At 67.7% G+C, this 83,600-nt stretch carries 42 protein-coding genes, 1 tRNA gene, 1 pseudogene and 1 CRISPR repeat array; of the genes and pseudogenes, 23 read left to right on the top strand and 21 right to left on the bottom strand.

Annotation, left to right across the window (positions count from 1 at the left end):
* Positions 1–69 precede the first annotated feature (69 nt).
* Positions 70–1,241, top strand: a protein-coding gene (locus tag NA4_RS09180; protein WP_157128918.1) for an IS3 family transposase whose coding sequence is annotated in 2 segments (ribosomal slippage) — positions 70–325 and positions 325–1,241 — 1,173 coding nt in all. Because the reading frame shifts where the segments join, the coding sequence is not laid out codon by codon here.
* A gap of 153 nt (positions 1,242–1,394) precedes the next feature.
* Here NA4_RS09180 and NA4_RS09185 read toward each other — a convergent pair.
* From NA4_RS09185 to NA4_RS09210, 6 genes are all read right to left on the bottom strand, one after another.
* Entirely contained in the window at positions 1,395–3,815 is a 2,421-nt protein-coding gene (locus tag NA4_RS09185; protein ID WP_067467061.1) for a CRISPR-associated helicase/endonuclease Cas3, read from the bottom strand.
* 60 nt (positions 3,816–3,875) lie between these two features.
* Positions 3,876–4,532: a CRISPR-associated protein Cas5 gene (gene cas5 / locus NA4_RS09190; protein WP_067467062.1), complete on the bottom strand. Its 657-nt coding sequence runs from the start codon at positions 4,530–4,532 to the stop codon at positions 3,876–3,878.
* Positions 4,533–4,580: 48 nt separating this feature from the next.
* Complete coding sequence (gene cas7i / locus NA4_RS09195; protein WP_067467065.1) at positions 4,581–5,639, bottom strand: type I-B CRISPR-associated protein Cas7/Cst2/DevR; 1,059 nt, start codon at positions 5,637–5,639, stop codon at positions 4,581–4,583.
* Between the two features lie 2 nt (positions 5,640–5,641).
* Positions 5,642–7,054: a hypothetical protein gene (locus NA4_RS09200; RefSeq protein WP_067467068.1), complete on the bottom strand. Its 1,413-nt coding sequence runs from the start codon at positions 7,052–7,054 to the stop codon at positions 5,642–5,644.
* 137 nt (positions 7,055–7,191) lie between these two features.
* On the bottom strand, positions 7,192–7,893 hold the full coding sequence (locus NA4_RS09205) for a CRISPR-associated endoribonuclease Cas6 (protein WP_218022275.1): 702 nt from the start codon (positions 7,891–7,893) through the stop codon (positions 7,192–7,194).
* On the bottom strand, positions 7,878–8,696 hold the full coding sequence (locus tag NA4_RS09210) for a CRISPR-associated endoribonuclease Cas6 (protein ID WP_218022276.1): 819 nt from the start codon (positions 8,694–8,696) through the stop codon (positions 7,878–7,880). Before NA4_RS09210 ends, NA4_RS09205 begins: the two co-directional genes overlap by 16 nt.
* A 359-nt stretch (positions 8,697–9,055) precedes the next feature.
* A CRISPR array of direct repeats spans positions 9,056–9,547; the repeat unit is 30 nt; unit sequence GTTGCCAACCCTCGCAGGGGCGATGAGGAC.
* Between the two features lie 1,513 nt (positions 9,548–11,060).
* Between NA4_RS09210 and NA4_RS38830 the strand changes: the two genes are divergently transcribed.
* Positions 11,061–12,806 (top strand): recombinase family protein, encoded by a 1,746-nt coding sequence (locus tag NA4_RS38830; RefSeq protein WP_084496930.1) that lies wholly within the window; start codon positions 11,061–11,063, stop codon positions 12,804–12,806.
* On the opposite strand, the gene NA4_RS09220 is transcribed toward NA4_RS38830, so the two are convergent.
* Positions 12,785–12,872: transfer RNA gene (locus NA4_RS09220), tRNA-Leu, on the bottom strand. The two genes, NA4_RS38830 and NA4_RS09220, sit on opposite strands and share 22 nt — an antisense overlap.
* Positions 12,873–13,009: 137 nt before the next feature.
* Positions 13,010–13,882: an NAD(P)-dependent oxidoreductase gene (locus NA4_RS09225; RefSeq protein WP_067467169.1), complete on the bottom strand. Its 873-nt coding sequence runs from the start codon at positions 13,880–13,882 to the stop codon at positions 13,010–13,012.
* Positions 13,883–14,026: 144 nt separating this feature from the next.
* On the opposite strand from NA4_RS09225, the gene NA4_RS09230 reads away from it, so the two are divergent.
* The 6 genes from NA4_RS09230 to NA4_RS09255 all read left to right on the top strand — a co-directional run bounded on the left by NA4_RS09230 (position 14,027) and on the right by NA4_RS09255 (position 52,667).
* Complete coding sequence (locus tag NA4_RS09230; protein ID WP_067467077.1) at positions 14,027–14,383, top strand: winged helix-turn-helix transcriptional regulator; 357 nt, start codon at positions 14,027–14,029, stop codon at positions 14,381–14,383.
* A gap of 170 nt (positions 14,384–14,553) precedes the next feature.
* Positions 14,554–36,423 (top strand): type I polyketide synthase, encoded by a 21,870-nt coding sequence (locus tag NA4_RS40220; RefSeq protein ID WP_169811001.1) that lies wholly within the window; start codon positions 14,554–14,556, stop codon positions 36,421–36,423.
* Positions 36,420–49,535, top strand: a complete 13,116-nt coding sequence (locus NA4_RS40225) for an SDR family NAD(P)-dependent oxidoreductase (protein ID WP_067467082.1) — start codon at positions 36,420–36,422, stop codon at positions 49,533–49,535. The genes NA4_RS40220 and NA4_RS40225 overlap by 4 nt, the downstream gene beginning before the upstream one ends.
* On the top strand, positions 49,532–51,418 hold the full coding sequence (locus tag NA4_RS38980; RefSeq protein ID WP_084496931.1) for a thioesterase domain-containing protein: 1,887 nt from the start codon (positions 49,532–49,534) through the stop codon (positions 51,416–51,418). The genes NA4_RS40225 and NA4_RS38980 overlap by 4 nt, the downstream gene beginning before the upstream one ends.
* Positions 51,419–51,433: 15 nt before the next feature.
* Positions 51,434–51,850 carry a cupin domain-containing protein gene (locus NA4_RS09250; RefSeq protein WP_067467085.1) on the top strand — a complete coding sequence of 139 codons (417 nt, stop codon included), beginning with the start codon at positions 51,434–51,436 and terminating at the stop codon, positions 51,848–51,850.
* A gap of 94 nt (positions 51,851–51,944) precedes the next feature.
* Positions 51,945–52,667, top strand: a complete 723-nt coding sequence (locus NA4_RS09255; RefSeq protein ID WP_218022277.1) for an NAD-dependent epimerase/dehydratase family protein — start codon at positions 51,945–51,947, stop codon at positions 52,665–52,667.
* On the opposite strand, the gene NA4_RS09260 is transcribed toward NA4_RS09255, so the two are convergent.
* Complete coding sequence (locus NA4_RS09260; RefSeq protein WP_067467088.1) at positions 52,645–53,403, bottom strand: polyprenol monophosphomannose synthase; 759 nt, start codon at positions 53,401–53,403, stop codon at positions 52,645–52,647. The genes NA4_RS09255 and NA4_RS09260 overlap by 23 nt on opposite strands.
* Positions 53,404–53,489: 86 nt before the next feature.
* Between NA4_RS09260 and gmd the strand changes: the two genes are divergently transcribed.
* The 8 genes from gmd to NA4_RS09300 are packed head-to-tail and all read left to right on the top strand — an operon-like array spanning position 53,490 to position 63,334.
* Positions 53,490–54,512: a GDP-mannose 4,6-dehydratase gene (gene gmd / locus NA4_RS09265; RefSeq protein WP_174552916.1), complete on the top strand. Its 1,023-nt coding sequence runs from the start codon at positions 53,490–53,492 to the stop codon at positions 54,510–54,512.
* The gene (locus NA4_RS09270) at positions 54,509–55,768 is read left to right on the top strand and encodes a class I SAM-dependent methyltransferase (protein WP_218022278.1); all 1,260 of its coding nucleotides are present in this window, start codon (positions 54,509–54,511) and stop codon (positions 55,766–55,768) included. The genes gmd and NA4_RS09270 overlap by 4 nt, the downstream gene beginning before the upstream one ends.
* A complete protein-coding gene (locus NA4_RS09275; protein WP_067467094.1) occupies positions 55,765–56,712 on the top strand; it encodes a GDP-mannose 4,6-dehydratase in 948 nt (315 codons plus the stop codon). The genes NA4_RS09270 and NA4_RS09275 overlap by 4 nt, the downstream gene beginning before the upstream one ends.
* 1 nt (position 56,713) lies before the next feature.
* Positions 56,714–57,898, top strand: a complete 1,185-nt coding sequence (locus tag NA4_RS09280; protein WP_157128913.1) for a class I SAM-dependent methyltransferase — start codon at positions 56,714–56,716, stop codon at positions 57,896–57,898.
* A 4-nt stretch (positions 57,899–57,902) separates the two neighbouring features.
* Complete coding sequence (locus NA4_RS09285; protein ID WP_084496933.1) at positions 57,903–59,075, top strand: nucleotide disphospho-sugar-binding domain-containing protein; 1,173 nt, start codon at positions 57,903–57,905, stop codon at positions 59,073–59,075.
* 58 nt (positions 59,076–59,133) lie between these two features.
* On the top strand, positions 59,134–60,699 hold the full coding sequence (locus NA4_RS09290) for a glycosyltransferase family 87 protein (RefSeq protein ID WP_067467103.1): 1,566 nt from the start codon (positions 59,134–59,136) through the stop codon (positions 60,697–60,699).
* Complete coding sequence (locus tag NA4_RS09295; RefSeq protein WP_067467106.1) at positions 60,696–61,973, top strand: flavin-containing monooxygenase; 1,278 nt, start codon at positions 60,696–60,698, stop codon at positions 61,971–61,973. Before NA4_RS09290 ends, NA4_RS09295 begins: the two co-directional genes overlap by 4 nt.
* Before the next feature lie 11 nt (positions 61,974–61,984).
* Positions 61,985–63,334, top strand: a complete 1,350-nt coding sequence (locus NA4_RS09300; protein ID WP_084496934.1) for a cytochrome P450 — start codon at positions 61,985–61,987, stop codon at positions 63,332–63,334.
* Between the two features lie 10 nt (positions 63,335–63,344).
* Here NA4_RS09300 and NA4_RS09305 read toward each other — a convergent pair whose 3' ends face one another.
* From NA4_RS09305 to NA4_RS09315, 3 genes are read right to left on the bottom strand one after another with little or no spacing between them, the layout of a single operon-like run.
* A complete protein-coding gene (locus tag NA4_RS09305) occupies positions 63,345–64,574 on the bottom strand; it encodes a hypothetical protein (RefSeq protein ID WP_157128914.1) in 1,230 nt (409 codons plus the stop codon).
* 14 nt (positions 64,575–64,588) lie between these two features.
* Positions 64,589–65,479 (bottom strand): alpha/beta fold hydrolase, encoded by an 891-nt coding sequence (locus NA4_RS09310; protein WP_067467115.1) that lies wholly within the window; start codon positions 65,477–65,479, stop codon positions 64,589–64,591.
* Complete coding sequence (locus tag NA4_RS09315) at positions 65,479–67,977, bottom strand: beta-ketoacyl synthase N-terminal-like domain-containing protein (protein ID WP_067467117.1); 2,499 nt, start codon at positions 67,975–67,977, stop codon at positions 65,479–65,481. The genes NA4_RS09310 and NA4_RS09315 overlap by 1 nt, the downstream gene beginning before the upstream one ends.
* Before the next feature lie 134 nt (positions 67,978–68,111).
* Between NA4_RS09315 and NA4_RS09320 the strand changes: the two genes are divergently transcribed.
* The 3 genes from NA4_RS09320 (at position 68,112) to NA4_RS09330 (ending at position 70,611) form a co-directional block, all read left to right on the top strand.
* Positions 68,112–68,576, top strand: a complete 465-nt coding sequence (locus NA4_RS09320) for a GtrA family protein (RefSeq protein WP_067467120.1) — start codon at positions 68,112–68,114, stop codon at positions 68,574–68,576.
* A 120-nt stretch (positions 68,577–68,696) separates the two neighbouring features.
* Positions 68,697–70,058, top strand: coding sequence for a M20/M25/M40 family metallo-hydrolase (locus tag NA4_RS09325; RefSeq protein WP_174552917.1), 1,362 nt, complete (start codon positions 68,697–68,699; stop codon positions 70,056–70,058).
* A gap of 19 nt (positions 70,059–70,077) precedes the next feature.
* Positions 70,078–70,611, top strand: a complete 534-nt coding sequence (locus NA4_RS09330; RefSeq protein ID WP_067467127.1) for a YbhB/YbcL family Raf kinase inhibitor-like protein — start codon at positions 70,078–70,080, stop codon at positions 70,609–70,611.
* Between the two features lie 213 nt (positions 70,612–70,824).
* Here the strand turns inward: NA4_RS09330 and NA4_RS40230 are convergent, their stop codons facing one another.
* Positions 70,825–71,358, bottom strand: coding sequence for a hypothetical protein (locus NA4_RS40230; protein ID WP_157128916.1), 534 nt, complete (start codon positions 71,356–71,358; stop codon positions 70,825–70,827).
* Between the two features lie 16 nt (positions 71,359–71,374).
* On the opposite strand from NA4_RS40230, the pseudogene NA4_RS42495 reads away from it, so the two are divergent.
* The 3 genes and pseudogenes from NA4_RS42495 to NA4_RS09350 form a co-directional block, all read left to right on the top strand.
* Positions 71,375–71,532: pseudogene (locus NA4_RS42495) on the top strand (YbhB/YbcL family Raf kinase inhibitor-like protein); the annotation flags it as partial.
* Positions 71,533–72,134: 602 nt separating this feature from the next.
* Positions 72,135–73,595 carry an NsdA family TPR-like regulatory protein gene (locus tag NA4_RS44095; RefSeq protein ID WP_067467136.1) on the top strand — a complete coding sequence of 487 codons (1,461 nt, stop codon included), beginning with the start codon at positions 72,135–72,137 and terminating at the stop codon, positions 73,593–73,595.
* 124 nt (positions 73,596–73,719) lie between these two features.
* On the top strand, positions 73,720–74,007 hold the full coding sequence (locus tag NA4_RS09350) for a hypothetical protein (RefSeq protein WP_067467139.1): 288 nt from the start codon (positions 73,720–73,722) through the stop codon (positions 74,005–74,007).
* Between the two features lie 169 nt (positions 74,008–74,176).
* Here the strand turns inward: NA4_RS09350 and NA4_RS40240 are convergent, their stop codons facing one another.
* The 5 genes from NA4_RS40240 to NA4_RS09370 form a co-directional block, all read right to left on the bottom strand.
* Positions 74,177–74,668: a hypothetical protein gene (locus NA4_RS40240; protein ID WP_157128917.1), complete on the bottom strand. Its 492-nt coding sequence runs from the start codon at positions 74,666–74,668 to the stop codon at positions 74,177–74,179.
* A gap of 304 nt (positions 74,669–74,972) precedes the next feature.
* Positions 74,973–75,782, bottom strand: coding sequence for a class I SAM-dependent methyltransferase (locus tag NA4_RS09355; protein ID WP_084496937.1), 810 nt, complete (start codon positions 75,780–75,782; stop codon positions 74,973–74,975).
* A 170-nt stretch (positions 75,783–75,952) separates the two neighbouring features.
* Positions 75,953–77,785: an AMP-dependent synthetase/ligase gene (locus tag NA4_RS09360; protein WP_067467145.1), complete on the bottom strand. Its 1,833-nt coding sequence runs from the start codon at positions 77,783–77,785 to the stop codon at positions 75,953–75,955.
* A gap of 175 nt (positions 77,786–77,960) precedes the next feature.
* On the bottom strand, positions 77,961–78,698 hold the full coding sequence (locus NA4_RS09365; RefSeq protein ID WP_084496935.1) for a GTP cyclohydrolase II: 738 nt from the start codon (positions 78,696–78,698) through the stop codon (positions 77,961–77,963).
* A complete protein-coding gene (locus NA4_RS09370; protein ID WP_245671227.1) occupies positions 78,695–80,179 on the bottom strand; it encodes a PfkB family carbohydrate kinase in 1,485 nt (494 codons plus the stop codon). Before NA4_RS09370 ends, NA4_RS09365 begins: the two co-directional genes overlap by 4 nt.
* A 781-nt stretch (positions 80,180–80,960) precedes the next feature.
* Between NA4_RS09370 and NA4_RS09375 the strand changes: the two genes are divergently transcribed.
* Complete coding sequence (locus NA4_RS09375) at positions 80,961–81,347, top strand: hypothetical protein (RefSeq protein WP_067467155.1); 387 nt, start codon at positions 80,961–80,963, stop codon at positions 81,345–81,347.
* 13 nt (positions 81,348–81,360) lie between these two features.
* Here NA4_RS09375 and NA4_RS09380 read toward each other — a convergent pair whose 3' ends face one another.
* The 3 genes from NA4_RS09380 to NA4_RS41320 form a co-directional block, all read right to left on the bottom strand.
* A complete protein-coding gene (locus NA4_RS09380; protein ID WP_067467157.1) occupies positions 81,361–82,437 on the bottom strand; it encodes a quinone-dependent dihydroorotate dehydrogenase in 1,077 nt (358 codons plus the stop codon).
* A gap of 4 nt (positions 82,438–82,441) precedes the next feature.
* Positions 82,442–82,741 (bottom strand): DUF5703 family protein, encoded by a 300-nt coding sequence (locus tag NA4_RS09385; protein ID WP_174552918.1) that lies wholly within the window; start codon positions 82,739–82,741, stop codon positions 82,442–82,444.
* Positions 82,741–83,600: YncE family protein (locus NA4_RS41320; protein WP_169811002.1), on the bottom strand; the 860-nt coding region annotated here is incomplete at its 5' end. The genes NA4_RS09385 and NA4_RS41320, both read right to left, overlap by 1 nt.

Here is an 83,600-nt window from a genome sequence, read left to right on the forward strand (position 1 = left end):
GTGAGGTGACCGGTTCCCTCCGGACAGTGGCCACTCGTAGGGTGGTTACGGAAAGTGAGGGAACAGTTCGTGGGTCAGCATCGCAGGAAGTACTCGCCGGAGTACAAGGACGAGGCCGTGAGAATGGTGATCGAGTCACCGGAGCGGTCGATCGCGGAGATCGCTCGTGATCTGGGCATCAACTCCGGGACGCTGACGAATTGGGTGGCAGCGCATCGGAAGAAGAATCCGGTCGCCGAGGAACCGTTGACGATGGCGGAGCGGGCGCGGCTGCGGGAGCTCGAACGCGAGAACCGGGAACTGCGTATGAAGGCAGAATTCTTGGAAAAAGCGGCGGCCTTCTTCGCGAGCCGGCAGCAGTGAAGTTCGCCTTCATCGCCGAGCTGGACGAGGAGAAGGCCTATTCTGTGGCGTTCATGTGCCGGAATCTGGATGTGTCGCGATCGGGCTATTACGAATGGAAGTCACGACCGGTACCCGAATCCGAGGACCGGCGCGAGGATTTGAAGTTGATGATCCGGGTTGTGTTCGACGACAGCTATCACACATACGGATACCGGCGTATCCACGCGGTGCTCACCGGCTCCGGTCACCTGGTCGACGACGACACCGTGCGCAAGCTGATGCGCGAGATGGGGTTGTGGCCGGTCCAGCCGCGGCCGTGGCGGCCGATCACCACCGACGCCGAGCTCGACCACCGGATCCCCGATCTGGTGGGCCGGGACTTCACCGCGGCCGGGCCGGGACGCAAATTCGTCTCCGACATCACCTACATTCCCACCGGGGAAGGCTGGCTGTATCTGGCGACGGTGATCGACTGTGGCACGAAGATGGTGGCCGGCTGGTCGATGGCCGACCATTACCGGACCCCTTTGATCGAAGCCGCTCTCGATATGGCAGCCGGTCGCGTGCCGATCGTGAAGGACGCCATCTTCCATTCTGATCGCGGATCGAACTACACGAGTTACGCTTTCGGGAAGAAGCTGGCGCGGATGGGGATGAAACAATCGGTAGGACGCACCGGCGTGTGCTGGGATAATGCAATGGCGGAATCGTTCTTCGGCGCCCTGAAAAATGAGTGGCTGCACCGTGTTTCGTTGGCTACTCACGCCGATGCGCGGCGCGCGGTTGTGAAATACATTGAGACGTTTTACAATCGGAAACGTCTCCACTCGGGACTCGGCTACAAGACGCCACAGCAGGTGCATACCGCATTCCTGAATCAGCAGATAGCGGCATGAGATAGACCTACGGGGCCGCTGTCCGGAAGCCACCGGGCTCCTCAATGCTGGGAACGCTGTGAATTTGTCAATGAGCTTAAGTAGGTGCGGGACGGTCAGGACCGGCTTGTGGCCATCGGAGCGCTGATGAACATGCATGGATTGCGTCGTGTGTTACTCGCTCTCGTCGAGTCGGTAGGTTTGCCGCGATGGGCCGTCGACTGCGAGTAACCCGAGTTCACGGTCATATTTGCCGTTGATAGTTCGGACGTTGAGGTCACTGGCAGGTTGGGTGTGTTTTTCGGCCCAGTAGGGCATGGGGATAAGGAATTCGTCGGCGAGGAGTTTCCCGGTGGCTCGGTCTTCGCTGCTGTTGAGCGCTTTCTCGTAGTCGGCGCGGTCGGTGCTGAGGATGGCTTCCGTGCCTTCGAAGAGTTGGTCGAATCTGTCGGTGAGGGCTGAGCGGTCGTCGAAGGGATGGCGGAAGCTGAGGAATCCGCGCTGGAAGTCATCACGATGTCTTTCGACGTCGATCCGCCATCGTTCACCCCAGGAGGTCGCGTAGATCTCGTCCAGCCATGCGGTGGTTGTGTTCTCGTTGATGACTTCACCTTCGTGGCGGCAGAGAATATCCCACGCCAGTCTGGTCGGTGTTTCTTCGTAGACGCCGTCGGCCCACAGTGTTTTGTTCTGTCCGCGCTGCCGGTAGTGGGGTTGGTGCACGGTCACCGGTACCGGTGGGAGGGCGCCGATGCGGTTGGCTCGGCCGAAGCGTTGTAGTAGGGCTTCGAGGTTGGCCGCGGAGGTGTAGCACATGTCGAGGTCGATGTTGAGTGAGACTTCGAGGGCCTGTGTACCGACCAGCAGTCCAGGCTGGCGTTGTTTGCCGACTTCGAAACGGTCGAGGATGCGTCGCTCGATGGTTGTGCGGTCGCAGCGTCTGAAGCGTGAGTGCAGCAGGAAAGCCGAATCGCTGCCGTGGGGTTCGATGCAGGATGGTGCCAGGTCCCGGTAGAGGGTGATGGCGTCTTTGATGTTGTTGGCGACGACCAGCACTGAGCGGCCGGCGGTGAGCTGGTCGCGGATTTCGTCGATGGATTGCGGGTCGGTGAGGCGGGAGGGGCGGGTGTGGATTCGGTGTCGGGCTGGTGCTGCGGTCTCGGCGGGTGGGGTGACGAGGCGGAGGGGTTGTTCGAGGGTGTTGGTTACGAGATCGGTGAGGCGGGTCGGCAGTGTGGCGGATAGGACGGCGATGCGGCCGCCGATCTGTTCCCAAAACCGCATCATGGCCAGGATCAGGCCCAGGCGGCGGGTGTCGAAGGCGTGCAGTTCGTCGAGGATGAATACGGAGTTGGCGCTATCGAGCAGGATGCTGGAATGCACCGGCCCAGCGAGCGCTCCGCGTAGGAGTTGGTAGGGCGTGCCGACGCGCAGCAGTTCCCGAAAGTTCTTCGTGGCTTGCGCCCGGGAGCGGGCCTTGCGGGCAGCTGCGACGGCGTCGTTGTCGTGTTCGTCGGTGTCGTCGGCGAGTGAGTGGGCGAGATGGTATGATGCGGCTTTGGAGTGGGCGACACCGATTCCGTCTCGGGTGTCCAATTCTTTGGTGAGCCGGTTGGTCATCGCGTTGATGCTGGCAAGGTATGGCAGGACGTAGAAGACGCGGGGGATGCTCTCGCTGCTCTTGGTGAGTTCGCTGATCTGGGTGCGTGCCCACAGCAGGGATGCTTCGGTTTTGCCGCTGGCGGTCCAGGAGCGCAGCAGCAGGTGACCACGGGTGTCGTGGGCGTTCTGCTGCTGGGGGCGCAGCGCGTACCCGTCGTGGGTGAGTCGTTCGATCAGCTGACCGGGGTAGTCGGCGGTGAGGGGTTGGCGTGTGTGCAGGTAGGCCCCTGGAGCGGAGGAGAGGTGGTCGGCCATGGTGAGAGCGCCGAGCAGCAGCACTGCCGTGCGGCCGTCGCTGTCGCCGTTGCGCAACGGCCACTCCCAACGGTCGATCAGTTTCTCCAGCACTGCGTGGGCTCGGGCAGCCAGCTCGTCGATCGTCACCTCGGTGATGCTGTCGTCGACGGGCAGCCCATAGTGGCGAGCGGTGTCGTGTAGCCACCGGCAGAGTCGGATGAGGTGGTCGTTTTCGGCGGGAAAGAATTTTGTGGTGAACGTTGTGGCGTTGTCATCGCCGTACTGGGTGAAGACAGGAAGCTTGCGGGCGTTGCTGCCGCCGGTGAAGGCGCGGTGGTGACCAGCGACGGCGGAAGCGACCCACACACGGTCGCGCTCCGGGTAGTCGTTCAGTAGCAGGCTGACGAACCCGAGCGAGAGGACTTCATGTCGCTGACCCCAAACGGTTGGCGGCTCATCGGTGTTGGCGATCTGGCGTTGGAAACCGTACGGGAATTTCCCCGTGTCGTGTAGCAGCGCGGCCAGCTCCGCCCATGTCCAGAACTCATCGGGAAGTCCAGGGATACGCCCGACGCGGGCTCGTATCCGCCGCAGCACTTTCAGCGTTTTCAGTGAGTGGGTGGTCAGCAGCTCGCCAGGTCGCTGCGGCTGCCCCGGCTTCGCGCGACCGGGGCTTTTAGCCCGCAACTCATACATCTGCTCTCCCGGCAGGAATTCGCCATCGATGGTGTTGCATTCTTGTGCTGGGTGGGGTGGTCAGGCGGTGGCGAACTGTGCCGGATGAGTGGACGGAAGCAGCGCGATGGCCTGACCGGTTTGCGTTGCCAAGCCGGTGTCGACCTGGACGGCGGCGCCTTGGGCGGCGTAGCAGTAGCTGCCCCAGCGCTTGCGGGCTCGGTCATCGGAGATCGCGGTGGTCAACCGCATCGGAGTTCCCGCGGTGCCGGGAATCTCCTGAGGCATGACAGCGTGGCCTTGAACCCCTGACCTGGAGACCAGGTCGGTGCGTCCGGTTTTGACTGCGACCAAGTCTTGGCTGCGGCCCAGCCGTAGTGGCCAGACCGGGCGCCGGAGCGCCCGCTGCCACATGTCGAGGTTCTCGATCAGCCACACGGTGAGGGTGGTGTGGGCGAGGAATTCTCGGTCTTTGATCGTGATGTTGGTGGGTGTCCCTGGGCTGCCGAGGGGATGGTAGGTCTCGAGGTCGACGCCGGTGCCTTCGGCACGAAAGGTCATGGCGAAGCGCGTGGTTTCGGGCACCTGATCCCATCCGCCGACAGCGGCAGCGAGGAACCCGCCAACCGTGGACGGTGGGGGACAGGGCAGCCCGACCTGCACCCCCGCGTACAGCGGGTTGCGGAAGCTGACGATCGGAGCGGTGACAACGATTTCCAGCGCCTGGGTCATACGCATCTGTGTCCTCTGCATGGGGAGCGGTCCATCGGGTAGTTCACGACGGCGCTACCGCGGTGCAGGGTCGTCGAACCAGTCGTCACGCTTGCCGTCGGTGAACTCCTCGGCCAGCGTGTGCAAGACGGTGCGGGGATGGTCGATAGTGACCCTTTCACTGTCGATGAGGTCGGCCAGATCCGTGCGGGCGCGTTCGCGCAGATCACCCAGAAACCCTGGGGCCCAGCCGATGCGGACTGCGCCGTCCAACTCGTCCTCCCACGCCTCGATCTCCTCGCGCAGGATGTCGGTGTCGAAGTGGGTCTTGCGGTCGCGTTCGCGCACGAGGCGGGTGAACGGGTTGGTGCCGCCATTGATCGGCGCCAGGATGATCAGGCCCGGTGTGCGGTCGCCGTAGTGCGCGGATTGCTTGGCTCCGCCCTTGACCGCAGCCATGGTGCGCAGCAGCACTGCGACGCGGCGGCGTCGTTCCTCGATCGGCAGCCGAACACACTGCACACCGCGCAGCGACACTTCCACCGCCCCATCGGCCATCAGCTCAGCGACGACCGACGGGGACAGGGCGGCCTTAGTGGTCTTTCCGCTGACCTCGAAAGTACCGACCCGGGGAAGATCCAACAGCAGGTCACCGGCGAGGTCAGCGGTGTAGAGCTCATGTTCGTGGATGACCGGGTTCGTGCCCGGTTCGAAACCGCGGCTCATGGTCCCCCAATCCATGACCGGCTTGTTCGGAACAACCGCGACCAACGTACCGGTCGCCAACACGGTGTCGCGCATGAAGGCTTTCGACTCACCCCGCTTGGCGCCGTCCTCATCCGCCTTGACCGCGATCATGTACCCGAACAGGTCGTCATCGAGATACTGGTCGGGCCGCCCCTTGGTGTATGCCTGCTGCTTTTTGCCCTCACCGCTGCGAATCACGGGCGAGACAGGCTCGGTGGCGGGCAGAGAGTCACGAATCCAGAGGCGCGACGCCTGCGCCGACACATACGGGTAGGTTGCGCGGCCGACATTGAACTGCTTGACCATGCCGCGGTTGTCCTCGCCACGGCCGTTGTTCGGGGCACCGGCCTTGATCTCCAGGATGGTTTGCCCCACCAGGTATGTCATCGTTACTGCTCCTCGGTGTTGTCGGTGGTGATGGTTGCAGCGGCATCGGCGATGTCGTCGAGGTCCTCACGTGACCCTTTCGGCTGCCAGTCACGCTCGGCGAGCGCTTCGATAACCGCGTAGACCAGCAGGCGCCGATACGTCCATGCCTTGTCGTCGTCGAAAAGCAGGCGGCACTCTTTCGCGGAGATCAACGTTTTCGGTGTTCCGGCTGGGCGGCTTTTCACCAGCCAGTCGACGGCCTGGGTGCGGAACCAGCCGTCGAGGTTGCCGCCGCGGGCGTTCGCGCGGATGAAGTCCCGGAACGGCCCTGGCCGGGAGTCCTGGCCGAGGAGGGCAGCGACCCTGCCGGCCAGTTCGGTGATTCGGGTGAAGTCTTTCTCGTCCATACGCAGCACCTCGATGCAGTAGGAAGACATGAGCGGAGCTATCCGACGCACCTGGTCGGGGATCGCTCCTTGAACGGAAACCTGTTCCAGCAGATACGCGGTCGTCCGGTGAAACACCGCCTCGGGATCGGAGAACGCACGCTTGGCGAGGAACGCCTCACCGGGAACAGTTTTGGTGGCCTGGGCGGCGACCACGGTCGGGTACCCTGCGCGACGATCGGCGTCTCGGGCCGTCGAGCGAAGCCACTCCGCCACAGGCTGCGCCATCTCCTGCGTGCGCAGGTACTGCTCCTTATTGGAATTCGACAGCACGATCAACTCCACCCCCGCGCGCAACCGGTGACCATAGCTACGAACAGCCGTCAGCACAGCGTGCTCACGCCCGTAGGGTCCGATCTTGGTCTTCTGCGGGGGCAGCCCCGCAACGGCGAGCGTGCGTTCAACAGCGACCTGGGTCATGCGCGCCAAGAATTCGGAATCCCAGGAGTGGATGGCCGCCGCACGACCACCACCCAAGTCGGCTCCATACGGGAAGGCCCAAAGACTGGCCAAGCACGGGTAACACAGCGGAGTGCCCTCGTGACCAGGTGCAGTGGTGTTCCGGTGCTCGCGACTGGCGCCCAGCGGAATGTCGACCTTGCCATACCAGCCACACGCCGGTCGGTCGCAGTACTCACACGGCACCGCAGGCCAGTCGACCGGGTCAGGCATCGACCGCCACTGCCGGATCCACTCGCGTCGCTCCTCCGGCGATTGCTTGCCGCGGGAGGTGGGATTGATCTTCGAGTTGGGCCACAACAGATAACTCGCACCCAGCCAGAACCCACCAGGCTCGGCGGCTTTGGCGACCTCTGCGGTCGTCTGGAGGTGCTGGGTCATCGTCTCGACGACGTTCGAGAACTGCTCGGACGTCAGTTCCTCGGGATGCTCGATCTCGGCCAGCGCGGCGAGAGCGAACGCGCCGATTCGCTGAATCGGACTCGGGGTCAGAACAACCCGATACTGGTGAACCGATACGTCAGACATCCATCCTGGCTCTCAGAGCTGAGTGAAGCAGGTAAGAAAATTGCGGGGGCCGGTCGTCATCTCGCGCAGCCCGCCTGGACGATGAAGGCCATAGTTCTAGGTGCGGATCCAGCCCATACCGGCGGCATTGTTCTGGCCTAACCCCCAACTATGGATCGCCTGAAGGGTTTTGGGATCTCCGCTGACCTCGACCTCCACGCAGGCTCCCGGCTTCTTACCTTTCTCACGCCTGCGCCTTGCACCGCGAACGAACGTTTGGGCCCGACCCAGGTCACCGCTTCCAGCGTCACATCCGGATCGAGGCCAAGCGTCTCCGCTTTACGACGCAGATTCCCCTGAAGATAGAAATCCCATTCCGGCTCACCAGGAAGACACCACGCTTGCCGCGTTCTCCGTACACCCGAACCATCCTTGCCCGAACCCTTCATCACCACCGGGGTACTCGTGCGGAACACTGCACGCCCCGAAGCGAACACCGGCGGCTCGGCCAACTCGACCTGGTCCACGATGAATGCTGCTGGACCCCAAGCAATCACCGGCATTATCAACAACGCCTTCGCCCACGCCTCCACGACCTCGGGCAGTGGACTACCGATCTCCAGCACACCAGGACCGCCTGCACTGTAGACACGCGGCCTCTTGCGGGCGGCGGGGAACATCGGCGCCGAGTACCCGAACGGCGCCATGCCGTGCGGGCCATAGCCGCTGTTGTGGAGTGCGGCACCCAACTCTGGCGCAGACCCTTTCAGCAGGGTGTAGGCCAGCGCTCGCCCAGGCGCCAGCACGTCGTCCCACGCCAACTCGCGGGCTCCGGTATGGAACATCAAACGCAGACGCATGACGACTTTCCTCGACAGGTTCGGCTCTCTCGTGTGGGCAACTCAGGTACGGCAGCGCGGTCAATAGCCCGTAGCTGACCGCACCGCCGAGGTTCAAGGGACTGTGCCGCAGCACTTCTCGTACCGTCGCGGAATTCGAAGCCCGCCGCATTCGCCTGCCCGAGACCCCAATCACGAATAGCATTGAGAACCAACGGGTCTCCCCGCAGAACAGCTTCGACAGCGGCGCCGGGCTTGAGCCCATCACCGACAGCAAAAGACCGCTTCGGACCCACCCAGCTGATCTGCTCCAGCGCCACATCCGGAACCAGATCCAAGGTTTCGGCTTTGCGGCGCAGATTCTGCTCGAAGTAATGATGGAACTCCGGCTCAGTCGGCAACACCCACGCCTGCCGCGTCATACGCTGCCCCGAATCATCGCGACCGGACCTCTTCATCACCACCAGCGTCCGGGTCCGCAACCGCACAGCACCCTCCTCGGCCGCTGTCTCCGCCAAGGCGATGTCGTGAACACGCAAAGCAACCCCACCCCAATCGATCAAATCACGCCCCGACAGCGCCACCGACCACCCGGCAATCACCTCCGGCAGCGGACTGCCCAACTCCAGATACCCCCGGCCACCCGCGGAGTACACCCCGCGCCACTTCCCGGCGTGCGGAAAGACAGGACCGGAATAGCCGAACGGCACCATCCCGTGCCGACTCCAACCGTGCTCATGAAGACGTCGCGCCAACGCCGGTGCAGCAGCAGACAACAACGAATAAACCGCACGCCCGGGTTCAAGAACCTTGTCCCACGGCACTTCTCGCGCCGATGTGGATACCCCAACTCTGAGCCTCACGAAACCTCCATTCCCCAGCGTGAAGCAGCACGCGCAACCGTACCGGCACCCACCGACAAACCGAGCCGCGATTAGAAACCAACCTTCAGTTGGTTATACGCCCACCCCCACATTTGGATACCGGTCAGTTGGATATTCTCGGCTTCACTCTTTGGTCTTGCGATTTCTCCGGGCCAAGGCCTTGCGCGCAATCGCCTAAACATCCTCGTGGGAGACAGGAACGTATTGCGGATTTCCGACTCCGTCCGCGCCTGCCCAACCCTCGCAGCCGGCGATGACAACACGCTCACCGTTGTCCACGGCGACTTCCCGACCGGCGCGTTGCCAACCCTCGCAGGGGCGATGAGGACCAGCAGGGCGATGGCCTCGTACACGTCGCCGCCCGGGTTGCCAACCCTCGCAGGGGCGATGAGGACTTTGTGCGGCCGCGGCATCGAACTCGTCCACAACGAGTTGCCAACCCTCGCAGGGGCGATGAGGACCTGCCGGGCGAACTCACCACGGAGCCGGTCTCGCGTTGCCAACCCTCGCAGGGGCGATGAGGACTGAAACCGTCCCGATCACCCGAGGCCGGTTCACGGTGTTGCCAACCCTCGCAGGGGCGATGAGGACCGCGGCCGAGCCGAGCTGCTCGCGAAGCGGTGTGAACGCGTTGCCAACCCTCGCAGGGGCGATGAGGACGTCCACACCCACACCACAAATCGACTTCGCCACCGAGTTGCCAGCCCTCGCAGGGGCGATGAGGACCGCTCATGACAGCTCTTTCCATGTGAAGTAGGACTGTTGCCAACCCTCGCAGGGGCGATGAGGACCCCAGGGTAAAGCTGCTGGTGGGAGGCCTTCTTCGCGGGTGGCAAGATACGGGGGTTGCAGCGGACCTCTGGTAGCGCTTGAAAGTACGGCGTGTCGCTGATCGATCTTGGTCGAGAGTCGAATGTGCGGGTTTGGAGGATTCCATTGAGCTGTTGCGGGTGGCCGAAGTAGCGGGTGCTCGGACTAAAGGTGTTTACGCACCCGCACGCCTACCCCATCGCTTGCTGATCGAGGATTCGATGGCGTCGCCGCGCATACAGCACTGCGGCTCCACTATCCAAGGCCACGCGGCCACTGGCTCGGCGCGTAACCACGCAAGCTTCCTCGCGAAGGTGTCCATTTACTGCCTGTTTTCATCGCAATCTCCTCGCATATGCCCGAATCCGACAGTATCCGTGGTGTTCGGCCCTCTGTTGCGTCGACGCTGGTGAGAGCATGGAACAGGACGTTTCTGAAGCTGGTCGAACAGCTCAAGAAGCCGTGGACTGCGAATCCATTGGTCGCGGGTCCGCGGCTGTCGGGTACCGCGGTTGGACTGCCCACGCGTCGTCGCTTGCATCTGTAGTCAGTCCGATTTATCCGGAAGCAGCTTCGCGCAAGGCTGCGTGGTGGGATGAGTTGTGAATCGGCGCCGGCTACCGACTGCGCCCGCCCTGCATCGCTGCACTGGGTACACTCACCGGCACCGGCTTTCCCGGCATCGAAAAGTCCTGTCCACCATCGAATCCCGTGTCGGCTGCCTCAGCTTGGAATGGCAGTGCACCCCTCGGCATCGAACTCACTGTGCGGAGTCGGGCGCGACGCCCACGGTGCTGCAGGACAACTCGGATCAGGCACGTAGCCGCCGTTACAGAGCTTGTCATTGACAGTCATCGTTGAAGCAACACGGTGCCGAGCCGCGTAAAGACAACAACTCAGCTCTCGTTTCGGTAGGCTGAGCCGAGGGAGAATCAGCAGACGGGCGGACAGGAGAGCCATGCCCTCGTCCCGGCTGTTGACTGGATCATGCGCGTTCATGTCGCTGATCCACCCTTACCCATGCCGTGGCGCAAATAGCGGAGGAGATGGGCACTGGCTCCGATTTCATATGCCACCAGCCCATGAGGCTCAGCGGCTAACGAAGACTCCTCCGAACGCAATCGCTGGCACGGGCGTCAGGTGCAACGAACCGACTTGTAGCAGAACAGTTTTGCGGTGCGCCAGCCGTGGGACTGCAGCCATCACTGCGAACCGAGCGGCCCGGCTGAAGGTGGATGCACAAGCGTTCCGATACCGGTCTGCACGTTCGGAGCACCAAGCAATCTGCAATCCGTCGGTACGCTTCAATTCCACCGGCGCTCATCATGTGCACTGACCCCAGCAATCGCAGGGTTAACCATCGCGTGGATGGGCCTGGCATCATCGAAGTCGTCTGCCCCGATGGCCCGCCTGAGTTGACCGATGACGCGGCCAGGGCGCTGCTTCAAATTCTGCTTCGACATGCACGTGAACACCCCGTCGAGAGGGAGGACGATGCCAAACCAGCCAAACGAGTGGGCCGTGCTCGACGAACTGTTGGGACTCGTCCCCGAAACCGTCGAAAGCGCCGGTGAACAGCGGTTCGCGTTCTATGGCCGCTGCTCGACCGAAGACAATCAGGACCCGGAGACCTCGTATCGGTGGCAGCGGGGCAACGCGGAAAAGTTCGTGTCCGAAGCGTCCATCGTCGCCGACTACTTCGACATCGGCCAATCGCGGTCGGTGCCCTGGCACCGACGCCGGGAAGCCGCGCGGCTGCTGGCGGATCTGAAGAATCCGGCCCGAGGATGGACGGCGATCGTTGTGGGCGAGGGGACCCGGTGTTGGTTCGGTAATCAGTTCAGTTTGGTCGCGCCGCGCCTGCAGGCGCATGGGGTGCAGGCGTGGGTACCCGAACTTGGGGGACGCTTCGATCCGCGCAATGTCACACATTCGATGATGATGAGCATGCTCGGCGGGCTGAGTGAGTCCGAACGTCAGCATGTTCAGCAGCGCACCCGCGCGAGCATGGACGCTCAAGTCCTCAACGAAGGCCGACACCAAGGCGGTCGAGCACCGTACGGGTACATGGTGGTCGACGGTCCGCCGCACCCGAACCCTCACCGAGCCTCCGACGGGTTGAAGCTGCGGATCCTCTCACTCGATGTGAGCACCGCGCCGGTGGTGCAACGGATCTTTCGTGACTACCTCGCCGGCCGCGGCGACAAAGCCATCGCCATCGCTCTGAACCGGGAAGGTGTGCCCTGCCCTTCAGCGCACAGGCCGGAGCAGAATCGTCACCGCTCACAGGACGGTTGGCAGGCCAGTACGGTTGCCGCGATTCTGCAGAATCCTCGTTACACCGGCTACGCCGTGTTCGGCCGATGGACCAAACACGAAGAACTCCTCGACCCCGATGATGCTGCCGCTGGTAACGTCACCCGTTTCCGGCGCTCGCCCGCACGCCGCATCGTTCGCTCGAAAAGCCCCGCCCATCCGGCCATCGTCTCGGTAGAAACCTTCACCCAGGCTCAACTACTGCGACGCCAGCGTGCGGGCGGTGGCAACCGCACTCGCGCCAAGCTCGAACGCAACAGAGCATCCAGCGGTCTGCGCCCGTATCTACTGAGCGGACTCGTGCGCTGCGAGGGCTGTGGTCGAAAGATGCAGGCCGAGTTGGTTCGTGACGCCGTGTACTACCGATGCCGTGCCAAGACCATCGCCGCCGGGAGTCCGGTCTTGCAGGACCATCCCCGAACTGTGAACCTGCGCGAAGATGTCGTCGTCGGGCCGATCGACGGCTGGCTGGCGCGCCTGTTCGATCGTGAACACCGCGAGAAGACCATCGCGGCTCTCGTGGCCGCTCAAGACACCGATGACACCGACCTTCAGCGACGAACGCTTCGACAACGCGTTACCGACGCCGAGGCCAGACTCTCGCGTCACCTCGCCGCGATCGAGGCAGGAGTTGATCCGCAAGCCCTCGTCACGGCCATGAACGCGGCACAGGCGGACAAAGCAGCAGCTCAGGCCGAGTTGAAGAGTCTACCCAAGATCAATCGGCTCACCGATATCGAGATCCGAAAGTTGATCGACTCACTCGGCGACATTCGTGCGGTACTCGCTGCGGGAGATCCAGCCGATAAGGCTCAGCTGTACCGAACCTTGTCCTTAGAAGTGCGCTACCAGCACCAACAGCAACTCGCAATCGTTGGTGCCACCCCCTGTGGGGTTAGCACTGGTGTCCGGAGGGGGACTTGAACCCCCACGCCCGATAAAGGGCACTAGCACCTCAAGCTAGCGCGTCTGCCATTCCGCCACCCGGACCGGTGTGCTCAGCAAGATTATCGGATCGCCGGGCGTGGACCAAATCGTGGCCTGACCTGGGGATTGTCGGAGGGTTGCCGAGGGGTGAATCGGCGCGGGCCGGGCAGGGTTCTGCCTGGCGCGGCCCGCGCGGTGGATCAGTGGAGTTCTTCGAATGTGCGTTCGAAGGCGAGGGAGCCGTTGCCGTCGGCTACCTGGCGGTCGAGGAGGTTCTTCAGGGGGGCGACGAAGTCGGTGGTGACGCCTGCGTCGCGGCTGGCGCGGTTGATCGCGTCGAGGGCCGCCTTGTGGAAGGCGATGGGCTGGATGGAGGAGCCGGTGTAGTCGGCGGCGTCGATGGCTTGGCCTTGCAGTGGGAGTGTCTGAGTCATCGCGGTGACCCATGCGGCGACCCGTGGGGCGAATTCGGCGGCGGGTACGCCGACCGAACGCATCATGGCCGCGCCGTGCAGGAAGCCGCCGAACATCGCATACATGGCGGCGAGCAGGGCGAAGTCGTAGGTCGATGCGAAGCCGGCGTCGTCGCCGAAGTACTCTGCGGCGGCGAGCAATTCGAGGGTCTCGCGGTGGGCGTCGAAGACGGTCTGCGAGCCGCTGTAGAGGATGGAGGCGCCGGGCTGGCCGATCATGGTCGGTACCGCCATGATTCCGCCGTCGAGGTAGGCGATGTCGTGCGCGGCCGCCCAGCGGGCGAGTTCGCGGGACTCCTCCGGTGCGGTGGTGGTCAGGTTGATCAGCTGCCGCCCGGCCAGCCGGTCGGCGACCGGGTCGAGGGTGGCGTGTACCGAAGCGTGGTCGAACAGGACGGTGACGACCGGGCCGCCAACGCTGATCGCGTCTGAGACGGTCGCGGCGCCGACAGCTCCGGCGGTGACGAGGTCGGCGTCCTTGCCGGGGGTGCGGTTCCAGACCGACGTCGTGCGGCCGGCCTTCAGCAGAGTCGCGGCGAGGGCATGGCCCATTGCGCCCAGTCCCAGGATGGTTACCGGGGTGTTCGTGGTTTCCGCCATTGCGGGTTTCAACTCCTTGGGTTCGAGAACGTCCTGGTCGGCGCGCCGCAACCAAGACTGCTCGATGCCAAGCGGCTCGACAAGTACCTACTAATTTGTCTGGTACTTACTAGTTGGTGTGTGAACAGGTAGAGAGGATGCACGATGGGCGCGAAGCGATCAGGACCATACTTCTGCGGTATCGATGCCGCGATGGACGTCATCGGCGGCAAGTGGAAGGCGCTGATCCTGTGGGAGCTGGAGAACTTCGGTGTCCGGCGTTTCGGCGAACTGCGTAAGGGGTTGCCGGGGGTCTCGGAGAAGATGCTGATCCAGCAGCTGCGCGAGCTGGAGGAGGACGGCATCGTCGACAGGACTGTGTACCGCGAGGTCCCGCCGCGTGTCGAGTACCGGCTGACCGCCCTCGGCGTCGCACTCAACGCCGCGCTCGAGCCGCTGGGCGCGTGGGGCCGCGACCGGATCGATCGGATCGGTGCGGAGCGGGTGCATCAGGCGCTCTGAAGTGAATCCTTCAAAAGTGAATGTTTCATCTTGGCAACATCGCCGAGCGAAAGATCAAGCTACTAGTTGGTAACTTTAGTTAATTTTGTGCACACATAACGTAATTGACGGTTAACCAGGCCCGTCGTATGTTCCACGTCACAACTTTGCACGAGTGGGTGGCGTGGCTGATGGCGGATGATGGGTACGACCTTCGGGTCTTGCTGACGCGAGCACTTCGCCGGATTCAGGAGTTGGAGGCGGGGCCGGAGCGCGAACCGATCGCTGTCATCGGCATGGGCTGCCGGTTCCCCGGCGGCGCCGAAAGCCCGCGGCAGTACTGGGAACTGCTCTCCTCGGGGCGCGGCGCGATTGTCGAAGTGCCGGAAAAGCGTTGGCCGGTAGCGGATTCGGCGCCGCGGAGGGCGCGGCGGCGGGCCGGATTGCTCGCCGGGCCGATCGATGCCATGGACACGGCGTTCGTGGGCATCGCGCCGCGGGAAGCGGCATCGATGGATCCGCAGCAGCGTCTGGTGCTCGAAGTTGCCTGGGAGGCGATGGAAGACGCCGCGTCGGTGCCGGATGGGCCGGCGGCGGCACGTACCGGCGTCTTCCTCGGTGTGAGCTGGCAGGAGTACCAGCGCACGATCACACCGGACTGGGTGAGCTCGGTGGACGCGCACACTCTCACCGGAACGATGTCGAGCATCGTGGCCGGGCGGGTGTCCTACGTGCTCGGGTTGCGTGGACCCGCTGTGGCGATCGATACGGCGTGTTCGTCGTCGCTGGTGGCCGTGCACCAGGCGTGTCGCAGTCTGCGCGCGGGGGAGTGCGAGGTGGCGCTGGCAGGCGGAGTGAATCTGCTGCAGTCCGAACTCACCTCCGAGGCGCTGGCCCGGATGGGCGCGCTCTCACCGGATGGGCACTGTCGTCCCTTCGACGCGCGGGCGAACGGGTATGTGCGTGGCGAAGGCGCGGGTGTCGTTGTCCTGAAACCGCTGTCCAGGGCGCTGGCCGACGGTGATCCCATCCGGGCGCTCATCCGAGGCTCGAGCGTGAACCACGACGGTCGCTCTATGGGACTGACCGCGCCGAACCCGACCGCGCAACGCGAGCTGCTGCGTGACGCGCTGGCCGACGCCGGATGCGCCGCCGACCAGGTCGGCTACGTCGAAACGCACGGCACCGGTACGCCACTGGGCGATCCGATCGAGATCGAGGCGTTGTCCCAGGTGCTCGGCGCGCCGCGGGCGGACGGGTCGGTCTGCCTGCTTGGTTCGGTCAAGTCCCAGATCGGTCATCTGGAGGCGGCGGCGGGCATCGCCGGGCTGATCAAGGCGGTGCTGCAGCTGGAGCACGAACGCATCCCGCGCCAGCACGATTTCGCCGCGATGAACCCCAAGATCGCGCTCGACGGCACGGCGCTGGCGGTGCCGACCGACGATGTCGCGTGGCCACGCACCGACCGGCCACGGCTGGCGGGAGTGAGCTCGTTCGGGTTCGCGGGCACCAATGCGCATGTGCTGCTGGAGCAGGCACCCGAACCGGCGCCGACCGTGGACCCACAAGAGCCTGCGCTGCTTGTGCTTTCGGCGCGGACCGCCTCGGCGCTCGATGCGCTCTCCCGGCGGTACGTCGAGCATTTGGGTACGACGCAGTCGCCGCTCGCCGACATCGCCGCCACCGCGGCTATCGGGCGCTCGCATTTTGTTCACCGGCGCGCGGTCGTTGCGCGGACGACCGCGGACGCGGCGCGGAAACTCGCAGAACCGTCTGGTCGGTCGACCGACCTGGAGTCAGGGAAGCCGCGGGTCGCGATGCTGTTCACGGGGCAGGGAGCGCAGTACGCGGGGATGGGTGCCGCGCTCGACCGCAGGTATCCGGCTTTCCGCGCGGCGCTGGACCGCTGTGACGACATCCTGGGACAGCTTCCCGGCGGGATTCGTTTGCGGTCGGTGCTGTTCGACGCGAACGACGAGGTGCTGACCCGCACCGAGTATGCGCAACCAGCACTGTTCGCGATCGAATGGGCATGTGCCGAACTGTGGGCGGCGTGCGGTGTTCGTCCCGATATCGTGCTCGGGCACAGTCTCGGTGAGCTGGTGGCGGCAACCGTGGCGGGAGTTCTCGACTTGGAGGCCGGGCTGCGTCTGGCGGCGGAGCGCGGCCGGCTGATGCAGGCGGTCGCGCAGCAGGGGGCGATGGCGGCCGTCTTCGGCAAAACCGAGGAGTTCGAAGCGCTGCTGGGCGTGCTGGCGGCGGAGGTGGCCGTGGCGGCGGTCAACGGCCCGGGACAGTTCGTCGTCTCCGGGACGGCCGAGGCGGTGCGTCGGATCCTGGAAGACGCTGCCCAGCGGTCGATACGCTCGGTGATGTTGCCCGGCAGCACGGCATTCCACTCGCCGCTGCTGGACCCGATGCTGGACGAGTTCGAAGCGCGTGTCGCCGAGCTGGTCCCCGCGCCGCGAGCAGCGGCGATTCCGCTGGTGTCGAATGTGACCGGCACGCGGATCGAGTCCAGGATGGACGCCGCGTACTGGCGTGCGCATGCCCGCGGGACGGTACGGTTCGCCGACGGCGTGCGGTCGGTCGCCGACTTCGGCGTGGACGCGTATCTCGAAGTGGGACCGCACCCGGTGCTGCTGGAGTTCGGTCGGCAGTCCGACCCGGACGCTCTGTGGGTGCCGAGTATGCGCCGGACGTCCACCGACGACGAGGTGCTGCTCACCGGACTCGGCCAAATGTATTGCGCGGGTGCGGAAATCGACTGGACATCGGTGATTCCGCCACAAACACGGCGGCGCAACGGGCTGCCCACCTACCCCTTCGAACGAGAGCGGGTGACTGTGCCGATCGCTGGCGCATCCTCGAACACCGGATATCTCGCCGAGCATCGGTTCCAGGACCGGGCCGTGGTGCCTGCCGCGTATCTCGCCTTGCGGGCGTTGCGCGCGGTCGGGGGCATGGACCGCGAACTCGTCGACTTCGTCGCGGCCCGGCCGGTACCGCTGGAGGAATTGGCCGACCCCGTCGTGTCCCGCACGGATGGCCGCGCCGATGTTCAGTTCCAGGTCGACAACGGTGCTCGCACAGCGGCTTCGGGCTCGGTGCAAGCCGCCACTTCCAATCGACCACGGGACTCCAACGAACTGGACGAGGCACGCCGTGCGTCCTCGGCCGACTGGGAGGTCGCGGATTTCTATCGCCGCTGCGCGGACGCGGGGTTGAGCTTCGGCCCGCGGTTCCGCTGGATCACCCGGCTGCAAGTCACCGACAACAGCGTGCTCGCCGAACTGACCCGCCCAGCGGAACTGGCCGACGAACCGGACGCCGCTCTGGCGTGCCTGCTCGACGCCGCGGTGCAGACCGGTCTCGCGCTGACCGCCCGGCACAGTCATGCGGCGCAGTTGCCGGTCGGCATCGGCAGATTGCGTTTGCCTGGCCAGGAAGCGGCGGCGAAAGCGTGGGCACTTGCCGAACGCACCGGCCGAACGGTCCGCATCACCGTTTTCGATACCGCGGGTGCGGTGATTTGCGAGATCGACGACGTACGGTTCGCCGATTCCGGCGCGGCCCGGCAGCCGGATCGAGACCTCCTGTCCGGCCTGGCACACCGTCCGGTGTGGGAGCCTGCCACGACATCGGCGAGTGGCCGCGGCCCCGGTGCGGCGCTGGTGATCGGCGTCGGGCAGCAGGCAGACCAGCTCGCCGCCGCCTTGCGCGCAGCGGGCACCGATGCGGTGGCGGTGGAGCGCACGACCGATCCCGCCGCCTGGCCCGACGACGACCGGGCGGTGGTCTACCTCGCCGACACCGACGCCGACGACAGTGCCGACGCCGCCCGCACGGAGACCGATTTCGTCCTCGGCGTGGTCCAGGCGATGGCGCGGGCGGCTTCCTCCGGCCAGCTGTATGTGGTGACAATGGGGGCCACCGGCGCGCTGACCGGCGAACGTGTACGGCCCGCAGCGGCCACCCTGCGGGGGCTGGCCGCGGTGGTGCGCACCGAACTGCCCGAGCTGCGCTGCCGCCTGATCGATCTGCCGGTCGGCGCACGCTGCGACGATCGCCGTCTGGTCGACGAAATCTCTTCCGACACAGCTGATTCTGTGGTCGCGCTGCGCGGACGCCACCGTTACGTGACGGGGATGGAGTCGTTCGGCGACGGCGGCAGAGTGCCGCGACTCGCGCGCGATGCGGCGTATCTGATCACCGGCGGGCGCGGAGCGCTGGGGTTGACGGCCGCGCGGACGCTGGCCGAGTCCGGTGCGGGCACCGTGGTGCTGGTCGGTCGCAGCGCGCCGGACGCTCGGGCCGAGAGGGAGATGGCGCGGATCGCCGCCCTCGGTACCCGCGTCGAGACGGCGTCTGTCGACATCGCAGACCGGAACGCCTTGTCCGGCTTGCTCGCTCGCTTCGGCGCAGAGCTTCCCCGGCTGGCGGGAGTGGTGCACTGCGCGGGCGTGCTGGACGACGCGATGCTGATCGAGCAGACCTCGGCGCACGTCGACCGCGTGTTCGCTGGGAAAGTCGCCGGCGCCTGGCACTTGCACGAACTGACCGCGGAAAGCTCGCTCGAGCTGTTCGTGTTGTTCTCGTCGGTCAGCGCCACTGTCGGCACGGCTGGACAGGGCAACTACGCCGCGGCGAACGCCTATCTCGATGCCCTCGCGCGCCTGCGGCTCGCCGACGGGCTGCCCGCCGTCAGTATCGCGTGGGGCCCGTGGGCGGGCACCGGCATGGCCGGAGGACTGAGCGACGCGGCCCGCCGGGCCTGGGCACGGCACGGCGTCGCCGAACTCGCCGCCGAGGATGGCGCCCGGGTGCTGCGTTCGCTGCTGTCGGCCGAGGGGGTCGTCACGGTATTCCCACCTGCCGCAGACGCTTCGGTGCAGCGGGAGGCGATAGCCGACGCCGACGATCAGGGCATGGACGCCCCACGCGAGGCGGCGGTTCTGGTCGAGCTGGTCCGCGCCCACGCCATGACCGCGCTCGGCCGCAGCGCGCCTGTTGCCGACCGCACGCCGCTGCGTGAGCTCGGGCTGGATTCGATGATGGCCGTCGAGTTGCGCAACGCGCTCTCCGCCGATCTGGGGGTGCGGCTTCCGGCGACCCTGCTGTTCGATCATCCGACCGTGGCCGCGGTGTCCGAGGAAATCGCCCGGTTGAGCGCGCGCAGCGGTAGCGCCCCGCGCCGCATGGCACGGGAGCAGGCCGAACAGCGACCGATCACACGCACCTCCGAGCAGCTCACGCCCTCCGTATACCCAACTGAACCGCCAGTTACACCTACTGCCTCCAACGTGTCCCGGCTCACAACTCCTGAATCCGATGCCGCCGCCGACGCTTACGCCGACGCGATCGCGATCATCGGCATGGGCTGCCGTTATCCCGGTGGCGTTCGCGGACCGGCGGACCTGTGGCATCTGCTCACGACCGAGACCGACGCGGTGACGGAAGTGCCCGCACACCGCTGGGACGTGGACGCCTATTTCGATCCCGACCCGGACGCCGAAGGCAAGACATACACGCGCTGGGGCGGTTTCGTCGATGGTGTCGAGGAGTTCGACGCCGGATTCTTCGACATCTCCGTCGGCGAGGCGCGCATGCTGGATCCGCAGCAGCGGTTGCTGCTGGAAACGTCCTGGGAAGCGTTGGAACACGCCGGATATCCGGCGAGCCGGTTGGAGGGCAGCCGGACGGGTGTCTTCGTCGGCTTGATGTCCAACGATTACGCCGAGCGGATGGCGCGGGCGGATTTGGCGCCCAATGCCTGGTTCGGCACGGGCAATCTGTCCAGTGTCGCCTCTGGGCGGCTCTCGTATTTCTTCGGTGCCAACGGACCGAGTCTGACGGTCGATACGGCGTGCTCGTCGTCGCTGGTGACGGTGCATACGGCGGTGCGGAGCTTGCGCAGCGGCGAGTGCGACCTCGCGCTGGCCGGTGGCGCCACCGTTGTGCTCACTCCGTCGCTCGACATCTACTTCGCCCGGGCGCGCGGCCTGGCCGCCGACGGGCGATGCAAGAGCTTCGACGCGCGTGCCGATGGTGTGGTCTGGAGCGACGGCGCGGGAGTGCTGGTGCTCAAACGGCTGGCGGATGCGCGGCGGGACGGCGATCGGGTGCTCGGGCTGGTGCGCGGGTCGGCGGTCAACTCCGACGGTCGCAGCCAGGGGCTCAGTGCGCCGAATGGTCCGGCGCAGGAGCGGGTCATCCGAGCGGCGCTCGCGGACGCCGCGGTCGAGGCCGCCGAGATCGACTACGTCGAGACCCACGGCACCGGAACCGCTCTCGGCGACCCGATCGAGGTGAACGCGCTCGCCTCCGTGCTGGCCGACGACCGCACCGAGGCCGCACCGCTGTGGATCGGTTCGGTCAAGTCGAATCTCGGGCACACCCAGGCAGCGGCGGGTATCGCCAACATCATCAAGGTGATCGAGTCGATGCGGCACGAACGCATCCCCGCCTCGCTGCACTTCCGATCGGGTAATCCGCATATCGATTGGGATTCCGTCGCCGTCCGCGTGGTCGCCGAGGATCGGCCGTGGCGGCGTTCGCGGCGACCGCGCCGGGCGGGTGTGAGCGCCTTCGGAATCAGCGGAACCAACGCGCACGTGGTGATCGAGGAGGCGCCGCCGGCGCCGGAAACGGGTCCGGTCGACGATTCTGGGCCTCACCTGCTGGTCCTGTCCGCCAAGAGCACCGACGCGTTGCGCGAACTGGCCGGCAGGTACCGGGACGTCCTCGCTACGCATCCCGAGACGGAGCTGGTGGATACGTGCGCCGCGGCCGCGTTGGGCCGGACGCATTTCGGCGAGCGGGCGGCGATCACGTTCGATACGGCGGCACAGCTGCGCGCGGCACTCGACAATGTCGCCTCGGGGATCGCCGCGAGTGGATCGGTCGCTGATCTGGCTGTGTCGAGCGAGGCGGGCGACCTAGCGCGCCGGTATGTGAGTGGCGACGAGATCGACTGGGCAACGGTGTATTCCGATCGCCCTCGGCGCCATGTGGACTTGCCGACCTACCCGTTCCAGCGCAAGAGGCACTGGCTCGAACTCGCGTCACGGCCGGATGCCACGCCGTCGTCGCACGTCCTTCCGGTCACGCCGGAGATGTTCGCGGGTCACCGGCTGCGCGGCGTGCCGACCGTGCCCGCGGCATGGCTGTGCACCCAGTTGAGCGGCATTGCCGCCCAGCTGCCCGGCACATGGGTGGTCACGGGGCTGCGGCTGGTGACGCCGCTGGAGGTCACCGTCGAAACGACGGTTCGAGTGACGCTCGATCCCGGCCCGGACGGATACGGCGTGCGCATCGTCGGCGCCGACGGAACTTCGATCGCAGATGCGAGACTCGCCGTTGCCGAGCCCGATTCGTTCGATGAAGCAGCTGAAGACGCCACGCCGGCCGATGCGCGGGTATGGCCTGCCTATTACGAGAAGCTGGCGCTTCTGGGGCTGGATTTGGGCGCGGACTACCGCTGCGCGACCGAGTTCCGGCGGATCAGCGACACCGAAGCCGAGGCTGTATTCCGATTGCCCGAGCACGACGCGGAGACGCTCGATCCGATCCTGCTCGACGCCTGCTTGCACACCGTCGTGCTGACCGGCGCGTCGGCGGATGCGCTGTTCTTACCATCCGCTATAAATCGTGCTCAATTGTTCGGCAGGCCGACTGTCGGGGATACGACCGTCAGGTGCCGAGTGCGGGTAACCGAGCGGGGCGGGCGGGTCGTCGTCGGTGACGCCACACTGCGGAGTGCGTCCGGGCGACTGCTCGCACGCCTGACGGGAGTCTGCCTGCTCGCCGCGAAGACAACTGTGGCGGCCCCGAAAGCCGCTGCCGCCGAAGGGGAGTCGTCCAGGACCGCGCGGCTGCTGCATCACGTCGACTGGGTGCCCGCGCAGAACGCACCGGTTCGGGGCGAGAGCGCGGGTCGCTGGTTGATCTTCAGTGACGGAGCGGTCGGCGACGTCGTCGCTGCCGGACTGGCTGCGCGCGCCGCCCAGACCGTGGTCGTCCGCCCCGAGGACATCGGCGACCCGGCAACTCCCATCGACCTGGTCGACACCAGTGCTGCGCACGGCATCGTCTTCGCCTGGACCGCAACCACGTCGCAGACGCGCATCGACGCTGCCCTGCGGCTGGCCCGCGCGCTGGACGCGTCGGGGCGTCCGCCCGCGGCACTGTGGTTGCTCACCGTGAACGCCCAGCGCGTCGTCGCCTCTGACCGGCCTGATCCCGATCAGGCTCTGCTGTGGGGGCTCGGGCGCACGCTGGCGACCGAACACCCGGAGTTCGGATGCCGGTTGCTCGACGTGCCGGAGGAATCCGCGGACGGCCCGCTGATCGCCGAGGGGATGCTCGGCGGACGGGAGGCTGGCGAGTTCGCGATCCGCGACGGCCGTTGGCTCGTCGCGCGCCTGGAGGCAGGCGCCGCGCCCGCCGAGGACTACCGTTTGGTCGCACACCGTTCCGGCGAGTTCGACAAGCTGCGACTGGAATCCGGCACTCGGCGGGCACCCGGAACCGGCGAGGTCGAAATCGCCGTCGCCGCTACCGGTATCAACGCGCACGACATCTGGGTTGCCTCCGGCTTACACCCGGATGCAGCTGCGGCGCTGGGTCTGGAATGCGCGGGACGTGTCGTGGCCGTCGGTGCGGGAGTCGCTGATTTCGCGGTCGGCGACCGAGTTGTCGCGCTGGCAGGCGGGAGTTTTGCCAGCTACGTGACAGTCGATCATCGTCTGGTCGCTGCGTTGCCCGATCGGCTGTCCTTCGCCGAAGGCGCGACGGTCCCGTTCTCTTTCACCGCTGCCTGGCACGCGCTGTTCGACGTCGGTGCGCTGCGGGCCGGTGACCGGGTTCTCGTGCATGCGCCCGCCGACGGGATCGGTATGGCCGCGGTCCAGCTGGCCGCGCATGCGGGCGCACAGGTGTTCACGACGGCGGCGCTGCGGCGCTGGGCCGACAGCGCGGGTCTGCCGGTCGCCCAGATCGATGCGTGGCGCAGCCATGAGTTGGCCGAACTCGTCCGGGGGGCTACCGCAGGTCGGGGCCTGGATGTCGTCGTGCATGCTCTCGCCGGGGACCTCGCCGCGCGTGGTGCCGAAATCCTCTGTCCGGGTGGGCGATTTGTGGAGGTCATCGATCCGGTACAGACCCGAGTAAGCGGACGTCACGATATCGATCACCGCGAATTCGATCCGGCCACCGTCGACCCGCAGCGCCTCGGCGTCCTCCTGCGGGCCGTGATGGCGCTGTTCGAGCAGGGCGCGTTGCATGCGCTGCCGCATGCGGTGCACGGCATCCACAACGCCGCCAAGGCATTTCGCGCCATGTCGCAGCGCGAACACCCCGGTCGCGCCGTGCTGCTCGGCCGGGATGCCATACCGGTGTCTACTGGGCGCGGCGACCGGCTCACCGACGGCACCTACCTGGTCACGGGCGGATTCGGTGGTCTCGGCGCGGCGGCCGCGCGCTGGCTGGCGGCCCGTGGGGCTGGGCATCTGGTGCTGGTCGGCAGACGAGCGCCGGACGCGGCAGGTTCGCAACTGCTGGAGTCGTTGCGCACGAGCGGTGTTCGCGTGGCGGCGCGCCAGGTGGATGTGAGCGACCGCGCGGGCGTCGCCGCGCTGCTGCGGAGCATCGCGGAGGCCGGGTTCCCGCCGCTGCGCGGCGTGGTCCACTGCGCGGGCGTGCTCGACGACGGCGTGGTGACCGAACAGTCGTGGTCGAGATTCGAGACCGTGCTCGGGCCCAAATACTATGCGGCGCGGCACTTCGACGAGCTCACTCGCGACCAGCCGATCGACCTGTTCATCACGTATTCGTCCGTGGCGGGCGTGCTCGGCACGGCCGGTCAGGCGAACTACGCGGCCGCCAACGCGGCGTTGGATGCGTTGGCTTGGCGGCGACGGGCCGAGGGACTGCCCGCATTGAGCATCGCGTGGGGGCCGTTCGCCGACGTGGGAATGGCCGCCGACCGGGCGGATATCACGGCCCGGCTCACCCGGCGCGGGCTACCGCCGCTCTTTGTGGCCGACGCGGACGTGGCGCTGGATCACCTCCTTCAGCTTGATAGCGCCACACCCGGCGTCTTCGATTTCGTGCCGCAGCGGTGGTACGGGAGCGGGACGTCCACGACGGCAGCCCCGGCGACAGCCATTGCCCGAGAGGTTTCAACGACGCCGACGACAGTGCCGCAACCAAAAGCGCCGAACGATTCCGCCCTCTGGGAGAAGATCGTGCAGCGCGTGGCAATGCGAGTCCTCGATCGCGCGAGTGAGCTCGATCCCGATCTGCCGCTGCATGACACGGGCGTCGACTCGCTCACCGGGATGGAGCTACGTGCCGCGCTGGCCGCCGAAATCGGGATGCCGCTGCCGGCCGGGCTCGTTTTCGACTATCCGACCGTGCGCGATATCGCTCGGTTCTTGCAGCGCAAGGGTGCACCGGCGCCGACACGGGGCGATTCGACTGGACCGGGTGACGTTCGCGGGATCGAGTCGCCCGCATTGGAACCGTCGGCGTCCGCTCCGATAGAACGCCCGGTGTCAGCCACGCTGGAACACGGCCTGTCGGCCACGCTGGAACACCGGCTGTCGGCCACGCCGGAGCCACCGGTGCTGGCCAAGCCGGAATCACCGGTGCTGGCCACGCCGGAATTGCTGACCTCGGCCGCGCGGGAACGACAGGTGTCCGCCGCAGCGGAAGCGCCGAGCTCAGCTACGGCACCGCCAATGTCAACTGGCGCGCAACCCCCACTGTCGGCCACCACGGAACCATCGATTTCCGCCGTTCTGGAAGGACGAGCGTCGGCCACCACCGAACGACCGGTGTCAGCCACCACGGAACGACCGATGTCGGCCACGGCTGAACGATCCGCCTCTACCACGGCGACGCCGTCAGCGTGGTACGGAGCGGAAACCTCCGCACCACAGAGCGCTTCCATATCGGAAGGGAGCGGCCGCGCGGTCCGCTCCGATGTCGGCTACGACGATGGGGACCAGCTCGAGAACGACCATGACCCGATCGTGATCGTCGGCATGAGCTGCCGGTTCCCCGGGGGCGTCCGCACTCCGGAGGAATTCTGGGATCTGCTGTGGCACGGCCGCGACGCGATCACCGAAGTGCCACCGCAGCGCTGGGACATCGACGCCTATTACGATCCAGACCCTGCTGCGCTCGGCACGATGTACACCCGCTGGGGTGGGTTCATCGACGGCGCCGACGAGTTCGACCCGGCGTTCTTCGGTATCGGCGCCGCTGAGGCGCGGGCAATGGATCCGCAGCAACGCCTGCTGCTGGAGACCAGCTGGGAGGCGCTGGAGCGTTCCGGCCGCGCACCGGGCGGTCTTGCGGGCAGCCGCACCGGCGTGTTCGTCGGCCTGTGCTTCAGCGAGTACCCGGGAACACCCACCCAGGCCGCCAACCCGACCGCGATCGGCGCGTACTCGGTGATCGGTTCGGCGCCGAGCGTCGCCGCCGGGCGGCTGGCCTACGCGCTCGGGCTGCAGGGTCCGGCGGTAACGCTGGACACCGCGTGCTCCTCGTCGCTGGTTGCGCTGCAGTCGGCGTGGGACGGATTGCGTGCGGGCCGTTGCGATCTGGCGCTGGTGGGCGGCGTCAATCTGCAATTGGCGCCGGAGACCACCATCGGTTTCTGCCGCCTCGCGTCGCTGTCGCCCGATGGCCGGTCACGGGCGTTCGACGCCGACGCCAACGGGTACGTGCGTGCCGACGGTTGTGGCGTGCTGGTGCTGACCCGGCTGTCGGAGGCCCGCCGCACCGGTGACCGGGTGCTCGCGGTGGTCCGCGGGGTCGCGGTGAATCACGACGGGCGATCCAATGGTCTCACCGCGCCCAACGGTCCAGCACAGCAACGCGTCATCACCGATGCGCTGGCCCGGGCGGGCGTTCAGCCGGACGCAGTGGACTATGTCGAGACGCATGGCACCGGCACGCCGCTCGGCGACCCGATCGAGGCGACCGCGTTGGCCGAGGTGTACGGCACGGGCCGCACCCAGCCGCTGCTGATCGGGTCGGTCAAGACCAATATCGGACACACCGAAGGGGCCGCGGGTGTCGCGGGTGTCATCAAGGCCGTCCTCATGTTGCAGCACGGCCAGATTCCGCCGAGCCTGCACTTCCATACGCCGAACCCGCTGATCGACTGGGCGGACGTGCCGCTCGAGGTGGTGCGCGAGGCCCGGGAGTGGCCGCGAAGCGGAAACGAGCCGACGATAGGTGTCAGCTCGTTCGGCATGAGCGGCACGAACGCGCACGTCATCCTGGGGCAGGGCGATCCAGCGCCGCCGCGGCAACCGGGTATGCCGAATGCGCAGGTGCTCGTGCTCTCGGCCCGCAACGAAGCCGCGCTGACCGCTGCGGCGCGCCAGTGGGCAGACGAAACACTCTTGGCGCAAGCCGCTTTCGGCGATCTCGCCTACACCGCCGCCACCGCACGCACGCATTTCGAAGAGCGGCTGGCGGTGGTCGCCGGCACAGGTGCGGACGCGGCGCAGAGTCTGCGGGACGGAAAGGCGATCCGCGGGCGGGTGGAGCGGGCCGCGACCGTGAAGGTGGCGTTGCTGTTCACCGGGCAGGGGGCGCAGTACCCGGGCATGGCGCGGGAGTTGTTCGATTCCGAACCGGTCTTCCGTGACGCGCTGCGGCAGTGCGACGCGGTGCTGGGACCGATCGAGGACGGCATCGGCCTCTTGGACGCCTTGTACGGCGAGCACGATGCGGGCCTGTTGCGGCGCACGGTGTTCACCCAGCCCGCACTGTTCGCCGTCGAGTGGGCGCTGTGGGAGTTGTGGCGAGCGTGGGGCATCGCCCCTGCCGCAGTCCTCGGGCACAGTGTCGGCGAGTACGTCGCGGCGTGCGCGGCGGGCGCCATGACGATGGAGGACGCGCTGCGGCTGATCGCCGTGCGCGGCAGGCTGATGCAACGCCTTCCGGACGGTGGCGGGATGCTGGCCGTCGACGCCTCCGCCGACCAGATCGCGTCGCTGGTGGCGCGGTATGCGCCCGCGGTATCGGTCGCCGGATACAACGGACCGGCTCAGGTGGTCGTCGCTGGACCGCGTTCCGCGCTCGATCTGCTCCGGGATGATCTGTCGACCAATGGGATTCACGCGACACCCCTCTCGGTCTCGCATGCGTTCCACTCCCCGGCGATGGACCCGATCCTGGATGATCTCGCCGCCGCGGCGGCGCGCGCGGCCTTCACCGATCCGGCGATTCCGCTGATCTCGAACCTCACCGGTGCGCCGCTACAGGCGGGCGAGTTGACCCCGGACTACTGGGCTCGCCACGCACGTCAGCCGGTGCGGTTCGCCCAGGGTATGCAAGCCATTGCTGGACTCGGGATCGGCACGTTCCTCGAGATCGGTCCGCAGCCGACCTTGTCCACGCTCGGTGGTCGTGTGCTGGGCGACTCGGCGCGGTTCGTCGCGTCGCTGCGCCGCGGCCGCGGTGACCGCGAGACGATGATGACGGCGCTCGCACACCTGTATGTCGGTGGCGTGCCGGTGAACTGGGAGCAGGTACACCGGTCGCACAGCCGCCGCAGGGTCCTGGCGCCGACGTATCCCTTCCAGCGGCAGCGGTATTGGGTCGAGTCTCGGACCGGCGCCGCGCCGCGTCCGGCGGCGCGGATTCCCGCACGCCCGGGCGTTGCCGTCCGGACCGACCTACCCGGCGCGGCTGTCGATTTCGACCTGACGCTGCGACCGGATGCCCCGCGCTACCTGGCCGATCATGTCGTCGATCGGAATGTCGTCGTGCCGGGCGCCTGGTTCGTCTCGACCATCGCCGCCACCGCGCGCGAGGTGGGCGCCGGTGAGGTGGTCGCGATCGATGACCTCGTGATCACCAGCGGCCTCACCCTGACCGGACCCCAACCGGTGCGGGTGCGGTTCGAACCGAGCACCGACGGTTTTGCCGTGCTGGTGACGGCCGAGACCGCTGAGGGACCGCGCATCCACGCACGCGCCCGTGTACTCGCCGGCAGGCACCGGCTACCGGCCGGTGCGAGCCGGGCGGACATTCTGCGACGCTGTCCGGAACATCTTGCCGGAGCGGACTTCTACGCACTGCTGGCGACCGCAGGCCTGCCCTACGGCCCGGCGTTCCGCCGCGTCGTGGATGTTCACGTGGGTGAGCGGGAAGCGCTGGTGACGCTCTCGGGTCCCGACACCGACGCCGGTCCCGGCATGGTGCACCCCGTCCTGCTGGACGCGGCGTTCCAAGCCACATACGCCGCGATGTCGCCGCGGGCCGGGGACCACACCTGGGTGCCGTTCGCCGTGGACCGGGTGCTGGTCCCGGCCGGTGCGGGCACCGTTCGATTCGGCCATGTGCGCGTCGTCGAGCAGACGCCACAGCTGTGTGTCGCCGATGTTCGACTGCTCGATGAGGAGGGTTGTCCGGTGCTGGTCGCGGAGGGATTGCGAGTGATGCGGACACCCACGCCGGACCCGGCCCGGCGGCCGTCCGGTCATGCCGCGGCTGATCGGTCCGCCGCGGATACCTATCGAATCGACTGGCGGGAAGCCGAATCGGCGCTGCCCGGCGCGGCGACCGGGCGCTGGTTGGTCGTCGGGGCGGGTGGCTTTGCCGACGCGCTCGCCGAGGTGCTGCGGGTGCGCGGCGCGGAGTGCGTGTTGGCCCGGCCCGGGCGCGGTTTCGCGTTTCGCGCCGAGGACGAGTTCGAGGTCGATCTCGGTGTGCCCGCGGCGGTGCGTGCGCTGCTCGGTGCCGTGAGCGACGGCCGCACACCGTTGCGTGGGATCGTCTCCGCGGTCGCGTTGCCGACTTCGGACGCACCCGCGCCTGCGCATGCGGAAAGTCTGGTGGTGGGCGCACTGCATCTCGTGCAGGCCGCCGCGCTGGCGGGGGAGCCCGCAGTGTGGCTGCTCACCCGTGACGGTCAGCGGGTCGATCCGTCCGATCGGGTCGCGCCGGAGCAGTCCGCGCTGTGGGGTTTCGCGCGCAGTGCGCAGCTCGAGCAACGCGAAATGGGCTGTCGCGTCATTGATCTGGATCAGCACACCGCCGCGGAAAAGGTGGTCGACGTCCTCGTCGCACCCTCGGGGCCAAGGCAGCTGGCGCTGCGCGGGAGAAGCCGGCGTGTGCCGCGGCTCGTTCCGCTGGAAGCACTACCCGACGTCACGACGATGCCGGACACCGGTGGGACGGTGCTGATCACCGGCGGTCTGGGCGGCGTGGGGCTCCTGGTGGCCCGCTGGTTGGTCGACCGAGGGTGGCGGGAGCTGGTGCTCGCGGGACGTTCGGCGCCCGGCGCGCAGGCGGAGGCGATGATCGCCGAACTGCGCGGACGAGGAGCTCGGATCAGCGTGCGGTCGCTCGACGTCGCTGATCGTGACGCCGTGGCCGCCACACTGGATTGGATCGACCGCGAACTGCCGCCGCTGGCCGGGGTGGCGCATCTGGCCGGTGTGCTCGATGACGGAGTGATCGCCGAGCAGACGGCGGCGCGCGTCGGGCGGGTACTCGCGCCGAAGACGTTCGGCGCTTGGCACCTGCACGAGCTGACCGCGTCCCAGTCGTTGCGGTTCTTCCTGCTGTTCTCCTCGGCCGCGGGCGTGGTCGGCTTGCCCGGTCAATCCAGCTATGGCGCCGCCAATGCCTTCCTCGATGGTCTGGCTGAGCTGCGGCGCGCGGTGGGAGTGCCCGCACTGTCGATTGCGTGGGGTCCGTGGGCGGACACCGGGATGATGGAACGGTTGACCGGCGGCGCGATGGAGCGTCTGGCCCGGCGCGGCTACGGCCTGTTGGGCACCGAGCAAGCTCTCGAAACGCTGTCTCGCGTCTTCGATTCCGCGACGACGGGCGCAATTACCACGCTCCCGCTCTTGCCGCCCGCAGCTGGTGCCGACGTGCCGGACGTGCTGTCGGACGCGGTCGCGCCCGTTCAGACTGGTGAAAACCATTCGGCCACAACGGATGTCAGCGGACTCGCCGTCGAGATGGAGGCGCTGGTGCGGCGCTGCCTCGGGCTCGGTCCTGACGCCGATCTCGATCGCCCGCTGCACGAACTCGGTTTGGACTCGGTCGCGGCCCTAGAGATCCGCGACGAACTGTCGCGCTCGAGCGGGCATCGGCTGCCCGCGACGCTCGCCTTCGAGTACCCGACGCCGCGGGCGGTCCTCGATCTGCTGGTGCAGTTGGGGACGACACGGACGTCCGCTCCGTCGTCGACCGAGGTGCATGGCGATTCGCCTCTGCGCACGGCGGCGCGGACGTCCGCTCCCGCGGTGCACGGCGCCGCAACTTCGGCGAACGGCGCCGACCACGCACTCCGCAATGGGACGAGCGCGACATCCAACTGGTCGATGACACCGGTGCACCAGGCCGCGACGAACGGCGGGCTGAACCCGCACGCGGACGAGCCCAGGACAAACGGCGGGCTGATCCATCGTGGGAGCGAGGCCACGACGAACGGCGGGCTGAACTCTCACGGGAACGAGCCCACCAACGGGCTGCAGCATCGCGCGGACGAGCCCAGGACAACTGGCAGACTCGATCATCGCGGGGAGGAGCTCGCCACGAACGTCAACCGCGGGAACGAGCCCGCGACGAACGGTGCGGCTGATCACCGCGGAGTCGTGAACGACGGAAGCGAACAGCGAACGCCAGAGCCGCCGAACCAGCAGCGCCCTGTGGTCACCGAACGCGCATCGGCCGACTCATCGATGATGGCGCCGAATGCGATGGCCGGTTCGAGCTCCGGTTACCGCGCCGATGCGGTGGGGGATATCGCGATCGTGGGTGTGAGCGGCCGATACCCGGGTGCGGACGGACTCGACGAGTACTGGCGGGTGCTGGTCGAAGGGCGCGACTGCATCACCGAGATCCCCTTGGAACGCTGGGATCATTCCCGGTACTTCGTCCCCGATCGGCACAACCCGTTCACCTCCTACACCAAGTGGGGCGGGTTCCTCGACGACGTCGACTGTTTCGATCCGCAGTTCTTCGCCATCTCACCGCGCGAGGCCGAAGTGCTGGACCCGCAGGAACGACTGTTCCTGCAAACCGCGTGGGCGGCACTGGAAGACGCCGGGCACACCCGCGCCGATCTGGCCCGCGGCGGTCTGCGACCCGAGGAAGCCGGCGTGTTCGTCGGCGTCATGTGGGGCACCTATCAGATGTTCGGCGCCGAGGAGTCCCGCCTCGGGCGCGGCACGCTGCCCGGGTCGACGTTCTGGAGCATCCCGAACCGGGTGTCGCACGCGCTCGATTTCCAGGGGCCGAGCATCGCGGTGGACACGGCGTGCTCGTCCTCGCTCACCGCTTTGCATCTGGCCTGCCAGAGCTTGCGCACCGGCGAATGCCGCCTGGCCGTGGTCGGCGGGGTCAACCTGTCGCTGCACCCGTACAAGTTCGTCGCGCTGAGTCAGGGCCAGTTCGCCTCCACCGATGGCCGCTGCCGCTCCTTCGGCGCGGGCGGGGACGGTTACGTGGCCGGTGAGGGTGTGGGGGCGATGGTGCTACGGCCACTGGCGGACGCCGAAGCCGATGGCGACACCATCTACGGCGTCATCAAGGGCACCGCGGTGAACCACGGCGGCCGGGTCAATGGGTTCACGGTGCCGAACCCGGCCGTGCAGGCGGCGGTGATCCGCTCCGCGCTGCGCGTCGGCGGCGTCGACCCGGCTTCGGTGTCCTACATCGAGGCGCACGGCACCGGAACGGCTTTGGGTGATCCCATCGAAATCGCGGGCCTTGCCAAGGTTTTCGGTGCCGCCGGGGTGGCCGAGCTGCCGATCGGATCGGTGAAGTCCAATGTCGGCCATCTCGAGGCGGCGGCCGGTGTCGCGGCGTTGACCAAGGTGCTGTTGCAACTGCGCCATGAGACCATCGTGCCGTCGCTGCACGCCACGCCGCCGAATCCGAATATCGACTTCGCGGCCACACCGTTCCGGATCCCGACCGGCCCGCGGCCGTGGCCGTCGGGTGATCCGTCCCGGCCGCGGCGGGCGACGGTCAGCTCGTTCGGCGCGGGCGGCGCCAACGCCAACGTGGTGATCGAAGAGTACGTCGACCGGCGACCGGAGACCCGGTTCAGCGGCGGACAGGTGGTTCCGGTCTCGGCGCGCGACTCCGACCGGCTCGTGGATTACGTTGCCGCACTGGACCGTTTCCTCGCCGGACAGCAACCGAACCTCGCCGATCTGGCCTACACCATGCAGGTCGGCCGGCAGCCGGGCCGTGCTCGCGCCGCGTTCGTCGCCCGTGATATCGATCGGTTGCGCGCCGCCGTTCGCGCCTGGATCGATGACGCGCCGGGCGCGCGGGACTGCCGGGACGCGGCCGAGGATTCGCGGATCGCGCGCTGGCTCGGCGGCGGCGACATCGACTGGGCCACCGTGCGCGATCCCGGGCCTCGCCGACGCATTCCCGCGCCGACTTATCCGTTCGCCCGTGAGCGGTACTGGATTCCGGATGTCCCATCCACGCCGGAATCCACTCCCGTGCAGTTCACGCATGCCGCCACTACGCCAGTGCAGGAGCAGCCTGCGCAGTCCACACCGATGCACCGGTCTGCACCAGGGCAATTCACACCAGTGCGGTCCGCGTCAGCGCCCCAGACCACGGCGACACCAGAGCCCACGGCGACCGCGCAGTCCACTCCGGTGCAGCAGTCCACGCCCACGGCACAGCCTGCTGCCACAACGCAGTCCCCAGCAACGCAGCGGCCTGTGCCCGGCGCGAACCCCCGACCGGCGCGGCAGCTCGCTCGGACGGACCGGCGGCTACTGGTTCCGGTGTGGCGCGAACTCCCCCTTCCCGTCGGGGACCTGCGTTCTCGGCGCACCCTCGTCGTCTACGACGCGAGGACCCCGCACCCGCTGGTCGCGGCGCTGACGGCCGCGACCGGTGATCCGGGACGCCTGGTCCGGGTCCCGCAGGCGCCGGATGGGTTGGCCCGCGACGACTTCGACGCGGGCGCACGGCACGGCCGGGAGTTGATGGCACGCTATCCCGACACCGATTCCGTGATCGATCTATGCGACCTCGCCCCGGCACCGGGCGGCCGACCGACCGGCGACCTCGGGCGGATGGGCCTCTACCAGGGCACTATCGAGGCACGAACGGGCGCCCTCGCGCTGATCCATCTCACCGCCGGGCAGCCCGGCACCGACGGCCCGGAATCGGCGCCGCTGGGCGGCCTGGCCGCCGCGCTCGCCGAGGAGATCCGCGGTGTGCGGACACGCAGCGTACATCTCGTCGCCGAGCGCGACGCGGTGTGCGCGGACCCCGCCCGGTTGCTGGAGATACTCGGCGCGGAATGCACGGCCGATGACGGCGCACCGCGGGTGCGGTATCGCGGCCGTGCGCGTGAGGCCGTCGAATTCGCGGACGCGATCCCGCGCGACGGTCTCGCCGTCGACCCCGCGCGCACCTATGTGGTGACCGGCGGCACCCGCGGTTTGGGTGCGGAGTTCGCGGCGGCGCTGGTCGAGCGCGGCGCGCGTCGCCTGGCCATCCTCGGCCGGGAACCGCTTCCGCCGGCGACGGAATGGGATCGGGTGGCCGGCGGGTCCGGGTCGGATGCGGACAAGGTGCGGCGGCTGATCGCCCTGCGTGATCGCGGTGCCGCGGTGCGAACCTACTTCGGCAGTCTCGCCGACGAGGCGTCCTTGACCGGATTCTTCGACCAGGTCCGGCGCGAGCTGGGTCCGATCGGCGGCGTGCTGCACTGCGCGGGAAGTGTGTCGCCCGAGAGTCCGGCGTTCGTACGGAAGACCGGCCCCGCCGTCGCGACGGTGCTCGCCCCCAAGCTGGCGGGCACTGCGGTTCTCGCGGACGTGCTCGCCGCCGACCGTCCGGATTTCTTCGTGTTGTTCTCGTCGGTGTCGGCGGTGCTGCCCGGTCTCGCGGTGGGCCTGTCGGACTACGCGATGGCGAACGCGCACCTGGATCGGTTCGCCGAGGCCCAGCACGCCGCGGGACGGACCTGGTTCCGGTCGATCAACTGGCCGTCGTTCCGCGACACCGGATTCGGTGAGGTGACCAGCGCGGCCTACCGAGCCACCGGCCTTCCAGCTCTGACCGCCGCGGAAGGATTCGACCTGCTCGACGCCGCGCTCGGGCTGCCGGAAGCTCCGGTGGTGCTGCCGTATCACGGTGCGGCGCTGCATCTTTCGACAAGGGCGAGCCAGTCGGCGGTAGCGGTCCGGCCGGCGTCGCCGACAGCGGCTGCCCAGCCATCGCCGAACGGCTCCGGGCAGGCGTATCAGGAATTGCTGCGGATCTTCTCCGACGAGCTGAAGCTCGCACCGGCGCGGTTCGAGGGTGACAAGCGGTTCGAGGAGTACGGCGCGGACTCGGTGCTCATCGCCTCGGCCGTGCGCCGGATCGAGCAGGTTGTGGGTCAGCCTTTCGATCCAGCGCTGGTGCTGGAATTCCCGACCTTGGACGCGCTGGCGGGGCTGCTGACCGAGCAGTTCCCGGAACGTTTCGCCGCAGCGCAGCAACCGGATGCCCCACGGCCGCCGAGCGCAGCAACCACGCGAGGAGCCGATCCGGTTGCGCCGCGTGGCGCGACAAACAGCTGGTCCGCCGATGCTCGGCGGGGCAGGGCCGCCGAACCCGTCGCCGTGGTCGGCATCGGCTGCCGTCTCCCGGGCGGCGACGATCCGGACTCCTTCTGGCGCATGCTCGCCGAGGGCCGATCCGGTATCCGAGAAGTGGATCCGGCGCGCTGGGATCCCGCACGGTTCTATCGTCCGACCGGCGGTCAAGGGCTCACCAACAGCAAGTGGGGCGGGTTCGTCGACGGCGTGGATCTGTTCGACCCGCAGTACTTCAGGGTCAGCGACGAACAAGCGTGGCAGATGGATCCGCTGCAGCGGTTGCTGCTCGAGACGTCGGTGCTGGCCACCGCTGACGCGGGATACCGCCGCGAGGAGTTGGCGGGCAAACGGGTCGGCGTCTACGCGGGCAGCCGCGCGGCCAACTACTTCAACCGGATTCCGGTCGCCGACCGGCACACCATCATCGGCATCGGCCAGAACTTCATCGCGGCCAGGATCTCCGACTACTTCGACTGGCACGCGGGCAATGTCGTGCTCGACAGCGCGTGCTCGTCCTCGCTGCTGTCGGTGCACCTGGCCTGCCAGGCACTGCGTGCGGGCGAGGTGGACGCCGCGCTGGCCGGCGGTGTGGAGGTGCTGCTCGACGAGATGCCGTTCGTCACGCTCTCGGCGGCGGGTGTGCTCTCGCCGAACGGCAGGTGCGCGACGTTCTCCGAGGACGCCGACGGTTTCGTGCCCGGTGAGGGTGCGGCGCTACTGCTGCTCAAGCGGCTCGACGACGCGCTCGCCGACGGTGATCGGATCTACGCGGTGCTGCGCGGCTCGGCCATCGGCAACGACGGGCACACCATGGGCATCACGACACCCAATATGCGGGCGCAAATCGAGGTGGTCACCGCGGCGCTCGAGGTGGCGGGGATGTCGCCGGACGCACTGTCCTACCTGGAGGCGCACGGCACCGGCACTATGATCGGCGACCCCATCGAATTGAAGGGGCTGGCCACCGTGCTGGGCGACCGATCGGGCCGCCTGGAGCCGTGCGCGGTCGGCAGCGTGAAAACCAATATCGGCCATCTGCTTTCCGCCGCGGGCATCGCCGGGGCCGTCAAGACGATCCTGGCCGTGCACCATGCGGCGCTGCCGCCGTCGCTGCATTGCGACAACCTCAATCCGCGCTTCCAGTTCGCCGGTTCACCGCTGCAGGTCAACCGGGAGCTGCGCCCGTGGCGGCCCGCCGACGGCAGGCCCCGCGCCGCGGGCGTCAGCTCGTTCGGGTTCGGCGGCACCAATGCTCACCTCGTCGTCGAGCAGGCGCCCGATGGGCATCGGCCGACACGTCGTCCCCTTGATCCACCTGTCTTCCGCAAGAGGAGCTTCATGCTGCCGAAAACGGTTCCGAGCACACCCACGGAGCCCGCGCCACGGTTCGTGGTCCCGATGACGCCGAGCGCCCCGGCGCCGTCGTTCCTGCGCGTGGAGCCGCTGCGATGAGAGGGATCGATCTGGACAGCTTCGCCACCACCCTGCACGCCGACGACCCGGTGGTGCGCGACCATCGCGTGCACGGCGTGCGGATCCTGCCCGGCGTGGTGTATCTCGACATGATCCTGCGCGCCGCGATGGCGGCCGGTTATCAGCCCGCCGATCTGACCATCCGGGAGGCGCTGTTCCAGCGTCCGGTCGCCCTCGCCGAGGACGGCGCGGTGCGTATCGCGTTCCGGGTGGATCGCCCGACCGGGCGGATCACCATCGACGTGCAGCGACTGGACCGAACAGGCGCGCCGTACGGGCCGGTCGATCCCGTCGCGGAATGCGTTCTGGTGCAATCGGATGCGCCGGGCGAGCCGCGGGCGGATACCGCAGCCGGGTCCGCGCAGGGGCGCGGCATGGCCGAGCTGTACGCGCAGAGCGGCGGCCGTGGCATCGAGCATCGCGATTTCATGCGGGCCACAGGGCATTTCACACGCAGCGGCGACGTCGTCACCGCGACGATGGGTCTAGGCCCCGAGGCAGCCGCGCACCTGCCCGGCTTCCTTTTGCATCCCACGTTTTTGGACGCTTCGACGATCGTTCCGTTCGTCGATCCGCGACGGCTGGGAGCCGACGACGACAGCGCGTTCATCCCGATCTACTTCGGCGACGTGCAAGCCTGGCGGGCCACGCCGGAGCGGGTCTTCGTACGGGCATCGGTCCGCGGCGGTGGGCAGGGCGGAGACCTGCTCGAAGCCGATGTGGCACTCTACGCCCCGGATGGATCGCCGGTGGTGCGCTATCGGCTGACCTCCAAGCGTGTGCGCGGCAGCGCGGACATCCAACGGTTGCTGACACCGATGGAAGCGACCGCGACGCCGATACCGCACGGTCCCGCGCCCGCCAACCCAGCGGCCGCGCACTACGATCCGTCGGTTACCGGCCCGGCACCCGCCGCGCAACACGATCCCTCGGCCACTATCCAAGCACCCGCCGCACAACACGGTCCGTCGGCTACCGGCCCGGCCACCGCCACGCAGCACGGTCCGTCTGCCAACAGCCCGGCTGCGGCGGCGGACGCCCTACGGGTGCTGATCGCCGCCGACCTGGCTGCCCTGGTCGCCGTCGAACTGGGTGCCGATGCTTCCGGTATCGCCACCGGCGTGGGGTTCTACGAACTCGGCCTGGATTCCGGGCGCTTGCTGCGCCTGACCGCCGAACTGGAAGGACGGGTGGGCGAGCCGCTGTATCCGACGCTGCTGTTCGAGTACCAGACCATCGATGCGCTCGCTGGTCACCTCGCCGAGACAGTTGGCGCGAAGTATCGACCAGTCACCGCCACCACAGTTCCGCACACGACCGCGCACCAACCCGGCCCAGCGACGAGCCCGGCTGAATTTGCCACACAGTCAAAGAGATTCGGTTCGGAATCAACGGAGCTGGGTTCGGCGCCGCAAGCAGTCGCCTCGAACGCAGACTCAACCGAATTCCGTTCGGCCCAGCCGACCGCGCTGACGGCGGAACTGCCCCTCGCTTTGTCGAGAACTGTCGACCCCGCGGCCGAAGACGCTTCAGCGGCCGGGGACGAGCTGGTCACCTTTGGGTTCGACTGGGAACTCGACACCGCCGCGCATTCTCGCCGGGAAGCGACCAGCCTGCTCGTCTTCGACACGACCGACCGCCCCTACCGGCACACCGGGGCCGCCGCCGTGGTCAGGGTGCAGCCTGGTGACGATTTCCTCTCCGGTGCAAGTGATTTCGTTGTCAACCCGGCAGACCCACGGCATATGGGCCTGCTGGTCGAGCAGCTGATGGCCCGTGCGCTGCGCTTCGACGCCGCCCTGTATCTGTGGCCCGAATCGATCGGCGACGATGATTCCCGGGACTTGATCGACGGCGTGTACTTGCCGCTGCGTGATCTTGTGCGTGCGACAACCGGGGTGTCCGAACCGCCGGTACGGCTGGTGCTCGCCGTGCTGCGCACGACACCCGTAGGTGAGCTGAGCTGCGCTCTTCTGGGTGGTTTCGCCCGCACGCTGCGGCTGGAGCAGCCGCATCCGATCCTGCGTGCCGTGCAGTGCGAGCCCGGCGCGGCGATCGATGACATCGTGGCCGCCGAACTGGGCGTCGAGGAACGCCACCCCGCCACCGAGATCCGCTATCGCGGCGGCCGACGCGAGATCCGGCTGCCCCGACTGCGTACGGACTCCGCGACCGCTGGCGACGCGGTGCTGCGGACGGGATCGGTGGTCGTGGTGACCGGCGGATTCGGCGGCATCGCCCGGCATCTGGCACGCCGTCTCGCGACCGACTACGGCGCGCGTCTGGTGCTCGTATCGCGTCGTCCGCTCGATGCGGCAGGCGCTGGTCTGCTCGCCGAGCTCAACGACCTCGGCGCGGAAGCGGTGCATGTGCGCGCCGACGTGTCGATCGCCGAGGACGCCGAGCGCGTCGCCGCGATCGCGCATGCCACATTCGGGCCGGTCGAGGTGCTTTACCACGGTGCGGGACAGCTGCGCGACGGGCTGGTGTCCGGCACCGGCCGCGACGAAGCGGTTTCGGTTCTGGCACCGAAGGTGCACGGCGCGCGGCACCTGACCCGCGCGCTGCCGGAGGCCCGGCTGACGGTCTTGTTCTCCTCGGTCTCCGCGGTGCTCGGCAATCCGGGACAGGCCGACTACGCGGCGGCCAACCGCTATCTCGACGTCTTCGCCGAACAGCGTGACCAGGCCGGAACCAGGACGGTGAGCGTCAACTGGCCGCTGTGGGCCGAGGGCGGCATGCATCCGCCCGCCGAGCAGATCGCCGCGCTGCGGCGCGCCGGGATCGGACTGCTGCCCACCGCGACCGGACTCGACCTGCTGCTGTCGTGCGCCGCGCTGGACCGCGCCCAGCTCGCCGCGGTCTGGGGCGACCCCGAAGTCGTGCGCGCCCGGCTGCGCCCGGCCGCCGCGCAGGCGAGCGTTTCCGTCGAGCCGGTGACCGCCGGCGAGCACCTTGCCCCGATGCGGCCGGCAGGCGTCGAGGAGCCGATCGCGATCGTCGGGATCAGCGGGCGCTACCCGCACGCCGACGACCTCGACGAGTTCTGGCGCAATCTGCGCGACGGCCACGACGCCGTCGGCCCTGTTCCTGCCGAACGCTGGTGGTTGACCGCGGCCCGAGACACCCCCGGCGCACCACCGATGACCGGTGGCTTCCTCAGCGACGTAGGCGGTTTCGACCCCCAGTTCTTCCGCATTCCCCCCGTCCAGGCGCCACTGCTGGATCCGCAGGAGCGGTTGTTCCTGCAACAGGCGTATGCCGCACTGGAGCATGCGGGCTACCACCACACCGATCCCACCGTTCGGGATCGGCGCGTCGGTGTATTCGTCGGGGCTACCTGGAGCGACTACCGACTGCTGGGGGTGGCGGCTACCCGTGACGGCGATCCGGTCGCCGTAGCCTCGATTCCGTCGTCCATCGCCAACCGCACCTCCTACACCCTCGGCCTGCGCGGACCGAGTCTCACCGTGGACACCGCCTGCTCGGCATCGCTGACCGCCCTGCACCTGGCGCGGCGCGCCGTGCTGGATGGCGAATGCGACGCCGCGATCGTCGGCGGCGTGAATCTGCTGTTGCACGAGGACAAGTTCCTGCTGCTGAGCAGCCTGGGCATGATGTCGGACAGCGGCCGCTGCAGGCCGTTCGCCGCGAGCGCCGACGGCTATGTCCCGGGTGAAGGTGTCGGTGCCCTGTATCTGAAGCCGCTGTCCGCCGCTCGCGCCGACGGTGACACCATCCACGGACTGGTCCTGGGCAGCGCCGTCAATCACGGCGGCCAGACTTCCGGGTACAGCGTGCCGCACCCCGGCGCGCAGGCCGAGGTGATCACCGACGCGCTGCGGGCGGCGGGGGTCGATCCGGCAAGGGTCGACTACCTGGAGGCGCACGGCACCGGAACGCCGCTCGGCGATCCGATCGAAATCGCGGGTCTGGCCGCGGCATTCGGCCGATCCGATGGAACCGGTCGCTCCCGCGCGCTCGGCTCGACCAAATCGAACATCGGCCATCTCGAAGCGGCCGCGGGCGTCGCGGGGCTGACCCGCGTGCTACTGCAGATGCGGCATGGACGGATCGCGCCGACCCTGCATGCGGCCCAGGCCAATCCGGCCATCGCGTTCAACTCGGTGCCGTTCCATCTGCCACGCGAGTTGGAGGACTGGCCGCGGCGCACGGTCGACGGCGTCACCGTGCCGCGGCATGCGGGTGTCAGCGCGTTCGGCGCCGGCGGCGCCAATGCCCATGTGGTGCTCGCCGAATTCGTCGACGACCGAGCTCGGTCCAGGGTGCCAGGTGGGTCGGAGATCTTCGTGCTGTCGGCACGCACAGCGGCCCAGCTGCACCGCTACGCCGACATCATGGCGCAGCACTTCCGTGCGCTCGACCCCGACGATTTCACCGACGCGGTACGCACATTGCAGGTGGGCAGGCCCGCGCTCGCGCACCGGCTGGCGGTGGTCGCGTCCTCGCCTTCCGCGGTGGCCGACGCGCTCGACCAATTCCGCACCGATCAGCTCGGTCCGGTGGTGACCGGCACAGTGGACGCGCAAACCCGTCCGCTGTTCGGCCCACCGGCGAGCGATCAGGACCTGGCTCGCCAGTGGGTCGCGGGCGCCGACATCGATTGGCATGCCCGCGGCGGCCCGCAGAGACGAATTCCGTTGCCGGGCTACCCCTTCGACCGCACCAATTACTGGATCAGCACGCCGCCGCGCTCCGGCTTCGACGCCGCGGTGGCCCAGTTCGAGGCGGCTACCGGGCCCGCGGGCATCGTGGAGCCCGGCAAACCCGAGCTCGGCCGCTACGCGGCGATGCTGCTGTTCACCACGCTCGCCGGGATGGGTCTCACGCCAGGGGAGTGGACCGCCGAGTCACTGGACGCGGCACTGGGTGTGCGGCCCGAGTTCGCTCGGTTGCGCACCAGCTGTCTGGACATCCTGCTGCGGCATGGGCTCGTCCGGTCGCAGCGGGGCAGCATCGTCGTGCCCGGCCCGCCTCCCGGCACGAGCGGCATGCGCGCCGACCTGCTCGCACGCTTCCCGGAGACCGAGGCGTACGTGACCCTGCTCGATGCGTGTCTGGCCGCGTATCCCCGCGTGCTGCGCGGGGAGCTGTCCGCCACGGAGGTGTTGTTCCCCGGCGGCGACCTGGAGCTGGTCGGCGCGATCTATCGCGGCAACGCCGCCTACGACTTCACCAACGGCCTGCTTGCCGAGTTGGTGTCGAACCTCGCGCAGCAGCGCCGCACCGCGCGCCCCTTGCGTGTGGTCGAGATCGGCGCGGGCACAGGCGGTTCCACGCACAGCGTGCTCGCAGCACTCACCGGACATGGGATCGCGTACGAGTACCACTACACCGACGTCTCGCACAGTTTCGTCGCGCACGGACGGCGCACCTTCGGCATGTACCCTGACCTGCGTTTCGCCGTCCTGGACATCGAGACCGATCCGGTCGCGCAAGGGTTTCCCGCGGGCGACGCCGACCTGGTTGTGTGCGCCAACGTCCTGCACGCCACGCGGTCGGTCGACTCGGCACTGCGGAACGCGCGACGGCTGCTGGCACCAGGCGGCGTACTGGCATTCACCGAAGCGACCACCGATCTCGAAGTGCTCGCACTGACCTTCGGCCTGCTCGAGGGCTGGCACGCCTACCGCGATCCCGCAGCGCGAATCCCGCACTCGCCGTTGCTGTCCGAACAACAATGGCGCGCGGCCCTGAGCGCCGCGGGATTCTCCGGAGTCCGAGCGTGGGGTCCCGGCCTGTCCGCGGACCCCGAACCGAGCTTCCGGCTGCTCGCCGCCGTCACCGCCGCCACGCCCGCCGATGCTCGGCCCGAACCCGACGTCCTCCCGGAACCGGCGCAAGCTGCCGCGACCGGCGCATTCACACAGGCCGCCCACACCCCGGCGCTGGAATCCCAACGCATCGGCGCCACCCCGCAAACGGCGCAAGCTGCCGCGACCGGCGCATCGACGCAGACCGTCGGCAATTCGCCGCTGGGAGCCCAACGCATCGGCGTGGTCCCGGAACCAGCGCGAGCCTCCGCGGTCAGCTCATCCACGCAGATCGCCCACATCCCGGCGCAAGGAGCCGAACGGATCGACCCGGAATCGACGCGGGCCGACGCCGGCGCATCCAAGCAGTTCGCTGACAACTCCGAGCTGGGGGTGCAACGCGTCTCCTCCGAACCCGCGCGGACGGCGATCACATCGGCCGCTGCGGTCTCGGCGCTGGAAGCCGAAGTCATCGGCCTCCTCGCCGACGGACTCGGCGTGGCGCGCTCCGAGGTGCGCGCGGAGTTGCCGCTGTCGGAGTACGGCGTCGATTCGATCCTCGCGGTGAAGATCATCGACCGCGTCAACGCCCGCTACGGGCTGGCGCTGCGGCCGACAGTGGTGTTCGACCATCCCTCGGTGCGGCTGCTCAGCAGGCGTATGGCCGAAGACGGCGCGACGGCGACCAGCACACAGACGACTCAACCGACCGACAGTGCCCCCAGCCGAATGTCTTCGGCGTCGCACCCATCGGCATCCAGCGCCCAAACCGTCGGCGCGCCATCCGCCCAGCGCGCGCAGCCTGAGGGGCCGAGCGAAAGGTCAGCATCCATGGACATTGCCATCATCGGCATGTCCGGCGAGTTCCCTGGCGCGGCGAATCTCGCCGAGTTCTGGCGCAATCTCGCCGCCGGACACGACTCCGTGACCGAGGTACCGGCTTCTCGCTGGCCGGTCGCCGACTACTTCCGGCCGGGACCGGCGATGCCGGGCAAGACCTACTCCAAGTGGGGCGGGTTCCTCGACGGCGTCGAGCAGTTCGATCCGGCGTTCTTCGACCTGGTGCCGGCCGAGGCCGACTACATGGACCCGCAGCAGCGATTATTTCTCGAACACAGCTGGCTCGCGCTGGAGGACGCCGCCATCGACCCGAAGTCGTTGCGGCGCACACGGTGCGGCGTATTCGCCGGGTCGCCCGGGTCGGACTACGCGACCCTGCTGCGCAACCGCGCAGCGGTCGGCTCGCATCACATGTTCACCGGCAACAGCCCCGCAATCTTGCCTGCGCGGGTGGCCTACCAGCTGGATCTCACCGGTCCGTGCCTCGGGCTGGACACCGCGTGCTCCTCTGCCCTGGTCGCGTTGCACCAAGCCTGCCGCAGCCTCGCCTCGGGTGAATCCGAGCTCGCCCTCGCCGGTGGCGTCGCGGTCTTCGTAACACCCGAATACCACCTGCTGGCCTCCTCGATGGGCATGCTGTCCCCGCGGGGCCGGTGCGCGAGCTTCGGCGCCGACGCCGACGGTTTCGTCATCGCCGAGGGCGCCGGGGTGGTGGTGCTCAAGCCGCTGGCCGCCGCCGAACGCGACGGCGACCCGATCCACGGCGTGATCCGCGGCATCGGAGTGAACCACGACGGACGCACCAACGGCATCACCGCGCCGAGCGTACGCTCGCAGACCGAACTGGAACTCGCGGTCTACCGCGAGGGCGGAATCGACCCATCCACCATCGGTTATGTCGAAACACACGGCACTGGAACACGATTGGGCGATCCAATCGAGATCGAAGCGCTCACCGCGGCCTTCCGCCACTACACCGACGCGATCGCCGCCATCCCGGTGGGCTCGGTGAAATCGAACATCGGGCACGCCTCGCACGCGGCCGGGATGGCGAGCCTGTTCAAGGTGCTGCTGGCCATGCGCGCCGGACAGGTCCCGCCCTCGCTGCACGTCACCTCGGTGAACCCGCTGCTCGGCCTGGACGAGTCACCGTTCTTCGTCAACACCGCACTGCGCGAGTGGAGCGGGCCGCGCCGCGCTGCGATCAGCTCCTTCGGTTTCAGCGGCACCAATGCGCACCTGGTGGTCGATGCGGCACCGATCGCCGACGCCGCCCGGCCGCACGTGCCGGGCGGTCCGCAGCTGATCGTGCTGTCGGCACGTAGCGCGACGAGCCTGACCCGGATGGCGCGGACACTGCGCAGGCATCTGGCCGCGAATCCGGACCTGGTGCCCGCGGACATCGCGCGGACACTGGCACACGGGCGCAGCGGATTCGAGCACCGGCTCGCGATCGTCGCGGACACCGTGGACGGCATCGCCGCGCGGCTTGCCGCATTCGCCGAAGGCGACTGCCCGGCAGGCGTTTTCACTGGTGCGACCGACGGGGTGACGGACCGGGCCGGTGCGACGGTGCTCGATGATCCGGTGGCGGCGGCACGGCAGTGGGTCGAGGGCGCGCAGGTCGAGTACGCGGGCTGGACCGATCCGGACGCGCGGCGTATTCATCTGCCCGGCTATGAGTTCGACCGGGAACGGTGCTGGGTACCGGACGAGAGCAGTGCGCCGTCGTCTGTAGCGGCAGCCCCCCAAACAGACGCGGCACTCCAGGGAGTCGTGGCAGCCGAGGGAGTCGCAGCGTCCCAGGAGATCGCGACACAGGAGGGAATCACAGCACCGCACAGAAGCGTAGCGGCGCGGCGAGTCGCAGTGCCCAACACCGCCGACGCATCGACTACGACCGCGCTGCGGGCGGTTTCTGCGCCTCCTCCCATGCCAAGCCAGGGCACGGCGGTTCCCGAAAGTGTCCCGAACCCGGCAAACCTCGCGGCCGGAGTCGGCGCTATATCTGACGGTGTCGTCACGCCACCAGACGCTGGGTCCGCGCCGTTCGTGACCGCGACGCAACACACGGAGGCCGCATCCACCGCGCCGTTGTGGCGTACCGCGGAGACCTATCTGAAGGGTCTGCTCGCCGAGTACTGCCGACTGGCCCCGGATCGGATCCGGACCCGTATCCCCTTGCAGGACTATGGGATCGACTCGGTGCTGATCAGCAAAATGAACGACCGGCTGGAAACCGATTTCGGTCCGCTGCCGAGCACCCTGTTCTTCGAGTACCAGACGGTGCGAGACCTCGCGGGCTATCTCGCCGACGAGCACGCGCCACGGCTGGTGGCGCTGACCTCCGACACCGCGCACGGGGCACCGACCCACGGCGGAGAATCGGACGGGACGCACGCACAGGCCGCCGATCCGGTCATCGCCGCGCCGCACAGCGCACCGGCCCCAGCACACACGATGGCGACCGGCCCGGCAGCCTCGGCAGCGGCGCACGGCGCACCGACATCAGCGCACATCGTGGTCGCCGACCCAGCACACCTGGACATGCCCCTGGGCGCACCGAACCAGACCCGGACGGAGCCCGCAGATCCAGCAATCGCCGCGCCGGTTCCAGCAGATGTGATCGCAGTCGAGCCAAGCGGGAATGCGTCCAGCAGCGCACCGACGCGTGTGGTGGCCAACGGCCCGGCGGATGCTGACATACCCCACGGAGCACCGGAGCCGGGCCGCCCTGTGGCAGCCGATCGCGCAGGACTCGACGCGACGCCCGCTTCGGCGAGCGGGTCCGCGCCTGCCGCCGAAGATTCCGACGACGACATCGCCGTCATCGGCATGGCAGGCCGGTTCCCCATGGCGGGTGACATCGAGGAGTTCTGGGCAAACCTGGTCGCGGGGCGGGACTGCATCGTCGAGGTTCCGCCGCAGCGGTGGGACCACCGCGACTACCTCTCCGACGACCCAGACGAGCCGGGCGCCACCTACGCACGCTGGGGCGGGTTCATCGACGACGTCGACAAGTTCGACGCCCGCTTCTTCGGCATCACACCCAAGGACGCCGAGGAGATGGACCCGCAGCAGCGTCTGTTCCTCGAAACATCCTGGGCGGCGTTGGAAGACGCGGGCTACACGCCGGATCGCGTGCGCGCCAGCGCCGCGTCCCGCGGTCTGCTCGATGCCGGGGTGTTCGCCGGGGTTGGCTATGCCGAGTACCAGGCGCTCGTCGGCGTGCCGATTTCGGGGTATTTCGCAGTGGCGAACCGGGTTTCGTATCACTTCGGCTTCAGCGGGCCGAGCCTGGCGGTGGATACCGCGTGCTCGGCATCGCTGACCGCGCTGCACCTGGCGTGTGAAAGCCTGCGCCGCGGCGAGTCGGCATATGCGCTGGCGGGCGGGGTCAACGTGTCGATCCATCCCGGGAAGTACCTGTTGCTCGGCTATGGCCGCTGGGCCTCCACCGACGGACGCTGCCGGTCGTTCGGCGCGGGTGGCGACGGCTATGTGCCGGGTGAGGGCGTGGTCACCCTGGTGCTCAAACCGTTGCGGCATGCGCGCGCCGACGGCGACCGCGTCTACGGCGTCATCCGGGGTAGCGCGATCAACCACGGCGGACGCACCAACGGCTTCACCGTGCCGAATCCCGCGGCTCAAGCCGACCTGATCGGCCGTGCGCTGACCGCCGCGCGCGTCGACGCGGGCGACATCGGCTACGTGGAGGCGCATGGCACCGGCACCGCGCTGGGCGACCCCATCGAGATCGCGGCGCTGACCAAGGCCTATCGCCGCGCCACGACCGAGCGCGGTTACTGCGGCATCGGTTCGGCGAAATCCAGTGTCGGGCATTTGGAGGCCGCCGCGGGTGCCGCGGGCGTGGTGAAAGCGCTGCTGCAATTGCGGCACGACACCATGGCGCCGAACCTGCACAGCGATCCGCCGAATCCGGGGATCGACTTCGCGGCCACACCGTTCCGGATCATCGACCAGCCCACGGCCTGGCCGCGTCCCGAGGACGGGCAGCCCAGAATCACCGCCGTCAGCTCGTTCGGCGCAGGCGGCTCGAACGCGCACGTCATCCTCGCCGACGCCGAGCCGGTCGCATCGACTCCCGAGGACGGGCAGCCCAGACTCGTCGTACTGTCGGCCCGCGACGCCGACCGGCTGACCGAGCTGGCCACCCGGGTGGCCCGGCGGTTGCGCGAGCACCCGGTGCCGCTGCCGGACGTGGCCTGGACGCTTGCCGTCGGCCGCACCGCGTTCCAGCACCGGCTCGCGGTGGTGGCCGCCTCCACGGCGGAACTCGTGGAGTTGCTCTACAGCGCGGCGGCTTCGGACACGACCGCGCCGGCCGAAGGAATGCTGATCTTCCGGGGCGTGGCCCGCACCCACCGCGAGCTCGACGAGCTGCCCGGCGAATCGGACGCCGACCGCGCGGAGTTCCGCGCGCTGTTGCGCTCCGGGAATCTGCCCCGTGTCGCCGAATTGTGGGCGGGCGGATGGACGGTGGATTGGGAACAGAGCTACGAGCGGCCGTTCGGCCGGATCGTGAGCCTGCCCGGTTACCCGTTCGCGCGGCGCAGGCACTGGATCGTGCCCGAGGACTACCGCCGGCGTAGCCATCCGGCTGCCCCACAGCTGGTCGCGAAAACGGTGGTCGCGCACGCGACCGACCCGGCCGACGCCGGGCGACGCAACGGCCACTCCGCGAACGGCACTGCGGCCCACGACATCCTGCGTGCCGATCCGACAGCCCCGGAACCCGCCGAACCCGATACAACCACCACGCCGAGCACGATCACCGAACCCTCTGTTGGGATCACTCAACCGGCTACTGGGTCCACTGAACCGGCTGGGGTCACCTCGTCGAACCAGCATGCCGAACCGGCTGAGATCGTCGCATCGAGCCGGACCACCGCTCCCCGTCCCGGGAGCGCCGAGCCGGCGGGCGACGGCTTCGACACCGCGCTGCGTGACCAGCTCAGCGAACAGATCCGCGACATCTTCGCCGATCTCACCAAGACCGACCCCGGAGAACTCGACCTCGACGCGGAGTTCGCCGACTTCGGATTCGACTCCGTTGCCACTGTCCGGATGCTCAACCGGCTGATGAAGCACTACGACGTGAAGATTCCGGCGGAATCGACCGAGCTGTATCCGACCATCGCGTCACTGTCGGAATACCTCGTGGCCGAGGGCATCATCACCGGAGGGACACACACCGACGCGCCGCGCGCCACCGAGACGGCGGCGGCCGCCGAAACACAGCAGCACATCCCGCCCGTGACCATGGACGCCCCGATTCCGGTGCGCTCGGTCTTCATCACCGGCGTGACCGGCGTGCTGGGCGGCAAACTGCTGCACGACCTGCTGTCGGATACCGACGTGCGGGTGACCTGCCTGGTGCGCGGCAAAACGGTGGACGCGGCCGAACGCAGGATCAAGCACTTCCTCAGCACCTACGATCCGGACGGCGCCCTCGACAAGGCGTTCGCGGACCGGGTGACGACGGTGCTCGGCGACGTCTCCAGCGAACGCCTCGGTCTGGACGAGGTGAGCTGGCGGCGCCTCGCCGACGAGGTCGACCTGACCATCCACGCCGCGGGTCGCACCACGCTGGTCACCTTCTACGACGCGCTCGCTCCGATCAACGTCGAAGGCACCCGGCGCGCGGTCGAATTCGCGCTGCGCTCGCGCGGCAAGTACCTGGTGTACGTGTCCAGCTTCAGCGCGCTGGGTGATCGGCTCAACTTCAACAACCCGCCGTTCACCGAACGCGATCTGGAACTGGGTCAGGGCTACGACCACCTGCCCTATCAGCAGACGAAGTACGAGTCCGAGAAGCTGATCCGCGCGGCGAGCGAGCGCGGACTGCTCTGGGACATCGTGCGGCCCGGCAACATCATGGGCGACAGCAGCACGGGCCGGTACCCGTTCTCCGAGGTCAGCGTCAAAGGCGCGTACTACGACATCCTCAAGACGATGATCGAGGCCGGCGAGACGATGCTGACGCCGGTGCACTGGGACATCAGCCCGGTCGACTACGTCAGCGCCGCGATGGTGCACATCGCCTTGCGACGGCCCACCTACCGGGAGACCTATCACCTGACCAACCCGGACATCCGCCGCTACTACGACGTGGTCCGCTACGTGCAGCGCGCCGGATACGAGGTGAGTCTGGTGCCGCTGGAGGAATTCCACCGCAGGGCCACCGACCGGCAGATCTACCGGCTCGGCACCGACGAGGTCTACGACAGCCAGACCCTGGAGATGTTCAAGTACGGCATCGAGCTGTTCGGCACCATTCACTACGAGGAGAGCTCCTACGCCGACTGCGCCTACACCCGCCGGGTCCTGGGCGCGGCAGGCATCGACTGCCCGCCGACGGAGGACCTGATACGGGTCTACCTGGCGCACTGCGCCGAGATCGGTTACCTCCCCGCACCACGCACCGCCGAATCGACCGCGGAGGTGCTGCGATGAGCACCGAGCCTTTTGGAAGCGGTGGGGCGGCACTGCCGCAGCCTGGCCCGACCGAGGGCACCATCGTCTTCCCGGGACAGGGTGCCCAGCGGAACGGGATGGGAGCGGACTTCTGCGTCGAGTTCCCGCTCGCGCGAGAGACTTTCGCCGAAGCGAGTGACGCGGTGGCTGAGGACCTGCTGCGGATCTGCGTGGAGCGGGATCCGCGGCTGCACCGCACGGAGTACACCCAGCCGTGCGTGCTGACCATGGAGATCGCGGCCTACCGGGTGCTGATGGCCGAATACGGGGTGCGGCCGGTCGCCTTCGGTGGGCACAGTCTCGGGGAGTACGCCGCGCTCGTCGCGGCGGGCGTCTTCGACCTCGCCGACGGGGTGCGGCTGGTGCGTACCCGCGGGGCGCTCATGCAGCGCGCGGTACCGGAGGGCGAAGGCGCGATGGCCGCCCTGATCCTGCCGGACATCGCAGGCTCCGCGGCGGCCGAGCTGGTGGCCGCGGCGGGCGCGGAAGTGGCCAACGACAATTCGACCGATCAGCTCGTCATCAGTGGCGCAAGCGACGCCGTCGCCGCCGCCCGCGCGGTCCTCGCCGAGCGTCTTCCGGACCTGCGATTCGTCCCGCTGCGGGTGAGCGCGCCGTTCCATTCCCGGTGGATGCGGGGGATCGAGGCGGAGTTCGCCGAGCATCTCGCCGCCTGCGCGCCCCGCACGCGCGCCGACCGAGCGGTGGCGGTGACCTCGAACTACACCGGAGAGTTCCACCGGCCCGAGACGCTTGCCGAGCATCTGGTCCGTCAGATCTCCGCGCCGGTGCGCTGGACCGACAACATGCGCGCCCTGCTGCGCTCCGGCACCCACCGGTACGAGATCGGTCCGTCGGCGCCGCTGTCGAAGTTCTTCGCGACGATGGGCGCACCGGTGACCCGGATCGCGGCGGTGGGCGATCTGCGTGCTCTTTCGATCCAGCCCACCAGCCGGGGCGAACAAGCGAAAAGCACTGCGGTGCCTGTTGCTTCGGCAACACTTACGCAGACAGCAACAGTTACGCAGACGGCAACACGACCAGCGCGAGCGACAGCCAGCACAGCACGAGCGACAGCCGAACCGGCGCGAGCGACGCCGCCCTCAGCCGAAACGGGTGTGCTGACCATCCACCGCCGGACCGAGGGAACGCCGCGGCTGCGGTTGTTCTGCTGGCCGTTCGCCGGCGGCAAGGCCGCCGCCTACACCCCGTGGCGGCGCCAGCTGCCCGACTGGGTCGAGTTGTGCGTCATCGAGCTGCCCGCCCGGCAACGGCATCTGGCGCAGACGCCGATCCGCCGCTTCACCGATCTGGTCGACGCCTCGCTGGCGCAGGTCCTCCCGCTGACCGATCTGCCGTTCGCTTTCTTCGGCCACAGCCTCGGCGCACTGACCGCCTACGAGGTGGCGCGCGGGCTGCCCGCCGGGGTCGAACCGCGGGCGCTGTTTCTCGGCGGCGTGGCGGCACCACATCTGCCCCGGCCGGGGCGCCTGTCCGGTCTTCCGGATCACGAATTCATCGCCGCGGTCGGCCATTACGGCGGCATCCCGCCGGAGGTGCGCGACACGCCCGAGGTGATGGCGCTGTTCCTGCCCGCGCTGCGCAGTGACTTCGAGATCTTCGACGACTACCGATTCACCCCCGCCGCCGCACCGTCGTGCCCGGCCCACCTTTTCGGCGGTCGCGACGACCGCCAGGTGGCGACCACCCAACTGGAGGCGTGGCGCGACGTCCTGCCGGGATTGCGCTCCACCGAGCTGCTGCCCGGCGGTCACTTCTTCCTCGTCGAGCATCGCGAGGCGTTGCTCGGCTCTCTCACGGACAAGCTCACCGCTGTTCGCCCCGACGTAGTACCCGCTTGATGAAGGGATGCAGTAATGAAGGTCGAAGTTCTCACCCCGTCGTGCAATCTCGACACCGTCCGCGATGGGCGCGGCGGCATCTTCACGTGGGTTCCTCCCGAGCCCCTGCTGGAGTTCAACCTGATCTACATGCACCCGGGCAAGGTGCGCGGCTTGCACTACCACCCGCACTTCGTCGAGTACCTGCTGTTCGTCGAGGGCAACGGTGTGCTGGTGACCAAGGACGACCACGAGGATCCGAACTGCCCGGAGGAGTTCATCCACGTGTCCAAGGGCATCTGCACGCGCACCCCGATCGGGGTGATGCACACGGTGTACTCGATCACGCCGCTGACCTTCATCGCGATGCTGACCAAGCCGTGGGACGAGTGCGATCCGCCGATCGTCCAGGTAGCGCCGCTGCCGCACACCTTGGAAGGCAACAAGCCATGAGCGCGCGCAACATCAACCCGACGCGCGACGCGCCCCAGCGCCGGCGAGGCTTAGTCACGCGCGGTCCGGCCCGGTGGCATCCCCGGAGCGCGGCATGAGCGGGCTGCGCGTGGCGGTCGTCGGCGCTGCGGGCTACGTCGGTGCCGCGCTGGTCGAGGCGCTCGGCACGCGGACCGAGTGGGAGGTGGTGCCGGTGGTGCGCGCCGACCACGAACGCCACCGCAGCGCCGGCCGCTACGACGTGCTGATCAATGCCGCCTGCCCGTCGAAACGGTTCTGGGCCGAGCACAATCCGGACGCCGACCACGCGGAGACGGTGGACAAGACGCGCCTGCTGCGCGAGCAGTGGCGCTGGGACCGATTCGTGCAGATCAGCAGCATTTCCGCGCGCACCCAACTGGACACGGTCTACGGGCGACATCGCGCCGAGGCCGAGCAATTGTGTTCCGGTGCCGACACTTTCGTCGTCCGGCTCGGACCGATGTTCGGCGGTGACTACCGCAAGGGCGTGCTCGCCGACATGGCCGCAAACCGCCCGGTGTTCGCCAGTGGCCGATCGCGGCAGAGCTTCGCGCCGGTGGACTGGTGCGCGGGCTGGATCGCCGAGCATCTCGGCGACACCGGCCTACGCGAGGTGGGTGCACGCACCTGGGTGACGCTGGCCGAGGTCCGCGACGCGGTGGGCTCGCGCTCGGAGTTCGCCAAAGACTATGTCGACGACCAGTTCCCGCTCACCGCCACCGGCTCCGATTGGCCGGAGGCGGCGGCGGTGATCGACTGGCTGGCCGAGAGGGTCACCGGTGCACGAGCGAGCTGATGCGATGACGGCTGGGCCGGAGGTACTTCTCCGCGCACAGCACCAACAGGAAACGCACGCTGGTCGCCACGTCGCGGGTGCGCATCTTCGACGCGCCTGCGGTGCGGTTGAGCACGTGAATGGGCACCTGCTCGATCCGGAAACCATTGGCGTTGAGGATGTAGAGGCTTTCGAAGAAGAACGAGTACCCGGTCGATCGAACCTTATCGAAAGCAGCTACCGGAACGGCGTCCAGACGGTAGTATCGGAACGCGCCGGTGGCATCGTAGGGCATCCGCAGCAATGTCACGGTGAGAAAATGCCCGACCCGGGTGAGAACCTTGCGGAAGGGAGTCCAGTCGGCCAGGCTGTCCTCTTTCAGATAGCGCGAGCCGACGACGATGTCGAAACCGTCGGCGGCGGCGCGCAATGCCGGAAGATACGACGGCGGATGCGCGAAATCGGAGTCCATCGTGATGATGTGCCGGTACCCCTGCCCGTAGGCCCAGCGGATACCGGCCTGATGTGCGGAACCGACGCCTTGGCGACCGGCCCTGTGCAGCACGTGGATTCGGGGCGCGTACTGTTGTGCCAGCTCATCGAGCAGGTCGCCGGTGCCGTCGGGGGAGTTGTCGTCGACGAACAGGACATCGAAATCCGTGCCCTGTTCCAGGATCTGAGCAAGCAACGGCCCGACGTTGCGACGCTCGTTGTATGTCGGAATCATGACCAGAGTTTTTTCGGAGGCCGCGCTCATGCAATCGAATTTTAGTACCGGCGGCGACCGAAAGATAGGTGTTGCCGCCATTTTCGAGACCCGTTAGTCTCAGGGTTGGAGGTTTGATGAGAAAAGCTTTGATAACCGGCATCACCGGCCAGGACGGGTCTTATCTGACAGAATTCCTGCTGCAGCAGGGATACGAGGTGCACGGGATTATCCGGCGTGCGTCGAATTTCAATACCGACCGCATCGATCACCTGTATTCCGATACGCATTCGCAGCGCCGGCTATTCCTGCACTATGGGGATCTCATGGACTCCAGCAGCCTCAACCGCATTCTGGAGGACGTGCGCCCGGCGGAGATCTACAACCTGGGTGCGCAATCGCACGTGCACATCTCGTTCCAGATCCCGGAGTTCACCGCCGAGACCAACGCGATCGGCACGCTGCGCATCCTGGACGCGATCCGCAAGACCGGCATCGCGACCAAGTTCTACCAGGCCTCGTCCTCGGAGTTGTACGGCGGCTTGCACGACGTCGCACTGCGTGAGGACACACCGTTCCATCCGCGCTCGCCGTATGCGGTGGCGAAGCTGTACGCGTACTGGATCACGGTGAACCACCGCGAGGCCTACGGGATGTACACGGTCAACGGCACCCTGTTCAATCACGAATCGCCCAGGCGCGGAGAGGTTTTCGTCACCCGAAAGGTGACCCGCGGCGCGGTGCGCATCGCGCAGGGCAAACAGGACAAGCTCTTCATCGGCAACCTGGACGCCCGCCGCGACTGGGGCTACGCCAAGGAGTATGTCGAGGCGATGTGGCTGATGCTCCAGCAGCCCGAACCCGACGACTACGTGATCGCCACCGGCGAGACACACAGCGTTCGCGAGTTGTGCGAGACCGCCTTCTCCGCGACCGGCGTCGAATTAGTCTGGGAGGGAACCGGTCTCGACGAGAAAGGGATCGACCGGCGCACCTCCCAGGTGTTGGTCGAGGTCGACCCGACCTACTTCCGGCCCGCCGAGGTGCATCACCTCACCGGTGACCCGACCAAGGCGAAGAAGAAGCTCGGGTGGGAACCCCGCACGAGCTTCACCGAACTTGTCGAACTGATGGTCGCCCACGATATGGAGAACGCGTGACGCAAGCAGTGGCGGTGGATTGCTGCCGGGTATGCGGGAACACCCGGCTCGAGACGGTCGTCGATCTCGGGACGATGGCGCTGACCGGGGTGTTCCCGGCCACCGACCCGACCGCCGTGCCGCGCTACCCCTTGGAGTTGGTGCGCTGTGTGCCCACCGGCCCCGAGGAGTGCGGGCTGGTGCAACTGCGCCATACCGCCGATTTCGACGAGATGTATTCCCCGGGTTACGGATACCGCTCCGGGCTGAATCGATCGATGATCGACCACCTGGCTCACCGGGTCGCTAGGATCCGGGAACGCCTGTCGTTGACGCCGCAGGATCTGGTGATCGACATCGGCAGCAACGACGCGACGCTGCTGCGGGCCTACCCCGAGGGGTCGGCGACCATCGTGGGGGTCGACCCGCTGGGGGAGAAGTTCCGCCGGTTCTATCCACCGCATGTGCGGCTGGTGACCGGATACTTCAACCGCGAACTGGTCGAATCGGTGCTGGAGGGACGGCGAGCCAAGGCGATCACCTCGATCGCCATGTTCTACGACGTGCCCAGCCCGCTGGAGTTCATGCAGGCGGTCTACGACAGCCTCACCGACGACGGCATCTGGGTACTCGAACAGAGTTACCTGCCCGCGATGCTGGCCACCACCTCCTACGACACGATCTGCCACGAGCACCTCGAGTACTACACCCTCGACCAGATCGAGTGGATGGCGCGGCGGTGCGGGTTCGTGGTGCTGGAAGTGGAGCGCAATACCGTCAACGGCGGCAGTTTCGCCCTCACGCTGGGCAAGCGGGGCGCACCGTCCGCCGCCGACGCCGCCGCGCTGGATCGGATGCGTCAGGAGGAAGCCGCGCTCGGGCTGCACACCCCGCAGCCCTACGCCGACTTCGCCAAACGAGTCGAGGAGCATCGCGAGCAGGTCCGGGACTTCTTCGACCGCTCCCGCAAGGCCGGCCTACGCACGCTCGGCTACGGCGCCTCCACCAAGGGCAATGTGGTGTTGCAGCACTGCGGTATCGGGCCGGACGACCTGCCCTGCATCGCGGAGGTCAACGACGACAAGTTCGGCAAGTTCACCCCCGGCAGCGCGATCCCGATCGTGTCCGAGGCGCAGGCACGCGAGCTGGCTCCCGACCAGTTCTTCGTGCTGCCCTGGCACTTCCGCACCATGATGCTCGAGCGGGAAAGCGCATTCCGCGCGGCCGGAGGACGGCTGGTGTTCCCACTGCCGGAATTGGACGTGGTCTCCAGATGACCGTCGTCGTCACGGGCGCGGCGGGGCAGGACGGCACATTGTTGTCGGACCTGCTCGCCGCGCGCGGTGAGCAGGTGCTGCGGATCGGCCGCGGCGGCCCCGTCGACATCACCGTCGCGGCGGCCGTCGATCACCTGATCGCGACCGAACGCCCCAGGCAGGTGTATCTGCTGGCGGCGGTGCAGCACTCCTCGCAGGACGACCACGGTGACCCGCACGAGCTGGCGCGGGCTTCGCATCGGGTGAACACGCTGCCGGTGCAGCACTTCGCGGAAGCGATCGAGCGCCACCGCACCGGCACCCGCCTGTTCTACCCGGCCTCCTCGCACGTCTTCGGACCCGGCCACGCGGCGGTGTGCGACGAGAACAGCGGATTGGCACCGGACTCGATCTACGGCGTGACCAAAGCGGCGGGCCTGCTGGCCTGCCGCGCCTACCGTGCCCGTGGCGTGTTCGCGGCCGCGGGAATCATGTTCAACCACGAATCACCCTTGCGCGCAGAGAAGTTCGTCACGCGCAAGATCGCGCGCGCGGTCGTGCGGATCCAGCGCGGCGACACCGAGGTGCTCGAGGTGGGCCGGCTGGACGCGGGAGCCGACTGGGGGTACGCACCGGACTATGTCGAGGCGATGACCCGGATTCTGGCCCTCGACGAGCCGGACGAGTTCGTCGTCGCCACCGGCGAACACCATACGGTCGCGCAGTTCTGCGCGGCCGCGTTCGGCATGGCCGGACTGGACTGGAAAGACCATGTCCGCGAACGCTCCTCGATGCTCACCCGCAGCAGGCAACCGCTGGTGGGTGACGCGACGAGGCTGCGCCAGCGGACCGGGTGGCGTCCATCGGTGGACTTCCGCGGCATGGTCCGGGCCATGCTCGTCGCCGAGGGCGTGCGCCTGGTGGAGGAATCGAAGCCGGTACGCACCGGCGGAACGGATGGATGACGTGAACCTGAACGACGAGAATGTCCTCGCCGCCCACCTGATCGCGATCGCCGACGGCGTCTACGAGGAGACCGCCGCGCGCATCGGGGAGATCGGCACCGAGGCCGTGGCCGAGGCGGTGCTCGAGGAGATCGCCTGGCGCGCGGGTACCGGCACCCGCCCCGGGCAACCGGTTACCGCGGTGTTCGAGCTGACCCACGAGGGCAAGCAACTGGACTATCTGCTCACTCTCGGCGCCGACGAGCCCGCGATCGCCCCCGGCACCCTGGAAGATCCGTGGCTGGTGGTGCGCCAGGATCTGGTGGAGCTACTGCGCGCGGTCTACGGCCCGCCCGACGCCGCCATCGGCACCCGCGCCATCGCGATCAAGGACGAACCGGGACCGGCCAGCTTCGCCCCCGACGACCCGTGGCGGCTGGCCCGCGACGCCGCCGCCGTCGCCGCCGACCGGATCGTCACCGCCTGCCGCCCCAACCACTACGACCTCAACGCGCTGTCGCTGCAGTTCGGTTCGGACAAGTGGGGCGGGCACTGGTACACCCAGCATTACGAGCGGCACTTCGCCCCGCTGCGCGACAGCCGGGTGCGGGTACTGGAACTGGGCATCGGCGGATACACCGCACCCAACGTCGGCGGCGCGTCGCTGCGCATGTGGAAGCAGTATTTCCGCCGCGGCCTGGTGTACGGGCTGGACTATTTCGACAAGTCCGGCATCGCCGAACCCCGGCTGCAACCACTGCAGGGCGACCAGGGCGACGCGGCGTTCCTCGACGAACTCGGCCGCTCGCTCGGCCCGTTCGACATCATCATCGACGACGGCAGCCACATCAGCGGCGACGTGATCGCCTCGTTCCGGGCGCTGTTCGCGCATGTGCGGCCCGGCGGGCTGTACGTGGTGGAGGACACCCAGACCTCCTACTGGTCCGGCTGGGGCGGAAGCAGCACCAGCACCGACGACCCGTCGACCACGGTCGGCTACCTGAAAACCCTCGTCGACGCCCTGCACCAGCAGGAATTCGAGAAGGATTCCGGCCGCGCCGCGGGCGAGTTCGACGACTGGATCGGGGCGCTGCACTTCTACCACAACATCGTGGTGATCGAAAAGCGCCGCAACGCCGAGCAATCGGCTCCATCATGGGTGCCTCGGCACACCAATCCGATGGAATGGATGAAGCCGAAGGAGTGAATCGATGAAGTTTCTTGTCGTACCGGTGCCTTCGTCCGGGCATCTGCTGGCGATGGTGCCGTTCTGCTGGGCGCTGCGGCTGGCCGGTCATGAGGTGCTGGTCGCCTCGCGCAACGACGTGACCGCAACGGCGCTTCGTTCGGGGTTGAACGCCGTCGAGCTGACGGCGCTGAACGTGCCGATGGACGAGCTGCGCACCAGAGTGAACGAGGGCATGTTCCCTCTTCCGCTGTTCGCCGACCGCGACCAGCCCAGCGGGCAGGGGCTGTGGCAGATCGCCGCGCAGAACTGGCACAACCATGCCGGCCAGTACCTCGAGACGTTCGCCGCGGTGGCCAGGGACTGGGGTGCGGACGTGATCCTCACCGACCCGCTGGCCACCATCGGCCGCGCCCTGGGCGCGGAACTGGATCTGCCAGTCCTGGTGCACCGCTGGGGCATCGACCCCACCGGTGGCCCGTTCACCGAACGCACCGCCGCGCTGGCCGAAGAGCAAGGCACCCGGTTGGCCGACCCGGTCGCCGTACTCGACATCTGCCCGCCGCGGCTGCAGGCACCGGACGCGGCGGCGAGCATCCCGGTGGGTTACGTCCCCTTCAACAGCACCGGCGCGCTGCCGGAATGGCACCGAAATGAGAGCGGCCGCAAGCGGATCGCGGTCTGCATGGGCGGCAGCACGCTGAGCCTGACCGGTCCGCGGCCGCTGGAGTCGGTGCTGGCGGCGCTGGGCGAGGTGGCCGACGCCGAGGTGATCGTGGCGCTGTCCGCGCACGACCGTGCCGCGGTCGGCGAGTTGCCCGGCCACGTGCGGGTCGTCGAGGAGGTGCCGCTGAACCTGTTCCTGCCCGGCTGCGATCTGCTCGTGCACCACGGCGGCTCGACCACCGGCCTGACCGCGGGCTGGTTCGGCCTGCCGCAGCTGGTGCTGCCGCAAATGTTCGACCAGTTCGACTACGCCCGCGGCTTGGTGCGTGTGGGCGCGGGACTGGCCGCCGAGACTCCGGCTGCCCAGGGCGACGTCGAAGCACTCGCCGCATCGATCCGCACGCTGCTGCGCGAACCCCACTTCCGTGCGGCCGCCGAGCGGATCGGCGCTGACCTGCGTGCCGCGCCCCCGGCGCAGGACGTGGTGGCGCAGGTGATTCCGCTGCTGGCCACCGGGGCAGCGACAAGATGAGACCAGCCGCGCCGCCCGAGCCGGGGCGGCGCGGGAACCCGAAAGCCGTAGGTTGCAGATGATATCCAGGACATGGACCCGCTTCCGGGGTTCGCTCGACTACTACACCGCGATGTACGCGGTGTTCGTGGTCGGCATTCTCGTCCCCGTCGTGATGATCGTGCTCGCGCTTACCGGCCTACCAGGGCCGGTCACCGCCTTACTCGGAATAGTCTGCGCGGCGGTGCTTTTCGTGCTTTTCGTGCCGACCGTCCCGGCCCAGTGGCGGGAGGTGGTGCGGAGCAAACCGATCGTTGTGCGGGTGCTGTGGAGCGTGGTCATCCTGCTCGTCGTCGCAGTGCTGGCCCGGCTGACGCAGTTCATCCTCGACGCGGACAACGTCGATGCCTCCCTGTCGGCCGACGACGAATTCCTGGTCAAGAAGTCCCATCTGTCCGGCTACATCAGCGGGGCGCTGATGGCCGAGCACGAACCCGGCAGTCTGTTCGACCGGCACCGGTACGAATCGCCGCAGGCGGATTCGGTGCTGCCCAGCGTGGCCCCGCAGGACCGCGACGCCTACCTGTACCCGCCGCCGTTCCTGCTGCTGCCGCGGTTGCTGCTGCTGTTCAGCCACGATTTCGCCACGCTGCGCGCGCTGTGGTACTCGCTGTACGTCGCGATCGTGCTGGTGGCCATGTTCGCCATCGCCCGCTGGATCGGCGGTAGGCAGGGCGCGGTGTTGGCCGCGCTGACGCCGGTGGTGTGGATCAGCCTGCCCACCCTGGCGACCCTGCAGATCGGCAACATCCACGTGCTGGTGCTCTACGTCGGCGCGGCGGGCGCCATGGTGTTGTTCCAGCTGCGGCGCAATGTGTTCGGCGGTGCGGCACTGGCGTTCGCGATCATCGCCAAGGTGTCCCCGGCGATCCTGCTGGTCTATCTGCTGGTGCAGCGACGCTGGCGGCCCGCGGTGTGGACCGCGGCGTTCTGCGGCCTGTATTCGGCGGCGACGCTGGCGATCTTCGGCTGGCAGCCGTGGCGGATGTTCCTGTCCGACGGCACCTGGCAGCGGCTGGCCAGCGGCGAGTTCCACCAGTTCGTGTTGGTGGAACGGGCCAACCAGCTGGTCAACTACTCGCCGTTCGGGCTGCCGTACAAGGCGGAGATCATCGGCTGGGACATCGGCGACCCGACCGGTCCCGCACGCCTGATCACCAACGTCTACACCCTGCTGCTGCTGATCCTGGTGGCGGTCACCGCGATCCGTATCCACCGGCGGGTGGCCGCGGGCGCGCAGGGTCCGCGGCTGCGCGCCGAGCAGCTGGCCATCTGGCTGGCGGTGCTGACGCTGGCGTCGTTCCGCGCCCCGTTCGGTCCGTGGGTGTACATCGCCGTCGGCGCGGTGTGGATGCTCGCGGTGTACGCCGGGCTGATGCGCGGCGGCGCACGCACCGTCGCACTGCTCACCGTGGCCTGGTTGGTCGTGGCGTTCTACAACGAGAACGTCTACTTCACGCTGGTGGGACAGACGGTCATCTACGTCGCCTGCTTCGTGGTGGCCTGGCGCGCGAGCGCGGGAACCGAACCGGACCCGGTGCCGCGCACCGACGAGCCTCAGGCCGAACGGGTGGCTGCGGCATGAGTACGTATTGCATCATCGGCGCGGGCGCGGCCGGATTGGCGACCGCCCGCGGATTCGCCGCACACGGCCTGGAATTCGAGGTCCTGGAGGCAGCCGACGGGATCGGCGGGATCTGGGATGCGCGGCGGGCGGACTCACCGGTCAGCCACAACACCCATGTCATCGCTTCCAAAGGTGTGCAAGCTTTTTCGGGCTTCCCGATGCCCGAGGTCTATCCCGACTATCCCGGGCACGAGCTCGTGCTACGGTACCTGCACTCCTACGCCGAGGCGTTCGATCTGTGGCCGCACATCCGGTTGAACACCGCGGTGCAGCGGATCGAGCCCGCGGACGACGGATGGACTGTGACGCTGGCCGACGGCGACCAGCGCGCGTACGCGGGGGTCGTCATCGCCACCGGGCACGACCGCACCCCGCGAAGCATCGACATTCCTGGTACCAGCACCGTGCCCGTGCTGCATTCCAGCGAATACCGCCATCCCGAACAAGTGCTGGGCAAGCGTGTGCTGGTGGTGGGCGCCGGGCAGTCGGCCGCCGACATCTTGTCCGACTGCGCGGTGAACGCGGCGCTCACCCTGCACAGCAGCAGACGCGGGTTCTACTGCATGCCCAAATACCTGCTCGGCCGCCCGACCGACACCATGCTGCAGGGACGGATGTGGCGGCCACTGCGCAAGCGGGCCTTCGAGCGGTTGTTCGGGTACCTGCGCGGCCGGTCCCGCTCGTTCGGCCTTCCGGTGCCCGACTTCGCCGAGGGCATCGTCATCCCGATGCTGGGCGACCAGCTGCACCACTACTACACCCACGGCGACATCACCCCCAAGCCCGACGTCACCGCGATCGATGACGACCGGGTCACCTTCGCCGACGGCACCGAGGAGAAGGTCGATCTGGTGCTGCTGGCGACCGGGTTCGTACCGAACTATCCCGTCGTCGACCGCGCCCACCTCAACTGGGCCGAGGGAAATCTGCGACCGGGCCTGTACCTCAACATCTTTCCGCCGCACACCCGCGACCTGTTCGTGGTCGGAATGGTACGGCCGATCGGCTCGCACTGGGACGTGTACGAGAAGCAAGCCGAGCTCGTCGCCGAGTATCTCGGTACGAAAGCGGCTGATCCGCAGCGGGTCGCGCGCTTCGACCGCGCCACTCAGGGCCGCCAACCCGACCTGTATGCCGGGCTGCGGCTCTACCACGCCGACCAGTACCCGCTGGTGGTGGAGAAACAGGACTACGTGAACCAGCTGCGCAAGCACGCCAAGCTGTTGAAGTGAAAGGTCGGACCATGAAAGCACCCGGGCCAAGTCTGGTGGAAACCGGACGCATGCTGCCGAAGTTGGCGAAGAACCCGCTCGCCACGGTGGGCGAGCTGCTGGACGGCTACGGCGACGTCGTGCGGGTCAAAGCGGGCCCGATGCTGGTCTACCTGGTCGCGGACCCGGCGATGACCGAGTACGTGCTCAAGGACAACTACACCAACTACCGCAAGAGCCCGATCTACGACGAGTTCAGCATCCTGCTCGGCGATGGGCAGCTGACCACCAACAACCTGGAGTACTGGCGCAAGCAGCGCAAACTCATCTCACCGGCGTTCTCCCATTCGCACGTCAAGGGTTTCGCCGACGACATCACCGACAGCGCCGCGGCGATGCTCGACAGCTGGGACGCCGCCGCGGGGGAGTTCCGCGACATCTACGACGACTACGTCAAGCTGCTGCTCGCGGTGACCGGCCGGATCCTGTTCAGCATCGACCTGTCCACCGACACCGCCCAGGTGACCGACGCGATGCGGGCGGCGTTCGCGCTCATCATGAAGCGGGTGAACGCGCCGGTGAAACTGCCGCAGTCCTTCCCGACCCCCGAGGCGCGGCGGGTCGCGCGCAAGGTCGGCGAACTCGACGACGTGGTACGGCATCTCATCGAGGAACGCCGCCGCGGCGCCGACACCACCGACGTGCTCACCGCGCTGGTGCGCGCCCGCGACGAGGGCGGGCAGGGCATGCGCGAGGAAGATCTGCTCAACGAGATCAAGACCCTGCTGGTGGCAGGCCACGAGTCCCCGGCGAACGCGCTGTCGTGGGCGTGCTACCTGCTGGCCACGCACCCGGAGGTCCAGGAGCGGCTGGCCGAGGAGGTGCGTTCGGTGATCGGCGACCGGGTCCCGTCCTTCGCCGATCTGGGGCAGCTGAACTACTGCCGCATGGTCATCGAGGAGACGATGCGCCTGTATCCGCCCGCCTGGATCGTGGAGCGCACGCCGATCGCCGACGACGAGATCGGCGGCTACCACGTCCCGGCTGGTGCGCGAGTCACCTTGTGCATGTATTACGTTCACCGCGACAAGCGCCTGTGGGACGACCCGGAGCAGTTCCGTCCGGAGCGTTTCACCGACCAAGCGGTGGCCGAGCGGCACAAGTTCGCATTCTTCCCGTTCTCCGGCGGTCCACGCATCTGCCTGGGCAAGGACATGTCGATGACGGAGATGGTGCTGATCCTGGCCATGACGGTGCAGCGTTTCCGCCTCGAACTCGACGACGCCCATCCGGTGGTGCCGCTGGCCTCGGTCAACCTGCGACCGGAATTCGGCATCCGCATCCGGCCGGTCCGCCGCGTCACCGAGCCACTGACAACCTGATTCGCTCGGATCAGCTGGGCAGATGGCGGGTGGCCGGGACGATGCGCTGACCCGCGCGCACTCGCCGGACGAGTTCGCGGACTGCAGGGAACCAGAGCAGGGTGAGGACCGTCAGCGCGAGCGCGTGCCAGGGCATCCGCCACCACCATTGGACCACCGGCGGGAACGATGTTGTGGTGGTGGCGAGCGGTACGGCGAAGGACCAGGCCAGGAAGGCATCGCCGACTGGGAGAGCACCGAAGGCGTAGCGTTTGGAATTGCCGAGAGTGACTGGTACGCCGAGGCTTTCGCCGAGGCCGGTGAGTGGACCGGCGAGGGAACGATCGCCGTGCACTCGGGCCGCGCCGATGGCGACCACCGTCGCCGAGGCGCTGACCCCGAGAACGAGTGGCCCGGAATCCACATCGCCCGCGCCGTTCTGGCCGTGCGGATACTCCCGCACTCCCGGCAGGCCGAGCGGGGTATCGACGAATAGTCGGCGGAATGCGCTGTACTGCTCTCCCGCCCATGCGGCGTCTATCTCGGGCAGGAAACGCTGGATCACCGATTGTGACGAGCCACGCGCACCCTCCACCAGGGGTGCCGCTTGGTGCGGCAGTAGACCGGTCGCCGGGTCCAGGTGCCGGCGAGCCGACGTCAGCCATTCGGCGATCACCGGCTCGAAACGCGATCCGACAATACGATCGTGCAACCTCAGCGCGGCCACAGCTACCACGCTGTCGACCGGCCAGGCTTGGCCCGGATACGCCGCAAGGAAGGGCCCGTCCGTACCGAATGCCGTCGCGAGTGCCTCGCAGTCCGCGGTGAATTGCGCCGTCTCCGGTGCGCCGGCACCGGCGAGTTCGATCACGGCCCCGCGCAACCAGCTGGACCATCCGACGTAGAAGACACCGTATGCCGGGCGCAGTCGCGCATCGAAAACTGCTCGCCCCGAAGGCGATCCCAAACTCTCCAGCGCCCAGCGCGCCTCCCGAAGCGCCTCGGCCCGATACGTCGTGTCGCCGCGCGCGACGTCGACCCACGCCAACCCGTACAAGGCGTGCGAAAAGAAATACCCCTCGGGGAACATGCCCTGCATCTCCTCTCCGAGCCCGGATCTCAATTCGGCACGGAGAAACCGCAATTGGGCGATGACATCAGTGCGCGGCTGCTCATCCCGATACAGTCGCACCTGAGGGACGAGGATCAGCACCGTGAGCAGAGCCGCGACGGCGACATAGATCGCCCTCGAGAGCATCACCCAGCCAGAACCCTTCACGGCGAATGTCGGGCAGCGGTGCCTCGGGTCGCAGCTTGGATCACGGCGGCGGCGAACGTTTGCGGGCTCTCCAGTGGAATGAAATGCCCCGCATCGTCAACATGCCGGACCTGCAGGTCGGCGAAGTAGTGACCCAGCCGATCGGCCCAACTTCTCGGAAACAACACGTCATTCTCCGGCCACAGCACCGTGGTGGGGACGGCAAGGCGCTGGGCCGGCTCAGGTGCGCGTTCGGCGGCGATGCGAGCGAGTCCTCCCACACCGACCCGGTACCAAGCCAGGGATGCCGTGAAGGCACCCGGCTGGGAGTACACCGAGACAAGGTGATCGAGATGATCTTCGGCTAGGACGAAGTCGGGTCCGGACCAGTGCGACCAGAAGTGGCGCAGGAAGGCGCGTACGGCATCGGGCTTGCCGTCGATGAGTTCATCGGCGAGCCGGAGCTGGTTGAACGGCACGTACCAGAACTCTCGTTGCGCTTCGGCGGAGAGGATCCGTTCACCGATGCCCGGCAACGGCGGCGTGAGCACCAGTTCACGTATCAAATCTGGACGCTGGAGCGCCACTGTGTGCGCGATCCTGCTGCCGATGTCGCGCCCGCCGAGGACTGGCCGGTCCAGCTTCAGTTCCTCGATGAGTCCGATGATGCTGCGTGCTTGCGCGTAAGCGCTGTACTGCGTCGCAGGATCCTCGAGGTGCTTGTCGGATGCGCCGAAGCCGCGCAGGTCCGGTACGACGACGTCCAGCATCGGCAAGAGCGGGACCACGTCGCGGTATTCGGTCCTGTCGCTGGGCCACCCGTGCAGCAGAACCACCGGGGTTCCAGCGCCGATTCGGTCGTACGCCAGCCGGAACCCGTCGATCGCGGAGGTCCGTTCGACGTGCATCAGCCCAGAAGCTCTCGGCTCAACGCCAGCAGTTCGGCGGTGGACAGGGCTTCCTCATCCGGGATCGGCTGGACAACCGCCGCCCGGGCAGCGGGCCGGGTTACGGAATCCGCTGCGGGCACAGCGGACCCGAGGCGGGTGCCGAGTTCGGCGGCCAGCAGTTCGACGGAGGGACAACCCCAAAAGATGGCGGCCGGGACGTCGATGCCCAGCCGGGCGCCCAGGCGAGCGCTGAGCTCGACGGCATGTACCGAGCCGATGCCGAGCTGGTCGAAGTTCTGGCGCACGTCGACGCGATCAGCCGCGATGCCGACGACCTCAGCCAGCTGCCCGGTGACCACATCGGCAAGTGCTGCGACATCGGGCCCGGCGGTCTCTGCCGGTTCGCCGGACACGGTGAGCCGCTCGAGCGATGTGCCAGCGGCGGGAGCGGATCCGACCGCAACGGATGCGCTCGACGACTCGTTCAGCGCGATGCCAGGCTGCTCGATCGCAGCGCGCCTCGGAGTACCGGCGAAGTCACCGGGTTCGACCAGTGCGTAGTAGTCCGCAGACGACTCGTTGTCACGGTCCACATGCTCGATCGAACGCCGGGCTGTCGATCGGCCGATAGACGCGGTTGGTTCGGCTGGCGGCGAATAGGTCGGCGAGGAGGGCCGGGCAACACCGGACACATCAGCATGCGCTTGCGGAGTCGCCCAATGCCGTTCCCTCTGAAATGGATACGTGGGCAGTGGGATCGGACGTCCCGGTGGGTTGACGGCCGCCCAGTCAGGCTCGATCCCACGCCGGAACAGCATGCCCGCCGCCGCCAGCAGCTCACGCCGGTCCACGGTGCCCGGCCGCAGAGCCGCCGACAGCACTCGGCTCAGCACGTCGTTTTCCCTGTCGTCGCTGTCCGCATCGTCGTCGCCGTCCAGGTAGCCGTCGAGGAACTCGACAACGTGGTCCAGCTCCTCGGCTACCACCGCCAGCCGGTGACGGAACGGCGTTCTCGTGGCGAGCGTATGCGCGAGGTCGCCGAGTGCGATGCCGGGTTGGCTCACGAGATGGTCCCGCAGACGGCGGGCGTGCGCCCGCAACGCGGCCTCGGTGCGCGCGGACAGCACCACCAGCCGTTCCGGGATCTCGGACGCGATCACCGGCGCGGGGTGCGGCGCCGCTTCGACGACCACATGGGCGTTGGACCCACCGAAACCGAACGCGCTCACCGCGGCGCGTGCCGGACCATCGTGCTGCGGCCACGGCAACGCCTTGTCGGCGACCCGCAGCCCAGCCGCCGCCGAGTCGAAATCGCCTGGCGCATGGTCGAAATGGAGACTGCTCGGAATGCGCCGATGCGACAGGGCGAGTGCGACCTTCACCAGCCCAGCCATCCCCGCGGCCGCCTCGGTATGCCCGATATTGGTTTTGATCGAGCCGACCGTCAACGGAGCGTCGGGGGCGCGGCCGGTGCCATAGACCTCGGCCAGCGCGGACAGTTCCGCGCGGTCACCGATCGCGGTGCCCGTGCCGTGGGCCTCTACGTAGTCGATCGTCATCGGGTCGACGCCCGCCCGCGCGCACGCCCGCCGCAGCAGCTGCCGCTGCCCGTCGGCGCTGCTGGCGGGCATGGAGCGGTGTTTGCCGTTGTTGTTGGTGGCGCTGCCGAGCAGGGTGCAGTAGACCCGGTCGCCGTCGCGCAGCGCCTGCGTCAGCGGTTTGAGCACGACCACCGCGCCACCCTCGCCACGCACGTAGCCGTCGGCGGAGGCGTCGAACGTCCGCGACCGACCCCGCGGGGACAGCACGCCCAGCGCCGAGAGCCCGACAGCGGTCTCGGGAATCAGGTTCAGCTGCACGCCACCGGCAACCGCCAGCGCGCTCTCACCCGCCCGCAGCGCCTGGCAGGCCAAATGCACCGCGACCAACGATCCCGCGCAGGAGGCGTTCACGGTCATGCTCGGACCGTCGAAACCCAGGAAGTATGACACCCGGTTGGCGATGACGCCCTCGACGTCACCGGTACTGGAGAACGGTGTGATGGCGGTGGCGCCGCGAGCGAGTTTCACGGCTCGATAGTCATTGAATTTATTGGCGAAATACACGCCGGTCTCCGGAACCCGATCGGGCCGGATGCCCGCATCCTCGAACGCCTCCCAGGTCAATTCCAGCGCCAATCGCTGCTGGGGATCCATATCCGCCGCCTCGCGCGGGGTGATCCCGAAGAATTCGGCGTCGAACCCGGCGACATCCGGCAGATAGCCCCCGGCCACCGACACCGTCTTGCCCGGGGCGGACCGATCCGGATCACGGTAGTCGCCGGACCACCGGCCCGGCGGCGGCGCGTCGGCGACCGCGTCGGTCTCCTCGACCAGCAAGCGCCACAAGGCTTCCGGCGAATCCGCGCCCCCGGCGAAGCGGCAGCTCATGCCGACCACGGCGATGGGATCCGCGGCCAGCACCGGCGTGTCGCGCTCTTCCTGCTGGTGCCGGGTGCGCCGCTTGGACTTCTTCACGCTGCCTTCTCACCTGCCGCGATCCACCTCGCCGAAATATCCGGTGTGGTGAATCTGCCGATCTTGTTGTGGGTTCGGGACATGTGCCGGAAACTTTACCTGTGCTATTTTCCGAACGCCCCGTTTTCACTCGGGTGACGTCCGCGCTGGGGGGCGAGGCACGGCGTCGAGAACTGATCCGATTCGCTTCCGTAGGTGTCGCCGCGTTCACGCTGGACACCGCGGTTTTTCTCACCCTGAAGAGCACTGTGCTGGAGGCGCATCCGGTCACGGCCAAAGTCCTCGCGGTGCTCGCGGCGATCACGCTGTCGTATGTGCTGAACAAGCAGTGGTCCTTCGAGGCGCGCGGCGGGCGGCGCGGGCATCACGAGGCCGCGCTGTTCTACCTGGTCAGTTTCCTGGCCGTCGCGATCAACACCGCACCGCTGTGGGTCTCGCGGTATGTGTTGCACCTGGAGGTGCCCGAAGTCTCCCGGTTCACCCAGAACCTCGCCGATTTCGTCGCCGCGCAGCTGATCGGCACCGCGTTGGGCATGGTGTTCCGCTTCTGGGCATTCGTGCGGGTGGTATTCCCCGAGGAAGTCGACCGCGACGCCTGAGTTGCGCTCATCCTGACGGCAACCGTGCCGGTCGCGATGACGCACCGTGCGGGCTCCACGACCCGACGCGACACCCCTGCCACACGATCGCACCGTCGTCCGGGTGGTAGGAAAGGGAGCGTGTCCGCAACTGGCGAAGGAATCGATCCGAACCGAAACACCCGCGCGGTGTCGGAAGTGGTGGAGCTGGTCAGCACGCTGATCCGCTTCGACACCTCCAACACCGGCGACCTGGCCACCACCAAGGGGGAGCGCGAGTGTGCGCAGTGGGTGGCCGACCAGCTGCACCAGGCGGGATACATCACCGAGTACGTCGAGTCCGGCGCACCGGGACGCGGCAATGTCTTCGCGCGGCTGGAAGGCGCGGATCGCAGTCGTGGCGCGCTCATGATCCACGGGCACCTGGACGTGGTGCCCGCCCAGGCCGCCGACTGGAGCGTGCACCCGTTCTCCGGCGCGGTCCGCGACGGCTACGTGTGGGGTCGCGGCGCGATCGACATGAAGGACATGGTCGGGATGACGCTGGCGGTGGCCCGCCAGTTCAAGCTCGAGGGCACGGTGCCGCCGCGCGATCTGGTCTTCGCGTTCCTCGCCGATGAGGAGAACGGCGGCAAGTGGGGCTCGCAGTGGCTGGTGGACAACCGGCCCGATTTGTTCGACGGCGTCACCGAGGCGGTGGGGGAGGTCGGCGGGTTCTCACTGACCGTCCCGCGTCCCGACGGCACTGAACGCAGGCTGTATCTGGTGGAAACCGCCGAGAAGGGTCTGGGCTGGATGCGGTTGCGCGCCAAGGCCCGCGCCGGCCACGGCTCGTTCCTGCACGAGGACAACGCGGTGACCATCCTCGCCGACGCGGTGGCTCGACTGGGCAAACACACCTTCCCCCTGGTGCTTTCGGAGTCGGTAGCGGCGTTCCTGGCCGCCGTCGCCGAAGAGACCGGTCTCGAATTCGACCCGTCGAGCCCCGATATCGAAGGCCAGCTGGCCAAGCTCGGCACCATCTCCCGCATCATCGGCGCGACGCTGCGCGACACCGCGAATCCGACCATGCTGCAGGCCGGGTACAAAGCCAACGTGATACCGCAGACCGCCGAGGCGGTGGTGGACTGCCGCGTGGTCCCCGGGCGGCAGGCCGCGTTCGAACGCGAGGTGGATGAGCTGATCGGCCCAGACGTCGAACGCGAGTGGATCACCAAACTCGACTCCTACGAAACGACCTTCGACGGCGATCTGGTCGACGCGATGAACAACGCCGTGCTCGCCCACGACCCACTGGGCCGCACCGTGCCCTACATGCTCTCCGGCGGCACGGACGCGAAAGCGTTCGCCCGCTTGGGAATTCGCTGCTTCGGTTTCGCCCCGCTGCAGCTGCCGCCGGAACTGGACTTCTCCGCCCTGTTCCACGGCGTCGACGAGCGGGTGCCGGTGGACGCCCTCGAATTCGGCACCCGCGTACTGGAACACTTCCTCCTACACAGCTGACCGATCCGAAAGAGGTTCCATGACCTACAACCCCTACGACGCACTGCCCCAGGTGCCGTCGTTCACCCTCACCTCCACCGACGTCACCGACGGCCAGCCGCTGAACAACGACCAGGTCAGCGGCGTCTTCGGCGCGGGAGGAAAGGACATCTCCCCGCAGCTGTCCTGGTCGGGCTTCCCGGCGGAAACCAAGAGCTTCGCCGTCACGGTGTACGACCCCGACGCACCCACCGCCTCCGGCTTCTGGCACTGGGCCGTCGCCGACATCCCCGCCACCGTCACCTCCCTGCCCAGCGGCGCAGGCAGCGGCGAGCAAGGCGGCGCCCTCCCCACCGGCGCGATCACCCTCCGCAACGACGGCGGCTTCCACGGCTTCGTCGGCTCCGCACCCCCGCCCGGCCACGGCCCCCACCGCTACTTCATCGTCGTCCACGCCGTCGACGTCGAAAGCCTCGGCATCGACGAAACCGTCACCCCGGCCTACCTCGGCTTCAACCTGTTCTCCCACACGTTGGCCCGCGCCACGCTGATCGGCACTTACGAGCAGAAGTAAGTTCCCCATCGCACCTGTGGCCCTGAGCAAAATGTTCAGGGCCACAGCGTTTTCCGGGAGTACACGGCAACCACCATACGCTCTCCAGCCGATTGCTCCGAGAGGCGTCGCCGCTGTCCAACCGACGCCACTGATCCCGTCACACCTTCCGTCGCGGCGGCACAGATTACCGGCGAGGTTTCTGTCCAGTCCGGATGTTTTGTCTCGTCCTCGTCATGGCAAGTGCTGCCGGAGCGAAAACCACCGAGCTGCCTCATCAGATGAAGCAGCTGGGCAATGCTCCAGCCTGCGAAGCACACCCAGGTCCAGCTTGATCTGACGCAGCTCACGGATGCGATCGATCGGGAGGTCGCGCCAGTGAGAGGTGTCTGCCGCTGCTTTTTCGAACTCGCCGGCGTGACGGGCAAAGAACCATCGGAATATTTCTTCGCAATCAAGCAGCGGATCGCCTGCGACATGGCCGAGTCTATTGATCAGATCGGCGCGCAAGCGCATACCGTCGGTAATCTGATTCTCCCGTTGAAAGCGGCCGACGACCATCCCGGCGAGCTGATTTCGGACCGACACCGCTACCCGCGCCCATTCGAGAGCGATTGAGGGGTCGCCGTGCAAAGCCTCGGATCCGGCTACTTCCGCCAACCCGAACCAGTTGAAACCGGCTGGTCGTTCGCCCTTCTGCAGCCACTCCTCGATGTCAGCTGGTGGCAGAGTGCGCAGATGCCTGAAGAGTTCGTCCGGATGCTCCACAGTGCCTCCAGCCCGACCGGGCAATGGCCCTGACCGCTACTTTATCGTCGTGCACACCGTCGACGCGGAAAGCCTCGGCATCGACGAAACGCCACCCCCGCCTCCCTCGGCTTCAACCTGTTCTCCCACACGCTGGCCCGCGCCACCCTGATCGGCACCTACGAGCAGAAATAGGTTCGCATCTCAGACCTGTGGCCCTGAGCGGAATACTCGGGGCCACAGCGCGTTCCTGGTGGAAGTGCGGCTGGCCAACATCACTCCATCTCTCGCGAGGCATCCGGTACCACACGCCCGGCGTCGATCAACGTTTGCCAAGCCGCCGCTTTCCGTGGGCACTGACCGACGCGGCATCCCTTGTGCAGCTGCATAATCCGGTGAGCGTCCGACACGCTCAGCGGGTGATCAGGTGCTGCTTGGTGCGGCCCGCCGGTCGGCCACAGTCCTGTGTCGGCGGGCTCGGGTTGCCCGGCCCGGATACGTTCGCGGCGGCGGCGTTCGGCTCGCCACTCGGCTTGTATGCGGTCGATGATCGCCTGCGGCGACGTTTCGTCCGGCTCCGCTTCCCGCCACCAATTGAATCCCACCACGTCACCCCTGCCTTGTTCGCTGTCTGTTGGTCGCACCCGCCGCCGGGGTTGCCGAGGAGAGCACGGCATCAACCCGGCGGCGAGGCCGACTACAGCGTGCAGGCAGTTGGGTGGTGCGAAATAGCACCAAAATTGCTCCTAAAGAGGTAGTTTCCGCTCCAATCGGCCACGCGCAGGGGAGTGGGGAGCATGGATTTCGAAATCGGATGGACGGGTCAGGAGATTTGCGCATTGCGGCAGGCTTTGCGGCTCAGCAGGATCGAGTTCGCTCGCAAGCTGGGGGTGACTCGACGGAGCGTCGTCTCATGGGAGACCGGCCGTACGACAACCGTACGGGCCGCCAGTCGGCGCCTGCTGTACGACGTGCTCGATCGACTCGACGACGACCAGCGCGACAGGTTCCGAGCAGCATTGGTGTACGCCCGGGAGCACACAGAGACGACTCTCCAGCACTCGGACGAGCAGCAACTGGCAGGATTTCGCTCAGCTCCGCGTCCAGACGGAAGAATGTCAGTATCTTTCGGCGAGTCGCCGGAAGCCGATACGCTGAACCACAACCCTGCCGACGATCCTCTGCGGGCATCGTCGAGGTGCAGGACCCTCTCTTCCCGTGGAGGAGATGACGCCGTGGAACGCAAGAACTTCCTTCGCCTGATGACCGGATCGATCGCAGGGTTCGCTATGGTCGGGCCATTCGGCAGCGCAGTGCAGGCAGCGATCGACATACATGTCGGATCTGCCGATGTCGTGCGTGTCCGCAAAAGGGCACGCACCCTGGCTCGACAAGACCACGAGTACGGTGGGGAGCTCTCCGCGCCTGGCGCCGTGGCGCAGCTCGGGATGGCCGTTGCATTGGCGTCCGGCACTTTCGCCAGCGATGCCGTGCGCCGCGACTACTTGTCTGCGCTCGCCGAGCTCGCCGACACCACTGGCGGCGTTTGCTTCGACGCCGGAATGCACACGGAGGCCAAGGAGGCGTTCCAGTTCGCGGTCGAGTGCGCAATCGACGCTGAAGACATGGCGATGCGTGCCAAGGCACTGACCGGGTTGGCCAATCTCGCCGTCCATCAGAAGCGGGCCGACGACGCGTTGACCTATGCCGAGATGGCTTTGGTGCGCAACGACCTTCTACCGACGAGACTGAGCGCGGTAATCCACACTCGCCACGCCCGCGCGCTCGGTGCCGTCGGCGTGTCTCGCAGCCGCGAATGCATCGACGCAGTGCTCCGCGCCGAAGGCTCTTTCGCTGCCGAAGACGACCGGACGCCGGACTGGATCGCCTACTACGACCGTGCCCACCTGCGCCGAGACTCCGGCCGCGCGCTGCTGTATCTCTCAGTCCACGGTGGTGGCAACTTCAACGACGCCTACGCCCGGCTCAACTCCGCGATGGTGGAATTCCCTACCGGCTTCTCTCGGGGCAAAGCCCTCGCCAGCGCCAACTTGGCCACCTTGGTTATGGTCCGCGACGATCCGCACCACGCTGTTGTCCTCGGCCAACAGGCCCTCGACTCCTTGGGGGACGTGCACTCCGACCGGGTGAATCACGCGTTCGGTCAACTGAGAGATGCCTGCGATCAGCACGTCGATCTGCCCGAGGTCGCAGAACTTCGCGAGCACATCCGAACCATGGTGCCAGCTGCGCAGTAGCCGCAGATCACGCCTGGCAGAATCGCAGTGCTGGCTGGCCGAGGCCTGATCGAACTATGGTCATCGGTCTCACCGTTCCGTTTCAGCTTGGTGGTGGAGCGTCGACTCGGAAAGCGAGCTTCCATTGTCGTCAGATCCGGTAGTCAGCCACTCGGCCACGATTCGGATCACCTCGGCCTGCGTCGAATTGTCGGGCTGGCCGTCGGCGGTGAACTTCGGTGCGGCTGTGGTGATCGTCCTGCTGTTCGTGGTGACGATTGCGAACTACATTCGGCTCGCGTTGCAGCGGCAGACGGACAATCAAATGCGCAACCCGCCGCCCTCGATGCGGTTCGTCCTAGCCGCGCTGGTCGTCGGTGAGATCGGCGGGTTCAGTGTTCTCCTCGTCGGATTCGCTACGGCACAGCTGTAGTGGGGTTCGGTTCGGGATTTCGTCCTACGTGGATGGTGACTATGCGGGCGGCCGCTGCGATCACCTGTATCGCTGTCGGTGATGTAGCTGGTGCGGGTACCGCGGTCGGCCGCCGCTGCCTGCGAATTCTTCCCCTCGGGAATGACGACGCGGGTGGCCGTCGGCCCGATTACAGAGACTGCGCCGTCACCACTGTTGGTGGCACAGATGGGGTCTGTTGTTGCTGGCGTTGACGGTGACGTTGATGACGGTGTCGCTGACCGGGTCGAGGGCCACTTGGACCGCGGTTCGGCCGACCAGGATTGTGACGGTGCGCGACGCCGCGCGCGGCATTGCGGGTCGCCGCGTCGATCATCGAGGGAGTGTTGCCACCCTCTTTGATGGAGACGTCGCGGGTCTCTGGGATGGCGGCTGTGGCCGGTCCCGCGGCTTGGGTGACGGTGGTCGGCGCGGCCTGTGGGGTCCGGTCACCTGTGTCGAGTCTCCAATAGGCGATCGCGCCACCGGCGACCGCGACGAGGATCGCGAGCAAGGCGGCCAGGATTCTGCGGCGTCGGACCGGCGTATCCGCCACCGCCGCCTCCCGTGGCGTCGTAGGGGACAGCGACCCGCTGGGGGCACCCGGAGCATCAGTGATGTAGTTGGTCGAATCGGCCGTCAAGGGATCACCGATCGTACGACGCGCTGCGAGCAAGTGCCTCTGGCGGTTGCGTGACAATAGAAGCCTCCATGGTTGGACGGTTGTTGTTGGACTGACTCCTCAATGCTCATGGATGGATGGCGGTCGGAGATACGACCACTTGGGTTGGTCTCGGCCATCCCTCGGGGTCTGAAAAGCTACCCCCTTGGGTAGGTTGATCCGGCCCGGACGGCAGACAGCCGCGCCTGCCTCGATCGTGCCGTGTGCTCGGCGATCAGTCCGGACGCGTCCGAGCAGAGCCGGTCGCGGTAGTCGGGCCGATTGTTCAGAATGCGTAGCGGTGGTACTGGGCGATCATCCGCAGTGCTGGAACCAAGGACATCACTCTTCCCATCAACCGGTAGCCACCGGAAACGCCCTGCTGGAACGACTCGGAGTCGAAGACCGATATCGCGGCGAGCTGCCGAACCCCGGGTACCGCCGAAACGATGTCGTCGGGGCCGTTGATCGCCCAATGCAGTGTCGAACCGGAGCGCCGGACGACGGTATTGATTTTCTGCGTCTTGATCCCGAGCGCGTTGAACGCGTCGAAGTGCAGCTCGCCGGAGGGGAAGTGCTCGACGACGGCGCGCAGCAGGGCGAGGCCGGCGTCTTCGGTGAGGTACATGGTCAGGCCTTCGGCGATCATCAGCACGGGACGGTCGGCGGGAATCGCGTGCAGCCATTCCCGATCCGTCACGGACGCGGCGATGCGGTGATGGTGCGCGCGGGCCGGATAGAGCTGTTCGTGCAGCGCGATCACCTCGGGGTAGTCGACGTCGTACCACTCGACGTCAGGACCGGGGTCCAGCCGGAAAACTCGGCTGTCCAGCCCGCAACCGAGGTGCAATACGGTCGCACGGTCATGCTGAGCGAGGAACTCGCGCGCCCAGTTGTCGAAGTGGACTGTGCGAAGCGTCACCCCTGATTGATTGCGTCGGGTGATGCTGGTGCTTCGCCAGTCGTAGTCGATGCGGCGTACCGCATCCTTGGCCCAGGTGTCGCCCAACAGCGGGGTCTGCGCGTCGGCGTCCAGCGCCTTGGCGTACAGCGTCGCGAGCATCGTCTGCGGCGCTCCGGTGAGGTCGACGCGGATCTTCTCGGCCCCGGGCAACTCATCGTTTGAACGCATGTTCAATATACCAAACATGTGTTCAACCGAGGTCAAAGAACGCGCCCGCCAAGGATTCGTCAAGGCGTGGCGGCCCGTGAAACGACTGTGGCCCTGAGCGAAATGCTCAGGGCCACAGTCCTTCCGGCAGAAACCTAGGTGACGTTGACGACCTGGTCGGAAGGCTCCTTGGCATACAGCGCCGCGAGCTCGGCCTGGTACTTGGTCGCGATCGGGACGCGCTTGAGCGACATCTTCGGGGTCAGCTCGTCGCCGCCGGGCTCCCAGACGGCGCCGAGGACGGTGAACCGCTTGATCTGCTCCACCCGCGACAGCTTCGTGTTGCCGGCCTGCACTGCGGCCAGCACCTCGTCGAGGATCTCGCGGCGGGTGGCCAGGGTGGCGATGTCCTCACCCGTGGCGTCGAGCTCCTTGGCGCGGATGGCGGCCACATCGGGGTCCAGCACGATCAGGGCGGCGATGTAGGGTTTGGCGTCGCCGACCGCGACGGCCTGGCCGATCAGCGAGGAGGCGGCCTTGACCGCGTTCTCGATGTTGGAGGGCGCGATGTTCTTGCCCGCCTCGGTGATGATCAGTTCTTTCTTGCGGTCCACGATGCGCAGGTAGCCGTCGGCGTCGAGGGTGCCGATGTCGCCGGTGTGCAGCCAGCCGTCGGCGTCGATGGCTTCGGCGGTCTTGTCCGGCATGTTGCGGTAGCCGCGGGTGACGATCGGGCCGCGCACCAGCACCTCACCGTCGGCGTCCAGCCGCAGTTCCATGCCGTCCACCGTGCGGCCGACCGAGCCGGGGCGCGGCTTGTCCAGTTCGGTGTAGGTGCCCACGCCGGTGGTCTCCGACATGCCCCACACTTCGCTGACGGTGAACCCGAGGCCGAGGAAGTACTCCAGGGTCTCCGGAGGGATCGGGGCGGCGCCGGAAGAGGCGACCTTCAGCTGATCCAAACCGAGCGCATGACGCAGCTTGGACAGCACTAGTGCCTCGGCGATCGCGTGCTGGACGCTCAGCAGGGGACCGCGGCCCTTTCCGGCCAGATCCGCCCGCGCGGCCGCGATGCCGGTGCCGATCGCCCAGTTGGCCAGCGACTTCTTCACCGGACTCGGTTCAGCGGCGAGCCTGCCCTCCACGCCCGCCTTGATCTTCTGCCACACCCGCGGCACACCGAAGAAGATGGTCGGGCGCGCGTCGGGCAGGGCGGCGGCCACCTCACGGGGGTCGGGCACGGTGGTGATCTGAATGCCGGTGAGCAGATTGATCGCGTGGCCGGAGATCCGGTCGGCGACGTGCGCGGCAGGCAGGTAGGACACGGCGCGATCGTCCAGGCCGACCTCGAGCGGGCCGTTGACCAGCGCAATGACCTGGGCGAGAACGTTGCGGTGGGTGATCTCCACGCCCTTGGACGGGCCGGTGGTGCCGGAGGTGTAGATCAGGGTGGCCAGGTCGTCGGCTTGCACGGCCTGCCAGGCGGCGTCGAAATCGAAGTCGGCGGCGGGTGCGGCCTCGACCTGTTCGAGGGTGATGGTGCCCTCGGCGGGTCCGTCGACCAGGATGGTGTGCTCGACCGGCACACCGGCGGCGGTGATCCGGTCGAGGAAAACCTGTTCGGTCACCACGACTTTGTTGCCCGCGTTGGTGAACAGGTGGGTGATCTGCTCGGAGGAGCTGGTGTTGTAGATCGAGAACGGGGTCGCGCCCAGGTGTAGTGCCGCGGTGTCGACCAGGTTGAACTCGGGGCGGTTGGTGAGCATGATGCCGACGGTGTCGCCGCGCCGCACGCCGAGGCCGGCCAGGCCCGCCGCGAGGGAGCGCACACGTTCGGCGTAGTCGCGCCAGGTGTATTCCTGCGTGCCGCCCACCTTGCGCAAGGCGATCTGGTCGGGGCGTAGTCGCGCGGTCTCCTGGAATGCCGCGGGCACGGTGTAGACCGTTTTGCCCGATTCGTGCGCGTATCCGATATCTGTTGTCGTCATATCCCTGTTCCCGCTATCTCTGGCGTGGACCGATCCGCGGTGTTCGCCGACGCCGGTCCGAGCTCCTGACATAATGCGTCGAAGACGCCGCCAGTCTCTCATGATTCGGCGCGCCACCTGTGGCGCGGCTCACTCATGGTAGCGAGACACGAGGGTTGTGGTGGCTCTTACATCACTACGCGCCGATCAGATCCGCCGCAGAAGCGGAACCGGGGCGGGGCCGGGCCGTTTCACCGGGCGTGATGACGACCGGATCGACGGCCAATGGCTCGTCGGTAGCGGCACCGGAGGGCTCCTCGACCGCCCACGGTGCGGAATCGGTCGGAATCCAATGCTTGCGGCGGGTGCGCTTGGCTTCGAGGTACTCGCGGGCCCGCTCACTGAGCGCCCGCGTCCGCAGCGGCACCGCGGTGACCTGCAAACCTCCCTGCCGTAGCGCTTCGACCTTGGCGGGGTTGTTGGTGAGCAGCTGCACCGAGCGCAATCCCAGATCCGCCAGGGCATGGGCGGTCGCGGAGTAGGCGCGCGCGTCGGCGGGATAGCCGAGTCGCTCATAGCTGGTGAAGGTGTCGGCGCCGGAGCGCTCGCTTTCGCGATATCCCAGGGCCTTGGCGATCAGCCCCGCGCCGCGCCCTTCCTGCTCCAGATAGACCAGCACCCCCGAGCCCGCGGCTTGGATGAGATCCAGCGCCTTGTCCAGCTCCGGTCCGCAGTCGCAGTCCTCCGACCGCAGCGCCTCGCCGTAGAGGCACCGCGAATGCACCCGCACCAGGCATCCGTCGGCGACGTCGCCGAACAGCAGCAAGTGTCCCCGCTCACCGTCGCCGTTCAGCTCCATCACCCGAACACGCAGATCATGCCCCTTGCGACGGAACCGGTGCTCGGTGTCGGCAAGGTCCACAACTCTGGTCAATGCTCCTCCGAAGCGAGTCTGAAGATCCGTTCGATCTCACCCACCAGTGGCATTGCTCCCGGGACGTCCCCGACCGATTGCGTCGCCACCATCGCGGCGGTCGCCCAGACGTAGTCGTTGCGTGCGGCGGGGCGGCGCGTCGAGACGAGACGATATACCAGGGCGGCGGAGAAGGCAGCGTGAGCGCCGACCGAGTCGTCCAGCGCGGTCGGGAAGGGGTGAAACCGGTCGCTGAGCTGGTCGGACCACACCGCGCACCGGAAATCCTTGATCGCGCACACCGCCCGCACCCCGAGCGCGCGCAACAGCGTGGCGGTCTTCTCCCCGGAGGCCGTGGCGCCATCGGGCACCATCGCGAGCGCGTCCAGGTCCTTGTCGCCGCCGACCAGGTAATCCACCACACCGAGGTGGTGGTAGAGGTACTGCGGGCGATCCAGCGGCGGCGCGGGATGCACGACCACCAGCGGCCGCGACCGCAGCCCGCGCAGATCCGCCATGATCTGCTCGATCACGCCGGTGGGTTGTTCGAAGGTCAGCAGCACCGCATCCGAGGTGGCGATCGCGGAGCGGATCGCGTCGCTGCGTAAATCCTGAGCGCTCAACCGGATTCGCTCGTCCTTGCAGCCGATCGTGCTCGCCGCGCCGGTGCCCGCGACGATCACCGCGGTGACCGGCGTCGGCGCGTAGGGCACCACCTTGACCAGTTCGGTGTCGACCCCCTCGCTGCGCAGGTATTCCAGGATGCGGGCGCCCGCGTCGTCGTCACCGACCGCCGAGATCAGCCGCACCCGCAGACCCAGTCGGGCGGCGGCGACGGCACGGGTGAGTCCCTTGCCACCGGGATGCTCCTCGTAGCCGCCGCGAGTGGTGCCGCCGGGGCCGGGGATCCGGTCGACCAGGTACATGTGGTCGATCACCGCGTCGCCGACCACGGTGACCACGCCGCGATATTTCGGCGAATGATCCTGGTCCGCAGCATCTTTCGATGCGCCTCTACCGGTCTCGACGACATGCGCTCCGTCGAACACCGAAGCCGTGGCCAGCTGCGCGGCCAGTGCCGTGAACGCCCTGCGCTCAGGCGTGCCGCGCAGGGTCCGCACTGTCGGCGCGGCGGGAATGGCTTGCGCCCCAACGGCTTCGTGCAGCACTGGCCAGTGTTCGGCGAGGTATTCGCGACGCTCGCCCAGATCCGACGCATAGAGCCGATCGGGATCGACAGCGGCAGGCGGATTCTCACGCAGCAGGCCCAGTGACAGTTCCGCGTCGACGATGAGCCGGTCGGTGGGCTCCAAGCGCCCGGCCACATCGCGCACCAGCGGCAGCACCGCTTCTTCCCGGTCGATGCCCGCACGCCGCGCGTACTGGCGCACGGCCAGCAGATCCAGCAGCGGTAGAACGTCGATTTCGGTGCTACGCAAGCGATCCGAGCTCAGGCCGGACCGCTTGCACAACCGCGTGAGGATATTGCGAACGGCAACCATTCCCGAATCCTGCGGGACCATGGGCGACCCTCCTCGATCGGTGCGGCACCGAAGCTGTCGGGCGCACGTAGGCCACGCAAATCGGGTTTAGCCAGCGGGCAAATTGTCAATTACCAAATTACAACGGCAATTGCGCTCGGGGAACGGCAAATGCCACACTGGATGTGGCGATCCCCATCGCTCCACCAGGCACGGGAGGGCTGGTGATGAGAATGATTCTCCGCATACGGCAGAGTCGGCGGCGACGGCACCCCCGCCCCGCCGGACCGGATACCGAGCTGGTGCCGAAGCCGGTGGTGGACTAAACGAGCCGCCGGACATCCCCGCAACACCGCACCCTGGCCGTCGCCTGCCACGCGTCAGCGCGAAGGCATTCACCCATCAGCCGCGCCCGCAGCCGGACAAGGCTCACCGTCTACGCGACCGGCGCACGGCAACCCCTCGGACACGACGACCGGCCCGGCCATACATGCCGCCGATCGCGGCCCGATCACCCACGGCGCACCGCAACGGGCGAGCATGCCTGCCGCGCGGAAACGATGCGGCCGGTATGCCGGTTCAGCCCACCGGCGCACCCGAACCCTTGCCGGGCCGAGCGGCGCACTCGGCCGCCAGGCCCGGCAAACGGACCCGTCGGCTCCGACAGCGCCGACACCGCGGAAATCACGGTGCAGCACCTCCACCGCGCTGCACCAGCGGATGCACGACTGGAGGCATTCGTGATCATCGAATTCAGCACCCTGGAGCCGGCCTCACTCCACCTGTTGCACCGGAGACACCGATGACCATTCACGCCACCGAATGGACGATGACCAGCGATCTGACCCCGGAAGCCGCCTACCGGGACACCGACACCGAAGGCTGGCGCCTGAGCTGGCTGCCGGACCGCGTGCTGACCCGCGCGCAAGCCGAGGCGGGCATGCACTTGGACGAGCTGCTCAGCGACCCGGCCATGGTGCACGACCGGATGACCCAGGCCCGCGTCGACGTCTACGCCGATGAACTGGGCATCCTGCGCGACCACGCGGTGATCCTGCTGGCCAAGCGGATGGCGGCGCGACTGGAGAAGGAGTTGCGACCCAAAGCGGACCCGACGCCGCCGGGGCACAGCCCGCGCACCGGCCGATCACTCACCCAGACGATCGAACCCCCGTTCGTCCACGGCTGACCCGCGCTGGAGTTCAGGCGTGCGCTGTGTGCTCCGCGCCCACGGCATCACCGATGCTGCGGTACCCGCCGGCCCGCAACCGCTGCGCCAGACCGCGATGGATCCGGCGCATCCAGAACGGGCCGCCGTAGATGAAGCCGGTGTAGCCCTGCAGCAGCGTCGCACCGGCGAGGATGCGTTCCCACGCCTGGTCGACCGTTTCGATACCGCCGACCGAGATCAGCACCAACCGGTCACCGACACGCCGGTACAACCGGCGCAGCACCTCGAGCGAGCGCTCCGCGACCGGCGGCCCCGAAAGACCGCCCGCGCCCATGGCGGCGACATCGTCCGGATCGGAGCGCAAACCGTCGCGGCGAATGGTGGTGTTGGTGGCCACGATGCCCGCCAGACCCAGCTCGACGGCCAAGTCGGCGACCGCGTCGATGTCCTCGTCGGACAGGTCCGGAGCGATCTTCACCAGCACCGGCACCCGCACACTGTCCAGCACCGCCCGCAACAGCGGACGCAGCGATTCGACCGCCTGCAGATCCCGCAGGCCGGGGGTATTGGGGGAGCTGACGTTGACCACGACGAAATCGGCCAGCGGGCCCAGCAGGGCGGCGCTGGTGGCGTAGTCGGCGGCGGCGGCATCCGGTTCGACGATCTTCGTCTTGCCGATGTTCGCCCCGATCGGCACGGCGCCGCGCCGCCCGCGCAGCCGTTCGGCGGCAGCGGCGGCGCCGTGGTTGTTGAAGCCCATCCGGTTGATCAGCGCCCGGTCGGCGGGCAGCCGGAACAGTCGCGGTGCGGGATTGCCCGGCTGCGGCTGGGCGGTGACGGTGCCGACCTCGGCGAAACCGAATCCCAGCGGAGCCCAGGCGTCGACACCGTCGGCGTTCTTGTCGAATCCGGCGGCCAACCCCAGCGGCGCGGGGAATTCGACCCCGAATGCCGTCGTACGCAGAATCGGGTCATCGTTGACGAGAATTTTGCTCATCGCCCAGCGCACGGGCGCACACCAGGCGGCCAACCGCATGACAGCGAAGACGAGGTGGTGGATGCGTTCCGGCGCGACCAGGAACATCAGTCGGAGTAGCAGGGCGTACATCGGCTCACATTCCGGGTTCGGGCTGGGGTAGTAGTGCGGATTTTCGCCGCCGCAGCAGGACCCGCCTGCTGCCGTCGGTGTAGGCCCGCACCCGCGACAGCTCCCAGCCACCGAACTCGGCTTGGATCGCCAGCCGCATGGACGCGGTCACCCGCGTGACATCCGGCGGCAGGCGCAGCGGCACATACTCGTAGTCGTCGCTGGTGGTCTCCCAGCCCGCGGGCAACGCGCGCCCGCGCCGCCGGTGTGCCGCCGGATCAGAGGATGTCGCGGAATCGTCTCCCGCGCGCGCTGTTGGAGCCATCAGTGCCCTCTCTTCCGATCGTCCGCACCGATCCGCTGCAGACCGTCGCCGGTCGCGGATCCCACGAACATGTCCCCGGTGTGTTGCTCGATGGTCACCGAGTTCGGTTGCCGGACGGTGGCGTAGCGTCCCACTTCCTTCGGTATACCTGTCGACAGGTCGAACCCGACGACCTCGTTGCGCTGTGTGCACGTCACCCACACGGTGTCGGACCGCTGATCGTAGGCAAGTGCGTAAGGCGAAGATCCTACCGGGAAACGCTGACGCAGCACGAGCGGTCCCGCGGTGTAGACCAGCAGTTCGCCCCCGGCGGTGTCGGTGACCACGAACCGGCCGCGCGCGTCACCGATCATCTGTGTGGCGCCGTCGCCCGCCCGCAGCGCCAATCCCAGCCGCTCGCCGCCGAGGTCGAGCTCGAAGATCGCGGTTTGGTGACGGTCGAGCACGGTGAGCTTGCCGTCGGCCTCGGCGAGCTCGTCGGCCGACAGCAGCCCGGACACGGTCCTGGTCACCGCACCGCCGGGCGCCACCTCCAGCACCCGGCCATCGCCCGTACCGACCAGCAGCCCGCCGTCCGGCCGCGGGAGCACCGACCGCACCTCGCCGTCGACGGCGACCTCGCTGATCGCACCGCTGGCCAGATCCACCCGCAGCACCCGCCCCTGCGCGGTCGCCAGCATCTCACCCGGCCTGCCCGGCGCCAGTGCGCTCGCGCGTTCCGGCAGTGTCACGGTGCGCACGGTGGGCTGGGCGGCGTCGGGGTCGATCACGGTGAGCGCGGTGCCGTCGAGCACGGCCAGCAGCCCGGTGCCGGGATCGGATTCCAGCGCAGACACCGGGCCGGCGGGCAGCACCCGGC

The sequence above is a fragment of the Nocardia amamiensis NBRC 102102 genome, from assembly GCF_001612745.1.
Lineage (GTDB): Bacteria > Actinomycetota > Actinomycetes > Mycobacteriales > Mycobacteriaceae > Nocardia > Nocardia amamiensis.

Bases quoted from the DNA above. Each gene is read 5' to 3' on its own strand.
- NA4_RS09250 (WP_067467085.1), top strand. From the start codon at position 51,434: ATGAAGGTCGAAGTTCTCACCCCGTCGTGCAATCTCGACACCGTCCGC.
- NA4_RS09300 (WP_084496934.1), top strand. From the start codon at position 61,985: ATGAAAGCACCCGGGCCAAGTCTGGTGGAAACCGGACGCATGCTGCCG.
- NA4_RS09310 (WP_067467115.1), bottom strand. From the start codon at position 65,479: ATGCACGTCGAACGGACCTCCGCGATCGACGGGTTCCGGCTGGCGTAC.
- NA4_RS09285 (WP_084496933.1), top strand. From the start codon at position 57,903: ATGAAGTTTCTTGTCGTACCGGTGCCTTCGTCCGGGCATCTGCTGGCG.
- NA4_RS09230 (WP_067467077.1), top strand. From the start codon at position 14,027: ATGGGCGCGAAGCGATCAGGACCATACTTCTGCGGTATCGATGCCGCG.
- NA4_RS09275 (WP_067467094.1), top strand. From the start codon at position 55,765: ATGACCGTCGTCGTCACGGGCGCGGCGGGGCAGGACGGCACATTGTTG.
- NA4_RS09375 (WP_067467155.1), top strand. From the start codon at position 80,961: ATGACCATTCACGCCACCGAATGGACGATGACCAGCGATCTGACCCCG.
- NA4_RS40220 (WP_169811001.1), top strand. From the start codon at position 14,554: ATGGCGGATGATGGGTACGACCTTCGGGTCTTGCTGACGCGAGCACTT.
- NA4_RS09255 (WP_218022277.1), top strand. From the start codon at position 51,945: ATGAGCGGGCTGCGCGTGGCGGTCGTCGGCGCTGCGGGCTACGTCGGT.
- NA4_RS09385 (WP_174552918.1), bottom strand. From the start codon at position 82,741: ATGGCTCCAACAGCGCGCGCGGGAGACGATTCCGCGACATCCTCTGAT.
- NA4_RS09260 (WP_067467088.1), bottom strand. From the start codon at position 53,403: ATGAGCGCGGCCTCCGAAAAAACTCTGGTCATGATTCCGACATACAAC.
- NA4_RS38980 (WP_084496931.1), top strand. From the start codon at position 49,532: ATGAGCACCGAGCCTTTTGGAAGCGGTGGGGCGGCACTGCCGCAGCCT.
- NA4_RS09295 (WP_067467106.1), top strand. From the start codon at position 60,696: ATGAGTACGTATTGCATCATCGGCGCGGGCGCGGCCGGATTGGCGACC.
- NA4_RS44095 (WP_067467136.1), top strand. From the start codon at position 72,135: ATGGATTTCGAAATCGGATGGACGGGTCAGGAGATTTGCGCATTGCGG.
- NA4_RS09185 (WP_067467061.1), bottom strand. From the start codon at position 3,815: ATGTATGAGTTGCGGGCTAAAAGCCCCGGTCGCGCGAAGCCGGGGCAG.
- NA4_RS09225 (WP_067467169.1), bottom strand. From the start codon at position 13,882: ATGGCGGAAACCACGAACACCCCGGTAACCATCCTGGGACTGGGCGCA.
- NA4_RS38830 (WP_084496930.1), top strand. From the start codon at position 11,061: ATGCCAAACCAGCCAAACGAGTGGGCCGTGCTCGACGAACTGTTGGGA.
- NA4_RS09205 (WP_218022275.1), bottom strand. From the start codon at position 7,893: ATGCGTCTGCGTTTGATGTTCCATACCGGAGCCCGCGAGTTGGCGTGG.
- gmd (WP_174552916.1), top strand. From the start codon at position 53,490: ATGAGAAAAGCTTTGATAACCGGCATCACCGGCCAGGACGGGTCTTAT.
- NA4_RS09200 (WP_067467068.1), bottom strand. From the start codon at position 7,054: ATGTCTGACGTATCGGTTCACCAGTATCGGGTTGTTCTGACCCCGAGT.
- NA4_RS09380 (WP_067467157.1), bottom strand. From the start codon at position 82,437: ATGTACGCCCTGCTACTCCGACTGATGTTCCTGGTCGCGCCGGAACGC.
- NA4_RS09330 (WP_067467127.1), top strand. From the start codon at position 70,078: ATGACCTACAACCCCTACGACGCACTGCCCCAGGTGCCGTCGTTCACC.
- cas7i (WP_067467065.1), bottom strand. From the start codon at position 5,639: ATGACATACCTGGTGGGGCAAACCATCCTGGAGATCAAGGCCGGTGCC.
- cas5 (WP_067467062.1), bottom strand. From the start codon at position 4,532: ATGCGTATGACCCAGGCGCTGGAAATCGTTGTCACCGCTCCGATCGTC.
- NA4_RS40225 (WP_067467082.1), top strand. From the start codon at position 36,420: ATGAGAGGGATCGATCTGGACAGCTTCGCCACCACCCTGCACGCCGAC.
- NA4_RS09360 (WP_067467145.1), bottom strand. From the start codon at position 77,785: ATGACGACAACAGATATCGGATACGCGCACGAATCGGGCAAAACGGTC.
- NA4_RS09370 (WP_245671227.1), bottom strand. From the start codon at position 80,179: ATGGTTGCCGTTCGCAATATCCTCACGCGGTTGTGCAAGCGGTCCGGC.
- NA4_RS09290 (WP_067467103.1), top strand. From the start codon at position 59,134: ATGATATCCAGGACATGGACCCGCTTCCGGGGTTCGCTCGACTACTAC.